This window comes from Viridibacillus soli, assembly GCF_016612995.1.
Classification (GTDB): Bacteria; Bacillota; Bacilli; order Bacillales_A; family Planococcaceae; genus Viridibacillus; species Viridibacillus soli.
Window position 1 is genome coordinate 57,672 of sequence record NZ_JAEOAH010000007.1, and the last position, 115,343, is coordinate 173,014.

Below are 115,343 nucleotides of genomic sequence, written 5' to 3' on the forward strand. Positions count from 1 at the left end.
AAACCCCATAAAAAAACCAGAGATATAGAAATCTCTGGCTAACTATTAAGCTAAAGCGACTTTTCTATTTAGTAAAGTAACACAAGCAAAGCACAGCAATAGTATTCCAGTGAATACAAAACTGCCTGTGATACCAAAAGACAACCAGCCAAGCAGTGATGATCCCACTACAACACCCATGGAAAAGAACGCATAGAAGTAGCCATAAGCTTTGCCGCGCACTTCAACAGTCGTAGAATCTATCAACAAAGAATTCAACGAAGGAAATAAAAAGGCAAAACCAATGCCATAACAAGCCATCGCTATATAAAGAAACGTGCTTGAATATGCCTGACTTATTAACAGTTGGCTCACACCCATTAAGCTAATGCCAAATGCCAATGTCTTAATAGGAGAAACTTTATCGAAAATTCGATTTGTCGGTAATAGGAACACAAGCACAGCCACAATTCCAAATGCACTCATTAAAGTACCACTTAAACGTGAATCAAATCCTAATTCCTGCACCTTTAATGGTAGCAAATAAGCAATGGCACCTTGAGAAAACATAAGGAAAAATGCTCCTGAAAATGCCTTAAGCGTACCTGCATTTTTGAAAAAAGCTCGAATCGGAACATGGCCGTTACTAGTTGAACTACCCTTAAACTGACTTGATTTTAAAATAAAGAAAGCTAATACAGCGAGAACAAGCATACAAGTAGCAGTAATATTAAAAACAAATGGTACGCTTGTCCGGCTAGCTAAAATTCCGCTAAAAGCAGGGCCTGTAATCGCTGCGATTCCAACGAATGCACCTGAAATTGCACTGCTCTTACCACGTTTTTCTTGTTCTGTTTCATTTGCTAAAAAAGTAAATGCCGCTGGTACAATCAAGCCAGCCACTAAGCCGTGGATGAAACGTACAGCTAAGAGCATTGTTGGATTTTCAGCGAACATATAAAGAGCTAAAGCAAACCCGGTAGTAAATAATCCAATTATCAAGATAGCAAATGGACCCCGGCGATCCGTTAGAAACCCTGAAATGATATTGCCAAATGTATTAGACAATGAATACATACCGACTGCTAAGCCTGTTACAAAGGCAGATGCACCAAGTGATTCAGCAAATGTACTCATAACAGGTAGTTGCGTAAACAAATCGAAAAAAGAAAAGAATACAATAACATATATAAATTTTTTCATGAATTACCTCTCCAACTATCAATTTATCTATATATTATATCCTATCAGAGTCAATCACCCAAGTGCTCCACAGTTCAGAGAATTTTAAAAATTAGTAATATCATACTGAAACTTTTCCTTCGCATGATATAATGGAATCTAAAATATGATTAATTAGGGTATTTATAGGGTATTATGCACTAATTAACAATATAAAATGGAGTGTTACTATGGAATTAATACGATCTAATTCTACGACGCACAAAAATACAGCAGAAGCAATAAATCAAGTAACAAGCAAATTACATACAGAACCTGCATTATTATTATTTTTCACAAGCACAATACACAAATTTGAAGAAGTAACGGCATTGTTTCATGAACAATATCCAAATAGCCGAGTTGTTGGATTAACGACGACAGGAGAAATTGGCCCATTTGGGTTCTTAGAAAATGGACTTGCCGCAATGAGTTTTTCAAAGGAAATCGGGCGAATAAGCACGGTTCTGATGGAGGATATTTCGAAATACCCTATTTTCTCACGCAATGATTTAGTTACCGCGGCAAAAAACACAGGCATTAACCTAAATAGTCAATCGCTTGAAAAAGAAGGATTAGCGATAGTATTTCCGAATGGATTAATTGCAGCTGAAGAAAAAATGCTGTCAATTGTCAATTCCATTTTCACTAATGAAGGGTTTCCAGTATTCGGTGGTACGGCGGGGGATGATGCTAAATTCATCGAAACCTATGTTAGTGTAAACGGAAAAATTTCGAGTAATGGTGGTGTCGTCATCTTTATGAAACCGTCCGTTGATTTTTTCATGTTGAAGGAAAATATTTTCACAAGCACAGGCAAATCGATGAAAATCACAAAAGTAGATATAGAACAACGAATTGTCTATGAATTGGATGGGAAAAAAGCAACGACCGTTTACGCAAATTTATTAGGGGTAAAGGAAAGCCAGCTAGACCAATATTTTATGACAAACCCAATTGGCAGAAGGTTTAACGATGAGATTTTCATCGCTTCACCATTTCAAATACTACCGAATGGAGCAATTCAGTTTTACTGCCAAGTTTTCCAAGACGCTATTGTCGAGATTTTAGAGCCAAAGAATCCGTTCGAAACATTACAGCAAACGCTACAAACTTTTACCTCGCAATTTGTACAATTAGAAGGCGTATTAGCTTGCAACTGTATTTTAAGAAAATCACAATTCCAAAGCCAGTGTCTATTCCCTGACTTAAATCGAGAGCTTGAGAAGCTTCCTAATTTGGGTGGTTTCTGCAGCTATGGTGAACAATTCAACAAATCGCTTGTTAACCAAACCCTTGTACTTCTAGGTTTTGGGAAGAAAAGATAGGAGCGTACTGTATGCTGAAAAAATTCTTTAAACAAAACGACATGCAATCTAACATTATAATAGAAGAAATTAAGTCATTAACGACAGCTGAAAAAGCATCGATGATCGATGGTTTACTGGATTTAATCGCATTATTAAAGGTGTCCAATGAAAAAAATGCTAAAGGCGACAGTGTATTTATCGAACGTATCACGGAAGTAAAAGGCACTCTCGAAGGTGAGCGAGAATCTCTAATCGCATCAAGTGAAAATATCCAAAGAATCATTAATGAGGCGGAATATATTCATAGCATCACGAGTACGGTTGAAGAACAAGGCAAGAATAATATTCAATTAGTTACTGAAGGTAATGAAAATATGGACAAGCTTGACGCTCAAATGAACTATGTAAAACAAGTATTTACGAATTTTGAAAAATCCATTACTGAAGTACAGCAAGAAACAAACGAAATCATAACCATTACGAAAATAATAGAAGGTATTGCAGATCAAACCAACTTACTTGCTTTAAACGCTTCAATTGAAGCTGCAAGAGCTGGAGAACATGGCCAAGGTTTCGCTGTCGTAGCAGCCGAAGTTCGCAAATTAGCGGAACAAAGTAAAAAAGCTTTGGTGGATATTAATAAAAAAGTAGATGAAATCGTCGATAAAGTCTCATTTCTCTCAGCAGATATCGCTGGAAAATCAAAAGAAATCAATCATACTCAAGCAATGACACGTTACACAAGCGAATTCTTCGAAAAAATAGCAGCATCTGAAAAAGAACTTTTCACAAGCATGTTAGGCATTAAGCTAGCAACAGATAAAACGATGGCTGAAATCATCACATTCCGCCAAGAACTAGAAGCCAACATCCGTTCATCCGAACAATCAACAAAAAGAATCGACGAACTCTACACATTCTCACAAGATAAATTTTTCATTTCAACAGACATGACATCCTATATCTCACAAATGAATTACTTAGTAGAAGCATTTAAGAATGATAAACTTTAATGAAGTTAGCGATGAAAATATATATAATTAAACCCCCAACCACCTTTTAGGCGACTGGGAGTTTTTTTTATATTTATTAGTTGGCGATAACTACAAATAATTTGATAGTCATTAAAATCCCTCCAATATTCATTACCCCGAAGTTACAGGGCATAAACATAAAAGTGAAAAACAAATCAGGTGTTATGGTTAAGAGTCCTGAAGAACTGAAAGTAAGAGATGTATTATCATATCATTGGTATCGTATAGTCTAGCTCTTACTGTTATTGATTGGCTGAAGAGAATATCAATGAATACATTAGAGAATTGAACGTGAAAAAGATTGTTACACCTTTGAAACTTTTACTTTCCTCACACGTATATTAAGTAAGTCACATAAAGATTCGTGATGAGGGAATTGATCAAAACTTGTATATCAGTTCAAATCCACTACAGCGCATGTTACACTATTTAATAGGCAAGCGCCAAAGTGAAACTACACAAAATTGACGGAGGGTTAAACATTGAAAAAATTAGTAGCAGCTTTATTTGCAGCCACTCTTGTATTTACAAGTGTCGGTAGCTTTGTATTCAACGATCAAGCAACATCTGTTGAAGCAAAAGGATATAAATCAGGTAAGAAAGGCTTTAACACGAACAAAAACAATAACCAACCAACAAACTCGAATATCCAAAAAGATAAACAAGATACAAAAACGTCTAACGGAACAACAGCTAACAAATCAGGTGGTGGCTTCATGAAGGGCGGCCTTATGAAAGGTCTTATGCTTGGTGGACTAGCTGGATTATTATTCGGTGGTCTATTCGGTAGCATGGGCGCACTTGGCTCAATTTTAGGATTTGCAGTAAATATCCTTGCGATTGTCGTGTTAATAGCAGTAGTTCGTAAAGTATTTACCATGCTAAAAGCTAAAAAACAACAAGAGGATGCAAACGCATGGAGAAGATAATCATTCCAGAACAAGATATCATCAATGCAATCTGTCTTTTCCAAGCTCGCAATAAAAACGTCATGCCAGAAGATGTTCAAGCTGAATTGGCATACGATGATGAAGAAGGGTTCTCAGCGGAGTCATTTATTAATGGTCAAATAGAAGCCATTAGCGAAGCTGGACTAATTGCTGCAGTTCGTCTATGGATTTCCGAATTTTTAAACCGCGATCCATTCGCCTCAGGAATAGAACTTGTATTAGATGATGAAGAAGGTATTATTGCAGTAGTAAACTAAATATATTTAAAAAGCAGCACTGATTTATAAAATCAGTGCTGCTTTTTTATGACGATCTAATATTGAAACAAATTTCCTGGTATTTTTCAAAACAATAGGTTAGGGTATGGTAAAATAAGTATAGGATATAAATAAATAATCATAAAGGAGCTTTAGAAACGATGCAGAAAAATAGAACGAAACTTATTAAACCTCTCTCACAGATTATACTATGCTCAATTATATTAATCCCTTCAGCAATAGCGATAACTAATACGGACATCGCCAAAGCCGCTAATTCATCTAAAGTTGAACGGGCAAAGGTTGGCTTTAAATTTAGTAGCCAAAAAGAATCGACACCTAAGAAAAAGGAAACGAAAAAAGAAACGAAAAAAGAAACGAAAAAGAAGGTCAAAAAAAGCTTTAAAGTAAAAAACGGCAAACTTTATAAAGGAAGTAAACTTTATAAAGAGCAAAAACTTTACCTTGGAACGCTCTATGTGAATGGAAAAGAGGCAACAGGTCTCTATACTGTAGATGGAAGCAAGCGTTATTATGAATCCGGCAAACTCTTTACAGGTGTTTTAGAAGGATATTACTTTGAATATGGCAAAGAGCCGGGCAGATATGTCGTTTATAAAAGTAAACTATACTCACCAGATGGTTGGCCAAATGAGGACTTCAGGTTACATCTTGGTTTACTATACAACGGTTCAAAAGTAAATACGGGAACGAATCTTTACAAAGGACAACTATACAACGGTCCAAAACTAAATCAGGGATATAGTATCTATGATGAGGAACTTTATTATGGACCAGCATTAAGAAAAACCAAAACACTATACAAAGATAAATTGTATATCAATGCGCAATTAAATACAGGCTTAACTACTTTTGAGAAAAAACTATATAATGATTCAGAAATAAATGAAGGCCTCGCTCTATATAATGGGAAGCTCTATAATGATGGAGATTACAATACTGGATACATATTATTTAATGATGAACTCTATAAAGATGCTGAAGAAAACTATGGTATTGCAAATTTCGAAGATACATATTATTTCCATACTGATATTGCAGATGGTAAATATGGCGGTAATCTATATGAAAATGGCGATTTGATTAGGAAAGCGACTACCATTAATTCAATCAAAATCAGTGGAACTCAAACGCTTGAAATCACTTTTAGCCAAGCTGTAGATAATATAAAGCCATTTATCGGTGTAGAAAAAGATGGTATTACTTATAACATATCTTCATTTAAATGGGACAAAACAAAAACAGTAGCAACATTTAAAATCTCAAATTCAGTTTCAGCTGGAACTTACAATATTTCAGTTTTAGGGATCGATAATATTAAACTTTTCGGCTCTATTGAAATTCAGGGCGAATCAGCACTCCATATAGCTGATTCAACTTACAGTTATGAAACAGTAGAAGGATAATTAGCGAAAAAACGTAGTCAGAAATTATCTGGCTGCGTTTTTTATTTTGCTTGAAAATTTATAAATAATCTAAAGTAAAACATCTCGTAATTATATGAATTTCCAATATCAAGGCTTATAAGGTAATAATTGAAATTTATCATTACTATCAACACTGCACAATGATTTAAGTGTCACGGAATCCATAATTAAGGAAAAGTTAAAGTGGAATAAATATAGATATATTGAATCTCATAACTCCTAAAATTTATAAAACAACAAGGTTCATCTATAAATTAGTCCCGTATAAAATACAATTTAAGTCATATTATAATAACCTTTTATATTAATAAGTGTTTTATAATAGAAAATTACTAGGTACTTACTAATTTTTATTAATAGATTAATGTTAACTAGTAATGGAAATTTATATAATTTTAGTAGGAATATAATATCAAAAACGCTCTAAATAATAAAAAAGATAAAAATATACTAAGTATATCTTTAAGTATGTGTTAAGATAGTCAATAAGGATTACGTAAAGTTAATTTAAAGGATAAACAACAGTCTTAAATACATGCCTTTGAAGCTTTTGGATAGTCCAACAGTTAAAGGAGAATGAAAAATGGTAAACAATAAACTTAAATTCGTAAAATCAGCTACTGCATTTGTAATTGGTGCAACAGTACTAACAGGATCGTTCGCAGTAACTGGTGCTTCAGATAAAGCATTCGCTAAAGCAGCAACTGTAAAGGTATTAAAAGGTAAATTAGTATCAGTTAAAACAGGTAAAGTAGTAAAAGGTTACAAATCTTATAAAAGCGTAGTATACAAAAACGGTGTGAAATTCACTGGTGTATACAAATCTACATATTATAAAGTAGGTAAAAAAGCGACAGGTACTTACAAAAACGTATACTATAAAACTGGTAAAGCATTTACTGGCGTAGCTAACAAAACGTATTACAAAGCTGGTAAAAAAGCGACAGGTACTTACAAAAACGTATACTACAAAACTGGTAAAGCATACACTGGCGTAGTTAACAATACTTACTACAAAACAGGTAAAAAAGCGACAGGTCTATACAAAGGCGTATACTACAAAACTGGTAAAGCAGCAACAGGTATCTACGAAAATAAACTTTATGTTTCTGGTAACCTAAGCAAAGGTCTAGTAATCTTCCAAGACCAACTTTACAAAGATGCTTCATTAAACAAAGGTTTAGTAATTTTCAAAGATCAACTTTATAAAGATGCTTCATTAAACAAAGGTTTAGTAATCTTCAAAGATCAACTTTATAAAGATGCAGCATTAAATAAAGGTCTAGTAATCTTCCAAGGCCAGCTTTACAAAGATGCAACTTTAAATAAAGGTTTAGAAAAATTCGAAGATAAATTCTACTTCGACGCAGCACTTGCAAACGATACTTACACTGTTGAAGGCGTAGAGCGCGCATTCGAAAATGGTGTTGAAGTTGGCGCTAAAGTTAAAGCTGTAGAGGCGATTAACGCTAAACAAGTTAAAGTAACATTTAACAAATCAATCAATGAAGATACTGTTCTTGATTCAAGTTCAAAATTAGTAGCAGGTTCTATTAATTTTAATGAATCAGCTTCAAATACTACTGCTGCAGTAACTGCTGCAAATGCAACTGGTGAATTTACAGATGCTAATACATTAGTAATTACACTTGGCACTGGTGAAATTTTTGATGGTGCATACACTGTAAGTGCAACTAAAGCAGTAAAAACTACTGGCAAAGAAAGTATTGAAGAATTCTCTAAAGCATTCTCAGTGTCAGATAAAGTTGCTCCAACTGTAGAATCAGTAACTGCAAAAACAAATTCAACTATTGCAACTTCTGCAAAAGTTAAATTCTCTGAACCAGTTTCAGCAGCTGTTGTTAAAATTGATGGAACAGTTTACACACCAGCTAGTGGTAATGGTACAGATGAATTAACATTCAATGGTTTATCATTAAATGCTTCTTCAGAACACACAGTAGAAGTTCTTAACGCAACTGACTACAATAATAATGTTACTCCATTACAAACTAAATCATTCACAGTAAATCAAGATACTGTAGCTCCAGTTGCAACAGCAGTAGCAAGTGGTGACCATGCTATTCTATTAACTTTCGATAAAGATATGACTGTAAGTACTGTAGCAGGTGCTGTTAAAGTTCTTGATGAAAAACTTGGTACAGTGAGTTCTACAGTAACTCAAGTAGGTACAAGTAAAACAAAATTTTTAGTTGCAATGACAGGTACAACACTTTATGATAATGCTGCTTCACGTTCATTAACAGTTGTAGTTGACGACTCTGCTAAAGATTCACTAGGAAATAAAGTTTCTACAACAACTAAAGCTGTATCATTAGTAATAGATGTAACTGCTCCAACTGTTTCTGATGTAGCAGTAGAAAATGATTCAAATGGTAATGCTAAAACTCTTAAAGTGACATTTAGTGAGGAATTAAAAGCTGTACCTGCTGATTTAACAGGTGTTACTGCTAAAGATGCAACTACTGGTACAACAGCTACAGTTACAGATTTATTAGATGCTACAGCTATTAAATTATCTGATGATAAGAAAACTGTTGAAATTCCTGTAAAACCAGCAGCACAAGGTAACAAATACAACTTCGCATTTGCTAAAGGTTTCGTAAAAGATACTGCTTTAACTGCAAATGATTCAACTGGATATGCTAAAACTGTTGCATTTGATAAAGCAGGTTCTGCTTTCAAATTAGCGCAAACTGACTTAGATACAACTACTCAAAATACTATTGTTATTACATTTGCTAAAGCAGTTGTAGGTGACTTCGGAGCAAATGCTGTTAACAACCCTGCTAACTATACTGTAGCTGGTCAAGCTCTTCCAGCTGGTACAGATATTACAATTGATGCAGCTCGTACAGAAGTAACAATTGTCTTACCATCTGATTTTGTTGCAACTACAGATACTAATGCAGTACTTACTGTTAATAACATTAAAGCAACTGATGGTTCTTCTTTAGCAGCATTCATAGGATTTGCTAATGTAAAAGATAACATTGCTCCACAACTTAACAAAGTTGTTTGGAATACAAATGGTTCATTCACATTAGATTTCAATGAAAATATTGCTACTATTGGTGCTGAAGCAGGCTATGAAGTTAAAGTTAATGATACTGTAATTCCTTCTACAGCTTACACATTTGCTCCAGGAACTGGTTCAGATGCGGGTAACATTGTAGCTACATTTGTAACTGCAACTGATGCAACTTATGGTACTTATATTGTAGTTGATGATTCAACAGGTAATGAAGGCTATACAGCTGGTAAAGATATCCTAGTTGGTAATGTTTCAAAAGTTTCAGTAAAAGTATTAGATACTAATACAACTGCAGATTCTGCAACTAATGTTGCAAAATCTGGTATTACTGTATCAGCTACAAAATAATCTAACTGATTATTAAATCCAACCCCTTACCTTATTGGGCGAACGGATTCAGAGACTCCTATCTTCTTTGGAAGATGGGAGTTTTTTTGTTTCATAGCGTTTGGATTCTCTTTTTAAATATATATTATTATCTTGAATTCTAGCTCTCATGTATTCATGCATGAGAGCTTTTTAGTTAGGAGGGAGATTCATGAGTGTTCTAAAAACAACATACAGTACCTAAAAAGAGATTACTTTTAAATGAGCCTATGAAATTTAAAGGCTCTGAAAGTAATTGTTTTACAGGTTTAATTCAAGGTTTTAAGAGAAAAGGAGAATCCAAATGGAAGAGGTTTTTGTTAAGGAATGGTTTACGAAACAACTAAGACAGGTATTTCATGTGTACCCACAAGCATCCAATGTAGAAATTGAGGCCATTGATTTAAAACACTCAGTACTCGAACAGTACATGCATGTGATTAAAAATAAATGGAGTTTAAAACTAGCTACTGCATACTCTTGTACACATGATGATGTAAGAGGTAATCACTGGGAAGCATTTTTCAACTGTACAGAAAATGGTGTTCTTTTTGAACTGTGGAAGAAGAACGAAGAAGTAGTTGCCTACGAGGTCTACAAGTAAAGGAGCATTAGCACATGACCTACAGCTACGAGCGATTTTTAAAAGGGATGGCACTAATAACATCTGACCAAGTCACATTAAATGACATTGGTTACGAAACAATTGAACTCTACAATGAGGAAATGGATGAACGTTTCTTTACAGAAGTAGAATTCAAAGCATTACCGAAGGTTTGCATGATAACAGCGATTAGTTACCTAACGAAAACAAATGAGGATTACTTAATGATGGATGTTTACGATGAAAGCAACCAACATCATGTGAAAACAATTTGGCTGAAAAACGGAGAAATGCAATTAGAGAACGATTAAACTCACGACAAAACTAATTGAAATCTCACGACAAAAGTAAATCAGATAATCAGTAAAAAGGAGAAGTTCATGCGACACAATGCATGGGCTATTTTTGTATGCAAAAAAAATCACGACATTATTATATAACTGTCGTGACAGTAATCAAAATATAATCGTGATCAACAAATAGGAATAACGCTTTAGTTTAAACAATTGATACAATTTAGCTCCTAATTTAAGACGTAAATATTCACATTAGCAACAAGAAGGGTGAGTTTGGTAATAAACAGCGTACTTTGATCAACAATCCTTCAAACCAACCCATAAACACTCAAAAAGCCGCAAAATAGGCGGCTTTCCAAATCGTTTAATTAATCGGTGTGGTCCCCCAAAACTAATAATTATTCTTCACTTACAATTTCTTTATTTCTTTCAAAATAATAATCAAGATTTACATTTTGTAACTCATCGGCAGGTTCAAATAAAAGATTTTGGTTGTCATTTTGATTGTCCACTATATCGTTTTTGACTCCACCATTCCCTTGATTTAGTAAGTTTGCAATCTTATCATCAACGAAGTCTATAGAGTCGGATAAGATAATTTTTAACTCATCAAATGCTATTTCAAGGTTTTGGGGTAGAACAGAAAATAATTCAACACTATCTTGGAAAATAGATTTATTATTCCAATCAAGGGGGTTAGTGGGGGGATTATTCAATGTATAATACGATCCAGCGAGAAAAGATATCGAACTTATTAGTAAAATGGCGAAAAACTTCTTAATCATAATTTATCAGCCTTCTTTCAGTTATAAATACATACTTTCCAAAAGAGTATGTATTTATAACTATAAGCACAATGTTTCAGTAAATAATCGGTGATAGTCATCCAAACCAACATGTTAGTTTGAACAATCTTTGGATTAGGGGATTTTAGTTTGCCGTTATATATGGAATCAGAAAGCGACTAACGTGAGCACTTTTAATCGGAAATTCAATGTAGTGAAAGATACTACAGGGGGGAAAGATTTAAATAAAAGCTCGTGGCATTACTTTAATCGAAAAAGAAAAAAGGAAAAAATTCACTAAAAGAAAACTCGGTTAAATTATTTAATAATTAAATCCAATTATACCCATTTTATTCGCTTTTTGTATGTCGAAACGGTGAATAAAATAAGAGGCATATTAATTTATTTCATTTAATTGAGAATAATTCTCAAAATAAGCTTTACAACCTAAACATTAGTTGGTACGATATATCCATAAATTCACTTAGGAGGAGTCAAAATGAATTATAAATCTACTTACATAGCGAAGTTAGCATTAGCTATACCATTATTACTAGGAACGGTAGCAATAGCAACACCAGAGGCATTAGCTGCGGACAACACAGGGGTTACAACTAATTTAACTGAAAATACAGCTGGCAAAATAGCGGATGGCGAATACAAAATCCCGTTTGAATTTCTTTACAAAGGTGCAGCATCAGCGCATATGGATCGTAACGTTAGTAAAACAGCAAAATTAACTGTTCAAAACGACAAAAAATATGTTGAAATTACATTCCTTTCTGAAGAAGGCATTAAAGAGTTTTTAGTAAAGCAAGCAACAGATGCAGATTTTAAAAAGCTAGAAAAAGTAAGCGATTTAGTTTATAAACTTGAAGTAACAGACTTGGCTGCAAAAATTGATACAAAAGTTCATATTGTCATGTCAACTCCGAATGGTGTGCACGATGTAGTGTATCCATTCCAAATCGCATTTGATACAGCTAATATTAAGTCTGTGGTAGCAGATGGACTTTACTCTATCAATTCAGCTTTTTACGATCAAAAAACTGGGCTAGAATCAACAAATATGAAGAAATATGCTAACTCACAAGTTGTCATTAAAGTAGAAAAAAATCAAAAGTATGCTTACTTAACACTTATGGGAAGCTCTATGATTAAAGGCTTTAAAACGGTACAAAATGAAGTGTTAACAGAATCAGAAGTAGTCAGCACGAATGCTCTTAAAGACGAACGTGTTGTAAAATTCCCTATTTCTGAAACAAAAGACAAGTTAGCAACAGCTCTACATGTAGTTGTACCTGGTGTGTATGATACAGAACATAAACTTGATCTAAAATTCGACACGGCTTCATATAAACTAGACAGTAGTATCATTGATCCAGAAACAGTAGAAGATGTACTAGCTCCTTCTACAAACTCGGCTGTTCTAAAAGTGACGAATGCCAAGGGGTCAACAGATAAAATTGAAATTTCTGGTGTTGCAGACACAGACATCGTGAAAATCTACTCTGATAAAGATGCGAAAAATGAAATTGGTACTAAAACAGGTAACGGCACAATCGAAAAATTAAACCTTTCTTCGACAGGTGGCACGCTTTATTACACTGTTAAATCTGAAGGGAAAGATGTGTCGACAGTAAAATCTGCTGAATATAATGCAGAAAAAACAGAACGTAGCCTAAAAATTACTACGACAAACCATGCAAACTCAAAATATGACAAAGTTGTCGTTACAGGAGTAGCAAAGGGTGATGTAGTGAAAATCTATAATGCTGATAAAAAAGTACTTAAAACAGCAACTGCTACAAGCACTGAAGTTACTTTCGGTGGTGTAAAACTAGGCGATAAAAAGACAACAATTTATGTAACAGCACAAGCTAAAGGCTATAATATTTCAAGCTACAAATCAGCAGCAGTAAAAGCAGTTGCTAAGTCTACAAAACTAAAAACATCAAATATCACTGTGACAAATGCAAAAGGTGCAAATGATACAATCACTGTGAAAAACCTAAAAAAAGGCGATAAAGTCGTTGTCTATAATGTAAAAGGTAAGACAATTAAAGGGAAAACGGCATCATCAAAAACATTAAAAATTTCAAAACTAAACCTTGGTAAAAAAGCTGGCAAAGTAAAAATTAGCGTTATCCAAGCAAAAAAACTTGAAAGCACAACTGTTACAAAATCATTCTCTAAAGAAAAATAATCCCGTATATGCCGTCTACCAAGGCGGCATATATTTTTTTATGAAAAGGAGGAACAACTATGAAACAATTAGTCAAAATCGCACTAATAATCGCGTTAATCTTTAGTGCAGCTTCTATAGCTACACCTCAAGCACAAGCAGCGACAACAACGACATTGAATGCAATTAAACAAGGGCAATATACGGTGCCGATTCAATTTCTAACGGATGGTACAAGCAAATCATCGGTCATGAATACGTATGTCAACCCAACTGCCAAGCTAGTTGTCAAAAATGGTAAACAGTATGTCCAAATTACCTTAAAAAACAGCGATTGGATTACGGGGCTTAAAGTAAATACAAACGGTAAACTAACGAAACCAAAAACAATCAGCACCAACAAAAAGAAAAAAGAAAAAGTAGTCCAATTTGAAGCAAAAGATATTACTACTAAACTAAATGCTTGGGTAAAAGTAGACGCAGCAAAATATAACTATCATCACAAATATAATGTACAAATAAAATTCGATTCAAAAAATGTAAAAAACAAATCCGGCAAAAAAGTCACAATCAAAAAGCCGAAAACAACAAAGCGCTAAAAACTAGTTCCATGAGTGTGAAACAGTCACATCAACAAAGTTTCCAACACTCAAAAAGGTAAATTAGAAAGCAAAGTACGCACTATTAAATATAAAAATAAAAAACCGCCATCCGAGCGGTTTTTTTAGTGCCTAAAAAGAGGTGGTAGGAGGACGTGAATATTTAGAATAATAACAAAGGAGACTACTTGCGCAACAAATGGGGCTAGGAGCGCAACAAACGACGGGAGATCCGCAACAATCAGCCTGAATTGCGCAACAATCACTCAACACTATTGTAAAAATTGCCATACTATGATAGATTCTATCTAATCAGAATAAAAAAGGAGTGAAGAACATACTAAAAATAAGAAGTGAACCTCCGCAAATCCAAGCTCTCAATCGATTGCTTCACGGAATATCTAGTACAAATCATCAAGTTATCAACAGCATCCGGCAAGATATCGATCGCATCCAAGCTGGCTATAAGGGCGAATTGCGCGTCGATCATTTCATCCAAGAAACGCACTTTCAATTGCCAATCGTCTATTTTCCAAATGCCGAATTACAAGTCTCTAAATATCGTTTTATTCAAATAGACTCACTCATCATAACCCCAAGCTACATCTGTATTTTTGAAGTCAAAAACATGCGCGGTATATTGCGTTTTCATGAAAATCCATTTCAATTAATTCAAATAGTAGACGGAAAAAAGCGTATATATGATTGTCCACAAAGCCAAATAATTCGTATGGCAAGCAGTCTAAAATATTGGCTACAAAAGAATAATATTGATCTACCTATTTACTACAAAATTGCCATGCCAAACAGTAACACATTTATCAAAAAAAGCCCCAAAAAAGTACAACTACTGTTCAACAAGGAAATCCCCATCTTTCTCGAACAGCTCAACGTTCTCCCGCACCAACTAAACAGTGAAGAATTCCACAAACTTTGTGTCAAACTCCAGTCGCAAATAAAACCATACAACCCTTTCCCGTTATGCAATAAATACAATCTACAACCAGAAAATCTATTACCAGGCATTATATGTTTCTGTGGAATGCAGATTGAGTACTCAATAAGAAAAAATCAAAAATGTATAAGATGCGGAGCTTCTAAAAAAGATATACTCCAGCAAGCACTACTTGATTGGTTTTACTTATTTAAACCAACAATGACCAATCGAGAATGTAGGCATTATTTAAAAATTGAAGATAAATATATCGTATCAAGACTATTAAAAAATATGAATCTCAAATCAATAGGGAACACGAAATCCCGAATGTACCAATATGATTACATCCAACCCCTTTTCAAAAACTAAAACCAGCAGTAGCTGGTTTTTTTATGCCTAATATGAAAGAATATTAACTTTTAAGGATATGAATATTCAGAATAATAACAAACAGTGGTATTTGCGCAACAAACAAGGGGAGATCCGCAACAAACAGGTCAACTTGCGCAACAAACACTCCAACTTCCGCAACAATCCCCAATCTCTAAACACTCAAAAAGCCGCCCAATTAGGCGGCTTTCCAAATCATTTCCGGCGAGTCTTAAGAACAGCAAGTAAGAATTGCGGAATTTTTAACATCCTGATCAAACGTGTCGGTTGTGTAACTAAGCGATGGAACCACTCCAAATTGAGCTTAAGAAAAATATCCGGGGCACGATTTATATTGCCAGATAGTATATCGAAGCTGCCACCTACGCCCATTAGTATTGCATAGGGAAACTGATCGCGATGTGCGGCAATCCACTCTTCCTGCTTTGGAGCACCTAATGCTACGAAAACATAGTCCGGTGTTAGAGCTGCTGCCTTCGCAGCAACTTCATCTCCGTTACCATCTCCGCCATATCCATCAGCAACACCAACTATATCTATATTGGCGTACTGTGCTTTAGCCATCTCCGCTGCTTTGGCAGCAATACCAGGCTTACCACCATACATGAAAATTTTATTGCGCGCCCCGATCGCCTGAGAATTGCTATGAGTGCTTTGTCTGTTGTTAGCACTATCAGCTTCAGCACTCTGCCCCTTGTGCACCCCAACAGCACTTGCAACGGCTAAAAACTCGTGCACCAATTCATATCCAGGGATGCGTTCTTTCAAGGGGTGCCCGAGCAATTTAGAACCAATCACAACGCCGATACCATCAGCTACTACATAATCAGCATCGAGTAGCAAATTCTTATAATGAGGGAGCTCCTTAGCTAGCATAATAATTTCAGGATTCGCTGTTACAATCCAAGCTTGTCCATTTTGTTTTGTTACTGTATTTACAAATTCTTTTTTAGTTGTATCCGCAATGGGAATCGATAAAATACTTATTTTCTTCATATATAAAACCTTTCTTTTGAAGAGTTTCTTCTATTATATACTAACAACCTGTACTAAGCGCACCGGCGCCATTCAATTCCTACTCATCAAGTCCGACTGTATCTTTAACCCAATCAACAGATCTCACAGCCTGTTTCTCTACATCTTTCAAATGTTCTACAAAATAAACCCCGTTCTTCTCTATAATGGCAGTTGGAATAAGCCGAGGTGAATCGACCTGAATAGTACCTGCCGCATCTTTTACTACTTCCAAAGAGGCGATTCCGCCAACATAGGTTAACTTATCTTGTTGGGCAGCAAAGAAATTACCTAACGAGTAGAACACATGTGTTTTCCGACCGTCGTTTGCAACGATATTCTCATAGGGTTGAAGAACGTGAGGGTGATTGCCAAAAATAATATCTGCACCTGCGTTAGAAATGGCTTTTGCCATTTGTTTTTGCTTGGCATTTGGTTTAGATTGGTATTCAATACCCCAATGCATATTGACGATGACTACATCACAGTTAGGGCGAATTTCTTTAATATCTTTCTGAATGACATTCAGATCGATGCGATTGACCAAATATTCTTTTCCAGGTGGCGTTTCATTCCCATTTGTCCCATATGTATAAGCTAAAATACCGATCTTGATACCTTTAACATCGACAATGCGCATCTTTTGCTGATCTTTGGCCGATTTATAAGCACCTACATAAGGCAACCCGTATGATTCGATATTTTTTAGTGCAGCTAGGACACCCTTTTCACCGTGATCTAATGTATGATTATTTGCGACTGTTAAGAAATCGACCCCAGCTTCCTTTAAATCGCGAACAATATAGTCAGGACTTGCAAATTTAGGGTAGCCGGAGAGTCCAAAGGCTTTTCCTACTGGCATGGATTCCTGATTGGCAAGTAGAAAGTCATAGCTCTGTAAATCATCTTCAACTGCAGCAAAAGAAGGGGAGTAATCTTTATAATGCAATAGTTGCTCGTGCAATAGCACATCCCCAATCATGGCTACGGAAATCTTCTTATCTTTTGTGACGGGAGCTTTTTGTTCAACTTTTTCAGGCTTCTTTTCATCTACAGTTTCATTCGAAGGAATCTTTTGATATTTTTCAGAAACTGAGCATGCACTGAGTAAAAAGAGGGTACAACATAATAATAGAAATTTTCTCAAAAAAATCATCCTTTCTAATTCCATTTTTAAAAGATTGTGCTATGATAAACTTTGTTAAAGATGAATGCTACATATTTTGAAACTTTAGATGTAGTTCATCCGTCTATTATAGTAAGGAATTTATGCAGACAGGAAGTGGATGTAAAGTGGACGATAATAGAAGATATAAACCGAAAAAAACATCCTTTAAGCGTGTAGCGGCTTCCGTTATTTTAATCATAGCAGTTATTGCCGGAATATACACACTCCTCACGAAAAATGATGAGGCTACAGACGTTCCCGATGTCAAAGTCCAAGAGGTCCAAAAGACAACGAAAAATGAAGAACCAGAAGATGATGAAGATGATATTAAGACGGATCAACAAGAAGGAACAGTGACAAAGGGTATTGATGGAAGCACGACTAACGAAGATTCAACAGATATTACGATGCCCAAAAACGATACTTCAGCCATTATTGCTAACGCAAAAACGCAAGTATACACTGTGTACACTGACTTACAGCAGGGATCAGGCTTCCTTTTCAACAGAAAAGGGGACATCATTACAAATGCCCATGTCGTAAAAGACGCATCCTATGTCTTCGTATCAAATGAGCACGGTCAAGAATTTCAAGGTCAAGTCATTGGCATTTCTGAAAAGACAGATATCGCACTTATTCGTGTTCCTGGCTTGCAAGGCAAAGACCCACTTGTACTTGATACAGCAAAAGTAAATGTAAAAACGCCAGTTATCGCTATCGGAAGTCCGAATAATAAGGGCGGTACATCGACTGAAGGTGAAATCAGTAGCATTGGCGCAAGTTTCACAGATGAATATACTTATTCAAATCTCTATGAAATCACAGCACGACTTGATCGAGGTTCAAGTGGTGGTCCGCTTGTCAATGCGAGAACTGGTAATGTTATCGGCATTAACTCAATCATTTTAACGGATCAACCCGAAATTGGTTACGCTATTCCGGTCTATTCTATTATGCAGCTTATCTCGCAATGGGCTAACAAAGAAGTAGAAATTAAACTGGATGATGATGAAGATTACGATCATAAGAAAGACGCTTATTTAGACAAGAAATTAATTAAAGACTATATTGATGGCTACTATGAACTATTCCCATACGCTATCAAAGATAAAAACAAAAACTACTACGAAACATACTTATTACCAAACAGTAGTGCAGCAACAACAGCAAAAGAACTCATAGCAGACTATTCATCAAAAGATAAAAAATACCAAGACTTGAAATATACAGTTGGTACAGTGAACATCCATGATGAATACGCAACAGCAAACGTCAACTCAATATATACTTACAAAGACGCAAAAACAGGTGTACAAAGAACAATAAAACAATCAATTCAATACACAATCGTTATTGATGATTATGGAGATTACCAAATCACGAAAATTGATATCCTATCATCAAAAACGGATCAACCTACATCTGGAACAGGTGACAAAAATGAAGACAAAGATGAAATCACCCCGCCTACAGATGTTGAAGAACCAGATGAAGAAGACGACGTACCAGTAGAAACGCAGGGAACAGGAACAAAAGATACAGACACACCAGCAAAAAAAGAACCGGTGGAATCAATAAAATAAATATCAAAACCTCGAGCCAACAAAGCTCGAGGTTTTTTATACTATAAATACTTCCTATGTAAACATATGAACACACTCAGGTAACAATATAGGAGCTAAGCTCTGTAACTCTCCGCCATCGAGAATAGACATGTAACGTCAATTAAGCACAAAAACCCCCAAGTAAAGGTCTTTTTCTTAAAAGTCCATTACTTAGAGGTTCTTATCTCGTTATATTTTAATAGAATTAGTTAAATGTACCGTAGCTGTGCAAAATTGTGTTCCAATATCCATTGTTGATAGCTTGGACTTGAACTTGGCTACCAGAAGCATGTACAATTTTGCCGTCGCCCATGTAGATCGCTACGTGAGTGATTGAGCCACCACCAGCGTTGAAGAATACTAAATCGCCAGCTTCCGGGTTGCTTGTATATCTAGTTTCACTGCGTTGTGAACGACTTGTACGTGTGATGGATTTACCTTGTTGTTGGAATACGTATTGAGTAAAACCACTGCAGTCGAATCCGGCAGTAGTAGTACCACCATAACGGTATGGTGTACCAAGATATTTAACAGCTTGATCCACAATCGCGTTCCCAGAAGCATTGTTTGAAGAAATTTTTGTTACTTTTTTAGATGTTTTTGAAAGGTAATCACCAGACATCCAACCTTTTTTACCATTTACAGTTACTAGGTACCAAGTTTTATTGGCAATAGTTTTTTTGTATGAAGCACTTACAACAGTTCCTTCGGCAACAGATGTTTTAACTTTTGAGTTTGTTGAAGCACTAGTACGTAGGTTTAAGCTTGCTGTTGTTTTGAAATTACTCTTAACTTTGATAGCAGTTGGTTTTTCAACTTGATTTGCCTCAACTGTTGTTTCTTCATTTGTGTTGTTGTCGTTTTCAGCAGCTTTTGCACTTCCGAACGTAAGTGTTAAAGCAAATGTACTTGATGCGATTGCTGTCAATAATGCTTTCTTATTCATCAATTAGTCCTCCAACTTTTCAACAATATTTTTTGTATATAATGTGCAATGATTGTTTTGAATTTTAGTTTGTTTAGCTAAGTAATACTTTATAGAACTCAGAAAAGAAACACAACGCCATTTCGTTTACAGTTATATTACAGTTATGTAACAAAAGTGAGAGAAAAGTTCTATATATATGTGAAATTTAAGTCTTTGTATGAGTAAAATCAGCTGGAATTAGATAATCCCATTGACTTAAATAGAGATGCTTTTATTTTAAGAGAAATTCGGACTTGATAATTCTGATAATTCGAGTGTTATTTGAAATACTCGTAACATAATGTTACAAAACTCAGCTTTCTTGAAATATATCATTATTAAAATGTTCGAGTTTTTTCAAGATAGGTTATTTCTGTAATATAAAAAAACTCTCCGCAATTTGCGAAGAGTTTGAGTGCTCATATCATTAGTCTAATGAATAGAAACGTTTATAACTATCAAAATGTTGTGCCCAATAAGATTCGTTGATAGAAGAAACTTGTACATGCGTACCACCAGCATGTACGAATTGGCCGTTACCAATATAAATACCTAAGTGAGAAATACCAGTTTGATAAGTATCACGGAAAAATACGAGATCGCCAACTTGCGGCGTATTAATATAATAAGATCTAGCTTCGTAACCTGCAGCATTAGTACGTGTCATTGAAAGGCCTGCATTATTAAATACATAATGAATGAAACCACTACAATCGAATCCTGCTGTAGTTTGTCCACCCCAAATATAAGGCGTATTTTGTAAAGACAAACCTAGTGTAACAACTGATTGTTTAATCTGGTTTGGTGAAACGGTAGGTGTTGTAGGTTTAGAAACGTTTGTTGTATTTTCTTTATCTTGTTGGGGAGTTGAGGGTGAGCTATTTTTGACCTTCAACGTCTGTCCAACACGAATTATATCAGAAGTTAAGCTATTCCATGACTTCAATTGTGTAATTGTAATGCCATATCTATAAGCAATGCCAGATAAAGTATCACCAGCTACAACTTTATGCGAAGCAGCATCGACATTTGTTGGAGTCGATGGTTTTTCCGCTGTTACCGGCTTTGATGCATTAACATTCGTAGAGGTGTCGCCGGTAGTCGAAGAAGATGTTGGAAGCTTAATCGTTTGACCTATATATATAAGATGATCCTTGATGTTATTTGTTTTTTGGATAGCGCTCACAGATACATTATATTTTGTTGAAATCTTTGATAAAGTGTCACCTTTTTTTACTTTATACGAAGCCGTTTTAACTGGCTTTTTTACTGAATGTGGGGTAACAGAATTAGATGTTGTAGTCGAATTTTGTGCCGTAGCTTTTCCTGATAATTTTAATTTTTGGTTCGGATATATAACATTTGATGTTAAACTGTTTGATTTTTTCAGTTGTGCAACTGTTGTACTGTGCTTAAGCGCGATTGTATATAAAGAATCACCGCTTTTCACCGTATAAGTATTTGAGCTTGCTTCTGTTGTTTGGCCATTTAAAAAAAGTGTGAGAGCACCTGTAGCCAGAACTGAATAGGCAGCTTTTTTCACAAAAATCACTCCTCGTTGTATTTCAAATTGTCATCCATGTAATGTGTACCCTCATTCTATTGAAAAATATCACGGAAAACAATGAAATTACCAAAAAGGGTTAATTTGATAGTGAAATATAATTTAAAGTCTAATAGATTCAAAAGTTATGGTTCGTTCGAACTAGAAAAACCCTATCAATAGTATTTGATAGGGTTAATATTGCTATATTGAAATATTGTTTATAATGAAATGAAGATTAACTAGAGCTAAAGATATAAATTCTTTCATTTTAAATTTAAATGAGTTTTTAATGCAGCTGATATATCTGACAGCTCTTCCTTATTCATAATATAATACCAGATGCTATTCATCGTTTGACCTTGTCCGTCTTTGAAATAGAGCTGCTCAATCGAACCAATTGCGCTTTTCTGATTTTTTTGTAACTCCATCATTTCATTAAAGGTTAAATTTGTTGAAATATTGTTACCAAGTGCATTGAAAATATCTTTGTATTTCCATAAACTACTGACAGATATTCCTTTATCTAAAATTGCCTGAACGACTTGTTTTTGTCGTTCTTGGCGACCAAAATCACCATTAGGATCTTCTTTCCTCATGCGTACATATGCAAGAGCCTTTTCACCGTCTAGCTTTACCTTACCTTTAGGAAAGCTATAGCCTTCCTCTTTAAACGCGAGTGGACTTTTCACTGTTATGCCTCCAACAGCATCAACAATATCTTGGAAACCTTCCATATTTACTTCCGTCACATAGTCAATTGGAATACCAAGTAAATTTTCTACAGAAGCCATCGACATTTCGATACCACCAAATGCATAGGCATGATTCAGCTTGTCCGTCGTCCCATGACCAACAATTTTCGTATACGTATCACGAGGAATACTCACCATTTTTGTACTTTCCATCTCAGGGTTTACAGTGAGCACGATTATCGTATCAGACCGACCTTTATCATTCTCGCGTTGATCCACCCCCAATAGCAAAATAGAGAATGGCTCTTTTTTATTTAAATCCACTTGTTCTTCACGCAAATCTGATTTTCCCCTATCTATCTCCTCATGCATTTCGTGTATATTCGTTGATAGATTTGAATATACACTCCACATATACCCAATTATCATCACTAAGAATACTCCAATAATCCAGGGCCATTTTCTCTTCTTCCTCTTTTGTTCACTACTTTCCACTTTTCTTCCTCCAGTTACAGAAAATTCGACTATTCTCTATATAAACACGAAATGTGTCGTCAATTACGCTGAGTTATGCTCTCTCATAAGACGACAGCGTTATACAAAATATTTCCATTTAATTGGTTTTTCAGCGCAGCTTAATAGAAAAGAATTCTATAAGAGGACAAGTATATTCAGATAAATAACAAAGCAAAATATCAGAGCTACAATCTCAAATAGTATGGTAAAAATTATCATAGACAACCAATTTTCAGTATCTATCCTTTGTAAAATGCCTATGAAAAACATTACAATAATCGCTCTTGATAGTTTTTCTTCTATAATAATAGTGCTAATGATTTAAAGTGTTTTATCTCATTGCTTAAAGATTCGGTCAGACTTCGAAGGTCCCCATTGGAGGGTGTGATTTCTTATATTACTCTTTAGAAAGGGTAGCTACTACTTGGATAATGGTAAAAGATGTGTAGGAGATAGGAGGAATTTACGCTAATAGAAGCGTGCTTTTTAAAGTATTCCATTTTTTATATAAATAAAAAGCCCACTTTTATAACGAAATAAGAGAGCTTTTTCTGTATTATTTTCTACGAATCAGTTTTTGTTGTTTATTAAAACCTAAAGACAAAATAATAGAGGCTAAGCGCTGTTTTTGTGTTATGAACGTATGTAAGGAAATATCCAAAATAATCGTTTCGTCATTTTCAAACTGAAGCATGGTCTGTCCTTTACTATATGCCCAATATTGGAAATTATGATAAAACACCCATATGCACTCAGGATGATATGGGGATCGTGTCGGAAATGCATAAATGCCTTCGCCAATATAAAGAGGTAGCTTTTTTGAATAGCCGAGCAGCTCGTTTGCCGCATCGATCCGACCTTCAAGAGTTGAGCCATTACGAATACAAGCATTTCTGAGTAGTTGTATAGGTGTGAAAGTCGAGAATAAATATCCATCTTTAGTCAAAACCTTCGACTTCATATCACCATCAAATACAGGAAGTAATACGATTGAGTGGGTAGTGATTAAATTTAAATTCTTATCGAACATCATCAAACACCTCGCATTTTCATCCATCATACGAAAATAGTGTGCCAAAAGCAATATGAAATTATGAATATTTTCCAAATATTATGAATATTAAATGGGTTTACCCCTAAATCAAACATCAACTTTAGCTCATTAAACTTCAAATATATCTATTCGTCAAAAAATGTACTTCCGATTACGATAACATTACCCGGGAATACAATGCGTTGTGCACAACTAGAAAGGCCAGCAAATGGATCAATTTGATATCGTACTATCGCAATTTGAACCAATGATTACTAGTGTTATGAACAGATGCCGTATTTATAGAAATCACGAACAATATAGACAAGCAGCACGCATCGGATTATGGCACGCTTGGACAAAATATGACCACGGTCGCGGTGACTTTGCGCCATATGCCTATCGCTGTATCCAAGGTGCTGTTCTCGACGAGTTGAAAAAGGAAATGCGCAATGAAGAACGAAGTGTACCATCCGAGTCAGATATACTCGAAGTACTAACAACAAACCAGCATGTAGAAAAGCCCGATACACACATTCTAGATGATATTTTAGAAGAACTTCCTCCAAAAGATTTACAGCTTCTCATTTTAGTATATATAGAAGGCTACACTCTAGAAGAACTAGCAGATATGGAGGGAATCACAAAGGGGGGCATTAAAAAACGTAAAGATCGAATTATGAGGAAAATACGAGAAAAAAAGATGTTGAAGGGGAAAAGAATAAAGTAGTATTCTGATGCGCTAAAATTGGAATGAAAATATTCCGCAGAACTACTCTGATGTTATTTAATCGAAGAGCAGCAATCCTTCCAGACATTGAGGGGTTGCTGTTTTTTGATTTACCATGTATTCTATATCTCTATATGTATTTTTGGGGAGTTGCCAGTAAAACTTAAAAAGTTACCAATAAAACACCTCAAATGTATTAAATTGACGTATAATTTAGACTATTTTGTAACTTTAATGCCGAAATGTATTTACGTTAGCTATATAGAGTAGTAAAATTAGTTCCATATTTACAAAACGGTTTGGAATTTTGGAGGGAAAGAAATGAGCGTTCAAAATATTATTCGTAATCTAATAGTTGAAACTCCGTCCGTACCTGGCAATTTAGCAAAGGTTGCAAATGCGATCGGTACAATTGGCGGTGACATTGGCGATATTAAAACAATGAAAATCGGCACTTTGTCAACAATTCGTGATATTTCATGTACATGTGAAAATATTGCTCAGCTCGACCAGATTGTAGAGGCTATCAATAATATCGCCGAAAATATTCACGTGCGTGCTGTGTCTGACGACGTGATGAAAGCACATGAAGGCGGCAAAATTCAGATGAAAAGTCGTATCGACGTTCGTTCACTAAGCGATCTTCGTCGTATTTACACACCTGGTGTGGCAAATGTTTGCCAAGAAATTCAACGGTCTCCTGAAAAAGCACATTACTTCACAAGTATTGGTAATACGGTTGCAATTATAACAGACGGTACAGCCATTTTAGGTTTAGGCAATATCGGACCAGTTGCAGGTATGCCTGTTATGGAAGGAAAAGCTGTTCTTTTCGATCAATTCGTTGGTATTAGCGGTATTCCAATTTTACTGGATACAAGCAACCCTGATGAAGTAGTTGAAACTATAAAACATATTGCACAAGGTTTTGGTGGTATTTTATTAGAAGATATCGGTTCACCACATTGCTTCGAAATTGAAGAGCGTCTAAAAGCCGAATTACCAATTCCAGTTATGCACGATGATCAGCATGGCACGGCTGTTGTTACATTAGCGGCAGTTCTATCAGCATGTCGTTATGCAAATGTCGATTTAAAAGACGCTGTCGTCGGCCAAATTGGTCTAGGGGCAGCAGGACTAGCTATTTGTCGTATGTTAATGGCTTATGGCGTCAAAGAAGTATGTGGAACTGATCGACAAGAAAGCGCTTTATCCCGTTTACGTAGTTTTGGTGGCACGGTTGTAGGATCAGTCGAAGAAATAATGGCACAATGCGATATCGTCATTGCAACAACGGGGGTATCGGGTTTGATTCAACCTTCTATGGTGCGTGAAGGACAAATCATTTTGGCACTGTCTAATCCTTATCCTGAAATTACACCAGAAGATGCCATTGCAGCAGGGGCAGCCTATGCAGCTGATGGACGCCTTGTTAACAACGTTCTAGGATTCCCAGGCATTTTCCGCGGCGCACTAAACGCCAACGTCAAAAAAATCACATACCCAATGCTTTTAGCAGCAGCTAACGCGATTGTGGATGCAACACGAAACGGTGATCTAGTTCCGCATCCGTTAGATCCAAATGTCCACAAAGCGGTTACTGAAGCAGTTGAACGCGTAGCTCTAATAGAAATGTCACAAATCGATTAATATTGAAGATGAAAGGCCGCCAATTGAGCGGCCTTTTTTGTACCAAAAATAAACCTAAATCTCATGAAATTAATAGAGAAATCGCTCGAAACACTAATTTGAGGAGAAATATATAAAATTAAATATAGAAATGGTATCCTAATGACAAGGAGGTGCTGACAACTGATTATCAAAAAATATGAAAAGACAGCCCATTTACAAGCGTTGAAATCACTAGTATATAGACTCTCTCAATCTCATCCACAATATCTTTATATTCAAGATGAAATCGGTCGTATTGAAGCGGGCGACAAAGGTGAAGAAGTCATCATGTTTAAATTGGACGGACTGAATCTGCCTTACGAGCATTACATATTTCATAACCTAAACCTCTACATTGAATCCCACATCCAGATTGATACACTCATCATCACCCCATACTACATCATGATCTTCGAAGTGAAGAATATACGCGGTGCCATTGAACTGAGGCAAAATCCGCAACAGCTGATCCGCACTTTAGAAAATGGAGAAATCCACTCATTCAATAGCCCAGAAGCCCAACTAGAAGAATATACACATCAAATGAAGCAACTATTCCAAGAGCAAGGTCTAATCATACCAGTGCACGGGGCAGTTGTCTTCGCATTCGCAAGCAGCTACATCAAGGAAACCTCTGTGAAAACAAAAGTACTGCTACGCAACGAAATCTGCTCATTTTTGCATAATATGAAAGTAAAAGAATCGATACTAACAGTGAAAGAATTAAAAGCGATGAAAAATTTTCTATTAGCAAAGCATCGTCATTATCATCCCTATCCACTATGTCAGCGTTATAAAATTGAAATGGATCATATTAAAACGGGTGTAATATGTGAAGTGTGTGGTGATGTCGGAATGCAGAGAGCTTATGGAAGATGGCGTTGTCATAAATGTGGTGAAGAAAGTCGAGATGCGCATAAACAAACTTTACGAGAATATGCCTGGTTAATAGATTCAACGATTTCAAATAAAGAATGTAGACATTTTTTACAAATTGATAATGTAGACCTAGCGAAAAGAATTTTAATGGAATATAGTTCGCAAAAATCGGGGAAGTACCGATATGCCAAATATGTCTTACCAATATAGTGTTTTGATGTAGTATACCCCTATTATTTTGAAGAGAGTTGCCAGTAAAATCGATAAAGTTGCCAGTAAAGTCCCCAAAGTTGCCAGTAAACCATCCAAAGTTGCCAGTAAACTTCCGTCTCCTTCAAATTACTCTCAAATTTCAACTGAGATATCCCCTCGAGATGACCAAGTCCAATCTAAAAGATTCTTTCCATTAAAAAAAGCATTTCGCCACAGCGAAATGCTTCCTCTAAAACATTAAATTATTTCTTTTCCAAATCCTCAACAGAGAATACTCGACCATACGCATCTTTATAAACAATATGCTCGCTACTCAATTTCGTTGGAGAGTCAAGTCCAGCTGCAGCGGCTACGCGGAAAAGACCTTCGCGCATAGAGACGATATAGTTTGTGACACGGTATTTCTTCTCATCAATGATAAGTCCATTTTGCAACTTCGGATTCGTTGTTGCAACGCCAGCAGGGCAATCATTTGAATGACAACGTTGCGCCATAATGCAGCCAACAGAAATCATAAAGCCACGTGCGATGTTTATTAAATCAGCACCTAATGCGAGCATAACAGCTGCACGGTCAGGCGTAATGATTTTTCCAGATGCAATGATCTTCACGCGATCACGTACGCCGTGGCGAACTAAAGCATCCTGTAATAAGACTAAGCCTGAGTGGATGGGTAAGCCAACACCGTCAGCTAAATCTTGGTATGTGGCACCTGTACCACCTTCAGCGCCATCAATAGAAATGAAATCAGGACCTTTGCCAGATTCCTTCATATAAATGGCTAAGTCATCTGCATCTTGTGGGCTGCCGACAACAATTTTAATACCTACAGGAAGACCGCCATGTTCTCTAATTTTTTCGATGAAATCAAATAGAGTAGGGAAGTCATCAAATTGTCGGAAGCGGTTTGGGCTATTGATCGTGACATGTGGTTCGATATTACGGATTTTAGCAATTTCATCTGTTACCTTTTCCGCTTCAACGTGACCACCACGTGTTTTAGCACCTTGTGCCAACTTCAATTCAAATGCTTTTACATGAGGCATGGCAGCTTTTTCGGCAAGCATATCCCAACTAAATTCGCCTTCTTTTGTACGATAACCAAAGAGGCCAGATCCAATTTGAGAAATTAAATCCGTTTTACCCGCTAGATGGTGTTCAGAAATACCACCTTCACCAGTGTTCATCCAAGAACCTTGTGCCATACCAATCCCTTTGGACAGGGCAGTGATAGCATTTTTACCAAGCGCACCATAACTCATGGCAGATTGACCGACTAAGCTACGAACATGGAAAGGCTCATTGCAATTAGGACCGATAACAATGGCGTCATCCTCCGCCAATAACCACGGATTTACATCAACCTCTTCTGTATGTTCTTTCCGTGAAAATAGATTATCAGCATCCATTACATATTTCTTTGTATGAATACGTTCCTCTGCATCTACATGCAATTCATCAACTTGTTTCGTAAACATCGCATTACGAATGTAAAATCCAGCATCATCAAAATCACGTTTTGAACCGAAGCCGATTACGTTACCTAGATATTTCCCAGGTAATACAATATGTAAAAAATCTTCACGATTGAAAGGCTTACCTGAATGGTCATCGTCAAATAAATACTGACGGAATTCAGGACCGATCTTTTCAAGAATATATCGCATTCTTCCTAAAATAGGAAAGTTTCTTAAAATAGCATGTTGCTTTTGAGTGCGGTCAAAGAAATATAAGAAGACCACAGTAATTATTGGAATAATAACTAAAACAACTAGCAATATGAGTAATATAGAAGAAATACCTTCAAACCACTCCATTTGCTTCACACCCCTTTATCTTATCAAAATCTTAATCTATATCAATAGCTTATATAACATATCACAATCCGAGATAGATTCAAGCTTTTGAAAGAAAATTTATAATACAGAAAATATTTTATTATCAAAATAGGATGTGAATAGTATGATAATAACGAAAAAACGACCAGAGCAATTCGCTCTGGTCGCTGTATAAGTACAAAATCTTATTTTTTTGTAAATAGTGAAATAATCCATCCGATCACAGTACAGACGATTGCAGGGACTAACCAACCAATACCTTCTGCATAAAGAGGTAAGTGACTTAATAAGTCCTCGTAAGCAGGGATTTCAATTTTAGCAGCTTTTAGACCATCATATATACTAACTAGTGCAGTAGCGATTAATGCAACTGTGTAAACAATTGGTGCGCCATTGAAGAATTTATCGACTAAAGCTAAGCACATTAACACGATTGCAATCGGGTAGATTGCTAAAAGCACTGGTAGAGAGATTGAAATAAGTTGTGCTAAACCAAAGTTTGAAATGACCGTACTAAAAATCCCGAAAATAAATACAAAACCTGTATACGAAATTTTAGGGAAAATCTTTGTGAAAAATTGTGATGATGCAGTTAATAGACCGATTGAAGTTGATAAACAAGCAAGTAGGATAACTGCTGATAATAAGATATTTCCGAAATCACCATAAAGGATATTTGCAGATTTTGCAATAACTTCAGCACCACTTGATTGTGCGCCAATTGTTTGGAGACTTGATGCACCGATATATCCTAAAGAAATGTAGACTAATGCTAAACCAGCTGCAGCAATGAATGCGGCAAAAATAGTCGTTTTAACGATTTTGCCATTGTCTGTTACCCCTTTAGCTTGCAGTGCTTGGATAATAACAATCCCAAATACTAATGCCGCTAAGAAGTCCATTGTTAAGTAACCTTGTAAGAAGCCTTCTGTGAAAGGTTGTGTAGTATATTTACCTACAGCTTCACCAGGACCGTCCATTGGTGTAATAATACTTTTCGCTGCTAGTAACGCAATGACTAGTAGAAGGAGAGGTGTCAGAATTTTACCTACACGGTCAACTAACTTCGTTGGATTTAATGCAAAAAATGCTGTAATTCCGAAGAAAACAATAGTAGAAATTAATAACGGAATTGGTGATTCGCGCAAAGCGTCCGTCATAAATGGTAATTCTGCTACACCAATTTCATAAGAAACTGTACCTGTACGTGGAATAGCGAAGAATGGTCCAATTGCTAAATAGACGATGGAAGTAAATACGACCCCAAAAACAGGGTGGACTTTACCAGCCAGATCTTGTAATTGGCCACCAGATTTAGCGACAGTGATGACACCTATTAATGGTAAACCTACACCAGTGATTAAAAATCCAAGCATTGCTATACTAAATGAGTCGCCAGCTTGTTGACCTAATTGTGGAGGGAAGATAATGTTACCAGCACCTAAGAATAATGCGAAAAGCATTAAACCAACTGCAACTTGCTCCCCAAGAGATAAAGATTTGTTCTTCATAAAAAGGACTCCTTTGAAAATTTACTTGCGCAATGATTTCATCTATGAAAACATAACACTATTTTTTTTTAAAAGAAAATAAATATTCGTTGTAATCTGAAAATTCCGATTACAACGGTTGTAAAAAGACACTAAACAACTTTAACATGAATACGTAAAGAATGGAACCATAAAAAGAGACAAGCTAGTAGGATTTTTCATAAATCAGCGCATAAAACGCTTTCTTTTTTCAAAATATGTTTGTAAAGCTAGTGTAAAAGTACTGTTAAGTGTTTGTAGAATAAAACTTTTAATCTAGGCAATATGCTAGATTATTTTTAAGGAGGGGTATTTTATATGTTTAAATGGAATAAAATGGCCTTAAGAAGAAAGTACTTTCTCACACTTAGTAGTACATTTCTATTATTCGCAATCATGACGATCACATTGATGTATCAAGTAAATGAAAATAGAAAATGGTCACAAGAGCTGGATAGTTTATCGAAGAATATTAATGTCATAGACACATTATCTAAGGAATTTAGCACGTTATATATAGCTGTCACTCATTATGCTGGAGACCCACTTCCCGCGCATGATACATCCTTTAACGCATCGATGTCAGCACTAGATAGTTTGTTAAATGAATCTGTTAAAACGTTACAACCGCAAGATCTAGCAACTATCGAAGCTGAGCAAGGCAGAATTAGCGAATTATACATAAAGCGTTTGAAAGTATCTGTAGAGAAAAAAGACAATATCGCAAAACGGCGTCAACTAAATTCGGTCTATCAATCGTATGCAAATATAGAACAAACCTTACATATAATTCGTACCGAAAAATCAACAGAGCGTGAAAGTATATTGCAGAGAATGAATGATAGCCAACACCGTACTTTGATCATATTATGCGCTTCGTTCGTACTTGCTGTAGCCATCTCAACATTGTTATTAATCATGACAAATCGCCAAATTCGTCATCAACTTGAGTTAGTAGCGGGGACAGCACACAGCATTTCAAAAGGAGATTTAAATGCTGCAGATTTACCGATTAGTACGAAAGATGAAATAGGACAAGTTTCGACAGCTATGAATCATATGAAGTACCAGCTCGTGGAAATGATTCAAATGATCAAAACGTCTGCACATGAAATATCAAATGATAGCCAGGCGCTGCAAGATTATTCTGTGCAAACAGTAGAAGGCTCTAAAGCCGTGTCTGTGTCGCTAAGGGGATCTTTACATAATGCAAAAGCGCAACAACAATCATCCGATGGCATCGTTGCTTTTATGGAACGTTTCTCTGACAACTTGCAACATATCGTTGGGCAAGTGGAGCATCTTTCAAAAAAGGCGATTCATGCGGAGAGCTACGTGGGTGCTAGTAGTTTGTCGATGAATGTAGCTGTTAGTAAAATGACGGAGCTACAGAATCTTTTAGTGGAAGCAGAGCAGGAAAGAACTCTTTTGCAAGGGCGTACAAATGAAATTGTGCGCGTATCACTTTTAGTGAAGCAAATTGCCAAGCAGACGCATTTATTAGCATTAAATGCAGAAATTGAAGCGGCACGCTCTGGCGAAGCGGGGAAGGGCTTTGCAGTTGTAGCAGAGGAAGTTCGGAAATTAGCCAATGAAGTATCCAATGCGGCGCACCATATTCATAAACTGTCAGGTAATATTACAGCGCAAGGCGGGACAATGGCAAAGTCCTTCAAAGCAGGACTCAAAACATCTGAAGAAAGTGCCACAGCTATTCAAAATACAGCACAGCAAATGACAATCATCACACAATATATAAGTGATACACGTGCGCAATTTGAAGAGATGTCAATGCAGATTCAAACGGTAGAAAATGATAAGGAAAGTACCAAGTCGCTAATCCACCAGCTAAATGACGCTATTACTCAAAATACCGAGCATATTGAAGAGACAACGATGTTCCTAAGTGAAAATCTATCAACTATTGAATTGCTATCAACACGTATTCATGGCGTGCATGAGCAAGCTGCAGCGATGCGTCAGTCAACGACAAAGTTTGAGATGCAAAGTTAAATGTAATATATGGAAAATGATTATCCCTCAGGGTAGGGGGGTACAATAATTTGAATATGACAGAACGCCTCTCCTGACAGCATTGTTGGGAGAATTTTTCTATAGAAGGTGGAACTATTTGATTGGAACCGTCGTCCTATAAATCAAATAAATATAATATCAGAAGGTATATATTCCACCAACAAAGTGTGTTTTCTAGTAATTCATGCTATAATATAATGTAAATAAATTGTAAATAAACTGGAACGCATTTATGTGCGTATATAAAATATAAACGTAGAGAGTTATTAAGGAGGAAGGGTATGATATACCTTGCATGGATTGTAGCATTTATAGCTTCAATTTTACTGACTCCACTTGTTAAACGACTTGCATATCGTGTCGGAGCTGTCGATCGTCCAAACTATCGCAAAGTGCATGCCAACATTATGCCAAGACTAGGTGGCTTAGCTATCTTCCTTGCATTCCTTATAGGTGTATTCATTTATAGACCTATGAATCCAGCACTGATTCCACTTTTAATCGGTAGTTTTATCATTATTGTAACAGGTGTTCTTGATGATATTTTTGAAATTTCAGCGAAGGCTAAACTACTAGGTCAATTCATCGCGGCCATTATCGTCGTATTTTTTGGTGGAATTCAAATTGATTTCATTAACTTACCGTTCGATGGTATGCTAAACTTTGGTTTCCTGAGTATTCCATTGACGATTATTTGGATAGTGGGTATTACGAATGCGATTAATTTAATAGATGGACTAGATGGTCTTGCTGCTGGTGTTTCAACAATTTCGCTTATTACACTTGCTGGAATGGCCTTTATTATGGGAAATACATTTGTTATTATCATGGCAACATTATTAGCTGTCAGTACATTAGGTTTTTTGTTTTACAATTTCCACCCAGCGAAAATTTTCATGGGGGATACGGGGGCACTATTCCTAGGCTTTATGATTTCTGTTTTGGCTCTACTTGGATTCAAAGGCGTCACATTTATCTCGCTCATTATTCCGATCATTATGCTAGGGGTACCAATCTCAGATACATTCTTTGCGATTGTTCGCCGCCTATTAAATAAACAACCACCATTTTCGCCAGATAAATCACATTTACATCACTGCTTATTAAATGTTGGTTTCACACATCGCCAAACAGTTCTAATCATTTACGGCATTGCATCGATGTTCGGTCTAGCAGCCATTACTTTCTCTATGGCTAAGATCTGGGGTGGTATTCTACTCATCACGGTGCTACTTGTAGCAATCGAATTGTTCGTAGAAGTCATAGGACTTGCAGGCTCAAATTACAGACCACTATTAAACTTAGTACGTAATAACAAGAAGTAAAATAGTGAAAGACGATTTTTCAGGGAAACCTGCAATATCGTCTTTTTTTGTTCTTGTAGCTGAGGTATACATGATGATATTACTTTGGAAGTCATAGTTTAGTAGCAACTTCGCATGGTTTACTAGCAACTTTCTTGGTTTTACTGGCAACATACCGAAACTGGGAAACACACCAAAAAGCCCTCAGTCATCTCGACTGAGGGCTTCTCATTATTATTGGCTCTTATTATCCGAATTGTAGTTTGATTTATAACCAGAACCACCAGAGCCACCAGAGCTATTTGTGTCTGCTGTACTATCTTGTGCGTTGCTTGGGTCGCTATCTGTTAATCCAAGTTGTTTACGCAATGTATTTTGTGTATTAACTAATTCAGTTTCATTTAATTTGTAGTAGTAAATGCCAGTAGACATGTCGTCGTCACCTTTAAGGGCCAACGATTCAACATTTGGCATACCACCTTTAATATATTCAAAGAATGATTTCATTTCATTGAACGTCATATTTGTTTTCATATTGTTACCGACAGCTGCTAGAAGATCGTCATATTTTGTAAATGAAGTAACAGATGATGCTTTTTTCAGAATGGCTTCTAAAATCATTTGTTGACGTTCACCACGTTTAATATCACTATCTTGTTTACGCGTTCTCGCAAGTGCTAATGCTTCGCGACCATTCAACGTTTGTAAGCCCGGTTTTAAGTTCACTGTACGTTTATCATTTTCATCAAGCTCGTGTAGTGCATAAGGAACGTCAGCTTGAACGCCATCAAGTGCATCAACGATTTCGATAAAGGCATCGAAATTTAAGCGATAATAATAATCGACTGGTACATTTAACATGTTCTCAACGGTATCAATGGTTGCGTTCGTACCACCAAAAGCATGTGCGTGCGTAATTTTATCTTGATAGCCAACATATGGAATGTAGGCATAAGAATCACGAGGGATGCTTAATAGCTTCACTGATTTCGTTTTATTATTTAAAGTTGCCAGAAGCAATGCATCAGAGCGCGAATGATTTGAACCTTGCTCACGTTTTTCACTATCATCGATACCGATAAATAGTATAGATACATTATCCGTCATTGGTTCGACCTGCGTTTCTCGGAGCTCTGATTTTATACGTGTATTGTCTTTGTCATACGCATTATTCGCCGCTTCCTCCGCTTTTTTCGTTAGCCAATATGCGTAGGCGCCAGTTGAGGCAACCATAAGGACAATGAGTATTAAAAATACGCGCAAAAAAAGTCTTTTCTTTGAGGTCTTCTTCTTTCTAGGACCCATTCTAAAATTAGTCATACATAATCTCCTCTAAATTAGGAATACAAAGCTATATATAAATATTGGACGTGCAACTCTTCCAAAAAGTTTCAAATGTAAAGGTATAGCGAATTATATTATACTATGTGGTTTTATAAATAGTAAAATTAAATTTATGTTACTGTCTGTCGAATTCTAAGAACTGTTGTTGATCAAGTTGAATTTTAGATTGTCCATTGGTCATTTCTATGATCCAATTCGTAAACTTCATTTCGTCCTCTTCTGGCACAAAAATATAAAAGTCGACACCATCCGTATAATCGATTTTGTCTAATATATAGGAAGAACTCCGAATCATATTCTCAATTTTACCTAACCATGTATAGTCAACCGCAACTTTCATCAAACTATGAAGGCGACGTTCAACAACAACTGCCGCATCAATGCCAATTGTTGTCGATTTTCCGTAAGCACGTACTAATCCGCCAGCTCCCAACTTAGTACCACCAAAGTAACGAGTTACTACGACGACGGTATCTTTTAGATGCTGTTTTTTCAAAACTTCTAGCATAGGTACTCCGGCCGTACCACTTGGCTCTCCGTCATCGTTCGCTTTTTGAATTTGATCGTGTTCGCCAATAACATATGCTGAGCAATTATGTGTAGCAGAATGATTCTCCTTTTTTATTTTATTTATGAAATCAATTGCCTCTGCTTCTGTTTCTACTCGTCCGCAATGAGCAATAAATCTTGATTTAGAGATGATTAGTTCATCGCTTCCGAATCGTTTTAGTGTAAAATAGTTTTTGCGCATGGTAAACTCCTTAAATAAATAAAATTTTTCTAGTGATTTTTTTTGACATCTACTTGACATAAAAATTTAATAAAAACTAATCATAAAAATGCTATAATTAACTTTGTGATACAGGAAAATAGGTACATATATAGAACTTTAATATATGCTCATTATTTATTCTAAATGTAGCACAATATGTAAGGGGTATGTGTATGTTTGGAGACAAAATTGATATAAAGTCATTAGATTTAATTTTTAATCGAATGGTAAAAACAATAGACGAATCTAAAAGTGATATTTTCACGATTAGCGAACAGAGCAGACGGACATTTGAAGAAATGAAAATCGAGCTAGAAGAAGTTCGTGAAAAAATTGCTGATGTAATTACTGAAAATGACATTTTAGAAGGCAAAACGAAAACAGCGCGTAGAAAATTGGCCGAAGTTTCAAAAAATTTCCAGACTTTTTCTGAAGCTGAAATTCATACTGCTTATGATCATGCAAACCAACTTCAAATCCGTCATTCCGTTATCCAAGCTGAGGAAAAGCAGCTTCGTGAAAAAAGAGATGACTTGGAAAGACGGATGCGCAATTTACTTGATACTATCGAAAAAGCAAATCATCTTGTGAACCAGGTAAATGTTGTATTGAATTATTTAACGTTTGACTTGAAGCAAGTTGGTCCAGCACTTGAAAATGCAAAGATGAAAGAAGATTTTACAATCAAAATCATCGAAGCAACTGAGGATGAACGTAAACGTATTTCTCGTGAAATTCATGATGGACCTGCACAAATGTTAGCCAATGTATTACTTCGTACAGATTTAATCAATCGCACATACCAAGAACGTGGGGTAGAAAAAGCTTTACAAGAAATATTACAATTAAAAGAAATGGTTCGCGATGCATTACATGAAGTAAGACGCATTATTTATGATTTAAGACCAATGGCTTTAGATGACTTAGGTATTGTTCCTACTCTAAAGAAATACCTTTCTTCAGTTGAAGAGTATAATAAGGGGACAACTATCCACTTTCAATCAATGGGTGAGCAAAGAAGAATGGGTACAAATTACGAGGTAGCCATTTTTAGACTTGTACAAGAATGTGTAAACAACGCGATAAAGCATGGCAAAGCGTTAGCAGTATGGGTTAAATTTGAATGGTTGAAAGAACACGCCAATATAACTATAAAGGATAGTGGTTTAGGCTTCGATACTAATATAGTGAAGAGAAATTCATTTGGTTTAATCGGAATGCGTGAGCGTGTAGAATTATTAAGTGGAGATATGGAAATAACTTCAGAGATCCAAAAGGGAACGCGAATAATGTTTAAAATACCGCTAAATCAGGAACCAAAAGATTAGAGCTTGTAACAATTAGGAGGAAATAATATGACAAAAATTATAATCGTAGATGATCACCAACTATTCCGTGAAGGTGTAAAACGCATTTTAGATTTTGAAGACACTTTTGACGTAATAGCAGAAGGCGATGACGGTACAGATGTCATCCAACTTTATGAAGAATATAACCCAGATGTTGTATTAATGGATATTAATATGCCTCAAAAAAATGGTGTAGAAGCAACAGCTGAACTTTTAGAAAAATATGCTGATGCAAAAGTAATGATGCTTTCTATCCATGATGACGAATCATATGTATCACACGCGCTGAAATCAGGTGCACTTGGCTATATGCTAAAAGAAATGGACGCTGACGAAATTGTTGAAGCGATTAAAATCGTAGCAACTGGTGGTTCATATTTGCACCCGAAAGTAACTAAAAACTTAGTAGCTGAGTACCGTCGTTTAAGCGAGCGCGAAAACAAAGGTTCATTCCATCAAACAGAAATTCGTCGTCCATTCCACTTATTAACAAAACGTGAATGTGAAGTATTACAATTGTTAACAGATGGTCAAAGTAACCGTGCAATCGGTGAAACTTTATTTATCTCAGAAAAAACAGTTAAAAACCACGTATCAAGTATTTTACAAAAGATGAACGTAAATGACCGTACACAAGCCGTAGTTACAGCAATTAAAAACGGTTGGGTTGAAGTACGCTAATTTCAAGTCTTTGTCGAATATATGGTAGGCCATAAATTATTCAAGTCGCTACACTACCGCATTGCTTGTACTAAGTTATTAAATAGCCTATGATTAAAGTGTACGTAGCAACTTTGACCATAGGCGCAATGTCAAAGCCTGCATTTAAAACTTGAATATCCTTTGGTGGCGATCGACATTGTATAGCTTGCGACTAGCACTGCAATTTCAATTGCACGCATGCTATGACCTTAAATTAGATAGGCACTGAGCACATCCCCTGTTTCTCATTTTGAGAAGTAGGGGATTTGTGTATTGTGCAACTTTTATCTTGAAGAAATCGTCATTTACTTGTAACTATTTCTTGCAAAAAAGTGATGTTTTTATCTACAGAACGTATTACTCTATAAGATGGACATCTATCGAAAGCTATATATTTTTAGACAAACGGCAGATATGCTACAATATGCGCGGGAGGTTTTAGAATTGAATTTTAAAAAATGGTTGCTTGTCACTGTATGTGCCCTTATGTTAGCTGCATGTGGCAATGACAACAGCACAACAAAAGAAAGTTCCGGTTCAGTCAACGATGGTGAAAACAAAGCAACTTCAAATGCAGTTGACCACGGGGTTAAAGATAAAACTGAAGAAGAAAAAAATGATGTAACAAAATCAGAAAAATCAACAGCACCTGAAGAAACAAGCGATGACGATCAAGCAATAGGATTCGAAATGGTAGATGGTAAAGTAGAAGCGGCTACAAATGTTCCTGCTGAAGAGGAAAAAGCTCTTCATCAAGCATTTGATGAATACATTGAAGCATTAAATGCAGAAGACGTCGAACGCTATAGCAAAACGCTTTCTAAAAATCCTAAAGGCTTCGATATAAAAGAGGATGTGGAATATCAAAAACTAAATTTCGAAAACTTTGATATAAAATATACTGTAAAAGACTTCAATGTGTATAAATATAATGAAAAAGAAGCACAACTTTATGCCAATATTACTGCTGAAGTAAAAGTAGAGAATGGTAAGCTGCTTAAACAGTCAGCCAAAACAAACACTGTCTTTGCTAAAGAAGATGGCAAATGGCTTGTAACAAGTGTTTACGCAATGGGTGAAAAAATGGAATAAGAATAGTAGCAGCTACTGAACTTTTTGGTAGCTGCTTTACTATTTCCTCGTACATAAAAACGCATAGTAGTGAAAAGTAACAATCTTTGTATCCGTATTATTTATTATTTCACATTCTTACGATAATAATATACTATGGAAGTAGGAGAGTGAACGATTAATGACAACTGCCATTGTAACAGACAGTACAGCATACTTAACGCAGGCTGAGCGTGAACGATATAATATTCGCATGGTCCCATTAAGTGTTGTAATTAAACATGAAACATTTGAAGAAGAAGTAACCCTAACAACTTCTAACTTTTATGATAAAGTACGAAACGAAAGTGAGCTCCCAAAAACGTCCCAGCCACCAATCGGTACTTTTGTGACATTATTTAATGAGTTATCAAAAGAATATGACGAAATTGTAGCTATTCACTTATCAAGTGGTATTAGCGGTACATATCAAGGGGCAATCCAAGCTGGAGAAATGGTAGAAGGCATCGATGTTTACGGCTTCGACAGTGAAATTTCTTGTGCAGTCCAAGGCTTCTACGTATTGAAAGCCGGTGAAATGGCCGAAGCAGGTGCCACTGCTAAAGAAATTTTAGAAGCACTTGAAGAAATGCGTAAAACGATGCGCGCTTATTTCATGGTAGACAATCTAGCTCATTTACAACGCGGCGGTCGTTTATCAGCAGCCCAAGCACTAATCGGTGGGCTTTTACAAGTGAAGCCATTACTTCATTTCGAAGATAAGGTCATCGTCCCATTCGAAAAAATTCGTACGCGTAAACGTGCACTTAAACGAGTAGAAGAAATGCTCGGCGAAGATGCAGCAAAATACGACCAACTCGATGCAGTAGTGATCCACGGCAACTGCGAGGAAGAAGCAATAGAGTGGATGGCAACACTGCAAAATAGATTTCCAAACGTCAACGTCAAACTCAGCTACTTTGGCCCAGTCATAGGTACACACCTAGGCGAAGGTTCCATGGGTCTAGGTTGGGTAAAAAAATAACTTGATGACTAGCCGCCCCATAAAATGTGGGGCGGTTTTGTTTTGGGGATTAGTCGGAGGACGGTGAGTTGCTGGAAAAACCTTATTTTGTGAAGGGTAACCTTTTCTACTATGAGGAATAGAAAAGAGGATATTGAAAGTTTGACTATAGTTTGTTGTATACCCCTATATGTATTTTGATGTAATTATTTTTGAAGTTGATAGTAAAGTGCTCAAAGTTGCCAGTAAACCGTGAAAAGTTGCCAGTAAACTATACGAAGTTGCCAGTAAACCCGCAAAAGTTGCCAGTAAACTATAATCTCATAAGGAACAACTCCCGATATACCCACCCCTTGCATCCCTACGATAAAACTTGTAAAATAAATCCAACTCTAACCCCTAAAAGGAGGAAATTATTGCGAAAAAAATTATCGAAGCTACAGAGCAACAAATGTTGTTATCTAGGTACCCTTGAAAACCCATCCATACGCGATTTCCTAACAGGACGCATTTGGCTGCGCGATCACTCACCCTACTCCGAAGAACAAATCAACCAGCACATCCAACTTGGCTTCATTTCCAACCTCCCTGGTGTGCAGAAACTTTCCCATACAAACTATATATGCAATCGCTGTGCTAACAAAAACCCAACCCTTTTTATAAAATATCATTGCGCTGCTTGTGAAAACTATTGTGTCTACTGTAGACATTGCATTAGCATGGGGCGTGTTAGCAGCTGTTCTGATCTCATCAAATGGATTGGCCCTGCACCTAAAAAGTCGTCCAATCATCCATTTACTTGGACAGGCACCTTCACACCCTATCAGCAAAAGGCTGCAAATGAGCTAATCGAAAGTATAAAAGAAAACAGAACCCATTTATTACACGCCGTTTGTGGTTCTGGAAAAACAGAGATTCTTTTCCCAGCTATTCACGAATGCTTAAAACAAGGAAAACGTATCGCCGTAGCGACACCTAGAACTGATGTTGTTCTAGAGCTTGCACCACGTTTAAAACAGGTTTTTCCGAATACAAATACGCAAGTACTCTATGGCGGGGCGGAAATCGATAATAGCTATGCACCACTCGTTATAGCAACGACACATCAGCTCTATCGCTTTGAAAATGCCTTCGATATAATTATTGTCGACGAAGCGGACGCATTCCCGTATACGCATGACGAAACATTGCAACAAGCTGTCATCAAAGCGAAAAAAAGCTCCTCGCCGATTATGTATGTCACTGCAACACCATCAGACAAACTTCTCAGTCAGATAAAAAAACAGCAAGGTGGTTATTCATTTATTCCAAGAAGATATCACGGAAAACCGCTGCCAGTACCACGCTATGACACACTTTGGCGCTACACAAAGCGAATTGAATCAGGCAAGCTGCCAAGGAAACTTATTAATTGGACGCATGCTCAGATTCAAGGAAATCGACCTTTTCTTATCTTTTTCCCAACCATTGCATTAATGGAAATGGCAATCCCGTTATTTCAGCAGCTCGACTTCAACATCCAAGCCGTGCATGCAGAGGATCCCGACCGCAAAGAAAAAGTACTAAAGCTCCGAGCGAAAAATGTACCAGGGCTATTAACAACAACCATTTTAGAACGCGGTATTACAATTCCAAATGTGCAAGTTGCTGTAGTTGGAGCGGAAAGTGGTATCTTCACTTCCAGTGCGCTCATTCAAATTGGTGGAAGGGTTGGCAGATCCTTTGATTGCCCTACAGGCGATCTCGTTTTCTTTCATCATGGCATTTCAGTAGAAATGGATGTAGCACGTAAAGAAATTAGACGGCTCAATCAGACGGAGCTTTCTACGATATGAGCGCTATTTGTCTACTATGCTCCAAGCCGCTAAAACACCAACTAACTTGGAATCGGTTCATTTTTAATGAACAACAACCAGTTATTTGTCCTACGTGCCACAGTAAATTTGAATGTGTTAAACCGGAGCAGCAAAAGTCTCCGCATGTCCATGCATTATTTCATTACAATGAAGCAATGAAAGACTTTCTTCATCAATATAAATTTCTCAAAGACATTGTGTTAAAAGATGTCTTTAGACAAGAAATTGCGAATGCGCTCAAAAACGTGGACGCTATCATTGTGCCTATTCCAATGCATCCAGACAAAATGAAAACGCGCACCTTCGCACATATCGACGAACTATTGAAAGCAGCTGGAATACCATACACACACTTACTAGAGAAAATTTCATCCGAATCACAATCTTCTAAGTCGAAAAGTGGGCGTGAACAAAGCGCACAGCTATTCCGATTAAAGCTGGATGCTAATATTGAAAACCGGTCATATATTTTAATAGATGATATTGTCACAACAGGTACTACTTTAGAACAAGCAAAAGCCATACTAATAGAAGCAGGAGCACCCTCTGTGAAAGCATTGACACTTATTCAAGGGTAGTGAAAAATATTTCTATAAATCGTACGATTCTGTACAAACTCACTATTTTTTATAAATTTTAGGTTGATTTTACCGACAATACAACTAGTATATTAAGTAGTAGTTTTTAAAATTCAGGGGGTAAGTAAATGGGAGAGTTGCGGAGTTGTCCTAAATGTGGGGACTTTTATAATTATACTGGCATAAGAGAAGTTTGCGGGAAATGTGCTCAAGATGAAGAAAAAATGTATGAGGTCGTTTATCGTTTCTTACGTAAACGTGATAACCGGGCAGCGACAATCGATCGAATTGTTGAAGCGACAGGTGTAGAAGAGGATTTGTTACATAAATGGGTACGTAAAGGGCGTTTACAGCCAGCAATGTTCCCGAATCTAGGCTATCCTTGCGACAACTGTGGGTCATTAACGACAAAAGGTAAAATGTGTACTAATTGTGTAAATGAGTTGCAATCCGAACTAAGTAAGTTCGAAGCTGCAAAAGAATTTAGATCAAGCGTCGAAAATTCAGAGCGGGCAACATATTATGCAGACGCTAAAAAGAAAAAGTAATAACGCCTAAATCTTCGCATACTTAGTATGTGGAGATTTTTTATTTTTTTTAAAATCTAAAAATTTCAATTAGACATAAACCTTACAAATTACACTAAATCTCGCGTGAGCAACGCCAATCTCCGCCCAAGTATCCTTCATCAACAAAGGTACATAGCACTAGCAATGAAAAAATGGATTAGGATGTCTTTCGCTTTTATTACAAAATACTTAACATCGACATAATCTAACCGAAATAATTAGTAGACAATAGGACAGAGTGGAAGGAGGTCATTCTTTATGAAAATTTTTAATTACGGTGTTAACGCGGTGAATCCATACAAAAATCAACCTGTAAAATCTGATTTCGCAAAGAAATCAGTAGCCGATACAGCAGACCAGCTCGTGATTTCTTCTGCTGCTAAAGACCTTCAAGGGATCGTCAGCTATGCAGATGAAAGAGCTGAACGTATACAAGAGTTAAAGGTTCAAATTCAAGATGGTAATTATAAAGTAGACGCAAAAAAAGTTGCTGGGGATATGTTGAAATACTATCGACCATAAGTAAAAGGAGTATGAGAAATGTCCATTGAAATTATTTTATCCATTATGGATAGATTAGAAAAGATGCATAAAAGCCTGCTAAAACTCGCATATAATAAAACGGAGTTTATAAAAACAGGAGACATGGACGGACTCAATCAATTGCTCAAGGATGAGCAATCGCATGTAGCTGCCATCACACAGCTTGAGCTACAGCGTCAGCAAAAGGTAACGGATTACCTCGAGGCAAAAGGAATTGCTCATGCTGAACATGCAACTGTCGCTCAAGTAATGGAAGTAGCTAATAATCCTGAAGAACATTTTAAATTGGACGAAGCACGCAAAAAACTGCTACTCGCCATCGAAACACTGAAACACCAAAATGAGCTAAACCAAAAAATTATTTTCCAATCACTGCAATTCGTCAATCTGACATTAGATATGCTACGGCCACGCCCGGACCAAATCAATTATTCTTCGAATAATGCCCGCGGTAGCAATAACTCAAAAGAAAACACATATTTTGACTCACAAGCATAGTGAAAATGAGATAGAGGAGGAAATTTAATGCGCTCTACATTTATGGGATTAGAAACAAGTAAACGAGGCCTATTCACACAACAAACGGCTCTATACACAACAGGTCATAACATATCCAACGCCAACACAATTGGGTATTCACGTCAACGTGTTAACATGCAAGCAACACTAGGTTTTCCAGGTTCCGGCTTAGACGGTCCTAAGACAGCCGGCCATATTGGTACGGGGGTAGAAGCAGGGTCCATACAACGTATTCGCAATCAGTTTGTTGATAGACAGTTTAGGCAAGAGGCGACGAGATTAGGTTATTGGGGTGCAAAAACAGAATCTATGGACCAAATGGAAGATATTATGAAGGAGCCATCTGACTATGGCTTAAAGCAAGCGTTTAATAATTTTTATCAGGCAATGCAAGCAATTAGTAAAGGCCCGGAAACTTCAGCTACACGTACAGTTGCTTTAGAGCATGCCACACATTTAGCAGATTCTTTCAATTACATAAATGGACAACTAAATGAAGTTCAAGGAAACTTAAAAAACCAACTAAGTGTTCAAACAGAAAAGATTAACTCAATATTACGTCAAATAGCTAGTTTAAATGAGCAAATTCAAAAAGTTGAACCAAATGGCCACTTACCTAATGGTTTGTATGATGAACGCGATAAATTAATTGATGAATTATCGGAATATGTACCAATTGAAATTAGCTACACAAAATCTGGCGGGCTCTCTTTAGGGATGGCTGAAGGCGCAGTAGTTATTAAATTTAAAGGTACGGATACAACTCTTGTTGAAGGAAATAAAGTTGCACAATTACAAGCGCAAGGGAAAAAAGTAGCTGACGATGGTAAAATAACCGGAGATGCTGAGGCACTAACTAAAGACTTAAAAGAATTCCAAGCGTTTACTGGCTTTGGTGTTTCAGAATTAGTTAAAGTAGAAGAGGCTGAAAAATTAAAGCCAAATCAATTCGAAAGCAAATCTATAAAGGTAGATGACTTGCATATTGGTGGTGGTAAGATGATTTCCCTAGCTCATTCATATGGATATGCAGATGCTGGAAGTACATTTCCACAAGGTGATTATCCGAGTACACTACAAGATTTAAGTAAACTTGCACAGGCATTTGTCAGTGCATTTAATCAAATTCACAATCAAGGATACCAATTTAATAGCTCTACAAACGGAGAAGACTTCTTTGCAATTGATGATGATGGAAAAGTAACGGTTAAAATTACAGACCCATCACAGATCGCAGCGTCAACTGAACCTAATGAAGAAGGTAATGGTAAATTAGCCCTTATTTTATCCAATTTAGAAAACACTTCATTATCTGATGGAAAAGTAATTGATTTAGGTAATGGGACTTCATTTGAATTATCCTTCACAAAAGATGTAGATGACCTAGAGGGTGCTACAACACAATCATTCTTCCAAGGTATTATAGGTAAAATGGGTGTGAAGGGGTTAGAAGCCTATTCTCAGGCGGAAAGATCTGCGATAAACCAATTAGGGAATAGTGAACGTCGTGCCTCTGAAAGCTCGGTACAGATAGATGAAGAAATTACGAATATGATCATGTTCCAACAAGCGTATAATGCTTCAGCACGTATGATAACAGTAGTAGACGAAACGTTAGATAAAATCATCAATGGCATGGGCCGTGTAGGGCTATAGGAGGCTATTTAAATGCGTACAACACAAACAATGTTAGCAAGTAATATGCTACGTAATTTGAACAACAGCTACAATAAAATGGGTAAGTTACAACAGCAGATAGCTTCAGGTTCTAGGCTTACACGCCCATCTGATGATCCAGTGGCGGCTATTAAAGCTATGGGATACCGTACAGATTTAACAAAAAATGCACAATTTTTAAAGAATATGGATGAAGTAACAGGCTTTTTAGACGCTACAGATGATGCATTAAGCCAAGTTGCAGACGCTATAAAGCGTGTAAAAGACCTTGTAATACAAGCTGCAAATGATACTAACACAGACGAAGAAAGAGGGAAAATTAAACAAGAAATTGATCAAATCCGTCAACAAGTTCGAGATATTGCTAACACACAAAGTGGTGAAAAATATATTTTCAGTGGCACTAAAACGTTAGAGCCGTTATTTGCAAATTCAACAGCAAATGCTGGCGCTGGTGAGCTTGCAACACTTCAGGGCAATAACAAGCAGGTTATTATTGAAGTGTATAATGGTGTAACATTGGGCGTAAATACAAATGGTGCAGACCTCTTTAAAAATATAGATAATCTAATGAGCGAAGTTCAAACGAAACTAAATGATACAGATGCACTAAATGCAGGTACTTTGTCTGGTACTGAGATAGGAAGTTTATTGACTGATATTGAAAACGAGCACAACGAAGTATTAGGTGCACTTGCTCAAGTAGGAGCAAAACAAAATCGTGTAGAAATGATGACAGATCGTCTTACTGCTCAAGAAGTATCTGTTACAAAACAACTGTCTATCAATGAAGATGTAGATTACGAAAAAGTAATTTCACAATTAATTACAGAAGAATCAGTTCACCGTGCAGCACTATCAGTAGGTAGTCGTATCATTCAACCTACTTTAGTAGATTTCCTATAATCAATACTTAGCCAAAAGGCTCTCGCTACTTTAGAGCGAGAGCCTTTTTCAAAGGAGTAAAATGTCTATGAAACTTGATCAAATTCAAATTCATACAACGGATGCAAAAATGAGACTTAATATTATAGATCCAGTACAAGTAATCAAACAGCCTCGAGCACAGCAACATATTGAACAGCCGGCAGCTATCCTACAAATGAATTCAGAGTCGGCTAAATTACTAGTAGATTCTTCGCAAGCTTATCGAGATTTGGGTTTATATACAAATCGAGAATCCATTCAGAAATTTGCTAGCGATGGCCGCCAAAAGGGTTTAGAAGGCATTGGCAGAAGAGCGAGTGAAGGACGTCAAATGATGAATATTGGAAAAGGAAAAGGTAGTGTCATACCCTCCATTGCCCAAAATAATGCAAATCCAGCACCAAAAAACATTGGAATCGCTTGGAAACCATCAGTAGGATCAGTGAAAATAAAATATGTACCTGAACAGCTAGATATTAATATTACTCCTCAAGACCCAAAAATTAATGTTCAAATTGGTAAGGTAGTACATGATTATACACAGGGTGATGTGAATGGAACAATGCTACAATACCCATCAATAGAAACTACAGTTATAAAAGGAGAATACAGATGAATATAGAAACAAAATTTTTGGGTTCTGTAGAAATTGAAAAAGAAAATATTATTACATTTGAAGAAGGGATTCCAGGGTTTGAGGAATCTAAAAAGTTCGTTCTCTTACCATTAGAGAAAGAATCACCTTTTTGCTTATTGCAATCAACTGAACAAGTTGTAGTAGGATTTGTCGTTGCGTTTCCTTTCTTATTCAAAAAAGATTATGCATTCGATTTGTTAGAATCAGATAAAAAGGTGTTGCGAGTAAAAGAGGAATCAGATATTGTCACTTACTCCATAGTTACTTTAAAGGACCCGCTCGAAGCATCAACACTCAATTTACTGGCACCAGTCCTTATAAACGTCAAAGAAAAAATTGGCAAACAGATCGTGCTTCAAGACAACGAGAAATACGCGCTACGCCACCCAATAGGTGCATTGGAAGGAAGTGTGAAATAATGCTAGTCCTTACACGTAAGACGGGGGAGTCTATAATGATAGGCGATCAAATTGAGCTGAAAATACTGTCAGTAGACGGAGAGCAAGTCAAGCTAGGTATTGTCGCACCGAAAACAGTAAAAGTGCATCGCTCAGAAGTTTATCAAGCCATTCAGGAGCAGAACAAAGAAGCACTGAATGTATCGCAATCACTTTTAGAGCAAATCTCCAAAAAAACTTTTAAAAAAATCTAAAAAACTATTAAACATTTCTATAAAGGTACGATATAAGTATTGTAGGGCAGAGGGTAAGTAAATACGAGCCATCAGTCAAACACAGTCCACATGGATGTGGAACTAAAAAAACAATTTCAAGGAGGAATCTCACAATGAGAATTCAACACAACATTTCAGCTTTAAACACACACCGTAACTTAGGTTTCAACAACGCAGAATCAGCTAAAAACTTAGAAAAATTATCTTCAGGTTACAAAATCAACCGCGCTGGAGACGACGCTGCTGGTCTTGCTATCTCTGAAAAAATGCGTGGACAAATCCGCGGACTTGACATGGCAACTAAAAATGCTCAAGATTCTATCTCTTTAATCCAAACTGCTGAGGGTGCTCTTAACGAAACTCATGCTATCCTACAACGTATGCGTGAATTATCAGTACAATCTGCAAACGATACAAACGTAGATTCTGATCGTGAAGCGCTTCAATTAGAGATTAACTCTTTATCTGAAGAAATTACTCGTATTTCAACTGATACTGAGTTCAATACTCAAAAACTATTAAACGGTAGCTTTGGTGCAGCAATTACTGGAGCTGGTTCAGCAACAGCTTCGGGTGGTAAAGTATTCCACATCGGTGCTAACGCTGATCAATCTATCAATTTAAGCGTTATGGATATGGGTGCGAGTGCACTAGGAGTTAAAGTTGGTACTGGCGGCGTTGACATTACAACTCAAGATGGTGCAAATACTGCAATTACAACTATCGAAACAGCATTAAAATCAGTTTCTGAAACACGTGCATCTCTAGGTGCTGTTCAAAATCGCTTAGAACATACTATTAACAACCTTGGTGCAACATCTGAAAACTTATCTGCAGCTGAATCTCGTATCCGTGATACAGATATGGCGAAAGAGATGATGAACTTCACGAAGAACAACATCTTAACTCAAGCTGCACAATCTATGCTAGCTCAAGCTAACCAACAACCACAAGGTGTTCTTCAATTATTACAATAATAGTTTAGCATTTGAAATTAAAGCCTCGTTCTCTTATAAGAGAATGAGGCTTTTTATCTATTCGAAATAGAACTAAATTAGTTTCTGATATATTTATTACTTAAAATTATTGAAAAATTGACGATAAGATTAATGAGGTGGAGAATATGGGACGGACATTTAAAATAGAAGCACTTGAAGCAAAAACAGGTCATGCTGTTCTAAAAATAGATGGATACCTTTTACATAGTAAATACAATCCTATTAAGGAAGCTCAGAAATACGCTAAAGAACAATATGCAATGCATCACTCTCATATAATATTTGGATATGGTAATGGTTATATAATAGACGCACTCTCTGAGCAATTAGCACATGGAGAAAAAATACTAATAATAGACCCAATGATAGAGCAAGGGATTATTAAAATTCATGAAAGACATAAGAGAGAACCGTTTTATTACTGGAGTTCAAGTGAAGAAAATACTCTCGGTATGTATATTTCTGGGATAACTTCTTCTAAAGAATCGAAAGTAAAAGTAATTTGTTCTTATAATTACGATAAGTTATTTCCTAAAGAACTAAGATCAACTTTACATTTGATAAAAGATTACCAAGAAAAGAGTATTATTAATGAAAATACAACAATTTTATTTTCTAAAAAATGGCAAAAAAATTTAGCTGAAAATACAATTTCTGTGATAAATGATTATAGTTTGGAAAAAATACATAGAAAATATAGTAAACCTGTAATCATCGCTTCTGGAGGTCCATCATTAACAAAACAACTCCCTTTATTAAAGCGAATAAAAGATAATGCTATCCTAATTGCTGCTGGTTCAACGATTAATTCTTTATTAGCTGCAAATATTGAACCTGACTTTGTTGTTTCCATTGATGGTGGGGAGTCCAATTATCATCACTTTAAAGAGTTGGAAATTAAAAATGCAAGATTAATCTATTGTGCATTTAATCACCCAAAAATTCGACATTCATTTAAAAAGAAGGCTTTTGCATTTGTAACAAGTGAAGAAAATCAAACTGTAGATTATTTTAATCGTAAATTTGATCGTCATTTCCCCAAAATAATTGGTGGTGGTACGGTTGCACATTTTGCTTTAAGTATCGCACAATATATTTCTTCAGGTCCAATAGCTATGATTGGACAAGATTTAGCCTATACAAACAATAAAACGCATGCTTCCAATAATAAACATGAAAGAAAAATTACCAAACAAGAAATAGTGTCAGGGGGAATTATGGTAGCTGATGGATACTATGGTGATAGAGTGTCTACATCGAAAGTTTTATATTCTATGAAAACGACTTTTGAAGAAATGGCAAAATTAGCTCCTTCTAAGGTTCCAGTATACAATTGTACTGAAGGTGGTTTGAAAATCAATGGGTATAATCAAATACCTTTCCAAGAGTTTTGTGAAAAATATGTGGATGTGCAAAATATACAAGATAACTTTTCTATAGAAATGCTCGTTAATAATGAAATAGATGATCACAGTTTAGTTGATATTTTTGAAGATGAATTGATTATTTACGATAAAATTAATAGTTACCTATCAGAGGCGCTGTTGATTTTGAAGAAGAATAAGTCGGAAGTAGACTTTAGTAAAAATTCACTAAAGAAATTAGACAAAATTGATAAGAAATTAATGAAGCTATATCCAGATGTACAAATGCAATTTATTGTAGGGCCTCTTGTATTAGAATCTAGTCAAGCTTTCTTAGAAAATGAAAATGAGACAGTTATTGAAACGTATCAACGTGTATATAATCAATCAAAATCATTATATAAAAATTTATTAGAAGTGACAAAAGAATCAAAGGAAAATATAGAATCAGTCATTTACCAACTAAAAAACAAGGAGAATTATATAAAATGATAGAATATCTAGAAGATGTAATAGGAAGTTATAATAGTTATATTGATAAAATTGAAAGCGGAAGTTTGTTAATTGCAGAATTATTAAGAGAAGATCGTACTGCAGAAGCATTTCATATAATTACTGATTTTTCAGAAGGAATTACTTGGTTAATGCAAGCAGCTGAATTATTGCAAAAAAATAATGTACATTTAGAATTGGAAATTATGAAAATGAATGAGTTTTTAGAAGAAATCAATGGTGGTCTAGAAATCCAAGATTTTGTATTAGTAGCCGATTTGTTTGAATACGAGATTGCCCCGTTTTTTGAAAGGTGTACAACAATCGAGGTACCTCAAAACTAATGCATTGGGTTGTTGAACGAGCGAAGAATGATGTTAATACGATGCAACTGAACGGCATTTATCTGTATAGCAAATATAACCCTAAACAAGAGGCTGAGAAATTTATAAGTAAGGAAGTAAATGTCCAAACGAAACATTATATTTTATTTGGGTTAGGACTGGGATATCATGCAGAAGCTCTATTAAACTTAACTCAGGATACTGCTATCTATATCGTGTTAGTAGATAAAAAAGAGTTGGATTTTTGTTGGCAATATGGATCGGCACAGCTCTTGCAAAGTGACCGTGTTCATTTTGTGACTGGACAAATGGAGTTGAAAAGTTTATCGGCGGAACATTTACAGATAGTCATATTAAAATTAGGCAAATGTCTTATCGTACCTTCAGTGAAATTATGTACGAGAATTTTATTGAAAATATCGCCAATAATCATAAGGGTATCGAATTACTTAAAGGGATTGGGCAAGGTTGTGTAGGGGCTTTAGTAGCTTCAGGGCCCTCTTTAAATGATACAATTCATTCGTTAAAAAAAATTGAAGAAAACTGCTTTATACTAGTGGTAGGATCTGCTTTAAAAAAACTTATGCAAGAAGGTATAGTACCTGATGCGGTAATTATTAGTGACCCGCTAGATGGTGTTGTTGAACAATTAGAAGACTCTGGCTTTGAGGGAGTTTTATTTTATTTATCTACAGCTAATAAAAAAGCAGTTAATATTCATAATGGCTTAAAAGTAGTCTTGTTTCAAGACGGATACCCAGCGGCAATTAAAGAAGCAAAGAATAGAAAATCACCATTACTTGATACAGGAGGGTCGGTTGCAACTCTAGGCCTTTCTTTGTTAATGAATTTTAATTTCGATTCTTATTATTTATTTGGTCAGGATATGGGCTTCAGTGGAGGGTGTACCCATGCAGAACATTCAACATCTGGAATAGATGTGAAAAACACAAAAATCCTTGATAAAATTCTTGCAAATAATGGTGAATACATTTATTCAACTTCTAATTTACGAACGTATCATATGGTTTGAGAGAAAGATTTCTACTCAACATATAGATATATATAATACAGCGTATTTAGGAGCAAAAATAAAAGGGGCTCCCTATATAGAAACAAGTGAATTACTTGATAAATTTGATAATGTTAAAGTATGTAAGTTGAGAGAGCTACTAATGCAATATATATCGCCCGTTTCTAATTAGAAACGGGTTTTTCTTTATAATTTTTTGATATTGCCGATATAAAGTGTAGTATATATTGTTTTTAAAAAGTGATATAGTAAATAGTAACTATACATAAAAAGAAACGGGATAGGTGAGACATGATGAATCAGAACCCACTACAAGATAAAGTAGTACTCGTGACAGGTGGAACAGGCTCTTTTGGTAAGAAATTTATTAGACGTGCTTTAGCACTAGATGTCAAAAAAATAATAGTTTTTAGTCGAGATGAATTGAAACAATATGAAATGGCACAAGAATTTACAGATTCACGTATTCGTTTCTTTATCGGCGATGTTCGAGATAAAGATCGTTTGTATCGTGCTTTTGATGGTGTTGATATCGTGATTCATGCAGCTGCATTAAAACATGTAGGTGCATGTGAATACAATCCATTTGAAGCAATTAAAACAAATATTCACGGTGCACAAAATATTATCGAAGCAGCTATTGATAAAGGTGTAGATAAAGTAATCGCATTATCGACAGACAAAGCATGTAGTCCAGTTAATTTATACGGTGCTACAAAATTAGCTTCTGATAAATTATTTATCGCAGCTAACGCTTATGTTGGTGAAAAACATACGGAATTTTCAGTAGTTCGTTATGGTAACGTAGTAGGTAGTAGAGGAAGTGTGGTACCTTTCTTTAAGAAAATACGCGAAACAGGTGTATTACCAGTTACGGATGAACGAATGACACGTTTCTGGATTACATTAGATAAAGGTGTTCAATTTGTCATTGATAACTTAACACGTATGCACGGTGGAGAGTTATTTATTCCAAAAATTCCAAGCATGAAGGTAACTGATTTAGCAAAGGCAATTGGACCTGAATGTGAGATTAAATACATAGGTATTCGCCCAGGTGAAAAATTACATGAAGCTATGATTACAGAAGATGATGCAAGACATACTGTAGAATTTGATGATTATTATGTTATTCAACCTGAGTTCTCTTGGTGGTCAAAAGAGTTTTCTGAAGGCTCAAAAACTTTAGATGAAAGCTTCAGTTATACTAGTGATAATAATACGGAATGGCTAACAGTTGAACAATTGAGAGATTTAGTAGGAAATATGTGATAAAAGAGTGGGTAGAATATGAAAATAGTAGGTATTGTACAAGCTAGAATGGGTTCCACTAGATTACCTGGAAAAGTAATGAAAGAAATAAATGGTATACCTCTATTGGAGTACCAGATTGAAAGAATGCAGAGATCTAAATTAATTGACGAAATTGTTATTGCTACTACTAGTGATAATAATGACCCTATTATTCAATTATGTACTAAATTAAATGTGTCTTATTTTGAAGGATCCGAGCAAGACGTTTTAGAGAGATACTATAATGCAGCTGAACAATATGATGCCGATTTAGTTGTTAGAATGACTTCAGATTGTCCATTAATTGACCCTGAAATTATTGATTCTGTAATCCAGTATTATTGTAATAATGAATATGATTATGTATCAAATACTCAAACACGCACTTTTCCTAGAGGTATGGATACAGAAGTGTTCTCAATGAATGCTTTGCGAAGTGCTTTTTTTAATGCAAATGAAGCATATGAAAGAGAGCATGTTACTCCACACTTATATTTGAATAGTGATAAATATACTATTGGTCAATATATAAATTCAGAAAAAGATATCAGCGGGTTTCGATTAACTGTAGATACTCCAGAAGATTTTAAGCTTATATCTATTATCCTTTTAGATTTATATAAAATGGATAAGCATTTTGATTTGGAAATGATCATAGAAAAATTAGAAAATAATCCAGAGCTAATTAAAATAAATGCAAATATCCAACAAAAAAAATTAGGTGAATAAGTGTGGAGATTTTTTTAATAGGATCTAATGGAATGCTAGGCCAAGCTATCCATAATATATTTAAGGATAAAGGAATTAATATTATTACAATTTCACGGTCAAATAGTGACTATGATATTGACTTGATGTATGAAAGCGATATGTTAATGACATTTATAGAAAAAAAAAAACCAAATATAGTGATTAATACAGTTGCTATGATTAATCTTTTAGAATGTGAGAATAATCCAGAAAATGCATATCTCTTAAATGGTCGCTTGCCTGGACAAATTGCAAACGCATGTCGAAAAGCTAATAGCTATTTCATACAAATTTCAACAGATCATTTTTATATAAATGATTATAAATTTCAGCATAGTGAAGAAGATCCTATTTATTTATTAAACGAATATGCACGTACTAAGTTCATTGGAGAAACTCTTTCTTTGACCTATAGGAACACCCTTGTCATCAGAACAAATATTGTAGGCTTTAGAAATAAGGAGAACTCCCCAACTTTTGCTGAGTGGGTATTTAGTACACTCGAAAAAAATGAGAAAATTAACGCATTTGAAGACTTTTATACTTCAAGTATTGATGTATATCATTTCTCATATATATTGCTGGAACTAATAGAAAAGCGAATAACTGGGATAGTAAATTTAGCAGCTAAAGATGTGCTTTCTAAGTATGAATTTATTGTAGCTATAGCCACGAGATTCGAAAAGGAATATTTAGTAGAAAAAGGTTCACTTAAAGTAATGAAAGGAATAGATCGTGCGAATTCATTAGGGCTAAATGTGAATAAACTAGAAGAAATATTGACTGATAATGTAGTACCGACCTCTAATGAAGTAATTGAGTCATTATGTGAAAAATATAAAGAGGGTGAAATGCATGGATTATAAATATGAAATCACAATTGGAAAGAAGAAAATCTCATTTCAGCAACCTACATACTTTATAGCTGATATTGCCTCTAATCATGATAGGGATTTGAACAGGGCGAAAGAATTAATTTGGTTATGTAAAGAAGCGGGTGCAGATGCAGTAAAATTCCAACATTTTCAAGCTGAAAAAATTGTCAGCGATTTGGGCTTTAAACAATTAGTTGGCCAGAGCAGTCATCAATCTAATTGGGAAAAAAGTGTATTCGATATTTTTAAACATTATGAATTAAATCGGAATTGGAATGAAGAGTTACGAGATGAGGCGCTTAAAGCTGAAATCGAATTTTTTACTACACCTTATGATTTTAGTGCAGTGGAAGAGATTGATCCACTAGTAGAAGCTTATAAAATCGGTTCAGGAGATATTACCTGGATAGAGTTTATCGAGCATGTTGCTAAAAAGAATAAGCCTACATTATTAGCAACGGGTGCTGCAGATTTTACAGATGTACAACGCGCAGTAAATACCATTTTGAAATACAACAAAGAAATTGTCTTAATGCAGTGTAATACAAACTATACAGGCAGTTTAGAAAACTTTAAATATATTAACTTGAATGTATTAAAAACATACGCAACAATGTACCCAAATATGATTTTAGGATTGTCAGATCATACACCTGGACATGCGACCGTATTAGGGTCTATAGCTATAGGTGCACGCATCATTGAAAAACATTTTACAGATAATAATAACCGTGTTGGTCCAGATCATCCCTTCTCTATGAATCCTAAAACATGGATAGAGATGGTTGAACGATCAAGAGAGTTAGAAAATGCATTAGGCAATGGTGTTAAAGTAATTGAAGAAAATGAAAAAGAGACGGTAGTAGTACAGCGTAGGGGGATTTATCTAAAGGAAAGTATTGAAGCTGGAATGTTAATAACAGAAAATCATATTGAATTTTTAAGACCTGCGCCTAAAGGGATTTATTTACCATTTGAAGCTAATCAAGTAATTGGTTCTATAATGAAGCAAAGGAAGAATAAAGGGGAACCTATTTTAAAAGGAGACTTCATATGCTAACAGGTACTTATACAGGGTTAAGAGCCATTGAAAGAAATGATTTATCACAATTATTAGAGTGGAGAAATCAACCTGAATTTCGACTTTACTTTAGAGAATTTCGTGAATTAAATGCTGAAAATCAAAATTTTTGGTTTGAGAAATACGTGATGCAAGATTCAAATACTAGAATGTTTGCTATTGTTGATTTAGAAACAAATGAACTAATTGGGGCATGTGGGCTTTGTTATATTGACTGGATAAATAGAAATGCGGATTTTAGCATCTATATCGGCAAAGAAAAATTATATATTGATGAAAAATATGCTATTGATGCAGGTAAAATCATGGAGCAGTATGGGTTTGGTGAATTAAATTTACATAAACTATGGGCTGAGATTTATTCGATAGATAAACAAAAAAAATGTTTTTTTGAAAAATTATCTTTTATGCAAGAAGGGTATTTTAAGGATACTCATTGGACTCAAGGTGAATGGGTAGACTCTATATATTTTGCAAAAATAAATAATTGGGAAGGTTGATAATATGTTGAAAAAGTATGGTAAAAGTTTGGGAGATATTTTTGATATCAAAAAGACTTTTATAGAAAGTAACAATGAATTGTTAAAGGATAACATTAAATTGGCGAAAATTGCAAAAAAACAACCTAAACGTAGCGAATGTAAAAACTGCTCAAATGAGTTGTCAAGAGAAGTATTATTCACAAAACAAGGGATTGACTATCATCTATGTGAAACTTGTAATCATTTAAATAGTATCTATGACGATACAAATGAATTTGCTAAAGCAGTATATGTTGAAGAGGTTACTTCATATTCTAAAACTTATTCAGCAGAAGATAGAAGAAAATGGTTAAGCAGAGTAGATAAAATTTATACTCCAAAAGCAAAATTTTTAGGCGATTTTTTATTAAATACAAACAAAATAACTATTAATTCAGTAATGGATATTGGTGCAGGGTCTGGCTATTTTGTAAAAGCTCTTTTAAATGAAAAATTTATTAATGTTCATGGATATGAGGTGTCAACGACTCAAGTAAATTTTGCCAATAAAATGCTTGGACAAGATCTTGTAGAACAAATTGAGATGGACTCACTAGTGGATATCATAGCAAATTCTGAAGCAGAAATACTAACAATGATTGGTGTTTTAGAGCATTTAACGAATCCTAGAGAAATTTTAAAAGCAATCTCTATGAATAAAAACATAAAATTCTATTACATCTCTTTACCTTTATTTTCTTACTCTGTTTTTTGGGAAATATTGAATGAAAATATATTTAATCGACATTTATATGGAGGGCATACACATTTATATACGAAGGAATCTATAAACTACTTTTGTAAAGAGTTTGACTTCACTTCTTTGGCTGAATGGCAATTCGGAGTTGATGCAATGGATTTATATCGTTTTAGCTTAATACAGATGAAAAGCAAAAATGTTAGCAAAAAGATGATAGATTTATTTTCCGAGAAATTTGTAGATGTAATAGATGATATTCAGCTAACTTTTGATAAGTCTGAATTTTCATCAGAGATACATTTAATCTTGAAAAATAATTAATGAATTAATTTTTTATTAATTATTTTGGATTGGAGATGAAACAAAGCTTAAACTGAATTATTTTGATTTTTCAACTGGTGTAGCCTTCTTTTTTGAGGATTTCAAAGATTTTCGGTGCACCATAACGGCCATCGCTTTCTTTGTCGATGACGCAAATTCGGGCTAATAATTCCTCGTTTTTCACGTGATAACTGTTTGGCTTTTTATGAAAATATTGATAATACATACTTTTAGGCATCTTTAAAACGAGATAGATCAATTGAACGGGTTGATGTTCGCTTTCGTTTGTAATATGGTCGATTATCTCTTGGTCCTCTATTTTTGCGCGAATATGGTCATAGGCTTTTTTAGAATGTCTACCTCTTGTTTTAATCGAAGATTTTCCTTTTGAATTGTAGCTACTTCTGCTGCAGTTAATTCTTGGGTTCCTTCAATTGGTGAATGTAGTTTAATCCATTTTTAAATCGTTACTTCTGAAACACCATATTCGCTAGATAGTTGGCTGACCGGCCTACCTACCTACCTGAGCGATAAAGCTCGATCACCGTTAGTTTAAATTCGTGATTGTATCGTTTTTGTTTCAAAATCGGATACGTCCTCTTGTTATCGCAATCATAGTGATTTAATCGAGGTATGTCCATTCGTCTATACTACATCCAATTACATCGTTAATGGTGCTATTTATATTAATAAAGTTGATGATAGTTTAAATAATGACACAAGCTTAAATGACAATATATATCCATATATTATGGACGATCAGTATAACGTAGATATAGATGATATATCTGATATAGAAAAATGTGAAAGAATGTTGATGAAACTAAAAGAGTAGGTGTCGGTATGGTGGCATGGTGATTTAACCATGCTTTTTTTGATAATGGGATAGTTTGTGGGTAACGGTAATTGAAAAGCACTTTACATTATCTCGAGCTGGTGGTAGCGTAGATTCGATATTTTCAATGGAACCGGAGGAATTGAAGGCATTTGTCGTGAGACAGAACGTGCATGGCAAGGAGTAAATAACATAACGCATATTCTTACTTAAAAGTAAAAAAACTTACATTTTGTTATTCTATTCATGTTTCTAAAGATAGTAAAGTTGGAGAGAAGTTTACTGCAGAGAATAATAAGAATATGCGACCGGGATATGGTTTGGAGTCTAAGTATAATGATAAGATTTTAAATAAATCAGCTAGTAAAGATTATCGAGCTGGCACTCCAATGACTTTAGATGTATGAAAATCTATTTCCTCGCGATCAAAAAAACATTTGCTAGCTACGTTAAGCTACCCTCGACAAAAATGTAAGATACTTAGTTAACGTTTGAGACACATTATAAGAAAGTGGATAATTTCCATTGTCAAATAAAGATGTTTTAATGAAAATACTGGCAAAATATTTATTTGCAAATATCAATTTTTAAGTAAGAAACAGCAAAATGTATGTAGGGATATTAATAGCTACATATCGAATTCTGAATTGTAATAGAATCTTGTATCAAATTTATTTTGAATAATAAAACTATAGTGTAATAAATATTAATTCTGATATACATACATAGGAAGAGGGTATTAGGAAATGAAAAAAACAACGCAGTTAAAAAATATGCTTCAATCAAATAATTTAGAGTTTATCATGGAAGCCCATAATGGTTTATCTGCAAAAATTGTTGAAAATACCGGTTTTAAAGGAATTTGGGCGAGTGGTTTGTCAATTTCCGCTGCACTTGGTGTGCGTGATAATAACGAGGCTTCATGGACACAGGTACTAGAAGTAATTGAATTTATGAGTGATACAACAAATATCCCTATCCTGCTAGATGGTGATACAGGCTATGGCAACTTTAATAATATGCGACGCCTCGTACGAAAACTAGAACAACGTGGCATCGCAGGTGTTTGCATTGAAGATAAATTATTCCCTAAAACAAACTCATTTATTAATAGTGAGGCACAGCCACTTGCAGATATTGATGAATTTTGCGGAAAGATTCAAGCGGCTAAGGATGCACAAACAGATCCAGATTTCGTTGTAGTAGCTCGTGTTGAAGCCTTTATTGCTGGTTGGGGGCTAGATGAGGCACTTAAACGTGCGGAAGCGTACCGTTTAGCGGGTGCTGATGCAATATTAATGCATAGTAAAAAGAGCAATGCATCTGAGATAAAAGCATTTATGGATGCATGGGGTGATCGTCACCCTGTAATTATTGTACCAACAAAATACTATTCAACACCTACAACACATTTTACTGAGTGGGGTGTTAGTCTAGTAATTTGGGCAAATCACAATGTAAGAGCAGCGATTACAGCGATGGAAGAAACAACAAAGCAAATTTTTGAAGATCAAAGCCTGATGAATGTAGAAGGAAGTGTCGCTTCAGTAGGTCACATTTTTGAGCTTCAGGGTGCAAATGAACTGAAAGAAGCAGAAAAAAAGTATTTACCTACGTACGGACAAGAGATGAATGCAATTATTTTAGCAGCATCACGTGGTTTACAACTAGGTGATTTAACAGAAGATATACCCAAAACGATGCTTAAAGTTAATGGCGAACCTATTTTACATACAATGGTCAGTCAATTCAATGCAATTGGTATAAAAGATATTACAGTTGTTAGAGGTTATAAGAGAGAAATGATAGATTTACCTAATGTGAAGATGTTAGATAATATTGATTTCGAACAAACAAAAGATTTAGATTCATTAATTGTAGCTTCAAAAGAAATAAGAGGAACTACGGTTATTGCTTATGGCGATATTCTATTTAAATCATATGTATTGAATGAGCTATTGAATGATGATAATGACATTACCATTGTCGTTGATGCTCATGTTGCAAAAGAAGGTAGAAATCCTCGTGATTTTATTTATGCAAATCAGCATTGTAATAGAAAAGATTTTTCACAAAAAGTCATACTCGAGAAAATGTCTCCGAAAATTCCTGTGGAAAAAGCCTTTGGTGAATTCGTAGGGTTATGGAAAGTAACAGAGACTGGTGCCTCAATTATATTGTCTCATTATGAAAAAGTTAAAGATATTGCAATTTCTGGAAAATGGCAAATCAATGATTTTTTTAATAGTTTGTTAGAAAAGAATGATGTTTATATAAAATATATAGATGGATCATGGTTAGATGTAGATGACATTGTGGATTTACAAAAAGCTGAGGAAATAAAATAAAGTATAGGAGAAGTAGACTGTGAATAAAAATAATTGGAAAAAAATTTGGGGAAATAGAACAATTCATAGCGATAGTTTGAATTTTTTAAGTGACAAAGAAATTTTTATGAAATTAAAAGAAGCGAATGGTTTCGATGTTGTAGATGGAGTATTTACTTATGAAGGCTTTTTAAAACAATATAATGAACTACAAAAAGAAATTCGGGATTACGAGGAAAAGGGAAAAATATCCATACGCAGTTTGTTTGAGGTAGGGTGTGGAAGTGGAGCTAATTTATATCTTTGTTATAAAGATGGGTATACATGCGGAGGAATAGACTATTCCAAAGGATTGATCGAAAGTGCTAAACAAGTATTTTTGGAGGAACAAAGTGTTGAGTTAATCTGTGGCGAAGCGATAGAGTTACCAGTGACGACCAAATATGATGTGTTGTTATCCAATAGCGTATTTGCTTATTTCCTTAACCTAGAGTATGCAACTGACGTACTTAATAAGATGGTTGAGAAATCAAATCATATAATAGCAATTATTGATATTCATGATAAAAGTAAGGAAGAAGATTATATTGAGTATCGTAAGAGGATGACACCTGATTTTGAAGAGAGATATGAAGGGCTACCTAAGTTATTTTATTCTAAGTCATTTTTTGAGGAATTTGCATATAAACGTAATTTAAATGTTGTATTTACAAAAACAAATATAGAAGAATACTGGAATAATGATTTTGTCTACAATTGCTATATGTTTAAGAAGTAGTAACAATTAGGAGTGTGATGAAAAGTTGTTAGAAACCCGAGATTTTGGAAAAGCATTAAGTGAACTATCATATGATTTTTATAGTGGTGTGCCTTGTTCATTCCTAAAATATTTAATTAACTATGCAATTAATGAGGAAGATTTTGTAATGGCTGTAAATGAAGGAGATGCTATAGCGATTTGCTCAGGTGCTTATTTAGGTGGAAGAAAGCCTGTGTTCTTATGCCAAAATTCGGGATTAGCTAATGCTGTTTCACCGCTAACTTCATTGACACATACATTTAAGATACCTATCTTAGGTTTTGTAAGTCTAAGGGGAGAACCAGGCTTGAAGGATGAGCCACAGCATGAATTGATGGGACAAATTACTTCTGAACTGTTAGATACTATGCGGATCAACCATGCAGTGTTATCCCCTAATATCTCTGAAGCATTGCTACAACTTCAAGAAGCTGATAAATATATCGAGAATGGAAAGTCTTTCTTTTTCATTGTTAAAAAAGGAACGTTTGCTAAGGTAGATTTAAAAGGTCAAAAACAACGAAAAGTAATGAAGTCTCAGACAATCGAATTGACTAAGGAATCTCAAAAGGAAAAGCCTTTGCGCATCGAATTATTAAACAGTGTAAAACAAATAACTGATTCAGAGATGTTAGTGCTAGCTACGACAGGACTAACAGGTAGGGAGCTTTATGAGTTAGGAGATACCGCTAATCAGTTATATATGGTTGGATCGATGGGTTGTGTTAGTTCGATTGCTTTAGGGTTAGCGGTTGCTCAACCGAATAAGAAAGTTGTAGCAATTGATGGGGATGGAGCTTTGCTTATGCGAATGGGAGCTATGGCGACACTTAGTTACTATAGTCCTAATAATGTATACCATCTTTTACTAGATAACGGGGCACATGAATCTACAGGTGCACAAGCTACTGTTTCTCCGATAGTAAACTTTGCACAAGTTGCAAGCGCAACAGGATATACTACCGTTAATGAGCTAAAAAGTATCTCTGCTGTTAAAGAAAGTTTAAAACGCTGGAATTCGCAGCCGACATTAACGTTTGGTTATTGTAAAACAGCGATAGGTACCTGTGAGGATTTAGGAAGACCGACAGTGACACCAGTACAGGTTAAAGACAGGTTTATACAATTCGTAAATAATAAATAATAAAACACCACAAGCAGTTTGCAGATACCCAATCAGCTTGTGGTGTATTTTATGAAATTTTCGCTTTCCTAAAATAGTCATGTAATGCATTAATAAAGTGTTCGATATCATTTTTATTGATTTCACCTATATTAGCTATGCGGAATGTATTAAGGTTACCTACTTTTCCAGGGTATATTGTAAAGCCTTTATTAAGTAAAGTATCGTGCATAGTATCGAAATCATAATTAGGGTGTTCTGGCTCATAAATTGCTGTAATAATTTTGGATTGATGTTCAAGTGGGATTATCCATTTGAGCCCAAGTTGCTTCAGGCCTTCAATGAGTACCTCCCAAGACGCTGTATAACGTTGATAACGGTTCTCTATTGTTTCTAGATTTACTTCAATAATCGCTTGCTTAAGAGCATACATAGTTTGTACAGGAGGCGTAAATCGAACTTGATTTGTCTTTTTAAAGTAAATATATTGTGAGAACAAATCAAGGTAATAAGATTTTGCCTTTACATTTGCTAAGGCGTTTAAATGGTTGTTTTCAGCAATAACAAAACCTACGCCAGCCATTCCCTGTATATTTTTATTTGAACTTGCTGCTAAGAAGGAAATATTTTGTTTTTTCATATCGATAGGAATAGCAGCATAAGAGCTCATTGCATCTACAATGAAGACAAGGCTATGTTTTCTACACAGTGTTCCTACAGTATCTAAATTGTTTAATAATCCTGTTGTCGTTTCATTGTGGACAATGGCTAAATGCGTTATAGATTGCTGATTCGTAATAAATTGTTCTAAATCTTCATAGTCTAAAGGAGATATGTAAGCCGAATTATACATTGTATAGTTTATATTATATGTGTCACAAATTTCTTTCATACGCTTACCATATGCGCCATTGTGAACGATAAGTAAGTGATCATTTTCCCCGAATACAGAAGTTAGGATTGCCTCTACGGCTGCAGTACCTGAACCAGGGAATAATGTTGTAGTGTGCTCGTTTTGATCACCTACAATACCAGTGAGTTGTTCTGTTATAAACCGCATAATTTCTCCGAAATCTTGTTCTCGTGGACAAATATCAGATTGAATTTGTGCATATTTCACCGAATTACTTGTAGTAGCAGGACCTGGATTCAACAAAATATTCCGTTTGATCGGCGTGTTCAATAATTGTAATCTTGGGAAAATATTTTTTCTTGCAAAGTCCAAGTGTTCTTCGTTGTCAATCTCACACCATGTATAGTTTGTAATTTTATGAACAAAGATAGCGGATGATTTTAAAGCAACTAGCGCCTCCTCATAATCTAAAGAAGATACATTCGGGGTACGTTGTGCATATTGAGCAATATCATGTAACAGACTAGACGAGATTTTGGAAATACCAACTAATTCTCCGTAGCTTTTGCGTAACTTGTTTAGATTTTTAGATAGCTGAACGAGTTGATATTTCTCAGTAACTTCTATGAAAACCTCATCGTTGGAATTAGTAGGGTTACTTGCTAAAATTACATTATATTCCTTGTGGAAAATGAGTTCCCTTATCCCATTAGAATCGTAAAGTAAATCAGACTCTAGCAATAAAATATCATCGTCTTTGATGAAAGGATAGATACTCAATAAAGTAGCCAAGCTCCCTGTTGAAGCGTATTGAGGATTATGTACACATATTACTTCATCGTAGTTTTGAGCCAGGTTGTCGTAATAATTGTTTTTATAGCCTGTTCCAATGTAAATTTTTTCGATGCCATTTTCCAAAAGTGCTTGAATAGACATTTCAATTAGAGAGCTAGTATGTTCATATACTTGTAAAAAACCTTTTGGTCGTGTTTCTGTGTAGGGACGTAGCCTACTACCTAAGCCGGCTGCAAGAATAACCGCCGTTTTAACCATGTAAATCACTCCTTTATTTATATATATAGTATACCACGACTATTAATTAACCAAATATAAGAAAATTATCTTCGCTGGATTTCCTCAATCTAGATAGAAAATCAACAACCGTACTTTGCCATTTCACCCTAATGACTAAGCTAAATACGTGCGAGCGAAACAACGGAAAGAGATTGATTTTCTAATATTTTTTTTCACTAGCGATTAATAGTTGCACAAATAAGAGGGTTTTTTGGAGTTGCCAAATAGAATGGGAATATTTAAGTAACCTTTTATCCAATGAGAAAAAATAGATATCTCATCTAGCTTTATACATGTTGGAAATTTCATCCTCGCTTACGTCCGTAACGTTCATAACCACGCGGGTACATTCGAGTCGGCTGTTGCATCCAGCTAAGCGAATGCAAGCGATGTAGTTCGACATTATCATGCAGGAGAATTACGAAGGACTGTTGAACTATCGAATCCGACATGCTTACCTTATGCGAGATTTTGTACAAGGATGAATACCTTGTTCTCAAGAGAAGCAGCAGCTGGCTTATCGTGGCTTTGTCCTCTGGTTTCTTTCACTTAAAGTGGCATTCCAGTTTCCGTTGTGTAAGAGATATGAAGTTTGATACCAGGCCTCATCATGACATGGTGCCCATGGTAACCTTATTCTTAATAACCGTAATTGTGGTGGAATACACAAGTAGAAGGGTTTATTTCATCACTTTTGTTCGATATCTTGTTCGATTTCATTTAGTGATAAGAAAATGGATAAGGTCTTTGGCAATTTCGTATGGAATCTCACCTTCCTTCTTACTGATGGCTGAATTATGAATAGGTGAAAGCCAGATTGACACCATTACTTCAGCACCATCTCGAAAATCCGTCTATTTCTCAAATGCAACTGCCATAAAGAAAACGAGCACATCATCTACATGAAATTTCATGCTCCAACTTCATAGTCATGCCTTTCTACAAAAGCCATTAATTCTCCGTTTGAAATTAGAGTGGATAAAAGCTTTGAAATTGTGTTAAACTGTTTCATAGAGGACAACTTTTCTGTAAAACGATGTTGGTTTTGACGCTTTACATCGTACCAGAATGGTGTCCTTTTTCTATGGTTTATTTGTGAAAAACTAGATGATTAACAGGTGTGGTAGTGTATTCGTGTCACACTGAATAGGAAGTAGAAAGGAAGTTTTAAGATGTCAAAACAACAAAAAGAATCTGTATTTGTAAAAGAAATCATAGCACTACATAATCATATCGAAAATTGTATGACGCATCTTGAATTTGAGGAAGCGCTGACAGCGATTACGCGGTTGGGTGAAATCTGTAAGACAGAAATATACTACATAAGTTTATCCACATTGTATTTTAATAATGAAAAGATAAATGAAGTGAAGGAAGTGGTAGACGAAGGGTTATTTGAATATCCATTTTCCTATTCACTGCATTTTAATGGAAGTATTGCCGAATATTTATTAGGTCAATATGATAAAAGTTTTTATCATGTTGGGAAGTGTTTGCGCTACGCAGGAAATAGCGAACAAGAGGAAGCGGCGAAAGGAAATTTGAATGGTTTAATAGATGGTGTACAACAGCAAAATAAGATATCGATGGAAGAACTCAAAGTACAGCTTCTAAAAGTTAAGAAAATTGCAAATGAGGAAGATCAACGTAGTTACCCAATCAATCAATATGGTGAAAGCATGATAAGGAAAGTAAGGAAACAAAAAATAGATAGCGAAGTAATGACTAATATGTATAAATCCTGTTTTTTAGATGATGTAGAGGGAACTACGAGGTTTCTATGTAAATCAGAGTTATTAAAAGGGAAAGCTTGTACGTCAAAGCATTTCTTTTTCGAAGATAGAACAGCGCTGCCAGTGTCATTTATAGACGATGTCACAGATATTTCGATTAAATATAATGAAACTTTATTAAAATATCAGAAAGGAACATTGGATTATAAGCAGTTCAATTATTTAACGTTTGATAAAGGCGAGGTTGCAATAAAATCAGAAGACCCTATCTTTATAGGTACTCCAATTCCTTTAATTGAAGAAAAGAAACCGTATCGTTTAGTATTGCACTTATTTGTTGATGCAATTTCTCAAAAGTATTTAGAGGATGTTGGGCTAGAGAATGCAATGCCAAATACATATACATTTTTTAAAGAAGGTTATATGAATAAAAATGCTTATGCTACTGCCGAATGGACATTACCTAGCTTAGCAAGTGTGAGTACAGGGAAAAACGCTGTTGAACATGGGTTATACCATCCTAACTACGCGTATGATTTGTCCAAGAAAAATAAATTACTACTAACAAATATTAAGGAAGCGGGCTATTATACGGCTCATTTTAATAATGATTGGCGTTCAGTTCCTAATTACGGGTATGATCAAGCTTTTGATCGTGTTGTGTATCAAAATGCGATGGGTGGATATGAAGCTAGTGAAATTATTGGAGAAGCTATAGAACACATTGAAACATATAAAAATAAGAATAATTATGTTTGGTTAACATTAACAGATTTGCATGATGTGCCGGATGAAATTCATAAAAACCTTATGGGACAGGTGTTACTTGATGCAAAATACCGTACCAAAAAAGAAATAGGTATTACTTCTGTTAGGACATCGTATGATGAAAATAAAACTGAACGCTATTATCATGAATTGAAGAGATTAGATACACATTTAGCAACTCTATATGGCTATATTCAAGCGACTTATGATAAGGAAGAGGTTTTGATAGTACTTAATTCAGATCATGGGCAAAGTTTTTTAGCAGAATCACCATATCATTTTATGCATGAATATCGTAGAAAAGTACCTCTAATGATATTCGGCGGTGGCATTAGTGCGATGGTTAGTAACGAATTAACAAGTGGGGTAGATATTTATCCTACCCTATTAAATATACTAGATATAGAACTGGATTCATGTCAAGACGTGGACGGGCAAATTATGAAAGATTTTGGGGGAAAAGAAAGGGAGTTTGCCTTAACAGAATCTTATCATCCGGATCAAACATATAAAGCAGTTATAGAAACAAATGAATTTACAATTTACTATGAAACCAACGATGAAGTTGATAATCAAGGTAAGGTAGATATGTTGCAATATTCAGTAGACATAGAAATTAAAGGTATGGAAAGAAATGTAGAGCAACTACACGAGAAAATATCCTATTATGAAGACTATATTATTCGGAAAAGAGCAGTGTTGCAGCGATAGGTGATTTTACTTTCTATTATGAAAGCAGACTTTATGATTAATAGCTAGTTCATTTGAAATAGTAATTACTCTTTTAATATAGAGAGTGATTGCTATTTTTTATGCATCATAAAAAAGGTATATGAAACGTACTGAGGTTTTTGAGTACCACTTGTTGAATTTTATCTAGTATAGATGATAAAGAAGTTATGTAGGGGAAAATGAAAAAAGGATGCGATTACACGGGGAAATGATTAGAAGAAATCCAACAGGTGTTGAAAATAGAAAAGAACGCTCGCTTATATCGAGGCCACTGAAAAAGTCTATCTATTTTCTTGTATAATAGATGTACTAATTCCAGGTGGTGTATTCGATGGTTTCCAACCAACAATCTCTTAACCTTAGTCCTTTTATGGCTATTTACGATATTCTCGTGCCTAAGGCCAATCAGCTTTAGATGAATTACAAAATAAATATTGTCTCTATAACGGTCGCAATCGCATTGGAAAAGGAAGTCATTAAAAGTAAGTCCATCATCGTCGATGCCACTCATACAAAAGCACGTTATAACCAAAAATCACCGAAAGAATTTTTAGTAGAAAAATCTAAATTACTTCACAAAGCTGTTTATCAAATCGATAAAAATATGAAAGAAAAATTCCCGTCAAAAGCAACGACAAACAAATTGGCTGATGAAATCACATGTTGTCAAAAAGTCATTCAAGCTATTGAAAATGAGGGAGGCAGAGTAAGAAATACGAAAGGAAAAGGTGACAAATTTAAAAAGCGTTACTTTTTCAGTGGCCTCCTTATATCCACGGTATCAAGTGATTCTGCTTCACTTGCAAGGCCATATGAATCCGGAAATCGCAGCAACTGTAGACCTTTAATGAGAATACGTTCAGCACTTATATTGAAAAATACAGGTAATTTGGTATAGCTGGCTTCTCCTGGTGCACCTCGTCGGTTTACACAAGATTAAGAAGAACAGATACTGGATGTTACGTTGCATTTGATGCCTGCAGAAATCGGTTTGAAAACGGGTATGAATTGGACTCGTCAGTTGTTACGCGAATGGATTAAACACAAATTTAATATTGAGTATGCCGATACTGGAGTGCTTAATCTTCTCCATTGGGGTTTAGTCATACGCGCCCGACCAGCCTTCATGCCGATTAATATATCTGTCCTAAAATTGCATTTACGATATGGGTATGAAAAAAAGAAAAATCCTTTAGCAAATTCGCTAAAGGATTTTTCTTCTTTATTTAAACAATCCTAACACAGCTTGAACATCACGATTTGTATTTTGAATCAATAATTCATGGCCTTTTTGAACGATGTTTTGTTTTACTAAATCCATCATTTCAAGCGCCATATCTGGATCGCGAATTAGTGATTCGGATTTTTGTAAGCTTTCCTCAGCACGACCTACATTTTCATGATGTGAAGATAGTGCATTATAATTAGAGCCGACATTAGCTAAGTCTTTTGAAATTCGTTCGATAGCTTTGTCGATTTTACTGATTAAAGCGTCAGCATTTTCACGGGTTTCCAAGTTTGCACTTTCAATCCCTAATGCTTTTGTACTCACATCAACTGTATCAATAGCGAGTTTTTGTCCAGCATTTGAACCGACTTGGATAAATAGTGGACGGATTTCGCCCAGAATTCGTTGTGTGTTGAATTCTAAATCATCAGCTGTATCATTGATTGACTCCATTAATTGGTCTAACTCTTTTTGAGCAGCATGACGATCGTCTTCTGTTAGTGTATCATTTGCTGCTTGTACTGCTAATTCACGGCTACGATGTAATGCAGTATTAACACCTTGTAGACCAGAATCAGTTACTTCTAAAACAGATAGTCCGTCCTGTATATTATGTTGTGCACGGGACAAGCCTTTAATCTGTGCACGCATCGTTTCAGAAATACTGAGTCCTGAAGCATTTAATGAAGCCCTAACAATTTTATCTCCGCCTGATAACTTCTCAAGTGTTTTCGTGATTCCAGATTGATTTTTTTGAACACGGTTATTTGCAAAAGTCACCCATGTTTTATCTTGTATTCTCAATCTATTCACCTCCATGTGAAATATTTGTTTCCAAATGTAATATCGGTTGAATCTTGTGAAATTTTTAGATTGGGTGAAAGATTCTTAGATGTCTCCGATAATAACAGTAAGAAATATTGTGAGTGTAGGAGGATTGAGTCGAATGCGAATATCGCCACAAGCACCCATAGAGAATGTCACAACTACTGTTGTACCACAAGATAAGTCATCAACTGTGAAAGTAAATGACATGGATATGTTGATAAAAGTACAACAGCAGTCACACCAAGATGAACAGCCAACAAAAGAGACGTTAGAAAGAGCAATTAACGCTTTAAATGAATTTATGGAGTTTCATAATAAAAACTCGAAATTTGTGTTACATGATGGGCTAAATCGTTACTTCGTACAAGTAGTAGACACAAAAACAGAAGAGGTGGTACGTGAAATCCCACCAAAAAAACTGTTAGATGCTTATTACACAATGCAAAAGTATTTAGGTAAGGTAGTAGACGAAACAATTTAAAAAGCAAGATTACTGGGAGGTAATATAAATGGTAAACCGTATAGGTGGATTAGCATCAGGAATGGATATTGATGCATTAGTAGAAAAGTTAATGTCGGCAGAACGTGCGCCGTTAAACAAATTAAATCAAAAGAAAACAACCTATGAATGGCAACGTGATGCTTATCGTGGAATAAATACAAAAATGAAAACATTTAGTGATTATTTACTAGACAACTTCAGATTATCAAGTAATTTTGTGAGTAATAAAGTGAATGTATCAAATAAGGCTATATCTGCAACTGCAGGTTCTGGCGCTAGTGGTACTTTAAATATTCAAGGGATAGGTAAATTGGCAACAGCAGCAACTTCAAAAGTTACGACTCCGGCTACACTATCGAAAAATGCGCTCAGCAGCGATGATAAATTATCAGACTTTGGTGTAGCAACTTCTGGAGAATTGAAAATTAAGGTTAATGGTGAAGAAAAAACATTAGTACTAAATGCAGACACAACACTGTCTGATTTGCAAACTACACTAGGATCCGGTGTTTTAAAGGTATCAGGTGGAAAATTAACGTTTGAAAATTCAAATGTTGTAGTGGATGATGATGATACAAAAGACCAATTAAAGAATTTAGGTGTAACATTTAGCGATACTTTTGACGTGGGTGGTTCGAAAAAAGTAGATATTGCTAATACTGAAGACCTTTCTTCTTTAGGTATTACTGGAACTTTGACTTTTAAAGTAGGAGATACTATAAAAACATTAACTGTAGGTCCTGATAATTCAGATCCAGATACAATAACAACTGTTCAAGATTTAATGAATAAATTGGGCAGTAATTTTAAATTATCTTTGAAAGGTGGAAAGTTTTCTTTCGGTGCAAGTGGTGTTAGTGTAGCAGATGGAAATACAAAGGAAGCAATAGAAAAACTCGGTTTTGATGTAGGGAACAAAGTTGCTTCAACAGAGTTAAAGTATGCTACAGGAGGTAGTAACGGAACTTTAACAAGTGCATCTCTTCTTGGTGAGTTAGATATTACTAACGGTAAATTGGAATTAGAGATAATTGGTAGTAATGGAAAAATGAGTACTTCGACTATTTCCTATAGCGAATCAGATTCTATTGAGTCATTTATGAAAAAATTAAATGGAGCAGGATTAACAGCACTAGTTACAGCAGATGGTAAGATGTCCATCACAGCTAACTCTACTGGACAGGGAATAGATGGGGCAGCAATCCGTATAAAATCTGAAAAAACTGATGAAGAAATTCCGACTGAAAAAGATGCTAACGAGGGAGTACTTAAAAAGTTAGGATTTAGTATAGGTAACGATGGTAAAACGATTGCAGACGGAACTGATTCTGAATATATGGTAAATGGTTTAAAGATGACAAGTAAATCAAATGCAGTTACAATTTCTGGTTATTCAGTGACCTTAAACGAAACTTATAATGCTACAGTTGATGGTACGGGTAATATACTTTACGGTAGTGAATCTGCAATTTCTGTATCATCTGACAAAGACATCGATTCAATGGTAGACAAAGTAAAAGAATTTGTCTCTAAATACAACGAGTTAATCGCAGGGATTAACGATCAATTAAAAGAAACAAAATACCGTGCTTTTACACCATTAACTGCTGAGCAAAGGAAAGACATGTCCGAAAGTGAACAAAAACTTTGGGATGAAAAGGCTAAGAGTGGTCTATTACGCGGCGATTCAATTTTACGTAGTGGTCTAGGTGATATGCGTACGGCTATTTATGGCCAAGTTAAAGGTCTAGGCGAAAAAGTTATCGATACAATGTTTGAAATGGGAATTACGACTACAAGTACAATAAGTGATGGTGGTAAGTTAGTAATCGATGACAAAAAATTACGTAAAGCATTAGAGGAAGATCCAGATCGTGTTGTTAAAACGTTAACGCAAACAGGTAGTAAAACAGCTGCTGAAGGAGATACACGTGGTATAATACAACGCTTACGTGACTCAATGGAAACTTTTACAAAAAACATTGAGAAAAAAGCTGGTCGATCTACAATGACTGATAGTCAATATACAATTGGTAAAAGTTTAATTAGTACTGAAGACCGCATCACTGCACTAACAGCGCGCCTAAAAGACGTTGAAACACGTTACTGGAAGCAATTCACTGCAATGGAACAAGCAATTAACAAAGCCAACTCACAATCGTCATATTTCGCCCAATTTAGTGGACAATAACTGGTATAATAGTAGTAAACATTTCAAAGGAGTTGTATGATTTTGGCAGCACAATCAGCACATCAAGCTTATAAACAAAATAGTGTGACGACTGCATCCCCTGGTGAGCTTACATTAATGCTTTATAATGGCTGTATTAAGTTTTTGCATAAAGGCAAATTAGCTATTGGGGCTAAAGATGTGGAAGCGAAAAATACAAATCTACTAAAAGCACAAGCAATCATCTCTGAGTTAATGTCAACATTAAACATGGATATTGAGATTTCGGAACAAATGCTGAATTTGTATGAATATATGAATCGCCGTCTAGTTGAAGCGAATATTCAAAATGATGTAGCGATCATTGATGAAGTTGAAGGTTATGTTGTAGAATTCCGCGATACATGGAAAGAAGTTATTCGCTTAAATCGTAAACAACAATTTACTGGGGATCAGATTTAATGGAGCAAGTGCAGCAATTGCTAATTGCATCTGAACAGCTATACTCACACTTGACCAGTCTACCAGCTGATAAAGAACGTGATGCTTATATCGAAAAAATAGATTCTCTCTTAGATATTCGCGGAGCCATTATTAATGATTTACAGGCGAATTTTCCTGATGCTTTATGCAATCATCCACTAACGGAGCACCTTGTTAAGTTAGATAAAGGCATTCAAGAGCGTCTTTTGAAGGTTAAAAATTTGATTAAAGTTGATATGCAGCAACTTCAAACTACTAAAACATCAGAACAAAAGTACACCAATCCATATGCATCTGTTCGTACGATGGATGGTATGTACTTCGACGGTAAAAAATAACTCAAACCCTCCTTTTTCCAGGAGGGTTTTTTATAATTATTTAGACCTATCTATTTCCTAAGATAAATACTTTGTATATAATAAAATTAAATCGTAAAGAAGGTGAGCTCTGATGAAATATAATCGCTTGGAGTCGTTTCGACATATTCTTCAAGAACCTGTGAAAGCTGATTTTCGTTTGTGTATGGATGGTAAAGAACAGGGTAAATTATCGAGTAAGGTTGAGTGTCTGATCCTTGATTTGAGTCCGAGTGGTGTGAAGATTTCGACGCCAATAAATTTGCCTGCGGAGCATTATTTGATTCGAATGGAGTTGACGTTTGTTCTTTATTCGAAGCCGATTCGTGCGATGGGTGATGTAAAGTGGAAGAGGTTGGAGCATGGTTCTGTTTTATATGGTGTGGATTTAGATAAAGATAATGCGGTTGAAGAGATGATTATTTCGGAACTGAAGGCCAGACGTCGTATTGAAGTAAAAAGCAAAAAAGCTGCTTCTGAGGGGTGAGTTTTTCGGTATTTCGACAATTTCCTACAAAATCTCTATAATTTTTAAATTTTTTTTGCGTTTTAAGAAGGAGTTTTCGGGGAAATGTAGAATAAGTAATACATGGTTGAAATAAAGGAGGAGTTTACATGCTAACATTTAACATTCGTGGTGAAAATATTGAGGTGACTCCAGCAATTCGAGAGTACGTTGAAAGCAAAATCCAAAAAATGGAGCGTTATTTCAACGAAGATTTCGAGGCAACAGCTAACGTTAACTTGAAGCTTTACAATGATAAGCAAACTAAAGTTGAAGTAACTATTCCTATGAAAAACCTAACATTACGTGCTGAAGAGCGCAATGCAGATTTATATGCAGGGATCGATTTAATTATAAACAAACTGGAGCGACAAATTCGTAAGCACAAAACAAAAGTGAACCGAAAATTCCGTGAGCGTGAAGGTGTAGGCTATTACTTTGCTACAGTTCAATCATCGACAGCAGCAGCTGTTGCTGAGGAAGAGGACGAATTGACAATCGTGCGTACTAAACAGTTCTCATTAAAACCGATGGATCATGAGGAAGCTGTACTTCAAATGAATTTACTTGGTCACGACTTCTACATCTTTACAGATGCTGAATCAGATGGAACCAACATTGTTTACAAACGTAAAGACGGTAAATATGGCTTAATTGAAACGAATTAACTTATAATCATCACTATTATCACATCCCTCGTTGAAAAACGAGGGATGTTTTTTTATTCTATAATCTTTATGCATAACGTAACATAACCATGTGAAATAATTTAATATGAATAATTTTCCAAATTTAATATTTATATTGCAATTTTCATGCTATGTAATAAAATAGTTATATAATAGTACTATTGTATTAAAATGAGGTGGTGTTAGTGGTTAAAAAGTTATGGGTTAATAAGATAAGCTTTACTTGGAAAGTTTTAGTGCCTATGTTAATCGTCGTACTTTCTTTTTTTATACTTATTGCAACTTTCACATATTCAAATATAAAGAAAATACATTTGCAACAATTAGAAAGGGAACTTTCCCTCGAAATTGATAGTATTGAGAAGCAATTTTCAAATGAATTATCCCAAAAAGGAAAGGTTGCTCAGTGCATTGCAGAAAAAACAGTGGTGGATAAGTTTTTACAACATAGCAATAGACGTGGCAATGCGAAATCTTTTGACTTATATAAGTCTGTGCAGCAACTGTTAGATGATGCCAAAAGTATGAACGGGCATATTGATCTCGCTTGGGTTGCTAATGTTGATGGAGAAATTATTTTAGGTAATTCTAGTGTTCCATCTGAGGATATATATAAATTGAAAAAACGCCCGTGGTTTACCCTGGCTGTAAAACAAGAGGATGTCTTTTATACTAAGCCATATGAGGATGAGTATATGAAAAGGCGTACGATTAGCATCATTTATCCAATTACCTCAAATAACAAGAGAACCGGTTATGTCGGAATTGATGTGGCGTTAAATAATCTTTTACCAATGTCTAATCCGGGTGGTATTACGGGTCAAAATATCGTCCTATTATCATCGAATAGCGAAATTTTATTAGATGACCACCGTATGTGGCCACTGTTCGAGGATGAGAATATTCCATTGAACGTTCCTTCACCTGTCTCTAACGCTAAAGGTGCATATTATGTCGAATTGAGAGAAGTTACTAATAGTGATTGGAAAATGGCTGTTTATGTCCTAGAGGAAAAAGTTTTAGCACCATTAAAGGGTTTTCAAAAAAAGATTATCTTTTTCTGGTTAATCGCTATGCTCATTTTATTTTTTGTCATTAAGGCTGTTTTGAAATATTCAATGAGAGATTTCAATTCGGTTGTGGATCAATTAAAGCAAATTGAAAATGGAGATTATACGAAGAAAATAAAAGTTCAGCGTAAGGATGAAGTTGGTAGAATAGCAGATGCAGCGGAGCACATGGGGAAACAAATACATAAACAGATGGAAATTTTGAATTTCCAAGCGAATTTTGATATGCTGACAAAACTACCAAATCGCAGCTCTATTGAACAAAAAATAGAGAATGGGATTCACCAAAGTCAATTGCAAAATGCAGAAATGACAGTGGCTTTTATTGATGTCGATAATTTTAAAGAAGTGAATGATACATATGGTCATGCGTATGGTGATGAATTGCTAATCCAAATTGGGCAACGTGTACAAGCAAGATTAGGAGAAAATAGCTATTTTGGTCGTTTTGGTGGGGATGAGTTTATTTTATTAATAAAAGCAAATCCTAAAGCAATTCAGCAAAATCTAAAAGAAATACTGCAAATATTCGAAGAGCCATTCGATTTACATGGATATGATGTGTATGCTTCTGTTTCTATTGGTGTTGCAGATTATCCGACAGATAGTTTATCTAGAGGCGGTTTATTGGCGAAGGCCGATACGGCTCTTTATGAAGCGAAGAAGCAAGGTCGAAATCGTATTGAATTTTTCCAAGATGAGATGAAGGACTGCTTTGAAAAGAAGATGCGCCTAGAGGCAGGATTACACACCGCGCTCGAAAATAATGAATTCGAGTTATTTTATCAACCTCAATTGAATGTCTCTTTAGGCTATATGGCAAGTGCTGAGGCGTTAATTCGTTGGAATCATCCGGAGTGGGGAATGGTGTCACCTGCGGAATTTATCCCATTAGCTGAGAGTTCAGGGCGTATAAGTTCCATTGGTGCATGGGTTATTGATGAAGGATTTAAGATGGCGAAAGAGTTAAAACAACATTATCCAAAATTGCAGCGTATCGGTTTAAATGTTAGTTCGGTACAATTGAGGGAGCAAAATTTTGTAGAACAAGTAAAGGTTGCATTAGCAGAATATAATATTGAGCCTTCTTTAATTGAATTTGAAATTACAGAATCGGTAGTTATCGACCGGTTAGAGGAGACTATTGAAAAGCTTTCGGAGTTAAAAAAACTCGGGATTGCGCTTGCTTTAGATGATTTTGGCACGGGTTATTCTTCATTGAACTATTTGCGTCGTTTGCCAATTGATCGTGTTAAGCTGGATCGATCGTTCATTCAAGAAATGGATGAAGACCCTAAGTTGGCAACGATGGTACATCATATTATTGAAATGGCGCATGGTATAGGGCTTGAGGTTGTGGCAGAAGGTGTCGAAACGGAGAAGCAAATGCAGATGCTTAATGCACTACAAGTGGACAAGGTGCAAGGCTATTTTTACAGTAGACCTATTGATCAAAAGGGACTTTACGCATTTATAGATGCAAAATATGGAGAAATTCAATAGAAAAATAACTATCGTTCATTTGCACTAAACATCAAGTCAGTGTTAAAATGAAGTATGAGACTATATGGGATGTGAAGATAAATGCTTGGCATATTAAATAAAGTTTTCGATTTTAATAAGCGTGAGATTAAACATTTAGAAAAAGTTGCAGATGCTGTTGATGCATTTGCTGGACAAATAGAAAAACTTACAGATGAACAATTGAATGCAAAGACTGACGAATTTAGAGAACGCTTTGCTAAAGGTGAAGACTTAGATTCACTTCGTCCAGAGGCATTTGCTGTTGTTCGTGAAGGAGCACGCCGTGTGTTAGGCATGTACCCATTCCGCGTACAGCTTATGGGTGGCGCTACACTTCATGAAGGTAATATCGCAGAAATGAAAACAGGTGAAGGTAAAACTTTAACGTCTACATTACCAGTGTATTTAAATGCGATTACTGGTAAAGGTGTACATGTCATTACAGTTAACGAATACCTTGCAAGTCGTGATGCTGAGCAAATGGGTCAATTATATGAATTCCTTGGATTGTCTGTAGGCTTAAACTTAAATAGTTTATCTAAAGACGAAAAACGTGAAGCGTACAATTGTGATATTACTTATAGCACGAACAATGAATTAGGATTTGACTACTTACGTGACAACATGGTTCTTTACAAAGAAGAGCGCGTGCAACGTCCACTTTATTATGCTGCAATTGATGAAATTGACTCTGTCTTAATTGATGAAGCGCGTACGCCTTTGATTATTTCAGGACAAGCTGCGAAATCAGCTCAACTTTATAAACAATCAAATGCATTCGTACGTACTTTAACTAAAGAAGAAGATTACAATTATGAAGAGCAAACTAAAGGTGTAACGTTAACAGAGCAAGGTATTGAAAAAGCTGAAAATGCATTTAATATTGAGAACCTGTTCGATTTAACACATGTGAGTTTAAACCATGCGATTAACCAATCATTAAAGGCGCATGCTTCAATGCATCTTGATATCGATTATGTCGTACAAGATGGCGAAATCGTTATTGTTGACTCTTTCACAGGTCGTTTAATGGATGGTCGTCGTTATAGCGATGGACTTCACCAAGCGATCGAAGCTAAAGAAGGTCTTGAGATTCAAAATGAATCGATGACAATGGCAACGATTACGTTCCAAAACTACTTCCGTATGTATGAGAAGTTATCAGGTATGACTGGTACAGCGAAAACTGAGGAAGAGGAATTCCGCAATATTTATAATATGCAAGTTGTGACAATTCCAACGAATAAACCGATAATTCGTGATGACCGTGCAGATTTGATTTACGCTACTATGCAAGGTAAATTCGAAGCTGTAGCAGATGATATCGCTGAACGTCATCGCAACCGACAACCAGTTCTAGTAGGTACTGTTGCGATTGAGACATCAGAGTTAATCTCTCAGTTGCTGTCAAAACGCGGTATTCCACATGAAGTACTAAACGCTAAAAACCATGAACGCGAAGCGGATATTATTGCAGAAGCCGGTTCAAAAGGCGCTGTTACAATCGCGACAAACATGGCTGGTCGTGGTACCGACATTAAATTAGCTGATGGTGTTTTAGATCTTGGCGGTTTAGCTGTTATTGGTACTGAACGTCATGAATCACGTCGTATTGATAACCAGTTACGTGGTCGTGCTGGTCGTCAAGGTGACCCAGGTGTGACTCAGTTCTACCTTTCACTTGAAGATGAGTTAATGCGCCGTTTCGGTTCAGAGAATATGAAGAATATGATGACTAAATTAGGTATGGATGATTCTCAACCAATTCAATCTGGTATGGTATCACGTGCTGTAGAATCAGCGCAAAAACGTGTTGAAGGTAACAACTTTGATTCTCGTAAACGTTTATTACAATATGATGATGTCATGCGACAACAACGCGAAATTATCTATAAAGAACGTTATGAAGTGCTTGAAACTGACAATATGCGTAATCTAGTTGAGACGATGATTGATGAAGTGTTAGTGAACACAGTGAGCGCTTATACTTCAGCAGACTCTGCAACTGATTGGAACTTAAAAGCAATAGAGGACTTCGTTGCAGCGAATTTATTACCTGAAGGGGTTATTACTGTTGAAGATTTACAAGGTAAATCAGTTGATGGTATCCTAGATGAAATTCGTGGGGAAATTAAAGAATACTATGACGAAAAAGAAGTAGAACTTTCTCCAGAACGTATGCGTGAGTTCGAAAAAGTTATTTTACTTCGTGCGATTGACTCTAAATGGATCGATCATATCGATGCTATGGATCAATTACGTCAAGGTATCCATTTACGTGCATACGGTCAAACCGATCCACTTCGCGAATACCAACAAGAAGGTTTCGAAATGTTCGATAGTATGGTTGAGGCAATCCGCATAGATGTTGCAAAATATGCGATGAAAGCTGAAATCCGCAATAACTTAGAACGTGAAGAAGTAGCGAAAGGCCAAGCTGTTAACCCAAAAGAAGACGGCGAACAAGTGAAGAAAAAGCCAGTCCGCAGCAAAGACGCTAACATTGGTCGTAACGATCCATGTCCATGCGGCAGCGGTAAAAAATATAAAAACTGCCACGGTGCAGTATAATATAGCCTATTCAAAGAACCAATTTTTATGGGCGGCCACTGACAAAACATGAGGGGATACTATTCTCTCATGTTTTATGCCGTCTTATGGTGGAATCATGTAGGCATCGATTATTGTGAAATAATCAAACCAAATTTGGAGGAATACAAACCATGTTAGAATTATCAGACGTACGTAATGAGTTAGACAATTCAGCTAAGAAATTAGCGGACTTCAGGGGGTCTCTTTGACTTAGAAAACAAAGAGGCACGTATACAAGAATTTGATGAATTAATGCTTGAACCTGAATTTTGGAACAACCAACAACAAGCACAAAATGTCATCAATGAGTCAAAAGGCTTAAAAGAAGTCGTGAACGAATATAAAGAATTAGAAGAAACACAAGAAAACTTAGAAATGACGCTTGAACTATTACGTGAAGAGCCTGATGAAGAGCTACAAGAGGAATTAGGCGATGAGTTAAAAGAATTCGTAACGCGTTTAAAGGAATTTGAGCTGCAATTATTATTAAGTGAACCGTATGATAAAAACAACGCCATTCTTGAACTTCACCCAGGAGCTGGTGGTACTGAATCACAAGACTGGGGTTCAATGCTATTACGTATGTACACTCGCTGGGCTGAAAAACGTGGCTTTAAAGTCGAGACAATGGACTATTTACCAGGTGATGAAGCAGGGATTAAATCCGTTACATTATCGATTAAAGGTCACAATGCGTATGGCTATTTAAAAGCTGAAAAAGGCGTACATCGTCTTGTTCGTATTTCACCTTTCGATTCATCAGGTCGTCGTCATACTTCATTCGTATCATGTGATGTGATGCCAGAATTCAATGATGAAATTGAAATCGAAATTCGCTCAGAAGATTTAAAAATAGATACGTATCGTGCAACTGGTGCTGGTGGTCAGCATATTAACACAACTGACTCTGCTGTTCGTATTACACACATTCCTACGGGGGCTGTCGTTCAATGTCAAGCTGAGCGTTCGCAAATCAAGAACCGTGAAAAATCGATGAATATGTTAAAAGCGAAATTGTATCAATTGAAAATTGAAGAACAACAAGCACAAATGGATGAAATCCGTGGTGAACAAAAAGAAATTGGCTGGGGTAGTCAAATTCGTTCGTACGTATTCCACCCATACTCAATGGTAAAAGACCATCGTACAAGTGCTGAAACAGGTAATTTGCAAGCTGTAATGGATGGAGACGTTGATCTATTTATCAATGCGTACTTACGTTCAAAACTTTGATCTTAATATGAAAAGCCATTCAACGGAGTGATTCGTTGAATGGCTTTTTTGCATGTAAAAGAATATACTCCCCACTTGCAATTTTCCATAAAAGTAGTAAAATAGTGAACAAGAACAAACGTTCCTATTTTGGAGGTGGAAGCATGTCGCGTATCCCAAATGAAGCTCTTGTAGTGCTTGAAACAGTTATTTACTTGCCAATGGTACTATCCATTTTCGAAAGAGACTGTACAGCGTTTGAACAAGGAACATTCAAATTGAAGCGGCCATATATCGATTTAGTGCATGAAGCGATGAAGCAAGTACAAAGTGAATTACATGCATCTCAACAATATTTGCAAAAAAACCGGCTTAAAATTATGCGAGGAAATCGTGATGAGTTATTTTCTGAATATATTTTCATCTACAATAATATGGAAGATCATCGTCGTTATTCTAACATTCGATTACGTAATCGAGTAGAAGAGCTCTTAACAATCTATTTAGCAAAAGCGCAAATTAGAAAAGAGAAGGACGTTTAAGTTCAAATCGTTGTTGTAAAAAGTATGCCATTGACAATTGACTTCTCATTGTGAGAATCGATACTTCTACTCCAACGTCTTGTCCATTCTTAAATGAGATGATACTTTTTGATGGACCAGAGCCCTCAAAATACTCGATTGCATGCATCGCAAACCAAACATTATAGTGCGAACTAGGTGACAAAGTGGGCAGGAAAATACAAGGCGTACCATAATCGTAAGCAACTACAATTGGTAGCTTATTGCGTGCACCTAGATACTCTCTTGACTTGTTAGTAGCAAGCTTAAAAGAAGTACCAAAGTCTGAGCAAGATTTATGGATCACTCGAGATGGTCTTGCTTCTACAAGAAAATCTCTATCCCTCTCAATAACTCTCGTGTAAATTTGATTATCTACAAAAACCGGAAACAGGGCAAACGTGTTAAAGGACAATGTGAAATTAGATAGTTTTATTAATTTTTCTTCCAATGTGTGTTCCTCCCTTCGAAATATATCGAAATTAGTATAATTTCACTACCATTTTAACTATATTTTGGATATAACACAATGATGAAATGGTTAAAAAAATTAAAAATTCAATATATTACCTGCGCTCTAAATTGTAATTGCTTATTTCACTAAAATTCCTTATAATAACAAAAAGGCATTCGAGGTGAGATCGTTGGATAAATACTATTCCTATACCGATTTTCTAAAAGCTCTTGGACGAACTGACAACACGAGTAATGCTGAGAAATTGTTGGACACAATCTATTTAGATTTATTTTTAAATCATGTACATCGTGCGCAAATTGAAGAACATTTATTAACTTGTATTGATTTAGCTTTAGATGAAAGAAATGAAGACGCATTTTATAAATACGCACAAGCATTACAGCAATTACAGACAACGGTTGGATAAGGACTGTTAGACAAATGTTGATTGATCATAGAAATACTTGTATAAGTTGTAAACTTAAACAAAAGAAGTTTACAGCATAACAAAATCGCTCCTTTCGAGAGCGGTTTTTTATTTCTAAAGCAAAAAACATACGTTCGCTTCTTGCTCGATATTTGCAATTTGCTATGTTAAAATATATGTAATTAGTGGCAAGGAGGAAGTGGCGATGGTTCAGGAATTTGATTTACATTCACCATACAAGCCAGATGGCGATCAGCCAGCAGCAATAATAGAGCTTGTCGAAGGTGTCCGCGAAGGTAAACAGCATCAAACCCTATTAGGGGCAACTGGTACGGGGAAAACATTTACAATTTCCAATGTTATTAAAGAAGTGAAAAAGCCGACACTTGTGATTGCGCACAATAAGACGCTGGCAGGTCAGCTATATAGTGAGTTTAAAGAATTCTTTCCAAATAATGCTGTCGAATATTTTGTCAGTTATTATGATTACTATCAACCAGAAGCTTATGTACCACAAACGGATACGTATATCGAAAAGGATTCGAGCATAAATGATGAAATTGATAAGCTACGACATTCAGCCACATCCTCTTTATTCGAAAGAGATGATGTTATCGTCATCGCATCCGTTTCGTGTATTTATGGCCTCGGTTCACCAGAAGAATATAGGGAAATGGTTTTATCCATTCGTACTGATATGGAAATCGAACGCAATCAATTATTACGCAAGCTTGTAGATATCCAATACGAACGGAATGATATTAATTTTACACGCGGAACATTTCGTGTGCGTGGTGATGTTGTTGAAATTTTCCCGGTATCGCGTGATGAAAGATGCATGCGTATTGAATTTTTTGGGGATGAAGTCGAACGTATTCGTGAAGTAGATGCCTTAACCGGCGAGATTCTCGGCGAGCGTGAGCATGTCGCCATTTTCCCAGCATCCCACTTCGTCACACGTGAAGAAAAAATGGTCAAAGCCATTGATAATATAAAAGATGAATTAAAAGATCAACTTGTGAAGTTTCGTGAGGAAGATAAATTACTTGAAGCACAACGCCTAGAACAAAGAACAAATTATGATTTAGAGATGATGAGTGAGGTAGGCTTCTGTTCGGGTGTTGAAAACTACTCACGTCATTTAACGTTAAGACCAGCAGGTGCAACGCCATATACATTATTAGATTACTTCCCAGAAGACTTTTTGCTCGTAGTGGATGAGAGTCATGTTACCTTACCGCAAGTTCGGGGTATGTATAATGGTGACCAAGCACGCAAAGGTGTTTTAGTTGATCACGGATTTCGTTTACCTTCAGCACTTGATAATCGACCGTTAAAATTTGAAGAATTTGAGAAACATGTGAATAACGCGATTTTTGTTTCTGCTACACCAGGACCTTATGAACTGGAACATACACCTCACATGGTTGAGCAAATTATCCGCCCAACTGGCTTGTTAGATCCAGAAATTGAAGTCCGTCCAATTGAAGGCCAGATTGATGATTTAATCGATGAAATTTATGCGCGCGCAGCAAAAAATGAGCGTGTATTGATCACGACATTAACGAAAAAAATGTCTGAAGATTTAACGGATTATTTAAAAGAAATCGGCATTAAAGTACAGTATTTACACTCTGAAGTGAAGACGTTAGAACGTATCGAAATCATTCGTGAATTGCGTATGGGCGTGTACGACGTCTTAATCGGCATTAACTTACTACGTGAAGGAATAGACATCCCTGAAGTGTCGCTCGTTGCGATATTGGATGCTGATAAAGAAGGTTTCCTACGTTCGGAACGTGCACTCATTCAAACAATAGGACGAGCTGCACGTAACTCTGAAGGCCACGTTATTATGTATGCAGATCGTATGACGGATTCAATGACTAAGGCAATCGATGAAACGAATCGACGACGTACAATTCAAGCGGCCTATAATGAGGAGCATGGCATCACACCAAGAACAATTCAGAAGAAAATTCGCGATGTTATACGGGCAACACAAGCAGCTGAAGAACAAGAAACATATGCAACAAAAGTAACGAAGGGCAAAAAGCTGACAAAGCAAGAAAAAGAAACGCTTTTACTATCATTAGAAAAAGAAATGAAGGATGCCGCAAAAGCGCTCGACTTCGAACGTGCAGCAGAGCTTCGTGATACAATCCTGGAACTGACAGCGGAAGGATGACAAAGTTGAAAAACCAAGAAATTATCGTTCAAGGTGCACGTGCCAACAATTTAAAAAACGTAGATGTGAAAATTCCACGTGATAAGCTCGTTGTTATGACAGGGTTATCAGGTTCTGGAAAATCTTCTCTTGCATTCGATACAATTTATGCAGAAGGGCAAAGACGTTACGTCGAGTCTTTATCTGCCTATGCTCGTCAGTTTTTAGGGCAAATGGACAAACCTGACGTTGATGCAATTGAAGGGCTCTCACCAGCTATTTCAATCGATCAAAAAACAACAAGCCGCAACCCGCGCTCAACAGTTGGAACAGTTACAGAAATTTATGACTATTTACGCCTGTTGTATGCACGTGTCGGCAAACCGATTTGTCCAAATCACGGCATTGAAATTACATCGCAAACCGTTGAGCAAATGGTTGACCGTCTTGTGCAATATCCAGAGCGTACGAAAATGCAATTGTTAGCTCCAATGATTGCAGGACGCAAAGGGACACATGTTAAGCTTCTTGAAGATTTGAAAAAGCAAGGATACGTCCGTGTTCGAGTAGACGGAGAACTACGTGATTTAGATGATAATATTGAATTAGAAAAAAATAAAAAGCATAGCATTGAAGTCGTTATTGACCGTGTTGTATTAAAAGAAGGTGTTGAAGCCCGTTTAAGTGATTCTCTTGAGACAGCTCTTAGATTGGCGGAAGGTCGTGTAATGGTTGATGTTATGGAACACGAGGAGCTATTGTTTAGTGAGCATCATGCATGCCCTATTTGTGGTTTTTCAATCGGTGAATTGGAGCCGAGAATGTTTTCGTTCAACAGTCCATTTGGTGCTTGTCCTCAATGTGACGGCTTAGGCACGAAACTAGAAGTCGATCAAACACTCGTGATTCCTGACTGGGGTCGTACATTAAATGGCGGCGCACTTGCACCTTGGGAACCAACGAGTTCACAATATTATCCCCAACTTTTAAAGGCGGTTTGTGATCATTACGATATTGATATGGATACGCCGGTTGAAGAAATACCTAAAGAGAAAATGGATAAAATTTTGAACGGCTCTGGCACGGATAAAATTCATTTCCATTATGAGAATGAATTCGGTAATATTCGTGACCAGCATATCGTTTTTGAAGGTGTACTACGTAATATTGAAAGACGCTTCCGTGAAACGTCTTCTGACTATGTACGTGAACAAATGGAAAAGTATATGGCACAGCAACATTGCCCATCTTGTCATGGACACCGTTTAAAACCCGAAACATTAGCGGTCAAAGTTGATAACAAGCATATTGGGGAAATTACGGAATATTCTATTAAGGATGCATATGACTTTTTCTCAAATTTAAAGCTTTCAGAAAAGGATATGCAAATTGCTCGCCTTATTTTACGTGAAATTCTAGAGCGCCTAGGTTTCCTTGTAAATGTTGGACTCGATTATTTAACATTGAACCGAGCAGCAGGTACTTTATCGGGGGGAGAGGCCCAGCGTATCCGTTTAGCAACACAAATAGGTTCACGCTTAACAGGTGTGCTATACATTTTGGATGAGCCATCTATTGGTCTTCACCAAAGAGATAATGATCGTCTGATTGATACGCTAAAAAATATGCGTGATATCGGTAATACATTAATTGTCGTGGAGCATGATGAAGACACGATGCTAGCTGCCGATTATTTAATTGATGTTGGTCCAGGAGCAGGTGTACATGGTGGTGAAATCGTCGCTGCAGGAACACCAGCTCAAGTTATGAAAAATAAAGATTCATTAACAGGTCAATATTTAAGCGGCAAAAAATTTATTCCACTACCTACTGAGCGTCGCAAGCCAGATGGTCGTTTCATTACGATTAAAGGTGCAAAAGAAAATAATTTAAAAAATGTCAAAGCTGAAATTCCACTGGGCTTATTTATCGCTGTAACAGGTGTTTCAGGTTCAGGGAAAAGTACTTTAATTAATGAAATTTTATATAAAGCATTAGCTCAAAAACTGAATCGTTCAAAGGTAAAGCCGGGCGAAGTGAAGGAAATTACAGGAATCGAACAGCTTGAGAAGGTTATTGATATCGATCAATCACCAATTGGTCGTACACCGCGTTCCAACCCCGCTACATATACAGGGGTCTTTGATGATATTCGTGATGTTTTTGCAACGACGAATGAGGCAAAAGTACGCGGATATAAAAAGGGACGCTTTAGTTTTAATGTGAAAGGCGGACGTTGTGAAGCTTGCCGTGGGGACGGAATTATTAAAATTGAAATGCACTTCTTGCCTGACGTTTATGTACCATGTGAAATCTGTCATGGTAAACGTTATAATCGCGAAACATTGGAAGTGAAATATAAAGACAAGAGTATTGCAGATGTCTTGAAAATGACCGTAGAGGATGCTGTGGAATTTTTCGCTAATATACCTAAAATTGCACGTAAGCTTCAAACGATTGTTGACGTTGGTTTAGGTTATATGGAGCTCGGACAGCCCGCTACAACATTATCAGGTGGGGAAGCCCAACGCGTGAAATTAGCATCTGAGCTCCATAAAAGGTCAAACGGTAAGTCAATTTATATATTGGATGAACCAACAACCGGTTTGCATGCAGAAGATATCGCCCGTTTATTAAAAGTGTTACAACGTTTAGTTGAGAGTGGTGATACTGTTTTAGTAATTGAACATAATCTTGATGTGATTAAAACAGCTGATTATATTATGGATTTGGGTCCAGAAGGTGGCGATAAGGGAGGTATGATTATTGCAACTGGAACGCCTGAAGAAATAGCAGAAGTAAAGGCATCTTACACGGGTCATTATTTGAAGCCGATTTTAGAGCGTGATCGAGCACGGATGGATAAAGTGCTAGCTACTGCGACAAATAAGTGAGGATGAAAATTCCAGGTAAGTGAAACTTTTTTGATGAACTTTCGTAAATAATAGTAATAAGTAAAAGGAGGCCGAATAATGCAAAGTGAACGTAAACGCATTTTAACACTGCTTGAAAAAGGCACCATTACAGCACAAGAGGCAATATTACTATTAGAAGCATTAGAAAAGAAAGCAGATGTAAATAGATCAGATGAAGCGGGGCACACAGCTTTTAGCCAAACTGAGGAGAAACAACAAGAGGAACAGCCACAGCCTGAATCGGAGCAAAAACAACCAAATTCCAATGACTATTTTGGGCGAAAAGAAGAGCCTAAGAAACAGTGCACTAGACAAAAATCGACTTCAGAGCAAGAATTTTTTGATGAGATTAAACAAGACTTCTCGCAATTTAGTACGAAGTTTATGGACTTTATGAATACGGCTGTTTCAAAAGTAAAGGATTTGGACTTTGACTTTGGAATTGGCGAAAAAAATGCATTTGAACATCATTTTGATATAGAAAACGCGGAGTTCACGCATATTAGTGTGGATATTCCAAATGGTCTACTGCAAGTAAAACCATCTACTGATGCAACTGTGCGTGCTGAATGTCGTGTACGTCCAACATTAGTACGCCCAAGTGACAATTTAGAAAAAGAATTTCTCGATAAGTTCATCATTACAAATGATAACGGTAAGTTACGTATTATTAGTAATTTGAAATCGGTGCGTGTGGATATTGTATTGTTTGTACCAAAACGCCAATACGAGGTAATCACAGCGAGTTTATTTAATGGTAGCTTTGCGCTAACTAATTTAGATGTCAGTAAGCTGAAAGTGAAAACAATGAATGGCTCGATTGATTGTCGAGGGTTCACATTTAAGAGTGTAGATTTGGAGTCTGCAAATGGTGCTATTAAAGTGAAGGATGTTGCAGGGGAGGAACTTGAGGCCGAAACAGTGAATGGTCAAGTGTATATTGACGGAGCTATTCGTGAAATTGAAGCAAGATCTGTTAATGGTCATGTCGTGGTAACAACTCGTGCAATAGATGCAACAAGAGTGAAAGCTCAAACCGTCGCAGGTGCTGTTGAATTCTATATACCAAGCACATTGTCATTACAAGGGGAAGTTTCTTCTAATTTAGGCAAAATGGATGTCCAATTAGCGGATGTACAATACCGCAATGAGCAGGAGCAATTTTTACAAAAATCTGTTCGCTTCTCTAAGAAAATACCAGATGCTCAAACTTTAACGATTGATGGTGAAACTAGAACAGGCTCGGTCGTCGTTCGATACAATCCTTAATATGAAAAAATTTAGCGAAGGAGATTCATTCTCCTTCGCTTTTTTTTGATATGAATCTATTATATAGTAGAAATAATCATATATTTCTTGTGTATTAAAAATAATAGCGAAATTTCAATTTAATTGAAATGTAATTGTAATAGTAGACTAGCGATTCAGTGATATAATAAGCTTGATAGAAAAGTTTTGTTTCATAAAAAATAGGTGGTAAAAAATATGATCGAAATGAAGAATGTTTATAAGAAATACCCAAATGGTATAGTTGCAGCAAATGGATTAAGTATTAAGTTTAATCAAGGTGAGTTTGCTTATATTGTCGGACCAAGTGGTGCAGGAAAATCGACTTTTATCAAAATGATGTATCGTGAAGAACGAGCAACATCAGGGGATATTGTCGTAAATGGTATGAACCTGACTACATTGAAAAATAAAGAGGTACCTTATTTACGCAGACAAATAGGAGTAGTATTCCAAGACTTTAAATTATTGCCAACACTTACCGTTTATGAGAACGTAGCATTTGCGTTGGAAGTAATTGAAGAACAACCTGATAAAATTCGCAAACGTGTCATGGAAGTGTTGGATTTAGTAGGATTAAAACATAAAGCACGCATGTTACCGAATGAATTATCTGGAGGAGAGCAGCAACGTATTTCAATAGCGCGTTCGATTGTTAATGTTCCAAAGGTTGTTATTGCCGATGAACCTACAGGTAACTTGGATCCGGAGACATCTTGGGATATCATGAACCTTTTTGAAGAAATTAATGCACGAGGAACAACAATTATTATGGCAACACATAACAAAGAAATTGTAAATACAATAAGACGTCGTGTAATCGCTATTGAAGGCGGATTGATCGTTCGTGATGAACATGGAGGTAACTACGGCTATGAAATCTAGAACTATAAAACGCCATTTTCGAGAAAGTCTAAAAACATTAGGTCGTAACAGTTGGATGTCCTTTGCGTCTGTCAGTGCAGTAACGGTTACATTATTACTAGTAGGCGTATTCGTCATGATTATGATGAATTTAAATAAAATCGCAACTGATCTAGAAAATGATGTAGAAATCAAAGTGCTCATCGAATTAGAAGCTGATCAAAAAGCCGAGGAAACACTGCAGAAACAAATTAAAGATTTATCGGGTGTAGATTCCTTTACATATTCATCAAAAGAAGAAGAGCTCAATCATCTTGTAAAAGATTTCGGGGAAGATTTAAGCTTATTTAAACAAAGTAATCCTTTACGCAATGTAATTTATGTTAAGGCTAGCGATCCGCAAAAAACGGCTGAAGTAGCAGAAAAGATAGAAAAGTTTGATAATACTCATGAAGTATTGTATGGAAAAGGGAAGATAGAAAAACTATTTAATTTTTTAAATATTAGTAGAAATGTTGGTATCGGTTTAATCGTAGCGTTGCTATTTACGGCAATGTTCCTAATCTCAAATACGATTAGAATTACGATTGTTGCGAGAAAACATGAGATCGAAATTATGAAATTAGTAGGGGCAACAAACTGGTTCGTGCGTATCCCATTCATTTTAGAAGGTATGTGGTTAGGCCTTTTAGGTTCAATCATTCCTATTACGGTTGTGACAATTGCTTATGTGAAATTACATAGTGTACTGCAACCAAAATTACAAGGCGAGATGTTCCAACTACTCGATGTAACACCGTTTATCATTGAAGTAGACTTATTAATTCTATTAATGGGTGTATTTATCGGGGTTTGGGGAAGCTTCATGTCCGTACGTAAGTTCTTAAAAGTATAAATAATTGAGATATGTTTAAAGCTGAAAAAAGAGGAGGCTTCACCAGTTGAAAAAACAGTTTAAAAGTATCCTATCTGTGATTGCGGCTACATTAGCCTTATCGTTGATTATTCAAGCACCAGCAGTTAATGCCGAATCATTAAATAATTTGAAAGATCAACAGAAGAAGATAGAGCAAAAGAAATCAAAACTCAACGACAATATTAATGATAAATCAAGTAAGATTGATCATAATCAATCGAAGCAAGATAAAATTATGGAGCAAATACAAAAACTAGATAAAGAGATTAACGAAACAGATGAGAAAATTGACGTTGTAATAACTAGTATTGAAAAAACAACTGGTGAGATTGAAGTGTTACAAGCTTCAATTAAAGAGTTAGAAGTGAAAATCGCAGAACGTGATGCTTTATTGCAAGATCGCGCACGTGCCATTCAAGAGGGCGGCAGTTCAATTAATTATGTAGATGTTCTACTTGGTGCTAATAGCTTTGTAGATTTCATTGATCGCTTTTCTGCAGTTAATACATTATTAGATGCGGACCGTAAAATACTACAAGATCAAGCGAATGATAAAAAGATTTTAGAAGAGCAAAAGCAAGAGCTTGAAGAAAAGCGTCAAAAACAACTTGACAACCGTGATAAATTAGAAGATTTGAAGAAATCTTTAGACTCACAAAAAGCAAGTAAAAATAAATTAGTAGATGAATTAGAGGCTGAGCAAGCGAAGCTGAAATCTCAAAAGAAATTACTTGAAAAAGAGTATTCAGAAGCGATTAACGTCAGCAAAAAAGTTGAGAAAGAGATTGCTAATGAGCAAGCTCGTCTAGCTGAAAGAGCACGTAAAGAAGCTGAAGCAAAAGCAAAAGCGAGAGCAGATGCAGCAAGAGCAGCAAAAGCAAATGCAAAAGCAAATGCAAATGCTGGTGGCGGCACAACCAACGTTTCAAATAGTGAAGAATCATCAAATGTACCAAATGTTTCTAGTGGTACATGGACAAGACCGACAAATGGTACGTTAACATCAGGTTTCGGCTGGCGTAATATCGGAGCAGGTCCTGAATTCCATTACGGCGTTGATCTTGCAAACGCACAAGGTACACCGATTGTAGCTGCTGCAGATGGTATCATCTTCCGCGCTAGTCCATTATCAACTTATGGAAATGTAATTATGATCACACACTCCATTGAAGGTAATACATTTACAACAGTATATGCTCATTTAAGTGGCTATAATGCAAGTGTTGGACAATCTGTATCCAAAGGTGAGGTAATCGGTTATATGGGCCAAACTGGTCGTGCATACGGAAGTCACTTACACTTTGAGATTCATACAACAGCTTGGCAAGGTCAACGTGTTGGGGCAGTTAACCCGATTCGATATATTTCGTTATAATAACGATTGATATAAAGTCGTCTGGAACCGGTGAAATCACCGACTTCAGGCGACTTTTCTTCATGATAGGATATAGCGGAATTTGGTGAAATTGCTTTTAATGCTGTAAAATCTAGCTTTGTCATCAATTTGTAAAATCAAAAAGCTTGTATTCCGAAATGACTCACTTTACTATACTTTTTAGGGTATATGGAATTTGAGTAGGTGTAGGTTTTGCTGGTGACAGAATGATATGCTATGCGTGGGGCGACGTTACCTATTTCGTGGATTGCGGTGCTCATCACATTTACTGTAACAGGACTTGTTTTATGGTGGCGATTTGACAAAAAAGAAGCGAGTATATATCAGACAATGCATTGTTTTTCATCCTCATTTGAATTTTAGTGTAATTGTCACAGATTTGTCGTTGGTTATAAAACAACCTTTACTTATACTATACTTTAGCGGAGGTACGATCGGTGTCTACATAGCAATTGTCGCAATATGTAGTTCCATTATTCGTCAATTTAAAAAGAATGCATTTGTAAGCTCTCATTTGTCCACATTAACAATGTCCATTATTGTAACGCGAAGTGTGTAACAAATTGCAATGGTCGTGCAAAATGACGGACTTGCTTGGTAAAGATGGCTAACAGCAGTGTTCTTTATTAGTTAAATGCTCATCGTATTACTGAATGGTTTGGAAAATGAACTTTGGCGCAAACAGCTTATGACCTTATTTAGTTGTAGTCGTGTATTTGTCACCGTATTACATTCAGGCGGTTTGTGGCAAAAATCATTGATGGCGACTTTAATATTTGGTTTGTTTGTGTTACTTGCACATTTAATAAAAGATAGAGAACGAAAACAGATGGAGGCTCCAGTATGAAGAAGAAAATAATTGCTATGCTTTTGATTGCTGTAATGATTGGGATTGCTCTGACAAACTTCGTGAAAACGAAAATAGCTGAGGAGCAGGAAGTGGACGCTTTAGCTAATAGTAGTTTAGCTAATAGTGGTTTAGCTGTTGGTCAGATGGCACCAGATTTTGAATTAGAAACATTAGATGGTAAAAAAGTGAAGCTATCTGATTTTCAAGGAAAAAAAGTTATTTTAAATTTCTGGGCGACTTGGTGTCCACCATGTAAAGAAGAGATTCCTCATATGCAAAAATATTATGAGAAATTTGCAAAAGAGGATAATTTTGAAATTGTCGCTGTCAATTTAACAAATAAAGATAAAAGCATTGAGTATGTAAAAGAATTCGCTAAAACGTATGAGATTACTTATCCTGTGTTATTAGATACCGAGGGTAAGCAGATGAAGCAATATAAAATCCGTATTATACCAACGACATTCTATATTGATACGAAAGGCGTCATTCAGGAGAATAAGCCGGGGCCTGTCGATCAAGACAGTATGAAGGAAAGTATTAAATCATTAGATTAATGAAGAAAAATCCACTTTTCGTTAGTGTTAATCCAAAGTAGCCGTTCATAAACTGAATGGATATGAAAGGGGTAGACATAATGCGGAAACGATGGATTTTTCTTTTTTTTATAGTGGTTCTAGGGGTAATAGGTTTTTACGCGGTTACGAAGATGAATGTGGTAGAGCCTTCAAGTGCTAATGTGAGTAATTTGACGCAAATTGATGAAGCCTATAAGTTGATTCGAAAAGAGTCAGTACATGAAACGTCGGAGGATCAGCTAGTTGCAGGAGCGATTCAAGGAATGGCGGGGTCACTTGGAGATCCGTATAGCACCTATTACACAAAGGAAGAAGCAAGAATGCATAAAGAGTCACTGTCGGATTCTCGTGTTGGAATCGGAGCGGAAATTACTGCAAATAGCGGACGATTTATTATCGTTTCTCCAGTTAAGTCATCTCCAGCAGAGAAAGCAGGCTTGAAGCCTTATGATGAAATTGTACAAGTGAATGATGAACGTCTAGAAGGTAAATCAATGGCACAGCTTTTGTCTCTTATTCAAGGGGAAGAGGGTACGACGTTGAAGATGACTATTTTCAGACCGTCGGAGGACCGTCATATTGAAGTATCTTTGACCCGTGCAGCAATTGCGATGGAGACAGTGCATAGTGAAATTTTACAATCAGATGATCAGCTTTTAGGCTATGTATCAATTTCGTTATTTGGTGAAAAAACGGCCGAAGAATGGCAAAAGCATACGTCCTCTTTAATGAAACAAAAAATCTCAGGGCTAATTATTGATGTTCGTAGCAATCCAGGAGGGTATTTGCGTAGTGTTGAGCAGGTCATCGGTAGCGTTGTAAAACAAGGCTCTACTTATGCGTTTATGCAAAATTCGAAAGGTGAGCTTAAACCGTTAGAAACAGTGACTAATAAAGAAAAGCTAACTTTTGATGAACAATTAAAGAGAGTGCCTATTGTATTGCTGCAAGATGAAGGAAGTGCTTCTGCAAGTGAAGTGTTAAGCGGAGCGTTAAAAGAATTAAATCGTGCTACTATTGCAGGTGTAAAAAGTTTTGGTAAGGGTACAGTGCAAGAGACTTGGCCATTATTAAATGGTGGGGAATTAAAGTTATCTACAAATAAATGGCTAACACCTAAAAAAGAATGGATTCATGGTAAAGGGATTGAAGCGACTTTGAATGTAAAACAGGATGCTCTTTATCATATGGAATTACCGCCTTTAACAGGTAGTTTTGAGGAAGGTGATTTCAATGAGCAGGTCCTATATGTGCAAGAAGCGTTATCGAAAATGGGCTATCAATTAAAGCGAACGGATGGATATTTTGATCGCGAAACAGCCGAGGCCGTTCTAATGTATAGAAAGAAAAAGAAACTAGCACAGGAACCGATTATAAATGAATCATTCTTTTCAGCGTTACATAAAGAAATGGTAGAATATAAGGGGAACAATCAAAATGACCATCAGCTACAAATGGCAATAGGATATATGTTGAAGAATATAAAATAATCATCTCACTCGTGATTGATTTTTCTTGAAAAAGGCCAAGTAATGAATGTAAATTTACTCAAATTAGAATAACGGCTATCTTCTTTCTAGCTTTTTACTCATATTTCAACCAAATTTGGTTCTAATTATGAAATATAATTTAAATACCTCTACGCTTTCAAACAGTCGTTTGATACAATGAAGAAATAGCTATACTACTAGTTACACTACGGAAGGTGATGCGGAAAATGTACTTAGATATATTAATAGAGCTTTTAAAAGGCATTGGCCGTTTCGTTTTAAACCCAATACTCTACGTTGCCATTATTTTCACTATATTACTGGGCTATCGACGTGTCATAACGGAGCGCAAATCATTCAACACCCGTATTCGCTGGGGTTGGACAGAAACACTTTTCTTGTTAAAAGACGGATGGCTTTTGGCATTAGGTATATCGATTATAAGCATAGGTCTTGGATTAGTTGTACCACTTGAATATTTGGTACTATTCATCTGTGCGAGTATCATTTGTATTTTAACATTTTATTATACAGCTTCAGCAGTTTATCCATTGGCGATTGCATTCGGCGTTATCTGGTATCTTCAGGCACAAGATGCGTCATTTAATTTCTTATGGTGGACATTTACGGGGAATTCGATGGACCTAGGTCTATTTGTTGTTATACCAGCGTTTGTGGGATTACTTCTTTTAGCTGAAGGCATACTTATTTATAGACACGCAGTGAAATTTGCTTCACCGAGATTAGAGAAGTCTGATCGCGGCATGCCAGCAGCTACATATTTAGTGAAACGATTATGGCTATTACCGATTTTCTTCGTCATTCCAGGTGGTCTGATTCAAGCATATATTCCGTATTGGCCGCAGTTGACAATGTGGAATTCTACGTTTTCATTTATATTAGTGCCAGTCGTGATTGGATTCCAACAACGTTCTCGTAAAACATTACCTGTACACTTTTACCCGAGAATAGGGAAAGCAATTATTTTATTAGCAATGATTGTATTATTAGGGGCGATTGTTGCTCCTCATATTCCTGCATTTGGGTTTGTTGGTATTTGTGTTGCTGTAGGTGGCCGAATTTTAATTTCTATTATTTATGCTTGGACTGAGCGCGATAGTGGTTATGCAGTAACACCTCAAAATGCTGGCGTTGTCATTGCTGCCATTTTACCAGGGTCACCAGCACAAGCGATGGGACTACAAGTGGGTGAGTGTATTCGCAAAGTAAACGGTATTGAAGTGCAAACGGAAGAAGAAATGTATGAAGCGTTGCAAGTAAATGCTGCACAGTGTCGTATAGAAGTATTAAATCATGACGGTGAAGTCCGCTTGCGTCAGCAAGTTATACATCGACATGATCATTATAAAATTGGTCTACTCGTCGTGAGATAAAGGAGAAAGCATAGATTATATGGTTACTAAAGTAATTTTAGCGCTGTTCTTTCCAGGATTACTCGTTGTACTATTTACACGTATTACATTCAGTCATTATGTGGCATTAGCATTGTCAGTAGCACTCATTGCTGCTTCGGTTTATGCAGGCTTTACACATCCAACGTTTTTATACGTTGTTGATGCATTGTCATTAACAATTGGCTTTTGGTACGCAACACGTATGATGAATCGTAATAAAGAAAAATAATAATAAACAAAAGCCCGATTTGTCAGATGAGACAATCGGGCTTTTGCGTTGGTAGGAAATGACCTACAAGGAGATGGCTACGAATGAGTAGCGTGTATTTGTAAAATGCTCGAATGAGAGCGGTCAAAATAGTTGTTACAAATGAGTAACGATGAAACGAATGCGCAACTCGAATGGGAGTTAAGAATATAATCTCTCGCAAATGGGCGATACTCAAATGAGAGTTTCTTAGCAGACAATTGAGATCATCAACTTTCTCTATTTTTAGAACGAAAAAGAGCCTATTGCTCCTTTACCAGAAAGAAAACAATAGGCTCTCAACTTATATACGAAAACCATCTCGTTCTCATCTTTCAAGCAAATGATGCTTGTAGGAATTGGCACAGTGTTCACATGTGAATCTGTTGCCGAGACTTCAAAGGGCCTGTCCCTCAGTCTCTCTGGATAAGAAAGTGATATTACTATGTAATTGTTGTAAGAATTAAATATTACTATATATGATATTTAGTGAGAAGTCAAACAATTTTGAAAATAAATTAAAAAAATAAACTGTAAATCGATAATACAGCGATAGCGCCTAGTACGACTAAAATAACATTAGCACCAGCAAAAGCAATCGCAAATGCAGCTACAGCACCAATCAAGCCAAATAAAATATCGCCTTCTTTAATCATCAAAATGGCTGGAAAGATCATCGCACCTAAAATAGCGTAAGGAATATTTTGCAAAATACCTGAAATTATAGGGGGTAGTTCTTTACCTTCTAAAAATGTTAATGGAATTGCACGCGGAATATACGTGACAATAGCCATACCAATAATCATCCACCAATACCATGAACCCATTATACAACGCCTCCTTTACGTTTTGCTTGATTTGCATAAACGATTTCAACTGTAATTGAAGAAACAAGGGCAGCAACTAATAATGCCCAGCCAGTTGATAAAATTTGCGTCCAGTAGAAGAAGCAGTTAATGACTGCTGCAATAAGTGCAAGCATAACAACTTTGCGATTGCCCTTCATAGAAGGAACTAAAAGACCGACAAACATAGCGTAGAGAGCAATTCCCATAGCAGCTTGTAAAAAGATTGGCAAATTTGCACCGATTAAATGTCCGACTGCTGTGAAGACAACCCAACTCCCGTATGCAACGAGCATAACACCGACCCCAAAAGAGGTAGGGAGTTTATCTTCCTTACGAGTTGCAAGTACGGAAAATGATTCATCTGTTACCCAAAAGGCATAGATAGATTTTTTCCACTTTTTCTCGGATTGCATCTTTTCGTTTAGTGATGCCGTCATTAAGAAGTGTCGGATATTGACGACAAAAGTATTAAGAACAATAAGTAATGGATCTGTACCTGTCGTTAATAAATTCAAGGCAATATATTGTGATGCTCCGGCGTAAACAAGTATACTCATTGCTGTAGCTTCCATCATTGAAAGCCCAGTCGTTTTTGCGAGTAAGCCAAATGTTAGCGCAATTGGAAAGTAGCCAATCGCAATACTTGAACCCGCCTTCATACCAGATGTGAATCCAAATTTATCCATAAGTGGACCTCCATTAAAATGTTTAATAAAGTATACAACTGTATGATAAAATATACAAGAGGTGATATTAGTGGAAGAAATTAGTCGTAATTTAGGTAGGCAGTTGAAGAAAATTCGCCAGCAGCGCTTGCTTAGCTTTGATGATTTGGCCAAGTTAACAGATGTCAGTAAAGGACAATTAGCTCAAATAGAAAAGGGCGACTCAAATCCAACAGTTTCGACGATTTGGAAAATTGCTGCAGGTTTACGTATTTCTTTTTCATCGTTATTGCAACCACCACAAGGGCAATATTTAAAAATAAATAGCGCTAAGATTCCATTTGTCGCTGAAAATGATGGAAAGTATCGAGTTTATTCAATTATTCCTTATGACCCAGAGCGTGGTTGGGAATTATTTAAAGTAGAAATGGATCCTGGTTGTAGTCATAGCAGTGAAGCACATACTGAAGGGGTAGAAGAAACAATAACAGCTATAAAAGGACAAGTAATTGTCGAAGCTGGAGATATGTGTGAAACCTTAGATGTTGGTGAAACGCTAGTATTTTCAGGACAGCAAGTACATCAGTATACGAATGGTGCTGATGAAGTGACGGTTCTACATTTCATTTTGCAATATAAATAGTAACTTTTAGGTAGCGCTCTTACCTCAGTTGAAAAACTTACTTGACGCTATTTCCTAGAGAGGAAGAGGCATATGCCAGACTGGTTAACATTAGATAATTTACAAGCATTAGCAGAAGAATACCGCCTAATTGGTACGCTACTCGGTATTTTGCTGCCATTTATTGAAGCATTTTTACCGTTTTTGCCACTTGCTGCATTTGTCATTGCAAATGCAAGTGCTTATGGTTTGTGGATTGGCTTTTTACTATCATGGATCGGAGCGGTTTTAGGGTCATACTGTGTATTTTTAATCGTACGAAAATATGGGCAAAGTCGCTTGTTGAACTTCGTAACAAAGCGTGCTACGGTGAAAAGATTAATCAACTGGGTTGAAATAAAAGGATTTACGCCCTTATTTCTCTTACTATGCTTTCCGTTCACACCATCTGCACTAGTCAATATTGTTGCAGGCTTGTCCAATTTAAAACGGCTTCATTTTTTATTTACTATAATGGCTTCAAAACTTGTTATGATTTTTGTTATTAGCTGGATTGGTTCGGATTTGAGAGCTCTAATAACAGATCCTATTCGCACCGGTGTCATTCTTCTTGTGATTGGTCTGATGTGGTGGGGTGGCAAAATGGCTGAAGGACATTTAAATGCAAAAGTCGAAGAAGATATGAGAAGTGCTTTAAAAGTAAATAAAAAGTCATAGGAGTTGCTTCTGTTTGTTTTCTAGATTAAGGTAGGAACAAATGTTCTTTTTATTTTTGGGAATCTGTATTTTTTTGTACAATAGTAATGAAAATTTTTTTAGGGCTTTTTATTGTTTTAGAAGGAGGGGGTTCCAATGTCACTGCGTATTGTTTCAGGAAGATCAGGCTCTGGAAAATCGACATTTATTCATCATGAAATTGTAGATACTTTGAAGGAACATTCCATGGGAACACCAATATTCTTACTTGTTCCAGACCAAATGTCGTTTTCTTCAGAATATGATTTAACACATCGCTATGATGTATCGGGGCTTATTCGCGCACAAGTGACGACGTTTAAGCGCTTAGCATGGCGTATTTTGCAGGAAACAGGTGGCATTAGCCGTCAAGAGATTAATGGCTTTGGTTATCGGATGCTCATCAAGCGTTTACTAGAGGATAATAAGGAGCAGTTTGCATTGTTCCGCCAAGCTGCAGGTAAACGTGGTTTTACAGATGAAATGGAAACTTTGTTAAAGGAATTTAATCGCTATAGCTTAGATAGTCAGACGTTAGAAGCTCTTTTAACTGATTTTGAGGGGATGAATGCACCACAAACTTTGCGTGATAAAGCGCATGATTTACAGCTATTACTGTCAGCATTAGAGGAGAGACTAGGTACTACATATATTGATAGCGAGGGGTATTTTCCTCTGCTAACAGCACAATTGCAGGATTCGGAAATTATACGTTCTGCAGATATTTATTTGGATGGATTTTCAGCATTTACAACACGAGAATTTGAGCTCGTGCAAGAGCTTTTGAAGGTAGCACGCCGGGTGACAATTGTTTTACCGATGGAATCGGATGAGGATGCAGACGATGAACAAGCATTATTTTACCATTCGGCAAGGACGAGTTTACGATTAAAAGAAATAGCATTTGAAGAAGGTATTGAAATAGAGCCCACCGTCTATTGTCAAACATCTCATCGTTTTAAAAATGAAGATTTGCAATATATCGAAGAAAAGTTTGAATCTCATGATGAGGAAAAAAATGACTCTTCAAACGGTTTTGAGTTCATTGAAGCTACCAATCGCCGTGCAGAAGTACATGCGATTGCAAGAAAAATTCGTGAGTTTACACAAAATGACGCTATTCGTTATAGGGAAATGGCGATTTTGTATCGTCAAGCTGATGTCTATGATCCTTTATTTACGACAATTTTCCCGCAATATGACATTCCTGTTTTCGTGAGTCAAAAAAAACCGATGCTCCATCATCCATTAATTGAACTCAGTCGTTCAGCTCTAGAGGTTATTCAATCAGGCTGGAAGTACGAGCCTATTTTCCGTGCGGTGAAAACAGATTTATTCTTCCCAGTAGATGCGGATTTACATGTTTGGCGAGAGCGTGCAGACCGCTTAGAAAACTTTGTTATGGCACAAGGCATTTACAGTGAACGTTGGTTTGATGAGAATCGTTGGCTTTATAAAAAATACCGTGGTTTGGAATTTTTAACGAAAAATCAAACCGACGAAGAGCGTGCCTTCCAGCAAGAAATTGAAGCAGCACGTAATAAGGTGAGGGAGCCATTAAAAGCACTTGAAGATCAGCTAGCTACCTCTACAACAGGTCTCGAGATCGCAACGGCTCTATTTAATTTCATAGAAAATCTTGCAATTTACGAAAAATTACAAGTGTTAAAGGATAAAGAAATCGACAAAGGTCAGCTCTTAGCCGCAAGTGAGCATGAGCAAGCGTGGAACCAATGGGTAGACGTACTTGATCAGTTTGTGATGATGTTTGGGGAGCAAGAAATGACTCTAGAAGAAGCACTTCACACGTTAGAAGAAGGCTTTGATACGTTAGAGTTTTCACGTATTCCACCGTCATTAGACCAAGTGACGATTGCAACGGCAGATTTGTCTCGTTTAACAAATATGAAAGCTGTTTTTGTCATTGGTATGAATGAAGGAGTTTATCCGCAACGAATCGATCATGAAGGGTTACTATCTGACGCAGAGCGTGAATGGTTTATGCAGCTTGGTTTAGAGCTTGCACCGACATCTAAAACACGTTTGTTAGAAGAAGCGTTCATCACTTATCGTGCGTTAACAATGGCTTCTGATAAACTTATTGTTAGTTATGCGATTGCTGATGAAGAAAGCAAAGCATTATTACCATCACTCTATGTGAAGAAGCTTCATCAGCTAATTCCAAAGGCGCCATTTACAAGAGCGCTAACGGACCCTAGTGAGTCGCTATCAGAACTATCGGATTTACCTTATATTATTCATCCAAATACGTCTTTAGCCTATTTGATGATGCAGCTGCGACAAGCGGAGCATGGCGAAGAACTAACTCCTGAATGGCGTGCACTGCAGGCGTATTATGCAGAGGACCCTTATTGGGCAGATATTTTACAGCGCTTAATGCGTCCATTAAAGGTATTGAATAAAGCGGAGCAATTAACGCCGGATGTAACAGAGGCTTTATATGGATCGACACTTACTTCAAGTGTATCGCGTATTGAGAAGTTCTATGGCTGTCCATTTTCGCATTTTTCTACTTATGGTTTACGTCTTGAAGAACGTGCGGAATATCGCCTTGAAACGCCGACAATCGGGGATTTATTCCACGCAGCATTAAAGTGGATTTCAGAGGAAACACATGAACAGAATATTAAATGGGGTCAGCTGTCACCGGAGCAATGTGCCGATTTGGCGAGACGTGCGGTCGATAAAATTTCACCGCTTCTTTATCACCAAATTTTAATGAGTACAGCTCGATATCGTTATATTCAACGAAAATTGACATTGATTGTACAAAGAACAATGCTTTCCTTAAGTCAACATGCACGTGTATCAAACTTCAAGCCAATTGCTTTAGAGGCAGCTTTTGGGCCGGGAGAACCACTGCCACCGCTGATGATTCAGTTAGATGGCGGTAAGAACATGCAAATGCGAGGCCGTATTGACCGGGTGGATGCTGCAACAATCAATAACAAGCCATATATTCGAGTCGTTGATTATAAATCTTCTTCAAAAAAACTAGATTTAAATGATGTCTATTACGGTTTATCTTTGCAAATGTTAACGTATTTAGATGTGGCCGTTGAAAATTCAGAACAGTGGCTACCATTGCATTCTGAAGCTGGCGGTGTGTTATATATTCATGTCCATAATCCGATGTTGAAGCCATATGATAATCTAGATGGTCAACAGGCGGAGCTTGAACGTTTAAAAGAGTTCAAGATGAAAGGACTCTTATTAGATGATCGAGAGTCATTGATTGATATGGATGAAGCACTTGAAGAAGGTGGTCACTCACAAGTCGTGCCTGCTTATATTGGCAAGAAGGATGGCGCTGTTTCACCTAAACTATCATCCGTTATTTCAAATCAAGATATGGGCCATCTGCGAAATTTCGTACGCCACAAGCATCAAGAGGCAGGTGAGGGTATTTTAGCGGGCCATACTGATATTAGTCCCTACCGTATGAAAACACGTACAGCATGCCAGTATTGCTCTTTTAAGAGTGTCTGTCAGTTTGATACAACGGATGCAAATCAACATTATCGCTATTTACAACCAATGGGAAAAAAAGAAGACGTCATTGAAAAAATTCGAAAGGAGGCTTGTGTAGTTGATGAAAATACCTATGAAGCCGGAGATGGAAACTTGGACTGATGAGCAGTGGAAAGCGATTTGGACTACTGGTCAAGATACTTTAGTGTCAGCGGCGGCAGGTTCAGGTAAAACCGCCGTCTTGATCAATCGTATGATTGAAAAGGTCATTTCAACAGAAAATCCCATCGATGTGGACGAGCTTTTAGTTGTAACATTTACTAATGCTTCCGCAGCTGAAATGCGTCATAGAATGGCAGAAGCTCTTGAAAAAGAGATCGCCAATCAACCAGAATCAAAACATCTTAGACGCCAATTAAGCTTATTAAATAAAGCGCAAATTTCAACATTGCACTCATTCTGTTTAAATATTGTCCGTCAGTATGCGTATCTATTAGATATTGATCCCGGCTTCCGCATCGCCAATGATACAGAAGCTGCGCTATTAAAGGATGACACTTTAGCAGAAGTACTAGAGGAAGCTTACAATAGCGACCAAGTTGATGATGTCTACCGCTTAGTAGATAGTTTTACATCTGACCGCGATGACCAAGCAATCGAATCATTAATTGATAAATTATATGATATGTCGCGTGTTAACCCAGAGCCGATGAAATGGCTTGAATCATTGCCAATGCAATATGATATTGATGGGATTACATCTGTTGATGAGTTACCTATTAGTAAGATTATTAAGCGCTCTGTTAGTCATGCGATTGAAGCGGCCTATTCCCTTATTAAAGATATGAGAGAGCTCAGCCTAGAACCAAATGGACCATCAGCCTATGGGGAAACAGCCGAGAAGGATTTTATTTTATTAACAGAAGCACGTGCATTTTTACATGAACGTACTTGGGAAGAAGCGTACGAATATTTCCATGCTATTAGCTGGGCAAGAATTTCTACGAAAAAGATGGACTGTGATCCAGAGCTGAAGGCATTAGCACAAAGCAAACGTAAGCAAGCAAAGGATTTATTTGACACGGCTAAAAAGCAATATTTCACTAGACGACCCGAAAGGCTACTTGATGAAATTCGATTAATGAAGCCGATGATTGAAACACTAGTAAATATTGCCGCTAGTTTTAGTGAAAAATATGCCGTAGCCAAAAATGAAAAAGGTCTCGTAGATTTTTCAGACTTAGAGCATTTTGCATTGCAAATTCTAACAGATGAAGTAGAGGGGGAACTTGTCCCATCAGCTGTGGCTCTAAGTTACCGTGAAAAATTCAATGAAGTGCTTGTTGATGAATATCAAGATACGAATAGATTACAGGAAACTATTCTACAGCTTGTGAAAAGCGGTGGGAATGCGGATGGCAATATGTTTATGGTTGGTGACGTGAAACAATCAATTTACCGATTCCGCTTGGCAGAGCCAACGTTATTTTTAAACAAATATCTGGAATTTGAAGAAGAGCCAGCAGATACAGGGATGAAAATCGACTTGAATGCTAACTTCCGAAGTCGCCCTGAAGTTTTGAATGGCACTAACTATATATTCTCTCAAATTATGGGTGAGAAAGTTGGCGAAATCAGTTATGATGAAGCAGCAGCGTTAAAACCTCATGCACCTTATAATGACAAGGAAGCCCCTGTAGAATTGGCGGTTCTATACACTGACCAATCGGAAGAGGAAGAATCTAATGATGATCAAACAGAGATAAGTTCAGAGCTACAAGACGAGGAGGAATTAAAGAAATCTCAGCAAGAGGCGCGCTATATTATTCGTAAAATCCAGGAACTGAAACAATCTGGACAAATGGTATATGATACGAAGAAAGGCAAAGAAAGGCCTTTAGAGTACCGTGATATCGTCATTTTAATGCGTTCTATGACTTGGTCAGGCGACTTAGCTGAGGAGTTTAAGCTAGCTGGAGTTCCTTTATATGCAGAGTTAACTAAAGGGTATTTTGAAGCGCTTGAAGTGATGATTATGCTAAATACATTGCGAATTATCGATAACCCGTATCAAGATATCCCGTTAGCGTCTGTTCTGAGAGCACCATTTGTTGGTTTAACGGAAAATGAGCTAGCGAATATTCGATTAGCCGATTCGAAAGCGCCATTTTATGATGCATTGAAGCAATTTGTTCGTAACGAAGGAACGGGCTTAAAATCCAGCACTGCTGAAAAGCTCCAGCGCTTTTTACTGCAATTTGAAGATTGGCGAGATCTTGCTCGCCGCGGCTCTTTAGCGGATTTAATTTGGCGGGTGTATGTAGATACGAATTATTATGAAATGGTCGGTGCCATGCCAAATGGCAAACAGCGCCAAGCGAATTTACGTGCACTTCATGATCGTGCGTTATCTTATGAAAAAACGGCATTTCGGGGACTCTACCGATTTTTGAGATTTGTTGATCGGATGCGTTTACGTGGAGACGATTTAGGAACAGCACGCGCCATTAGTGAAACGGAAGATGTCGTACGATTAATGACGATTCACTCATCAAAAGGACTAGAATTCCCCTATGTTTTTGTAGCAGGTTTAGGTCGAGAGTTTAATAAAATGGATTTCAATTTACCTTATTTATTTGATCAACAGTTTGGTTTAGCGGTGAAAATGATTGATCCTGAAAAACGTATTCAATATACTTCACTGCCATTTTTAGCAATGCAAGAGAAAAAGAAACTTGAGCTAAAGGCAGAAGAGATGCGAGTTCTTTATGTTGCGATGACACGTGCGAAAGAGCATCTCTATTTAGTTGGTACGGTGAAAAATTGGGAGAAAACAAAAGCGGTTTGGGATGATGCAAAGCTGTTGCCAGTAGAAGATATGCTTCCTGACCATGTTCGTGCTTTTGCAAAAAGCTATTTAGATTGGATTGGTCCTGCTTTAGCAAGGCACTCAGACTATGAGCGATATTTAGGTAATGAAGATCCAGAAGTAGTTAATGAGCAATCAAGATGGAAAATTCAAGTCATAGGTGCAGAACATTTTAAAACACCATTAGAAGTAGCTGAGGTAGAAGAAGTGACTGTAGAGGAAATTAATAAACCTCCTGAAATTGATGAGTCGATATTAAAGACTATCAAAAAGCGCTTTGATACAGCTTATGCCTTTGATGGAGCCGTAGCAAAACGTTCCAAAACATCCGTTAGTGAGCTAAAACGGCTGCAAACCTTAGAACAAGCAGAGCAACCTGAATTTTTTGTTAAGGCACCTAAAAAGCAACAGCAAGTGGCAAAGCGACCGAGCTTTTTACAACAACGTTCTTTAACCGCGGCTGAAGTTGGTACCGCGATGCATACAGTTATGCAACATATTCCACAGCAGGGCTTACATTCAAAGAAGGAAATTGATGTTTTTGTGCAGGGGATAGTTGATCGTCAACTATTGACGAAAGAAGAAGGAACAGCTGTAAAAGCGCCTAAAATTGTAGCGTTTTTTGAAACAGCCGCAGGTCAACGTTTTATGAATGCAGTCGAGCTACATCGGGAAATGCCTTTTACTTTTAGCGTTACAGATAATGACGGGGATTCACAAATCGTGCAAGGAGTTGTCGATTGCTTATTTAAGGAAGCAGATGGCAAATGGATTTTACTCGATTATAAAACGGATCGTATCAAAGAGAACATGAAGACGGAGGAAGGGTTACGCAAGGAAATGAAAGAACGTTATGATGTACAGTTAACAATTTATAAAAAAGCGTTAGAAGAAATTTTACGTATTACTATTTCAGAAAAGCTTATTTATGCATTTGATGCACAACGTTCAATAGAATTGTAGGAGGCGAGATTTTGAATTTAACACCAACACCTATGCAGAAGAGAATTGAAGCACTCGATATGATGCGGGGCTTCAGTTTGCTAGGTATTTTCTTAGTGAATATGTTTGCATTTAGTACACCTCTTCCACATATTGATTTAAAAACATGGTTTGAAGCTCCTCTAGATAAGAACTATCATCAGTGGTTAGATATTTTTGTTCAAGGAAGCTTTTATCCACTATTTTCAATGTTGTTTGGTTATGGTTTAGCGATGCAATTTACGAAAGCAACAAAATTGGGAGACAATTTTTATAAGATTGGATCTAAGCGTTTAGCGGTGTTACTTGGCATTGGATTGTTACATGCCTTCCTCATTTGGTGGGGAGACATTTTAATGACCTATGCATTTTGTGGCTTTTTCTTATTGGCGTTATTACGTTTGAAGCCAGTTTGGTTAATGACAATTGGTGGGGCGTTATATGGAATTGTCCATGGCTTCTTAATGGTGTTAATGGGTTTAGCTTCTTTAATAGAAGAATCTAGCGATATGGCACAGTACGTAGATATAGCAGCTATAGAAGGCGCCATAGCAGCTTATGGTTCTGGTTCATGGACAGATGCTTTCATTCAGCGTCTTGCAGATTTACAAGTGCAGGCATCTCCTGGTATGTGGATTATTTCGTTGTTTACTATTTTACCGTATATGCTATTAGGTGCAGCCGCATCCAAATGGCAGCTTGTTGAACGTGCAAAGGAAAAACGTGTATTTTGGATTATTTTAACCGTGATTACGATACCGGTCGGTGTGACAATTAAGATGTTGCCTTATAATTTAGAGCGAAATCTTTTCCTAGACTATGTCCAAGTATCTTTTGGTGGGCCCATACTCGCGGTAGGCTATGCTGGGTTAATTGTCCTGTTATGTCAAATCCCAAATTTTACTAAGATTTTCTCGCCAGTGGCAAAGGCAGGACGTATGTCAATGACTACATATTTAATGCAGTCAATTATAGGAACATTTATTTTCTATCACTTTGGATTAGGATTATATGGTAAAATCGGTGTCGATACCGTAACTTGGTTAGCTGTAGGGATATTCGTTCTACAAGTAGTATTTGCAGAGTTATGGTTCCTGAAATTTAAGCAAGGTCCGGTGGAAGCAGTATGGAAACGTATAACCTACGGAAAAAAGATACAGAAAAAAGAGGAAATTAGTCAATAATTGATGTATCATTGAAAAAAAGAAGGAGTGCCAATATTCATGAAAATTTTATCATTTCGTTATAATAATGTAGTAAGTTTTGGTCCGAAAGTAAAAAAAGAAGAAGCTGTATGGGATGTGTTAGCAATCCAAGAAGTTCTTCAAGTACTACCTTCTTTCGCAACAACAATTGTAGAGGGTATGACAGCTGGTTACGAATTTGTTGAACAATCTCGTAAACTTGTAGAAGCAGCACAGAATTCAGAAGACCCAGAGCAATTTAAATATGCATTTACTGAAATTGAGTGGTTAGCGCCAATTCCACGTACAACGAAAAATATTATTTGTGTTGGTAAAAACTATCAAGATCACGCCAAAGAAATGGGCGCTGAATCTGCTCCGGAAAATTTAATGATCTTCACAAAAGCACCAACTTCAATTGCTGCAGATGAACAAACAATCTCTGCACATGCTGATGTCACTTCTGAGCTTGACTATGAGGGTGAATTAGCAGTTGTTATCGGTAAAAAAGGTAAAAATATTCCTACAAAATTAGCATATGATTATGTATTTGGTTACACAATTGCCAATGATATTACAGCACGTGATTTACAAGCAAAACATAAGCAATTTTTCTTAGGTAAAAGCTTAGATGGTGCTTGTCCAATGGGACCTTACTTAGTAACAAAAGATGAAATCCCAAATCCACAATCTTTATCAGTTGTTACGAAAGTAAATGATGAAGTTCGCCAAAATGGTTCGACAAAGGATATGATGTTCTCAATTGAAGAAATAATCTCTGAGATTTCTAAATTAGTAACTTTAGAACCTGGTGATGTAATCTTAACAGGGACTCCTGCAGGCGTTGGTAAAGGCATGAATCCACCAACATACTTAAAAGCTGGTGATGTAGTAAAAGTGTCAATCGAAGGTATTGGTACTTTAGTAAATCGCTTCGAATAATTTTTTTAGGTATACAAAGCTTTATAAACAGACCGATGGGAGCGTTTTCCATCGGTCTGTTATATTTGTATAGTTCTATACGATTTGGTAGGATAAAAATGATTATAAAAATAGAGGTGGGGCATAAATGGATTTTTTAACTAGTCAAACGCATCTACATATTACAACATGGGTAGTTGCTATCGTATTATTTTTAGTAGCTGCTATGATGCAAAAAGGTACAAAGGGTCGAAAAGTAACCCATATGATTTTACGTGTATTTTATATTTTAGTTATTATCACTGGTGCTGCATTATTCGGTTCTGCTATGGACTATTCTATGGGCATGCAATACGGTTTAAAATTCCTGGGTGGAATTTTAGTAATTGGTATGATGGAAATGGTATTAGTTCGTTCTGCTAAGGGTAAACCAACAAGTATGTTTTGGATTTTATTTGCAGTATTTCTATTATTCACATTGTATATGGGCTTCCACTTACCAATGGGGAGTAAATTGTTCTAAAAGAATACTTATTTAACGTAATCAGAATTGTCTGGTTGCGTTTTTTTGTGAACAATACTATTGATAATATATGATGGAAATGGTTTTAGTAAGAAAAGCAAAAGGCAAACCAACAGCTATGTTCTGGCTTCTATTTGCAGTATTCCTATTAATCACTATGTTCCTAGGTTTTAAATTACCATTAGATGAGAGTTTCTTAGCTTAATACTAGCAATAATATACAGCTACATGACGAATTTCGTGGCTGTTTTCTTTTATTCCAATAACAAGCTTACTTTGAATTTAGAGTAGGCTGGATCATAGAAAAAGAGCTCGAGTCATAATAGTTGAGCGCTGAGTCATAAAAGAAAGAGCTTGAGTGATAACAGTTGGGCGCTGAGTCATAGAAGAAAGAGCTCGAGTGATAAAAGCTGCGCTGAGTCATAGAAGAAAGAGCTCGAGTCATAACAGTTGAGCGTTGAGTCATAAAAGAAAGAGCTTGAGTGATAACAGTTGAGCGCTGAGTCATAGAAGAAAGAGCTTGAGTGATAAAAGCAGCGCTGAGTCATAGAAGAAAGAGTTTGAGTGATAACAGTTGAGTGTTGAGTCATAAAAGTAAGAGCTTGAGTGATAACAGCTATGTTCTTGATTGTCACAGCTGAACTAGCGCTTACAGCAATTAAGTATATCCAGCTTCAGCGGCCAGCCTCTCGAGGTCACTTCAGTCTCTCGGTCAAAGGCAAAAAGCGCCTTTGATTCGAGCCTTCCAGTGCTTGTCGGGGCTAAACAGGCCGCTTCAGCAATTAAGTATATCCAGCTTCAGGCGCTAGCTGCTCAGGTCGTTTCAGTCGGGCACTTAAAGTCAAAGAGCGACTTTGGCTTCCGCCTTCCAACGACTTCGAAGCTGAACGAGCGCCTACAGCAATAACTCAGATATCCAGCTTCAGCGGCCAGCCCCTCGAGGTCACTTCAGTCTCTCGGTCAAAGGCAAAAAGCGCCTTTGATTCGAGCCTTCCAGTGCTTGTCGGGGCTAAACAGGCCGCTTCAGCAATTAAGTATATCCAGCTTCAGGCGCTAGCTGCTCAGGTCGTTTCAGTCGGGCACTTAAAGTCAAAGAGCGACTTTGGCTTCCGCCTTCCAACGACTTCGAAGCTGAACGAGCGCCTACAGCAATAACTCAGATATCCAGCTTCAGCGGCCAGCCCCTCGAGGTCACTTCAGTCTCTCGGTCAAAGGCAAAAAGCGCCTTTGATTCGAGCCTTCCAGTGCTTGTCGGGGCTAAACAGGCCGCTTCAGCATTTAAGTATATCCAGCTTCAGGTGCTAGCTGCTCAGGTCGTTTCAGTCGGGCGCTCAAAGTCAAAGAGCGACTTTGGCTTCCGCCTTCCAACGACTTCGCAGCTGAACGAGCACCTTCAGCATTTAAGTAAATTCACATTTTTGTCGAATTTGTATGGCTTTCCTTCCTTTTTGATGTGAAAGCATGGCGGGGATGGTGGGGGTTTGGTAAAATTATGTTGGACAGTTCTGCAGAGGAGGACTATAAGTGAACGTTGTGAAATGGATTAGTACGGTAGTTGCGTCAGCGCTTTTGGCTACGACGATGGGGTTTATACCTATTGCGAAGGCAGAGAAAGAAGTGACGCATGATATTAAAGACGAAAGTATCTATGATCTATTCGTGGATCGTTATTTTAATTCAGTTGTGGAAAATGACTACAATGTAGATGCTCGTGACAAAAATGCTTTTGCTGGCGGTGACTTTGGAGGGATCGCTACAAAGCTTACTCATATTCAAGATATGGGATTCACGATTCTATCGATTGGGTCGATTTTTTCGACTGAAACATATGATGGAAGTGCTGTAGTCGATTATAGAGAAATTGAGCGTCAATTTGGTACAGCTAAAGAATTTAAATCTTTGCTGACTGAAGTGCATAAAGGCAAGATGAAGTTAATGATCGATTTCCCTCTAAATAATGTTAGTAAGAATCATGTTTGGGCTACAGATAAAGCCAATGCAGATTGGTATGAAACGACTGAGAACGGTCGTATTAATTGGAATACAAATCATCCAGACGTACAAAAGGCATTAATCAATGCAGCAACTGAGTTTGCGAAGAAATATGATATCGACGGTATCCGCTTAACAAATTTAGTTGACAGCGATACAACGTTTTTAAATGATATGATTACTTCATTGAAAAATATAAATAAAGATCTGTATGTTATATCAACAGACAAAAGTGATGCGGATTTTGATATGACTGTTAACAATGAGACAGTAGATATTTTTCAATCAATCTTTAAAAATGTCGATTTAGATTCATCAAAAGTAGAGCAGCCACTTGCTCCTATGATAAATGGAGGAGCAGAAAAGCCGGTAGCTGTAATGTTAGATAACTTAAATAGTTCTCGTTTTACATTTGCTACAGCTGGAGAAAATATGTATCCACCGACACGTATTAAAGTCGCAATGGCAGCGATGTTTACATTACCTGGCGTGCCAGTAATGACATACGGAACAGAAATTGCACAAAATGGCGAAAAAGCACCTGATTCACATGCGGTATTGGATTTCAAAACAAAGGATGATATCGTTTCTTACATTGGTGACGTTCAATCTGTTCGTAATAAATCCGAAACCCTTCGTACAGGGGACTTTAAACTATTAGAAAATAAAAATGGTTTTATTGTATTTGAGCGCTCTTCTGATGAAGAGCAGTGGATTGTCGTTGTGAACAACACTGGTAGTACACAACATATCGATTTAGGTAAAGATATTATCAATGGAGATAAAGAGCTCCGTGGCCTATTTGAAAATGATATCGTTCGTGCAAATGACGATGGTGAGTATCGTCTAGTAGTTGACCGCGAAATCGTTGAGCTTTATCAAGTAACAGAGCCTAAAGGCTTGAATATTTCATATATGGTTACATTAGGTGCTGTCTATGTCGCATTCATTACTTTTATTGTATTAATCTTACGAAAAAGTAGAAAAAACAGCAAAACTAAAAATAACTGATGCAAAAAACCCCTTAGAGAATGTAAAAATTCGCTAGGGGGTTTCAATTTGGAGCTGATTAGTTAGAGCGTTATTATGCAGTTGGATTTTGATTTAAGAAGAAAATGGCTAATGTACCAGGGCCAGCATGTGATGCAATAGCAGAGCCGATAAGCTGGATTTCCACGGCTTTAGGGTGGAAGTTGTCCATGATCATTGCTTTCATTTCTTCGGCAGCAGGTAAATCATCACCGTGACTAATCGCAATAACTTGATCACTTAAGCGGTCGCCATTTTCAGCCATTAGCTCAATAATGCGTTTCATCACTTTTTTTCGACCACGATGTTTTTCTAGAGGTACTAATTTACCTCCTTCAACATGCAATAAAGGTTTGATACTTAGTAACCCCCCGATAAATGCGCTTGCTTTTGAAACACGTCCACCACGTGCTAAATAATCTAAGTCTTCTACTGTAAAAAAGTGTTCCATATGTTGTGCATTAAAGCGAACTTTCTCTGATATTTCAGGAAGGCTTGCCCCTGCTTCACGAAGACGAACAGCTTCTTTTACAACTAGGCCGTAACCAAGAGAGGCACATTTTGAGTCCACAATTGTTAAATTTAAGTCAGGGTATTGTTCTTTTACTTGCTGGTAAATCATTACAGCAGTACTGTATGTGCCGGATAACTCGGACGAAAAGGCTATGTATAGTCCTTCCTCACCAGATTTAGCAAGATCCTCGAAAAGATTTAAAAACAACTCTGGTGATACTTGAGATGTTTTTGGTTGACCGCCTTGACGAATAAATTCGTATACTTTTAAAACATCGATGCCATTGACATCTGAATATTCTTGGTCGTCTATTTGTACTTGTAATGGTATTAGTGTGACGTCATTTTGCTCATAATAAGATTTAGGTAAATCAGAAGCGCTATCTGCGTATATTCTCATTTGTATACCTCCTAGTATATAAATTATTTCAATTTCAGTCGGTCGATAAGGAGGTTGGCAATGCCGTCCTCGTTGTTTGTTTGTGTAATTTCATTGGCAATGTTTTTGAGCTGGCTAATGCCGTTACCCATTGCAACACCAACGCCCGCATATTCTATCATTTCTAGATCATTGTCCTCGTCACCAAATGCAATGATACGATCTCGTGGAATTTGTAAATCCTTTGCAACATGAGATAGTCCGACTGCTTTATTCATGCCCCGACGTACGACTTCAATTACATCCCATGGGTCTCCCCAGCGGCGATGGTCAATAAGTTCTGCTTTTGTATCAGCCAAATACTGACGGATTAGGGGGACATTTGAAGAGTTTGCTTGGATTAAAAGGCTTGTAGGATTCTCTTTTAAATAATCTTTTAAGAAACCTGTTGTTATTTTTGGTTCGCCCATGCCAAATATGTTCAAAAACTTCTCATCATGATATTGAACATAGACATCATCCATTACTTCAGCGATCAAATTTTCAATGTCATAATGGTTGATGGATTCTACAACATCTTTTACTACTGATAATTCTATTGGACTATGGAGTGTTTGCCAAGTGCTGTTTGTTGGATGATGTACGAAGGCTCCGTTAAAGTTGACGATTGGTGTATGTAAACCTAATTCTTGATAGTATATTTTACTCGCACGATACGGTCTACCAGTAGCAATCATGACTTGATGACCTGCTTCTTTTGCTTTTAGCAAAGTACGTTTTGTTTTGTCGGAAATAACCTTTTCATCGGTCAAAAGTGTACCGTCTAAATCTAAAACAATCAAATGTGGTTGTACCATATGAAAAAACCCCTTTCCTACTATAATAGAGTGTATCGCTAATCTTACTCGTTCGTCAAAACTTTGTCACGGTGAATAATTTTTGTTACGATAATAGAATAAACTATCAAGGAGTGAATGCAGTGAAGGTTCAACAAGAACAGTGGGGTAAAATTCCGTTACTTCACATATATGATGAAGAGACAGTAACATCCGCATCACCAGTAGTCATTTTTCTCCACGGCTTTATGAGTGCAAGTGAACACAATTTGCATTATGCGTATAAACTAGTTGAAAGAGGTGTTCGCGTACTGTTACCAGATGCTATACTGCATGGTGAACGTGATGAAGGGCTCGATGAAGTTCAACTAAGTTTACGTTTTTGGGAAGTTATTTTGACGTCTATTGAAGAGGTTAATTTTTTACATAAGCAATTATTAGATAAGGGTTTGCTTACTAATGGAAAAATTGGTGTTGCAGGGACGTCAATGGGCGCTATTGTGACTTTAGGTTGCTTACGTGTGTACCCATGGATTCAAACAGCGTCAGTTATGATGGGTGCACCAGGTTATGTTGAGCTTTCAAAAGTGCAAATGGCTCAGTTTGAAGCACAAGGCTTTCAAATTCCTATTTCAG

At 36.4% G+C, this 115,343-nt stretch carries 100 protein-coding genes, 1 pseudogene and 1 riboswitch (1 of these 102 only partly in view); of the genes and pseudogenes, 80 read left to right on the plus strand and 21 right to left on the minus strand.

Features of this window, described 5'->3' with window-relative positions:
* Positions 1-45: 45 nt before the first annotated feature.
* Positions 46-1,182 (minus strand): MFS transporter, encoded by a 1,137-nt coding sequence (locus JFL43_RS07930; RefSeq protein WP_200748597.1) that lies wholly within the window; start codon positions 1,180-1,182, stop codon positions 46-48.
* 209 nt (positions 1,183-1,391) lie between these two features.
* Here JFL43_RS07930 and JFL43_RS07935 point away from each other — a divergent pair, with 209 nt between their 5' ends.
* From JFL43_RS07935 to JFL43_RS07970, 8 genes are all read left to right on the plus strand, one after another.
* On the plus strand, positions 1,392-2,528 hold the full coding sequence (locus JFL43_RS07935) for an FIST signal transduction protein (RefSeq protein WP_200748598.1): 1,137 nt from the start codon (positions 1,392-1,394) through the stop codon (positions 2,526-2,528).
* Positions 2,529-2,539: 11 nt separating this feature from the next.
* On the plus strand, positions 2,540-3,523 hold the full coding sequence (locus JFL43_RS23160) for a methyl-accepting chemotaxis protein (RefSeq protein ID WP_200748599.1): 984 nt from the start codon (positions 2,540-2,542) through the stop codon (positions 3,521-3,523).
* 503 nt (positions 3,524-4,026) lie between these two features.
* On the plus strand, positions 4,027-4,473 hold the full coding sequence (locus JFL43_RS07945; protein WP_100794747.1) for a hypothetical protein: 447 nt from the start codon (positions 4,027-4,029) through the stop codon (positions 4,471-4,473).
* A complete protein-coding gene (locus JFL43_RS07950) occupies positions 4,461-4,751 on the plus strand; it encodes a DUF2653 family protein (protein WP_200748600.1) in 291 nt (96 codons plus the stop codon). Before JFL43_RS07945 ends, JFL43_RS07950 begins: the two co-directional genes overlap by 13 nt.
* Positions 4,752-4,912: 161 nt before the next feature.
* Positions 4,913-6,178, plus strand: a complete 1,266-nt coding sequence (locus tag JFL43_RS07955; protein ID WP_200748601.1) for a hypothetical protein — start codon at positions 4,913-4,915, stop codon at positions 6,176-6,178.
* A 604-nt stretch (positions 6,179-6,782) separates the two neighbouring features.
* Positions 6,783-9,602 (plus strand): toxin-antitoxin system YwqK family antitoxin, encoded by a 2,820-nt coding sequence (locus JFL43_RS07960; RefSeq protein ID WP_200748602.1) that lies wholly within the window; start codon positions 6,783-6,785, stop codon positions 9,600-9,602.
* Between the two features lie 322 nt (positions 9,603-9,924).
* Positions 9,925-10,224 (plus strand): hypothetical protein, encoded by a 300-nt coding sequence (locus JFL43_RS07965; RefSeq protein WP_200748603.1) that lies wholly within the window; start codon positions 9,925-9,927, stop codon positions 10,222-10,224.
* 14 nt (positions 10,225-10,238) lie between these two features.
* Positions 10,239-10,535, plus strand: coding sequence for a hypothetical protein (locus JFL43_RS07970; protein ID WP_200748604.1), 297 nt, complete (start codon positions 10,239-10,241; stop codon positions 10,533-10,535).
* Between the two features lie 383 nt (positions 10,536-10,918).
* On the opposite strand, the gene JFL43_RS07975 is transcribed toward JFL43_RS07970, so the two are convergent.
* The gene (locus JFL43_RS07975) at positions 10,919-11,305 is read right to left on the minus strand and encodes a hypothetical protein (RefSeq protein WP_200748605.1); all 387 of its coding nucleotides are present in this window, start codon (positions 11,303-11,305) and stop codon (positions 10,919-10,921) included.
* A 499-nt stretch (positions 11,306-11,804) separates the two neighbouring features.
* On the opposite strand from JFL43_RS07975, the gene JFL43_RS07980 reads away from it, so the two are divergent.
* The 3 genes from JFL43_RS07980 to JFL43_RS07990 all read left to right on the plus strand — a co-directional run bounded on the left by JFL43_RS07980 (position 11,805) and on the right by JFL43_RS07990 (position 15,395).
* Positions 11,805-13,511: an NEAT domain-containing protein gene (locus JFL43_RS07980; protein WP_200748606.1), complete on the plus strand. Its 1,707-nt coding sequence runs from the start codon at positions 11,805-11,807 to the stop codon at positions 13,509-13,511.
* Between the two features lie 59 nt (positions 13,512-13,570).
* A complete protein-coding gene (locus JFL43_RS07985) occupies positions 13,571-14,089 on the plus strand; it encodes an NEAT domain-containing protein (RefSeq protein ID WP_200748607.1) in 519 nt (172 codons plus the stop codon).
* Positions 14,090-14,417: 328 nt separating this feature from the next.
* Complete coding sequence (locus JFL43_RS07990; RefSeq protein WP_200748608.1) at positions 14,418-15,395, plus strand: nuclease-related domain-containing protein; 978 nt, start codon at positions 14,418-14,420, stop codon at positions 15,393-15,395.
* Positions 15,396-15,611: 216 nt separating this feature from the next.
* On the opposite strand, the gene JFL43_RS07995 is transcribed toward JFL43_RS07990, so the two are convergent.
* Together JFL43_RS07995 and JFL43_RS08000 are read right to left on the minus strand one after the other, a co-directional pair.
* Positions 15,612-16,412, minus strand: coding sequence for a WecB/TagA/CpsF family glycosyltransferase (locus JFL43_RS07995; RefSeq protein ID WP_200748609.1), 801 nt, complete (start codon positions 16,410-16,412; stop codon positions 15,612-15,614).
* A gap of 79 nt (positions 16,413-16,491) precedes the next feature.
* Positions 16,492-17,577, minus strand: coding sequence for a CapA family protein (locus JFL43_RS08000; protein ID WP_200748610.1), 1,086 nt, complete (start codon positions 17,575-17,577; stop codon positions 16,492-16,494).
* A gap of 146 nt (positions 17,578-17,723) precedes the next feature.
* Between JFL43_RS08000 and JFL43_RS08005 the strand changes: the two genes are divergently transcribed.
* Positions 17,724-19,181: a S1C family serine protease gene (locus JFL43_RS08005; protein ID WP_200748611.1), complete on the plus strand. Its 1,458-nt coding sequence runs from the start codon at positions 17,724-17,726 to the stop codon at positions 19,179-19,181.
* A gap of 226 nt (positions 19,182-19,407) precedes the next feature.
* Here JFL43_RS08005 and JFL43_RS08010 read toward each other — a convergent pair whose 3' ends face one another.
* The 4 genes from JFL43_RS08010 to JFL43_RS08025 form a co-directional block, all read right to left on the minus strand.
* Entirely contained in the window at positions 19,408-20,148 is a 741-nt protein-coding gene (locus JFL43_RS08010) for a C40 family peptidase (protein WP_200748612.1), read from the minus strand.
* Between the two features lie 448 nt (positions 20,149-20,596).
* Entirely contained in the window at positions 20,597-21,712 is a 1,116-nt protein-coding gene (locus tag JFL43_RS08015) for a peptidoglycan endopeptidase (RefSeq protein WP_157812847.1), read from the minus strand.
* A gap of 266 nt (positions 21,713-21,978) precedes the next feature.
* Positions 21,979-22,902, minus strand: coding sequence for an LCP family glycopolymer transferase (locus JFL43_RS08020; RefSeq protein ID WP_325166652.1), 924 nt, complete (start codon positions 22,900-22,902; stop codon positions 21,979-21,981).
* 577 nt (positions 22,903-23,479) lie between these two features.
* The gene (locus JFL43_RS08025; RefSeq protein ID WP_200748613.1) at positions 23,480-23,956 is read right to left on the minus strand and encodes a competence protein ComK; all 477 of its coding nucleotides are present in this window, start codon (positions 23,954-23,956) and stop codon (positions 23,480-23,482) included.
* Positions 23,957-24,185: 229 nt separating this feature from the next.
* Here JFL43_RS08025 and JFL43_RS08030 point away from each other — a divergent pair, with 229 nt between their 5' ends.
* The 3 genes from JFL43_RS08030 to JFL43_RS08040 all read left to right on the plus strand — a co-directional run bounded on the left by JFL43_RS08030 (position 24,186) and on the right by JFL43_RS08040 (position 27,446).
* On the plus strand, positions 24,186-24,686 hold the full coding sequence (locus tag JFL43_RS08030) for a sigma-70 family RNA polymerase sigma factor (protein WP_200748615.1): 501 nt from the start codon (positions 24,186-24,188) through the stop codon (positions 24,684-24,686).
* Positions 24,687-25,007: 321 nt separating this feature from the next.
* Entirely contained in the window at positions 25,008-26,336 is a 1,329-nt protein-coding gene (locus JFL43_RS08035) for an NAD-dependent malic enzyme (protein ID WP_200748616.1), read from the plus strand.
* A 204-nt stretch (positions 26,337-26,540) separates the two neighbouring features.
* A complete protein-coding gene (locus tag JFL43_RS08040; RefSeq protein WP_200748617.1) occupies positions 26,541-27,446 on the plus strand; it encodes a nuclease-related domain-containing protein in 906 nt (301 codons plus the stop codon).
* A 23-nt stretch (positions 27,447-27,469) separates the two neighbouring features.
* On the opposite strand, the gene JFL43_RS23025 is transcribed toward JFL43_RS08040, so the two are convergent.
* The 3 genes from JFL43_RS23025 to brnQ all read right to left on the minus strand — a co-directional run bounded on the left by JFL43_RS23025 (position 27,470) and on the right by brnQ (position 30,798).
* A complete protein-coding gene (locus JFL43_RS23025; RefSeq protein WP_267907762.1) occupies positions 27,470-27,592 on the minus strand; it encodes a hypothetical protein in 123 nt (40 codons plus the stop codon).
* A gap of 99 nt (positions 27,593-27,691) precedes the next feature.
* Positions 27,692-29,266 (minus strand): FMN-binding glutamate synthase family protein, encoded by a 1,575-nt coding sequence (locus JFL43_RS08045; protein WP_200748618.1) that lies wholly within the window; start codon positions 29,264-29,266, stop codon positions 27,692-27,694.
* 206 nt (positions 29,267-29,472) lie between these two features.
* On the minus strand, positions 29,473-30,798 hold the full coding sequence (gene brnQ / locus JFL43_RS08050; protein ID WP_100794728.1) for a branched-chain amino acid transport system II carrier protein: 1,326 nt from the start codon (positions 30,796-30,798) through the stop codon (positions 29,473-29,475).
* Positions 30,799-31,134: 336 nt separating this feature from the next.
* Here brnQ and JFL43_RS08055 point away from each other — a divergent pair, with 336 nt between their 5' ends.
* Together JFL43_RS08055 and JFL43_RS08060 are read left to right on the plus strand one after the other, a co-directional pair.
* Positions 31,135-32,829, plus strand: coding sequence for a methyl-accepting chemotaxis protein (locus JFL43_RS08055; protein ID WP_200748619.1), 1,695 nt, complete (start codon positions 31,135-31,137; stop codon positions 32,827-32,829).
* A gap of 302 nt (positions 32,830-33,131) precedes the next feature.
* Entirely contained in the window at positions 33,132-34,175 is a 1,044-nt protein-coding gene (locus JFL43_RS08060) for a glycosyltransferase family 4 protein (protein ID WP_100794726.1), read from the plus strand.
* Here the strand turns inward: JFL43_RS08060 and JFL43_RS08065 are convergent.
* The 3 genes from JFL43_RS08065 to JFL43_RS08075 form a co-directional block, all read right to left on the minus strand.
* Positions 34,152-34,346 carry a hypothetical protein gene (locus JFL43_RS08065; protein WP_200748620.1) on the minus strand — a complete coding sequence of 65 codons (195 nt, stop codon included), beginning with the start codon at positions 34,344-34,346 and terminating at the stop codon, positions 34,152-34,154. The two genes, JFL43_RS08060 and JFL43_RS08065, sit on opposite strands and share 24 nt — an antisense overlap.
* A 42-nt stretch (positions 34,347-34,388) precedes the next feature.
* Positions 34,389-35,474, minus strand: a complete 1,086-nt coding sequence (locus tag JFL43_RS08070) for an LCP family glycopolymer transferase (RefSeq protein WP_200748621.1) — start codon at positions 35,472-35,474, stop codon at positions 34,389-34,391.
* Between the two features lie 139 nt (positions 35,475-35,613).
* A complete protein-coding gene (locus tag JFL43_RS08075; protein WP_200748622.1) occupies positions 35,614-36,249 on the minus strand; it encodes a YigZ family protein in 636 nt (211 codons plus the stop codon).
* 194 nt (positions 36,250-36,443) lie between these two features.
* On the opposite strand from JFL43_RS08075, the gene JFL43_RS08080 reads away from it, so the two are divergent.
* The 29 genes from JFL43_RS08080 to aepY all read left to right on the plus strand — a co-directional run bounded on the left by JFL43_RS08080 (position 36,444) and on the right by aepY (position 63,251).
* Positions 36,444-37,598 (plus strand): sensor histidine kinase, encoded by a 1,155-nt coding sequence (locus JFL43_RS08080; protein WP_200748624.1) that lies wholly within the window; start codon positions 36,444-36,446, stop codon positions 37,596-37,598.
* A gap of 27 nt (positions 37,599-37,625) precedes the next feature.
* Positions 37,626-38,300, plus strand: a complete 675-nt coding sequence (locus JFL43_RS08085) for a response regulator (RefSeq protein WP_100794721.1) — start codon at positions 37,626-37,628, stop codon at positions 38,298-38,300.
* A 465-nt stretch (positions 38,301-38,765) separates the two neighbouring features.
* Positions 38,766-39,413: a nuclear transport factor 2 family protein gene (locus JFL43_RS08090; RefSeq protein ID WP_200748625.1), complete on the plus strand. Its 648-nt coding sequence runs from the start codon at positions 38,766-38,768 to the stop codon at positions 39,411-39,413.
* Positions 39,414-39,573: 160 nt separating this feature from the next.
* Entirely contained in the window at positions 39,574-40,416 is an 843-nt protein-coding gene (locus JFL43_RS08095; protein ID WP_200748627.1) for a DegV family protein, read from the plus strand.
* Positions 40,417-40,811: 395 nt separating this feature from the next.
* Positions 40,812-42,230, plus strand: coding sequence for a DEAD/DEAH box helicase (locus JFL43_RS08100; protein WP_200748629.1), 1,419 nt, complete (start codon positions 40,812-40,814; stop codon positions 42,228-42,230).
* On the plus strand, positions 42,227-42,829 hold the full coding sequence (locus JFL43_RS08105) for a ComF family protein (protein ID WP_200748630.1): 603 nt from the start codon (positions 42,227-42,229) through the stop codon (positions 42,827-42,829). The genes JFL43_RS08100 and JFL43_RS08105 overlap by 4 nt, the downstream gene beginning before the upstream one ends.
* 128 nt (positions 42,830-42,957) lie before the next feature.
* Positions 42,958-43,377 (plus strand): TIGR03826 family flagellar region protein, encoded by a 420-nt coding sequence (locus JFL43_RS08110; protein ID WP_100794716.1) that lies wholly within the window; start codon positions 42,958-42,960, stop codon positions 43,375-43,377.
* 279 nt (positions 43,378-43,656) lie between these two features.
* A complete protein-coding gene (flgM, locus tag JFL43_RS08115) occupies positions 43,657-43,920 on the plus strand; it encodes a flagellar biosynthesis anti-sigma factor FlgM (protein WP_100794715.1) in 264 nt (87 codons plus the stop codon).
* 18 nt (positions 43,921-43,938) lie between these two features.
* Positions 43,939-44,439: a flagellar protein FlgN gene (locus JFL43_RS08120; protein ID WP_200748632.1), complete on the plus strand. Its 501-nt coding sequence runs from the start codon at positions 43,939-43,941 to the stop codon at positions 44,437-44,439.
* Between the two features lie 27 nt (positions 44,440-44,466).
* A complete protein-coding gene (gene flgK / locus JFL43_RS08125; RefSeq protein WP_200748633.1) occupies positions 44,467-46,116 on the plus strand; it encodes a flagellar hook-associated protein FlgK in 1,650 nt (549 codons plus the stop codon).
* Positions 46,117-46,128: 12 nt separating this feature from the next.
* Complete coding sequence (flgL, locus tag JFL43_RS08130) at positions 46,129-47,043, plus strand: flagellar hook-associated protein FlgL (RefSeq protein ID WP_200748634.1); 915 nt, start codon at positions 46,129-46,131, stop codon at positions 47,041-47,043.
* Between the two features lie 67 nt (positions 47,044-47,110).
* Positions 47,111-47,680 carry a DUF6470 family protein gene (locus tag JFL43_RS08135; protein ID WP_200748635.1) on the plus strand — a complete coding sequence of 190 codons (570 nt, stop codon included), beginning with the start codon at positions 47,111-47,113 and terminating at the stop codon, positions 47,678-47,680.
* Positions 47,677-48,120: a flagellar assembly protein FliW gene (gene fliW, locus JFL43_RS08140; RefSeq protein ID WP_200748636.1), complete on the plus strand. Its 444-nt coding sequence runs from the start codon at positions 47,677-47,679 to the stop codon at positions 48,118-48,120. Before JFL43_RS08135 ends, fliW begins: the two co-directional genes overlap by 4 nt.
* Positions 48,120-48,353 carry a carbon storage regulator CsrA gene (gene csrA / locus JFL43_RS08145; RefSeq protein WP_200748637.1) on the plus strand — a complete coding sequence of 78 codons (234 nt, stop codon included), beginning with the start codon at positions 48,120-48,122 and terminating at the stop codon, positions 48,351-48,353. Before fliW ends, csrA begins: the two co-directional genes overlap by 1 nt.
* 134 nt (positions 48,354-48,487) lie before the next feature.
* Complete coding sequence (hag, locus tag JFL43_RS08150; protein ID WP_200748638.1) at positions 48,488-49,351, plus strand: flagellin Hag; 864 nt, start codon at positions 48,488-48,490, stop codon at positions 49,349-49,351.
* A gap of 146 nt (positions 49,352-49,497) precedes the next feature.
* Complete coding sequence (locus tag JFL43_RS08155; RefSeq protein WP_200748639.1) at positions 49,498-51,228, plus strand: motility associated factor glycosyltransferase family protein; 1,731 nt, start codon at positions 49,498-49,500, stop codon at positions 51,226-51,228.
* The gene (locus JFL43_RS08160) at positions 51,225-51,572 is read left to right on the plus strand and encodes a hypothetical protein (protein WP_200748640.1); all 348 of its coding nucleotides are present in this window, start codon (positions 51,225-51,227) and stop codon (positions 51,570-51,572) included. The genes JFL43_RS08155 and JFL43_RS08160 overlap by 4 nt, the downstream gene beginning before the upstream one ends.
* Positions 51,572-52,048 carry a motility associated factor glycosyltransferase family protein gene (locus JFL43_RS08165; protein WP_200748641.1) on the plus strand — a complete coding sequence of 159 codons (477 nt, stop codon included), beginning with the start codon at positions 51,572-51,574 and terminating at the stop codon, positions 52,046-52,048. Before JFL43_RS08160 ends, JFL43_RS08165 begins: the two co-directional genes overlap by 1 nt.
* A complete protein-coding gene (locus JFL43_RS08170; RefSeq protein ID WP_200748642.1) occupies positions 51,967-52,605 on the plus strand; it encodes a motility associated factor glycosyltransferase family protein in 639 nt (212 codons plus the stop codon). Before JFL43_RS08165 ends, JFL43_RS08170 begins: the two co-directional genes overlap by 82 nt.
* 291 nt (positions 52,606-52,896) lie before the next feature.
* Positions 52,897-53,877, plus strand: a complete 981-nt coding sequence (pseB, locus tag JFL43_RS08175; RefSeq protein ID WP_234447664.1) for a UDP-N-acetylglucosamine 4,6-dehydratase (inverting) — start codon at positions 52,897-52,899, stop codon at positions 53,875-53,877.
* A gap of 18 nt (positions 53,878-53,895) precedes the next feature.
* Positions 53,896-54,627 carry a cytidylyltransferase domain-containing protein gene (locus JFL43_RS08180; RefSeq protein ID WP_200748643.1) on the plus strand — a complete coding sequence of 244 codons (732 nt, stop codon included), beginning with the start codon at positions 53,896-53,898 and terminating at the stop codon, positions 54,625-54,627.
* Positions 54,628-54,629: 2 nt separating this feature from the next.
* Positions 54,630-55,514: an SDR family oxidoreductase gene (locus JFL43_RS08185; protein WP_200748644.1), complete on the plus strand. Its 885-nt coding sequence runs from the start codon at positions 54,630-54,632 to the stop codon at positions 55,512-55,514.
* Positions 55,504-56,583, plus strand: a complete 1,080-nt coding sequence (locus tag JFL43_RS08190; RefSeq protein ID WP_200748645.1) for an N-acetylneuraminate synthase family protein — start codon at positions 55,504-55,506, stop codon at positions 56,581-56,583. Before JFL43_RS08185 ends, JFL43_RS08190 begins: the two co-directional genes overlap by 11 nt.
* A complete protein-coding gene (locus tag JFL43_RS08195; protein ID WP_200748646.1) occupies positions 56,577-57,104 on the plus strand; it encodes a GNAT family N-acetyltransferase in 528 nt (175 codons plus the stop codon). The genes JFL43_RS08190 and JFL43_RS08195 overlap by 7 nt, the downstream gene beginning before the upstream one ends.
* A 4-nt stretch (positions 57,105-57,108) precedes the next feature.
* Positions 57,109-58,146, plus strand: coding sequence for a methyltransferase domain-containing protein (locus JFL43_RS08200; RefSeq protein WP_200748647.1), 1,038 nt, complete (start codon positions 57,109-57,111; stop codon positions 58,144-58,146).
* An 890-nt stretch (positions 58,147-59,036) separates the two neighbouring features.
* Positions 59,037-59,168, plus strand: coding sequence for an N-acetylneuraminate synthase family protein (locus tag JFL43_RS23445; RefSeq protein ID WP_200748648.1), 132 nt, complete (start codon positions 59,037-59,039; stop codon positions 59,166-59,168).
* A gap of 559 nt (positions 59,169-59,727) precedes the next feature.
* Positions 59,728-61,329: a phosphoenolpyruvate mutase gene (gene aepX, locus JFL43_RS08210; RefSeq protein ID WP_200748649.1), complete on the plus strand. Its 1,602-nt coding sequence runs from the start codon at positions 59,728-59,730 to the stop codon at positions 61,327-61,329.
* Positions 61,330-61,348: 19 nt separating this feature from the next.
* Positions 61,349-62,086 carry a class I SAM-dependent methyltransferase gene (locus tag JFL43_RS08215; protein ID WP_200748650.1) on the plus strand — a complete coding sequence of 246 codons (738 nt, stop codon included), beginning with the start codon at positions 61,349-61,351 and terminating at the stop codon, positions 62,084-62,086.
* 25 nt (positions 62,087-62,111) lie between these two features.
* On the plus strand, positions 62,112-63,251 hold the full coding sequence (aepY, locus tag JFL43_RS08220) for a phosphonopyruvate decarboxylase (RefSeq protein ID WP_200748651.1): 1,140 nt from the start codon (positions 62,112-62,114) through the stop codon (positions 63,249-63,251).
* A 49-nt stretch (positions 63,252-63,300) separates the two neighbouring features.
* Here the strand turns inward: aepY and JFL43_RS08225 are convergent, their stop codons facing one another.
* Complete coding sequence (locus JFL43_RS08225) at positions 63,301-65,136, minus strand: 2-aminoethylphosphonate aminotransferase (RefSeq protein WP_200748652.1); 1,836 nt, start codon at positions 65,134-65,136, stop codon at positions 63,301-63,303.
* Between the two features lie 1,193 nt (positions 65,137-66,329).
* Between JFL43_RS08225 and JFL43_RS08230 the strand changes: the two genes are divergently transcribed.
* The 3 genes and pseudogenes from JFL43_RS08230 to JFL43_RS08240 all read left to right on the plus strand — a co-directional run bounded on the left by JFL43_RS08230 (position 66,330) and on the right by JFL43_RS08240 (position 69,630).
* The gene (locus tag JFL43_RS08230) at positions 66,330-68,369 is read left to right on the plus strand and encodes a sulfatase-like hydrolase/transferase (protein ID WP_200748653.1); all 2,040 of its coding nucleotides are present in this window, start codon (positions 66,330-66,332) and stop codon (positions 68,367-68,369) included.
* A 352-nt stretch (positions 68,370-68,721) separates the two neighbouring features.
* Positions 68,722-69,087, plus strand: a pseudogene (locus tag JFL43_RS08235) (IS5/IS1182 family transposase); the annotation flags it as partial.
* Between the two features lie 276 nt (positions 69,088-69,363).
* Positions 69,364-69,630 carry a helix-turn-helix domain-containing protein gene (locus tag JFL43_RS08240; protein ID WP_200748654.1) on the plus strand — a complete coding sequence of 89 codons (267 nt, stop codon included), beginning with the start codon at positions 69,364-69,366 and terminating at the stop codon, positions 69,628-69,630.
* Here JFL43_RS08240 and JFL43_RS08245 read toward each other — a convergent pair.
* Positions 69,613-70,422 carry a flagellin gene (locus tag JFL43_RS08245; protein WP_200748655.1) on the minus strand — a complete coding sequence of 270 codons (810 nt, stop codon included), beginning with the start codon at positions 70,420-70,422 and terminating at the stop codon, positions 69,613-69,615. The two genes, JFL43_RS08240 and JFL43_RS08245, sit on opposite strands and share 18 nt — an antisense overlap.
* Positions 70,423-70,564: 142 nt before the next feature.
* Here JFL43_RS08245 and JFL43_RS08250 point away from each other — a divergent pair, with 142 nt between their 5' ends.
* The 10 genes from JFL43_RS08250 (at position 70,565) to JFL43_RS08295 (ending at position 82,091) form a co-directional block, all read left to right on the plus strand.
* Positions 70,565-70,927, plus strand: coding sequence for a flagellar protein FlaG (locus JFL43_RS08250; protein WP_100794696.1), 363 nt, complete (start codon positions 70,565-70,567; stop codon positions 70,925-70,927).
* Positions 70,928-70,955: 28 nt separating this feature from the next.
* A complete protein-coding gene (gene fliD / locus JFL43_RS08255) occupies positions 70,956-73,139 on the plus strand; it encodes a flagellar filament capping protein FliD (RefSeq protein ID WP_200748656.1) in 2,184 nt (727 codons plus the stop codon).
* Between the two features lie 36 nt (positions 73,140-73,175).
* On the plus strand, positions 73,176-73,580 hold the full coding sequence (fliS, locus tag JFL43_RS08260) for a flagellar export chaperone FliS (RefSeq protein WP_198517790.1): 405 nt from the start codon (positions 73,176-73,178) through the stop codon (positions 73,578-73,580).
* A complete protein-coding gene (locus JFL43_RS08265) occupies positions 73,580-73,939 on the plus strand; it encodes a flagellar protein FliT (protein WP_200748657.1) in 360 nt (119 codons plus the stop codon). The genes fliS and JFL43_RS08265 overlap by 1 nt, the downstream gene beginning before the upstream one ends.
* A 112-nt stretch (positions 73,940-74,051) precedes the next feature.
* Positions 74,052-74,444, plus strand: a complete 393-nt coding sequence (locus JFL43_RS08270; RefSeq protein ID WP_100794693.1) for a PilZ domain-containing protein — start codon at positions 74,052-74,054, stop codon at positions 74,442-74,444.
* Positions 74,445-74,572: 128 nt separating this feature from the next.
* Positions 74,573-75,130 carry a ribosome hibernation-promoting factor, HPF/YfiA family gene (gene hpf, locus JFL43_RS08275; RefSeq protein ID WP_200748658.1) on the plus strand — a complete coding sequence of 186 codons (558 nt, stop codon included), beginning with the start codon at positions 74,573-74,575 and terminating at the stop codon, positions 75,128-75,130.
* 206 nt (positions 75,131-75,336) lie between these two features.
* Entirely contained in the window at positions 75,337-77,724 is a 2,388-nt protein-coding gene (locus JFL43_RS23165) for an EAL domain-containing protein (RefSeq protein WP_200748659.1), read from the plus strand.
* An 81-nt stretch (positions 77,725-77,805) separates the two neighbouring features.
* Complete coding sequence (gene secA, locus JFL43_RS08285; RefSeq protein ID WP_200748660.1) at positions 77,806-80,316, plus strand: preprotein translocase subunit SecA; 2,511 nt, start codon at positions 77,806-77,808, stop codon at positions 80,314-80,316.
* 152 nt (positions 80,317-80,468) lie between these two features.
* Positions 80,469-81,570 (plus strand): peptide chain release factor 2 gene (gene prfB / locus JFL43_RS08290; protein WP_200748661.1). Its coding sequence is split into 2 segments (ribosomal slippage): positions 80,469-80,543 and positions 80,545-81,570, totalling 1,101 coding nucleotides; the frame shifts between segments, so codons are not numbered across the junction.
* A 143-nt stretch (positions 81,571-81,713) separates the two neighbouring features.
* On the plus strand, positions 81,714-82,091 hold the full coding sequence (locus JFL43_RS08295; RefSeq protein WP_100794688.1) for a hypothetical protein: 378 nt from the start codon (positions 81,714-81,716) through the stop codon (positions 82,089-82,091).
* Here JFL43_RS08295 and JFL43_RS08300 read toward each other — a convergent pair.
* A complete protein-coding gene (locus JFL43_RS08300; RefSeq protein WP_200748662.1) occupies positions 82,069-82,560 on the minus strand; it encodes a competence protein ComK in 492 nt (163 codons plus the stop codon). The two genes, JFL43_RS08295 and JFL43_RS08300, sit on opposite strands and share 23 nt — an antisense overlap.
* Positions 82,561-82,753: 193 nt before the next feature.
* Here JFL43_RS08300 and JFL43_RS08305 point away from each other — a divergent pair, with 193 nt between their 5' ends.
* From JFL43_RS08305 to JFL43_RS08355, 11 genes are all read left to right on the plus strand, one after another.
* On the plus strand, positions 82,754-82,993 hold the full coding sequence (locus JFL43_RS08305) for an IDEAL domain-containing protein (protein WP_100794686.1): 240 nt from the start codon (positions 82,754-82,756) through the stop codon (positions 82,991-82,993).
* A 205-nt stretch (positions 82,994-83,198) separates the two neighbouring features.
* Entirely contained in the window at positions 83,199-85,181 is a 1,983-nt protein-coding gene (uvrB, locus tag JFL43_RS08310) for an excinuclease ABC subunit UvrB (RefSeq protein WP_200748663.1), read from the plus strand.
* Between the two features lie 5 nt (positions 85,182-85,186).
* Positions 85,187-88,054, plus strand: coding sequence for an excinuclease ABC subunit UvrA (gene uvrA, locus JFL43_RS08315; protein ID WP_200748664.1), 2,868 nt, complete (start codon positions 85,187-85,189; stop codon positions 88,052-88,054).
* Between the two features lie 78 nt (positions 88,055-88,132).
* Entirely contained in the window at positions 88,133-89,344 is a 1,212-nt protein-coding gene (locus tag JFL43_RS08320; RefSeq protein WP_200748665.1) for a DUF4097 family beta strand repeat-containing protein, read from the plus strand.
* Positions 89,345-89,560: 216 nt separating this feature from the next.
* Positions 89,561-90,247 carry a cell division ATP-binding protein FtsE gene (gene ftsE, locus JFL43_RS08325; RefSeq protein ID WP_200748666.1) on the plus strand — a complete coding sequence of 229 codons (687 nt, stop codon included), beginning with the start codon at positions 89,561-89,563 and terminating at the stop codon, positions 90,245-90,247.
* A complete protein-coding gene (ftsX, locus tag JFL43_RS08330) occupies positions 90,237-91,121 on the plus strand; it encodes a permease-like cell division protein FtsX (protein WP_200748667.1) in 885 nt (294 codons plus the stop codon). The genes ftsE and ftsX overlap by 11 nt, the downstream gene beginning before the upstream one ends.
* A 46-nt stretch (positions 91,122-91,167) precedes the next feature.
* Entirely contained in the window at positions 91,168-92,517 is a 1,350-nt protein-coding gene (locus JFL43_RS08335) for a murein hydrolase activator EnvC family protein (protein WP_200748668.1), read from the plus strand.
* A gap of 864 nt (positions 92,518-93,381) precedes the next feature.
* Complete coding sequence (locus JFL43_RS08340; protein ID WP_200748669.1) at positions 93,382-93,945, plus strand: peroxiredoxin family protein; 564 nt, start codon at positions 93,382-93,384, stop codon at positions 93,943-93,945.
* 80 nt (positions 93,946-94,025) lie between these two features.
* Complete coding sequence (locus JFL43_RS08345) at positions 94,026-95,456, plus strand: S41 family peptidase (RefSeq protein WP_200748670.1); 1,431 nt, start codon at positions 94,026-94,028, stop codon at positions 95,454-95,456.
* A 227-nt stretch (positions 95,457-95,683) separates the two neighbouring features.
* Entirely contained in the window at positions 95,684-96,850 is a 1,167-nt protein-coding gene (locus JFL43_RS08350) for a PDZ domain-containing protein (protein WP_200748671.1), read from the plus strand.
* A gap of 19 nt (positions 96,851-96,869) precedes the next feature.
* Positions 96,870-97,100: a CsbA family protein gene (locus tag JFL43_RS08355; protein WP_234447665.1), complete on the plus strand. Its 231-nt coding sequence runs from the start codon at positions 96,870-96,872 to the stop codon at positions 97,098-97,100.
* Positions 97,101-97,443: 343 nt separating this feature from the next.
* A riboswitch (SAM riboswitch) is annotated at positions 97,444-97,551 on the minus strand.
* An 85-nt stretch (positions 97,552-97,636) separates the two neighbouring features.
* On the opposite strand, the gene JFL43_RS08360 is transcribed toward JFL43_RS08355, so the two are convergent.
* Positions 97,637-97,945 (minus strand): AzlD domain-containing protein, encoded by a 309-nt coding sequence (locus JFL43_RS08360; protein ID WP_100794674.1) that lies wholly within the window; start codon positions 97,943-97,945, stop codon positions 97,637-97,639.
* The gene (locus JFL43_RS08365; protein ID WP_100794673.1) at positions 97,945-98,652 is read right to left on the minus strand and encodes an AzlC family ABC transporter permease; all 708 of its coding nucleotides are present in this window, start codon (positions 98,650-98,652) and stop codon (positions 97,945-97,947) included. The genes JFL43_RS08360 and JFL43_RS08365 overlap by 1 nt, the downstream gene beginning before the upstream one ends.
* A 70-nt stretch (positions 98,653-98,722) precedes the next feature.
* Here JFL43_RS08365 and JFL43_RS08370 point away from each other — a divergent pair, with 70 nt between their 5' ends.
* From JFL43_RS08370 to JFL43_RS08410, 9 genes are all read left to right on the plus strand, one after another.
* A complete protein-coding gene (locus tag JFL43_RS08370) occupies positions 98,723-99,274 on the plus strand; it encodes a helix-turn-helix domain-containing protein (protein WP_100794672.1) in 552 nt (183 codons plus the stop codon).
* 72 nt (positions 99,275-99,346) lie between these two features.
* Positions 99,347-99,970, plus strand: a complete 624-nt coding sequence (locus JFL43_RS08375; protein WP_200748672.1) for a TVP38/TMEM64 family protein — start codon at positions 99,347-99,349, stop codon at positions 99,968-99,970.
* A gap of 135 nt (positions 99,971-100,105) precedes the next feature.
* Positions 100,106-103,642, plus strand: coding sequence for a helicase-exonuclease AddAB subunit AddB (addB, locus tag JFL43_RS08380; protein ID WP_200748673.1), 3,537 nt, complete (start codon positions 100,106-100,108; stop codon positions 103,640-103,642).
* The gene (gene addA, locus JFL43_RS08385) at positions 103,602-107,312 is read left to right on the plus strand and encodes a helicase-exonuclease AddAB subunit AddA (RefSeq protein ID WP_200748724.1); all 3,711 of its coding nucleotides are present in this window, start codon (positions 103,602-103,604) and stop codon (positions 107,310-107,312) included. Before addB ends, addA begins: the two co-directional genes overlap by 41 nt.
* 11 nt (positions 107,313-107,323) lie before the next feature.
* Complete coding sequence (locus JFL43_RS08390) at positions 107,324-108,514, plus strand: DUF418 domain-containing protein (protein WP_234447666.1); 1,191 nt, start codon at positions 107,324-107,326, stop codon at positions 108,512-108,514.
* Positions 108,515-108,553: 39 nt separating this feature from the next.
* Positions 108,554-109,456: a fumarylacetoacetate hydrolase family protein gene (locus tag JFL43_RS08395; RefSeq protein ID WP_100794669.1), complete on the plus strand. Its 903-nt coding sequence runs from the start codon at positions 108,554-108,556 to the stop codon at positions 109,454-109,456.
* 127 nt (positions 109,457-109,583) lie between these two features.
* Positions 109,584-109,958, plus strand: a complete 375-nt coding sequence (locus tag JFL43_RS08400; RefSeq protein WP_200748674.1) for a YisL family protein — start codon at positions 109,584-109,586, stop codon at positions 109,956-109,958.
* Positions 109,959-110,037: 79 nt separating this feature from the next.
* Positions 110,038-110,163: a hypothetical protein gene (locus JFL43_RS08405; RefSeq protein ID WP_407701967.1), complete on the plus strand. Its 126-nt coding sequence runs from the start codon at positions 110,038-110,040 to the stop codon at positions 110,161-110,163.
* Between the two features lie 1,319 nt (positions 110,164-111,482).
* Positions 111,483-112,961: an alpha-amylase family glycosyl hydrolase gene (locus tag JFL43_RS08410; RefSeq protein ID WP_200748676.1), complete on the plus strand. Its 1,479-nt coding sequence runs from the start codon at positions 111,483-111,485 to the stop codon at positions 112,959-112,961.
* Positions 112,962-113,034: 73 nt separating this feature from the next.
* On the opposite strand, the gene JFL43_RS08415 is transcribed toward JFL43_RS08410, so the two are convergent.
* Complete coding sequence (locus JFL43_RS08415; RefSeq protein WP_200748677.1) at positions 113,035-113,892, minus strand: DegV family protein; 858 nt, start codon at positions 113,890-113,892, stop codon at positions 113,035-113,037.
* A 23-nt stretch (positions 113,893-113,915) separates the two neighbouring features.
* A complete protein-coding gene (locus JFL43_RS08420) occupies positions 113,916-114,728 on the minus strand; it encodes a Cof-type HAD-IIB family hydrolase (RefSeq protein WP_200748678.1) in 813 nt (270 codons plus the stop codon).
* A 122-nt stretch (positions 114,729-114,850) separates the two neighbouring features.
* On the opposite strand from JFL43_RS08420, the gene JFL43_RS08425 reads away from it, so the two are divergent.
* A protein-coding gene (locus JFL43_RS08425) for a prolyl oligopeptidase family serine peptidase (RefSeq protein WP_100794663.1) crosses the window boundary here: on the plus strand, positions 114,851-115,343 show its 5' portion. Its footprint extends 275 nt past the window's final position; 493 of the gene's 768 nt are visible here — the first part of the coding sequence; the start codon lies at positions 114,851-114,853; its stop codon lies beyond the right edge, outside the window.

Excerpts from the sequence above, each read along its gene's own strand:
- JFL43_RS07930 (WP_200748597.1), bottom strand. The coding sequence starts at position 1,182 with ATGAAAAAATTTATATATGTTATTGTATTCTTTTCTTTTTTCGATTTG.
- JFL43_RS07935 (WP_200748598.1), top strand. The coding sequence starts at position 1,392 with ATGGAATTAATACGATCTAATTCTACGACGCACAAAAATACAGCAGAA.
- JFL43_RS23160 (WP_200748599.1), top strand. The coding sequence starts at position 2,540 with ATGCTGAAAAAATTCTTTAAACAAAACGACATGCAATCTAACATTATA.
- JFL43_RS07950 (WP_200748600.1), top strand. The coding sequence starts at position 4,461 with ATGGAGAAGATAATCATTCCAGAACAAGATATCATCAATGCAATCTGT.
- JFL43_RS07955 (WP_200748601.1), top strand. The coding sequence starts at position 4,913 with ATGCAGAAAAATAGAACGAAACTTATTAAACCTCTCTCACAGATTATA.
- JFL43_RS07960 (WP_200748602.1), top strand. The coding sequence starts at position 6,783 with ATGGTAAACAATAAACTTAAATTCGTAAAATCAGCTACTGCATTTGTA.
- JFL43_RS07965 (WP_200748603.1), top strand. The coding sequence starts at position 9,925 with ATGGAAGAGGTTTTTGTTAAGGAATGGTTTACGAAACAACTAAGACAG.
- JFL43_RS07970 (WP_200748604.1), top strand. The coding sequence starts at position 10,239 with ATGACCTACAGCTACGAGCGATTTTTAAAAGGGATGGCACTAATAACA.
- JFL43_RS07975 (WP_200748605.1), bottom strand. The coding sequence starts at position 11,305 with ATGATTAAGAAGTTTTTCGCCATTTTACTAATAAGTTCGATATCTTTT.
- JFL43_RS07980 (WP_200748606.1), top strand. The coding sequence starts at position 11,805 with ATGAATTATAAATCTACTTACATAGCGAAGTTAGCATTAGCTATACCA.
- JFL43_RS07985 (WP_200748607.1), top strand. The coding sequence starts at position 13,571 with ATGAAACAATTAGTCAAAATCGCACTAATAATCGCGTTAATCTTTAGT.
- JFL43_RS07995 (WP_200748609.1), bottom strand. The coding sequence starts at position 16,412 with ATGAAGAAAATAAGTATTTTATCGATTCCCATTGCGGATACAACTAAA.
- JFL43_RS08010 (WP_200748612.1), bottom strand. The coding sequence starts at position 20,148 with ATGAATAAGAAAGCATTATTGACAGCAATCGCATCAAGTACATTTGCT.
- JFL43_RS08025 (WP_200748613.1), bottom strand. The coding sequence starts at position 23,956 with ATGATGTTCGATAAGAATTTAAATTTAATCACTACCCACTCAATCGTA.
- JFL43_RS08030 (WP_200748615.1), top strand. The coding sequence starts at position 24,186 with ATGGATCAATTTGATATCGTACTATCGCAATTTGAACCAATGATTACT.
- JFL43_RS08035 (WP_200748616.1), top strand. The coding sequence starts at position 25,008 with ATGAGCGTTCAAAATATTATTCGTAATCTAATAGTTGAAACTCCGTCC.
- JFL43_RS08045 (WP_200748618.1), bottom strand. The coding sequence starts at position 29,266 with ATGGAGTGGTTTGAAGGTATTTCTTCTATATTACTCATATTGCTAGTT.
- brnQ (WP_100794728.1), bottom strand. The coding sequence starts at position 30,798 with ATGAAGAACAAATCTTTATCTCTTGGGGAGCAAGTTGCAGTTGGTTTA.
- JFL43_RS08055 (WP_200748619.1), top strand. The coding sequence starts at position 31,135 with ATGTTTAAATGGAATAAAATGGCCTTAAGAAGAAAGTACTTTCTCACA.
- JFL43_RS08060 (WP_100794726.1), top strand. The coding sequence starts at position 33,132 with ATGATATACCTTGCATGGATTGTAGCATTTATAGCTTCAATTTTACTG.
- JFL43_RS08070 (WP_200748621.1), bottom strand. The coding sequence starts at position 35,474 with ATGACTAATTTTAGAATGGGTCCTAGAAAGAAGAAGACCTCAAAGAAA.
- JFL43_RS08075 (WP_200748622.1), bottom strand. The coding sequence starts at position 36,249 with ATGCGCAAAAACTATTTTACACTAAAACGATTCGGAAGCGATGAACTA.
- JFL43_RS08080 (WP_200748624.1), top strand. The coding sequence starts at position 36,444 with ATGTTTGGAGACAAAATTGATATAAAGTCATTAGATTTAATTTTTAAT.
- JFL43_RS08085 (WP_100794721.1), top strand. The coding sequence starts at position 37,626 with ATGACAAAAATTATAATCGTAGATGATCACCAACTATTCCGTGAAGGT.
- JFL43_RS08095 (WP_200748627.1), top strand. The coding sequence starts at position 39,574 with ATGACAACTGCCATTGTAACAGACAGTACAGCATACTTAACGCAGGCT.
- JFL43_RS08105 (WP_200748630.1), top strand. The coding sequence starts at position 42,227 with ATGAGCGCTATTTGTCTACTATGCTCCAAGCCGCTAAAACACCAACTA.
- JFL43_RS08110 (WP_100794716.1), top strand. The coding sequence starts at position 42,958 with ATGGGAGAGTTGCGGAGTTGTCCTAAATGTGGGGACTTTTATAATTAT.
- flgM (WP_100794715.1), top strand. The coding sequence starts at position 43,657 with ATGAAAATTTTTAATTACGGTGTTAACGCGGTGAATCCATACAAAAAT.
- JFL43_RS08120 (WP_200748632.1), top strand. The coding sequence starts at position 43,939 with ATGTCCATTGAAATTATTTTATCCATTATGGATAGATTAGAAAAGATG.
- flgK (WP_200748633.1), top strand. The coding sequence starts at position 44,467 with ATGCGCTCTACATTTATGGGATTAGAAACAAGTAAACGAGGCCTATTC.
- flgL (WP_200748634.1), top strand. The coding sequence starts at position 46,129 with ATGCGTACAACACAAACAATGTTAGCAAGTAATATGCTACGTAATTTG.
- JFL43_RS08135 (WP_200748635.1), top strand. The coding sequence starts at position 47,111 with ATGAAACTTGATCAAATTCAAATTCATACAACGGATGCAAAAATGAGA.
- fliW (WP_200748636.1), top strand. The coding sequence starts at position 47,677 with ATGAATATAGAAACAAAATTTTTGGGTTCTGTAGAAATTGAAAAAGAA.
- csrA (WP_200748637.1), top strand. The coding sequence starts at position 48,120 with ATGCTAGTCCTTACACGTAAGACGGGGGAGTCTATAATGATAGGCGAT.
- hag (WP_200748638.1), top strand. The coding sequence starts at position 48,488 with ATGAGAATTCAACACAACATTTCAGCTTTAAACACACACCGTAACTTA.
- JFL43_RS08155 (WP_200748639.1), top strand. The coding sequence starts at position 49,498 with ATGGGACGGACATTTAAAATAGAAGCACTTGAAGCAAAAACAGGTCAT.
- JFL43_RS08160 (WP_200748640.1), top strand. The coding sequence starts at position 51,225 with ATGATAGAATATCTAGAAGATGTAATAGGAAGTTATAATAGTTATATT.
- JFL43_RS08165 (WP_200748641.1), top strand. The coding sequence starts at position 51,572 with ATGCATTGGGTTGTTGAACGAGCGAAGAATGATGTTAATACGATGCAA.
- JFL43_RS08170 (WP_200748642.1), top strand. The coding sequence starts at position 51,967 with ATGTACGAGAATTTTATTGAAAATATCGCCAATAATCATAAGGGTATC.
- pseB (WP_234447664.1), top strand. The coding sequence starts at position 52,897 with ATGATGAATCAGAACCCACTACAAGATAAAGTAGTACTCGTGACAGGT.
- JFL43_RS08180 (WP_200748643.1), top strand. The coding sequence starts at position 53,896 with ATGAAAATAGTAGGTATTGTACAAGCTAGAATGGGTTCCACTAGATTA.
- JFL43_RS08190 (WP_200748645.1), top strand. The coding sequence starts at position 55,504 with ATGGATTATAAATATGAAATCACAATTGGAAAGAAGAAAATCTCATTT.
- JFL43_RS08195 (WP_200748646.1), top strand. The coding sequence starts at position 56,577 with ATGCTAACAGGTACTTATACAGGGTTAAGAGCCATTGAAAGAAATGAT.
- JFL43_RS08200 (WP_200748647.1), top strand. The coding sequence starts at position 57,109 with ATGTTGAAAAAGTATGGTAAAAGTTTGGGAGATATTTTTGATATCAAA.
- aepX (WP_200748649.1), top strand. The coding sequence starts at position 59,728 with ATGAAAAAAACAACGCAGTTAAAAAATATGCTTCAATCAAATAATTTA.
- JFL43_RS08225 (WP_200748652.1), bottom strand. The coding sequence starts at position 65,136 with ATGGTTAAAACGGCGGTTATTCTTGCAGCCGGCTTAGGTAGTAGGCTA.
- JFL43_RS08230 (WP_200748653.1), top strand. The coding sequence starts at position 66,330 with ATGTCAAAACAACAAAAAGAATCTGTATTTGTAAAAGAAATCATAGCA.
- JFL43_RS08240 (WP_200748654.1), top strand. The coding sequence starts at position 69,364 with ATGCCTGCAGAAATCGGTTTGAAAACGGGTATGAATTGGACTCGTCAG.
- JFL43_RS08250 (WP_100794696.1), top strand. The coding sequence starts at position 70,565 with ATGCGAATATCGCCACAAGCACCCATAGAGAATGTCACAACTACTGTT.
- fliD (WP_200748656.1), top strand. The coding sequence starts at position 70,956 with ATGGTAAACCGTATAGGTGGATTAGCATCAGGAATGGATATTGATGCA.
- fliS (WP_198517790.1), top strand. The coding sequence starts at position 73,176 with ATGATTTTGGCAGCACAATCAGCACATCAAGCTTATAAACAAAATAGT.
- JFL43_RS08265 (WP_200748657.1), top strand. The coding sequence starts at position 73,580 with ATGGAGCAAGTGCAGCAATTGCTAATTGCATCTGAACAGCTATACTCA.
- JFL43_RS08270 (WP_100794693.1), top strand. The coding sequence starts at position 74,052 with ATGAAATATAATCGCTTGGAGTCGTTTCGACATATTCTTCAAGAACCT.
- hpf (WP_200748658.1), top strand. The coding sequence starts at position 74,573 with ATGCTAACATTTAACATTCGTGGTGAAAATATTGAGGTGACTCCAGCA.
- secA (WP_200748660.1), top strand. The coding sequence starts at position 77,806 with ATGCTTGGCATATTAAATAAAGTTTTCGATTTTAATAAGCGTGAGATT.
- JFL43_RS08295 (WP_100794688.1), top strand. The coding sequence starts at position 81,714 with ATGTCGCGTATCCCAAATGAAGCTCTTGTAGTGCTTGAAACAGTTATT.
- uvrB (WP_200748663.1), top strand. The coding sequence starts at position 83,199 with ATGGTTCAGGAATTTGATTTACATTCACCATACAAGCCAGATGGCGAT.
- JFL43_RS08320 (WP_200748665.1), top strand. The coding sequence starts at position 88,133 with ATGCAAAGTGAACGTAAACGCATTTTAACACTGCTTGAAAAAGGCACC.
- ftsE (WP_200748666.1), top strand. The coding sequence starts at position 89,561 with ATGATCGAAATGAAGAATGTTTATAAGAAATACCCAAATGGTATAGTT.
- ftsX (WP_200748667.1), top strand. The coding sequence starts at position 90,237 with ATGAAATCTAGAACTATAAAACGCCATTTTCGAGAAAGTCTAAAAACA.
- JFL43_RS08340 (WP_200748669.1), top strand. The coding sequence starts at position 93,382 with ATGAAGAAGAAAATAATTGCTATGCTTTTGATTGCTGTAATGATTGGG.
- JFL43_RS08345 (WP_200748670.1), top strand. The coding sequence starts at position 94,026 with ATGCGGAAACGATGGATTTTTCTTTTTTTTATAGTGGTTCTAGGGGTA.
- JFL43_RS08350 (WP_200748671.1), top strand. The coding sequence starts at position 95,684 with ATGTACTTAGATATATTAATAGAGCTTTTAAAAGGCATTGGCCGTTTC.
- JFL43_RS08355 (WP_234447665.1), top strand. The coding sequence starts at position 96,870 with ATGGTTACTAAAGTAATTTTAGCGCTGTTCTTTCCAGGATTACTCGTT.
- JFL43_RS08360 (WP_100794674.1), bottom strand. The coding sequence starts at position 97,945 with ATGGGTTCATGGTATTGGTGGATGATTATTGGTATGGCTATTGTCACG.
- JFL43_RS08365 (WP_100794673.1), bottom strand. The coding sequence starts at position 98,652 with ATGGATAAATTTGGATTCACATCTGGTATGAAGGCGGGTTCAAGTATT.
- JFL43_RS08375 (WP_200748672.1), top strand. The coding sequence starts at position 99,347 with ATGCCAGACTGGTTAACATTAGATAATTTACAAGCATTAGCAGAAGAA.
- addB (WP_200748673.1), top strand. The coding sequence starts at position 100,106 with ATGTCACTGCGTATTGTTTCAGGAAGATCAGGCTCTGGAAAATCGACA.
- addA (WP_200748724.1), top strand. The coding sequence starts at position 103,602 with ATGAAAATACCTATGAAGCCGGAGATGGAAACTTGGACTGATGAGCAG.
- JFL43_RS08395 (WP_100794669.1), top strand. The coding sequence starts at position 108,554 with ATGAAAATTTTATCATTTCGTTATAATAATGTAGTAAGTTTTGGTCCG.
- JFL43_RS08400 (WP_200748674.1), top strand. The coding sequence starts at position 109,584 with ATGGATTTTTTAACTAGTCAAACGCATCTACATATTACAACATGGGTA.
- JFL43_RS08405 (WP_407701967.1), top strand. The coding sequence starts at position 110,038 with ATGGTTTTAGTAAGAAAAGCAAAAGGCAAACCAACAGCTATGTTCTGG.
- JFL43_RS08415 (WP_200748677.1), bottom strand. The coding sequence starts at position 113,892 with ATGAGAATATACGCAGATAGCGCTTCTGATTTACCTAAATCTTATTAT.
- JFL43_RS08420 (WP_200748678.1), bottom strand. The coding sequence starts at position 114,728 with ATGGTACAACCACATTTGATTGTTTTAGATTTAGACGGTACACTTTTG.